Source organism: Mucilaginibacter sp. (assembly GCF_965201005.1).
In the GTDB taxonomy this organism is placed as follows: Bacteria; Bacteroidota; Bacteroidia; order Sphingobacteriales; family Sphingobacteriaceae; genus Mucilaginibacter_A.
Window position 1 is genome coordinate 3400160 of the sequence record NZ_OZ241747.1, and the last position, 115343, is coordinate 3515502.

Annotated in this window: 102 protein-coding genes and 2 tRNA genes (2 of these 104 running past the window's edge); 54 read left to right on the forward strand and 50 right to left on the reverse strand. The window is 42.0% G+C overall.

All coding sequences use genetic code 11. The annotated features are described in order from the left end of the window. Positions 1 to 334: the 3' end of a TldD/PmbA family protein gene (locus tag ACOFKR_RS15470; protein WP_419801700.1), read on the forward strand. Its footprint begins 1304 nt before the window's first position; 334 of the gene's 1638 nt are visible here — the last part of the coding sequence; the start codon falls outside the window, past its left edge; the stop codon is at positions 332 to 334. Positions 335 to 530: 196 nt separating this feature from the next. Next, on the forward strand, positions 531 to 1862 hold the full coding sequence (locus tag ACOFKR_RS15475) for a TldD/PmbA family protein (protein WP_419801701.1): 1332 nt from the start codon (positions 531 to 533) through the stop codon (positions 1860 to 1862). 233 nt (positions 1863 to 2095) lie between these two features. Here ACOFKR_RS15475 and ACOFKR_RS15480 read toward each other — a convergent pair whose 3' ends face one another. The 5 genes from ACOFKR_RS15480 to ACOFKR_RS15500 all read right to left on the reverse strand — a co-directional run bounded on the left by ACOFKR_RS15480 (position 2096) and on the right by ACOFKR_RS15500 (position 5274). Next, complete coding sequence (locus tag ACOFKR_RS15480; RefSeq protein ID WP_419801702.1) at positions 2096 to 2866, reverse strand: DUF4350 domain-containing protein; 771 nt, start codon at positions 2864 to 2866, stop codon at positions 2096 to 2098. 56 nt (positions 2867 to 2922) lie between these two features. Continuing rightward, positions 2923 to 3045 (reverse strand): hypothetical protein, encoded by a 123-nt coding sequence (locus tag ACOFKR_RS15485; RefSeq protein WP_419801703.1) that lies wholly within the window; start codon positions 3043 to 3045, stop codon positions 2923 to 2925. 33 nt (positions 3046 to 3078) lie between these two features. Beyond that, a complete protein-coding gene (kduI, locus tag ACOFKR_RS15490; protein WP_419801704.1) occupies positions 3079 to 3909 on the reverse strand; it encodes a 5-dehydro-4-deoxy-D-glucuronate isomerase in 831 nt (276 codons plus the stop codon). A 27-nt stretch (positions 3910 to 3936) separates the two neighbouring features. Next, positions 3937 to 4704, reverse strand: a complete 768-nt coding sequence (locus ACOFKR_RS15495) for an SDR family NAD(P)-dependent oxidoreductase (RefSeq protein ID WP_419801705.1) — start codon at positions 4702 to 4704, stop codon at positions 3937 to 3939. 496 nt (positions 4705 to 5200) lie between these two features. Then, a tRNA-Met gene (locus ACOFKR_RS15500) sits at positions 5201 to 5274 on the reverse strand. 98 nt (positions 5275 to 5372) lie between these two features. Between ACOFKR_RS15500 and ACOFKR_RS15505 the strand changes: the two genes are divergently transcribed. The 3 genes from ACOFKR_RS15505 to ACOFKR_RS15515 all read left to right on the forward strand — a co-directional run bounded on the left by ACOFKR_RS15505 (position 5373) and on the right by ACOFKR_RS15515 (position 8616). Further along, entirely contained in the window at positions 5373 to 5753 is a 381-nt protein-coding gene (locus ACOFKR_RS15505) for an START-like domain-containing protein (protein WP_419801706.1), read from the forward strand. A gap of 28 nt (positions 5754 to 5781) precedes the next feature. Beyond that, on the forward strand, positions 5782 to 7233 hold the full coding sequence (locus tag ACOFKR_RS15510) for an LptF/LptG family permease (RefSeq protein ID WP_419801707.1): 1452 nt from the start codon (positions 5782 to 5784) through the stop codon (positions 7231 to 7233). A gap of 162 nt (positions 7234 to 7395) precedes the next feature. Further along, on the forward strand, positions 7396 to 8616 hold the full coding sequence (locus ACOFKR_RS15515) for a bifunctional 3,4-dihydroxy-2-butanone-4-phosphate synthase/GTP cyclohydrolase II (protein ID WP_419801708.1): 1221 nt from the start codon (positions 7396 to 7398) through the stop codon (positions 8614 to 8616). 70 nt (positions 8617 to 8686) lie between these two features. Here the strand turns inward: ACOFKR_RS15515 and ACOFKR_RS15520 are convergent, their stop codons facing one another. Further along, positions 8687 to 13099 (reverse strand): translocation/assembly module TamB domain-containing protein, encoded by a 4413-nt coding sequence (locus ACOFKR_RS15520; RefSeq protein WP_419801709.1) that lies wholly within the window; start codon positions 13097 to 13099, stop codon positions 8687 to 8689. A gap of 78 nt (positions 13100 to 13177) precedes the next feature. Here ACOFKR_RS15520 and tsaD point away from each other — a divergent pair, with 78 nt between their 5' ends. Together tsaD and ACOFKR_RS15530 are read left to right on the forward strand one after the other, a co-directional pair. Next, on the forward strand, positions 13178 to 14179 hold the full coding sequence (gene tsaD / locus ACOFKR_RS15525; protein ID WP_419801710.1) for a tRNA (adenosine(37)-N6)-threonylcarbamoyltransferase complex transferase subunit TsaD: 1002 nt from the start codon (positions 13178 to 13180) through the stop codon (positions 14177 to 14179). A gap of 12 nt (positions 14180 to 14191) precedes the next feature. Next, positions 14192 to 14362, forward strand: coding sequence for a hypothetical protein (locus ACOFKR_RS15530; RefSeq protein WP_419801711.1), 171 nt, complete (start codon positions 14192 to 14194; stop codon positions 14360 to 14362). Between the two features lie 59 nt (positions 14363 to 14421). Here ACOFKR_RS15530 and recA read toward each other — a convergent pair whose 3' ends face one another. From recA to ACOFKR_RS15550, 4 genes are all read right to left on the reverse strand, one after another. Further along, entirely contained in the window at positions 14422 to 15459 is a 1038-nt protein-coding gene (recA, locus tag ACOFKR_RS15535) for a recombinase RecA (protein WP_419801712.1), read from the reverse strand. A gap of 111 nt (positions 15460 to 15570) precedes the next feature. Further along, positions 15571 to 16344, reverse strand: a complete 774-nt coding sequence (nth, locus tag ACOFKR_RS15540; RefSeq protein ID WP_419801713.1) for an endonuclease III — start codon at positions 16342 to 16344, stop codon at positions 15571 to 15573. 107 nt (positions 16345 to 16451) lie between these two features. Continuing rightward, positions 16452 to 16646, reverse strand: coding sequence for a hypothetical protein (locus tag ACOFKR_RS15545; protein WP_419801714.1), 195 nt, complete (start codon positions 16644 to 16646; stop codon positions 16452 to 16454). A 223-nt stretch (positions 16647 to 16869) separates the two neighbouring features. Continuing rightward, positions 16870 to 17454 (reverse strand): RNA polymerase sigma factor, encoded by a 585-nt coding sequence (locus ACOFKR_RS15550; protein WP_419801715.1) that lies wholly within the window; start codon positions 17452 to 17454, stop codon positions 16870 to 16872. Between the two features lie 224 nt (positions 17455 to 17678). On the opposite strand from ACOFKR_RS15550, the gene uvrA (ACOFKR_RS15555) reads away from it, so the two are divergent. From uvrA (ACOFKR_RS15555) to ACOFKR_RS15585, 7 genes are all read left to right on the forward strand, one after another. After that, positions 17679 to 20513, forward strand: coding sequence for an excinuclease ABC subunit UvrA (gene uvrA / locus ACOFKR_RS15555; RefSeq protein ID WP_419801716.1), 2835 nt, complete (start codon positions 17679 to 17681; stop codon positions 20511 to 20513). Positions 20514 to 20596: 83 nt separating this feature from the next. Beyond that, complete coding sequence (locus ACOFKR_RS15560; protein ID WP_419801717.1) at positions 20597 to 21136, forward strand: YceI family protein; 540 nt, start codon at positions 20597 to 20599, stop codon at positions 21134 to 21136. Between the two features lie 149 nt (positions 21137 to 21285). Then, a complete protein-coding gene (locus ACOFKR_RS15565; protein WP_419801718.1) occupies positions 21286 to 21912 on the forward strand; it encodes a LysE family translocator in 627 nt (208 codons plus the stop codon). Between the two features lie 94 nt (positions 21913 to 22006). Continuing rightward, entirely contained in the window at positions 22007 to 23194 is a 1188-nt protein-coding gene (locus ACOFKR_RS15570; RefSeq protein ID WP_419801719.1) for an L-dopachrome tautomerase-related protein, read from the forward strand. A 48-nt stretch (positions 23195 to 23242) separates the two neighbouring features. Then, on the forward strand, positions 23243 to 23482 hold the full coding sequence (locus ACOFKR_RS15575; RefSeq protein WP_419801720.1) for a hypothetical protein: 240 nt from the start codon (positions 23243 to 23245) through the stop codon (positions 23480 to 23482). A 119-nt stretch (positions 23483 to 23601) separates the two neighbouring features. Further along, complete coding sequence (gene uvrA, locus ACOFKR_RS15580) at positions 23602 to 26451, forward strand: excinuclease ABC subunit UvrA (RefSeq protein ID WP_419801721.1); 2850 nt, start codon at positions 23602 to 23604, stop codon at positions 26449 to 26451. Between the two features lie 103 nt (positions 26452 to 26554). Continuing rightward, positions 26555 to 28063, forward strand: coding sequence for an NAD(P)H-hydrate dehydratase (locus ACOFKR_RS15585; RefSeq protein WP_419801722.1), 1509 nt, complete (start codon positions 26555 to 26557; stop codon positions 28061 to 28063). Between the two features lie 40 nt (positions 28064 to 28103). Here ACOFKR_RS15585 and ACOFKR_RS15590 read toward each other — a convergent pair whose 3' ends face one another. The 3 genes from ACOFKR_RS15590 to lipA are packed head-to-tail and all read right to left on the reverse strand — an operon-like array spanning position 28104 to position 30567. Further along, positions 28104 to 29114, reverse strand: a complete 1011-nt coding sequence (locus ACOFKR_RS15590) for an anti-sigma factor (protein WP_419801723.1) — start codon at positions 29112 to 29114, stop codon at positions 28104 to 28106. Between the two features lies 1 nt (position 29115). Continuing rightward, positions 29116 to 29667 (reverse strand): RNA polymerase sigma factor, encoded by a 552-nt coding sequence (locus ACOFKR_RS15595; protein ID WP_419801724.1) that lies wholly within the window; start codon positions 29665 to 29667, stop codon positions 29116 to 29118. Positions 29668 to 29688: 21 nt separating this feature from the next. Next, a complete protein-coding gene (gene lipA, locus ACOFKR_RS15600; RefSeq protein ID WP_419801725.1) occupies positions 29689 to 30567 on the reverse strand; it encodes a lipoyl synthase in 879 nt (292 codons plus the stop codon). A 112-nt stretch (positions 30568 to 30679) separates the two neighbouring features. Between lipA and ACOFKR_RS15605 the strand changes: the two genes are divergently transcribed. Further along, positions 30680 to 31081, forward strand: a complete 402-nt coding sequence (locus ACOFKR_RS15605; RefSeq protein WP_419801726.1) for an OsmC family protein — start codon at positions 30680 to 30682, stop codon at positions 31079 to 31081. Between the two features lie 8 nt (positions 31082 to 31089). On the opposite strand, the gene ytxJ is transcribed toward ACOFKR_RS15605, so the two are convergent. The 4 genes from ytxJ to ACOFKR_RS15625 all read right to left on the reverse strand — a co-directional run bounded on the left by ytxJ (position 31090) and on the right by ACOFKR_RS15625 (position 32894). Continuing rightward, positions 31090 to 31422, reverse strand: coding sequence for a bacillithiol system redox-active protein YtxJ (ytxJ, locus tag ACOFKR_RS15610; protein ID WP_419801727.1), 333 nt, complete (start codon positions 31420 to 31422; stop codon positions 31090 to 31092). Positions 31423 to 31488: 66 nt separating this feature from the next. After that, on the reverse strand, positions 31489 to 31596 hold the full coding sequence (locus tag ACOFKR_RS15615; protein ID WP_419801728.1) for a lipoprotein: 108 nt from the start codon (positions 31594 to 31596) through the stop codon (positions 31489 to 31491). 44 nt (positions 31597 to 31640) lie between these two features. Next, on the reverse strand, positions 31641 to 32135 hold the full coding sequence (gene ribH / locus ACOFKR_RS15620; protein WP_419801729.1) for a 6,7-dimethyl-8-ribityllumazine synthase: 495 nt from the start codon (positions 32133 to 32135) through the stop codon (positions 31641 to 31643). Between the two features lie 63 nt (positions 32136 to 32198). After that, positions 32199 to 32894, reverse strand: a complete 696-nt coding sequence (locus tag ACOFKR_RS15625) for a tetratricopeptide repeat protein (RefSeq protein WP_419801730.1) — start codon at positions 32892 to 32894, stop codon at positions 32199 to 32201. A 134-nt stretch (positions 32895 to 33028) separates the two neighbouring features. Here ACOFKR_RS15625 and recF point away from each other — a divergent pair, with 134 nt between their 5' ends. Together recF and ACOFKR_RS15635 are read left to right on the forward strand one after the other, a co-directional pair. Next, on the forward strand, positions 33029 to 34141 hold the full coding sequence (recF, locus tag ACOFKR_RS15630; RefSeq protein WP_419801731.1) for a DNA replication/repair protein RecF: 1113 nt from the start codon (positions 33029 to 33031) through the stop codon (positions 34139 to 34141). Further along, the gene (locus ACOFKR_RS15635; protein ID WP_419801732.1) at positions 34122 to 34412 is read left to right on the forward strand and encodes a DUF721 domain-containing protein; all 291 of its coding nucleotides are present in this window, start codon (positions 34122 to 34124) and stop codon (positions 34410 to 34412) included. Before recF ends, ACOFKR_RS15635 begins: the two co-directional genes overlap by 20 nt. A gap of 243 nt (positions 34413 to 34655) precedes the next feature. Here the strand turns inward: ACOFKR_RS15635 and ACOFKR_RS15640 are convergent, their stop codons facing one another. From ACOFKR_RS15640 to ACOFKR_RS15665, 6 genes are all read right to left on the reverse strand, one after another. After that, complete coding sequence (locus ACOFKR_RS15640; RefSeq protein ID WP_419801733.1) at positions 34656 to 35996, reverse strand: family 1 glycosylhydrolase; 1341 nt, start codon at positions 35994 to 35996, stop codon at positions 34656 to 34658. Positions 35997 to 36004: 8 nt separating this feature from the next. Next, positions 36005 to 37546 carry a GMC family oxidoreductase gene (locus tag ACOFKR_RS15645; protein WP_419801734.1) on the reverse strand — a complete coding sequence of 514 codons (1542 nt, stop codon included), beginning with the start codon at positions 37544 to 37546 and terminating at the stop codon, positions 36005 to 36007. Positions 37547 to 37574: 28 nt separating this feature from the next. Continuing rightward, a complete protein-coding gene (locus ACOFKR_RS15650; RefSeq protein ID WP_419801735.1) occupies positions 37575 to 38123 on the reverse strand; it encodes a gluconate 2-dehydrogenase subunit 3 family protein in 549 nt (182 codons plus the stop codon). Between the two features lie 3 nt (positions 38124 to 38126). After that, a complete protein-coding gene (locus ACOFKR_RS15655; protein WP_419801736.1) occupies positions 38127 to 39002 on the reverse strand; it encodes a glucose 1-dehydrogenase in 876 nt (291 codons plus the stop codon). A 351-nt stretch (positions 39003 to 39353) separates the two neighbouring features. Then, entirely contained in the window at positions 39354 to 40694 is a 1341-nt protein-coding gene (locus ACOFKR_RS15660; RefSeq protein ID WP_419801737.1) for an Nramp family divalent metal transporter, read from the reverse strand. Positions 40695 to 41101: 407 nt separating this feature from the next. Beyond that, the gene (locus tag ACOFKR_RS15665) at positions 41102 to 43561 is read right to left on the reverse strand and encodes a TonB-dependent receptor (protein WP_419801738.1); all 2460 of its coding nucleotides are present in this window, start codon (positions 43559 to 43561) and stop codon (positions 41102 to 41104) included. A gap of 139 nt (positions 43562 to 43700) precedes the next feature. Here ACOFKR_RS15665 and ACOFKR_RS15670 point away from each other — a divergent pair, with 139 nt between their 5' ends. Then, positions 43701 to 44354, forward strand: a complete 654-nt coding sequence (locus ACOFKR_RS15670; protein WP_419801739.1) for a metal-dependent transcriptional regulator — start codon at positions 43701 to 43703, stop codon at positions 44352 to 44354. 195 nt (positions 44355 to 44549) lie between these two features. Here the strand turns inward: ACOFKR_RS15670 and ACOFKR_RS15675 are convergent, their stop codons facing one another. After that, positions 44550 to 45776: a WcaI family glycosyltransferase gene (locus ACOFKR_RS15675; RefSeq protein ID WP_419801740.1), complete on the reverse strand. Its 1227-nt coding sequence runs from the start codon at positions 45774 to 45776 to the stop codon at positions 44550 to 44552. A gap of 151 nt (positions 45777 to 45927) precedes the next feature. Here ACOFKR_RS15675 and ACOFKR_RS15680 point away from each other — a divergent pair, with 151 nt between their 5' ends. Beyond that, entirely contained in the window at positions 45928 to 46566 is a 639-nt protein-coding gene (locus tag ACOFKR_RS15680; RefSeq protein ID WP_419803653.1) for a sugar transferase, read from the forward strand. A gap of 117 nt (positions 46567 to 46683) precedes the next feature. Here the strand turns inward: ACOFKR_RS15680 and ACOFKR_RS15685 are convergent, their stop codons facing one another. Next, positions 46684 to 46809, reverse strand: coding sequence for a hypothetical protein (locus ACOFKR_RS15685; protein WP_419801741.1), 126 nt, complete (start codon positions 46807 to 46809; stop codon positions 46684 to 46686). An 82-nt stretch (positions 46810 to 46891) separates the two neighbouring features. On the opposite strand from ACOFKR_RS15685, the gene ACOFKR_RS15690 reads away from it, so the two are divergent. Continuing rightward, positions 46892 to 48217 carry a paraquat-inducible protein A gene (locus tag ACOFKR_RS15690; protein WP_419801742.1) on the forward strand — a complete coding sequence of 442 codons (1326 nt, stop codon included), beginning with the start codon at positions 46892 to 46894 and terminating at the stop codon, positions 48215 to 48217. A gap of 169 nt (positions 48218 to 48386) precedes the next feature. Here the strand turns inward: ACOFKR_RS15690 and obgE are convergent, their stop codons facing one another. The 4 genes from obgE to ACOFKR_RS15710 form a co-directional block, all read right to left on the reverse strand. Further along, positions 48387 to 49385, reverse strand: a complete 999-nt coding sequence (gene obgE, locus ACOFKR_RS15695; protein WP_419801743.1) for a GTPase ObgE — start codon at positions 49383 to 49385, stop codon at positions 48387 to 48389. Positions 49386 to 49480: 95 nt separating this feature from the next. Then, positions 49481 to 50050: an adenylate kinase gene (locus ACOFKR_RS15700; RefSeq protein WP_419801744.1), complete on the reverse strand. Its 570-nt coding sequence runs from the start codon at positions 50048 to 50050 to the stop codon at positions 49481 to 49483. A 54-nt stretch (positions 50051 to 50104) separates the two neighbouring features. Then, positions 50105 to 50178, reverse strand: a tRNA-Arg gene (locus tag ACOFKR_RS15705). Between the two features lie 60 nt (positions 50179 to 50238). Next, positions 50239 to 50700 carry a redoxin domain-containing protein gene (locus tag ACOFKR_RS15710; protein ID WP_419801745.1) on the reverse strand — a complete coding sequence of 154 codons (462 nt, stop codon included), beginning with the start codon at positions 50698 to 50700 and terminating at the stop codon, positions 50239 to 50241. Between the two features lie 404 nt (positions 50701 to 51104). Between ACOFKR_RS15710 and atpD the strand changes: the two genes are divergently transcribed. The 16 genes from atpD (at position 51105) to ACOFKR_RS15790 (ending at position 68144) form a co-directional block, all read left to right on the forward strand. Next, positions 51105 to 52610 (forward strand): F0F1 ATP synthase subunit beta, encoded by a 1506-nt coding sequence (gene atpD, locus ACOFKR_RS15715; RefSeq protein ID WP_419801746.1) that lies wholly within the window; start codon positions 51105 to 51107, stop codon positions 52608 to 52610. A 73-nt stretch (positions 52611 to 52683) separates the two neighbouring features. Beyond that, positions 52684 to 52944, forward strand: a complete 261-nt coding sequence (gene atpC, locus ACOFKR_RS15720; protein WP_419801747.1) for an ATP synthase F1 subunit epsilon — start codon at positions 52684 to 52686, stop codon at positions 52942 to 52944. 348 nt (positions 52945 to 53292) lie between these two features. Beyond that, entirely contained in the window at positions 53293 to 54993 is a 1701-nt protein-coding gene (gene ilvD / locus ACOFKR_RS15725; RefSeq protein WP_419801748.1) for a dihydroxy-acid dehydratase, read from the forward strand. A 43-nt stretch (positions 54994 to 55036) separates the two neighbouring features. Continuing rightward, positions 55037 to 56776 carry a biosynthetic-type acetolactate synthase large subunit gene (ilvB, locus tag ACOFKR_RS15730; RefSeq protein WP_419801749.1) on the forward strand — a complete coding sequence of 580 codons (1740 nt, stop codon included), beginning with the start codon at positions 55037 to 55039 and terminating at the stop codon, positions 56774 to 56776. A gap of 20 nt (positions 56777 to 56796) precedes the next feature. Continuing rightward, complete coding sequence (gene ilvN / locus ACOFKR_RS15735) at positions 56797 to 57417, forward strand: acetolactate synthase small subunit (RefSeq protein ID WP_419801750.1); 621 nt, start codon at positions 56797 to 56799, stop codon at positions 57415 to 57417. Positions 57418 to 57538: 121 nt separating this feature from the next. Next, the gene (locus ACOFKR_RS15740) at positions 57539 to 57904 is read left to right on the forward strand and encodes a glyoxalase superfamily protein (RefSeq protein WP_419801751.1); all 366 of its coding nucleotides are present in this window, start codon (positions 57539 to 57541) and stop codon (positions 57902 to 57904) included. Positions 57905 to 57982: 78 nt separating this feature from the next. After that, on the forward strand, positions 57983 to 58570 hold the full coding sequence (locus ACOFKR_RS15745) for an O-methyltransferase (protein ID WP_419801752.1): 588 nt from the start codon (positions 57983 to 57985) through the stop codon (positions 58568 to 58570). Between the two features lie 53 nt (positions 58571 to 58623). Further along, positions 58624 to 59682, forward strand: coding sequence for a ketol-acid reductoisomerase (gene ilvC / locus ACOFKR_RS15750; RefSeq protein ID WP_419801753.1), 1059 nt, complete (start codon positions 58624 to 58626; stop codon positions 59680 to 59682). 101 nt (positions 59683 to 59783) lie between these two features. After that, positions 59784 to 61262: a 3-isopropylmalate dehydratase large subunit gene (leuC, locus tag ACOFKR_RS15755; protein ID WP_419801754.1), complete on the forward strand. Its 1479-nt coding sequence runs from the start codon at positions 59784 to 59786 to the stop codon at positions 61260 to 61262. A gap of 98 nt (positions 61263 to 61360) precedes the next feature. Continuing rightward, positions 61361 to 61753 carry a GxxExxY protein gene (locus ACOFKR_RS15760; RefSeq protein WP_419801755.1) on the forward strand — a complete coding sequence of 131 codons (393 nt, stop codon included), beginning with the start codon at positions 61361 to 61363 and terminating at the stop codon, positions 61751 to 61753. A 56-nt stretch (positions 61754 to 61809) separates the two neighbouring features. Then, positions 61810 to 62406, forward strand: a complete 597-nt coding sequence (gene leuD, locus ACOFKR_RS15765) for a 3-isopropylmalate dehydratase small subunit (RefSeq protein WP_419801756.1) — start codon at positions 61810 to 61812, stop codon at positions 62404 to 62406. Between the two features lie 135 nt (positions 62407 to 62541). Continuing rightward, positions 62542 to 63633, forward strand: coding sequence for a 3-isopropylmalate dehydrogenase (gene leuB, locus ACOFKR_RS15770; RefSeq protein WP_419801757.1), 1092 nt, complete (start codon positions 62542 to 62544; stop codon positions 63631 to 63633). After that, entirely contained in the window at positions 63630 to 64394 is a 765-nt protein-coding gene (locus tag ACOFKR_RS15775) for a class I SAM-dependent methyltransferase (RefSeq protein ID WP_419801758.1), read from the forward strand. Before leuB ends, ACOFKR_RS15775 begins: the two co-directional genes overlap by 4 nt. Before the next feature lie 83 nt (positions 64395 to 64477). Next, positions 64478 to 65992 (forward strand): 2-isopropylmalate synthase, encoded by a 1515-nt coding sequence (locus ACOFKR_RS15780; protein ID WP_419801759.1) that lies wholly within the window; start codon positions 64478 to 64480, stop codon positions 65990 to 65992. A 2-nt stretch (positions 65993 to 65994) separates the two neighbouring features. Next, positions 65995 to 67245, forward strand: a complete 1251-nt coding sequence (ilvA, locus tag ACOFKR_RS15785) for a threonine ammonia-lyase IlvA (protein WP_419801760.1) — start codon at positions 65995 to 65997, stop codon at positions 67243 to 67245. 203 nt (positions 67246 to 67448) lie between these two features. Next, complete coding sequence (locus tag ACOFKR_RS15790; RefSeq protein WP_419801761.1) at positions 67449 to 68144, forward strand: TMEM175 family protein; 696 nt, start codon at positions 67449 to 67451, stop codon at positions 68142 to 68144. Here ACOFKR_RS15790 and ACOFKR_RS15795 read toward each other — a convergent pair. From ACOFKR_RS15795 to ACOFKR_RS15810, 4 genes are all read right to left on the reverse strand, one after another. Then, positions 68116 to 69123, reverse strand: coding sequence for an ABC transporter ATP-binding protein (locus ACOFKR_RS15795; protein ID WP_419801762.1), 1008 nt, complete (start codon positions 69121 to 69123; stop codon positions 68116 to 68118). The genes ACOFKR_RS15790 and ACOFKR_RS15795 overlap by 29 nt on opposite strands. Before the next feature lie 68 nt (positions 69124 to 69191). Continuing rightward, entirely contained in the window at positions 69192 to 70022 is an 831-nt protein-coding gene (locus ACOFKR_RS15800) for an outer membrane beta-barrel protein (RefSeq protein ID WP_419801763.1), read from the reverse strand. 19 nt (positions 70023 to 70041) lie between these two features. Beyond that, positions 70042 to 70812, reverse strand: a complete 771-nt coding sequence (locus tag ACOFKR_RS15805) for a hypothetical protein (protein ID WP_419801764.1) — start codon at positions 70810 to 70812, stop codon at positions 70042 to 70044. Next, complete coding sequence (locus tag ACOFKR_RS15810) at positions 70796 to 71362, reverse strand: RNA polymerase sigma factor (protein WP_419801765.1); 567 nt, start codon at positions 71360 to 71362, stop codon at positions 70796 to 70798. Before ACOFKR_RS15810 ends, ACOFKR_RS15805 begins: the two co-directional genes overlap by 17 nt. A gap of 162 nt (positions 71363 to 71524) precedes the next feature. Here ACOFKR_RS15810 and ACOFKR_RS15815 point away from each other — a divergent pair, with 162 nt between their 5' ends. From ACOFKR_RS15815 to bglX, 5 genes are all read left to right on the forward strand, one after another. Further along, on the forward strand, positions 71525 to 73945 hold the full coding sequence (locus tag ACOFKR_RS15815; protein ID WP_419801766.1) for an AsmA family protein: 2421 nt from the start codon (positions 71525 to 71527) through the stop codon (positions 73943 to 73945). 309 nt (positions 73946 to 74254) lie between these two features. Then, a complete protein-coding gene (locus tag ACOFKR_RS15820) occupies positions 74255 to 77278 on the forward strand; it encodes a SusC/RagA family TonB-linked outer membrane protein (protein WP_419801767.1) in 3024 nt (1007 codons plus the stop codon). A gap of 10 nt (positions 77279 to 77288) precedes the next feature. Continuing rightward, positions 77289 to 78842, forward strand: coding sequence for a RagB/SusD family nutrient uptake outer membrane protein (locus ACOFKR_RS15825; protein ID WP_419801768.1), 1554 nt, complete (start codon positions 77289 to 77291; stop codon positions 78840 to 78842). Positions 78843 to 78897: 55 nt separating this feature from the next. Beyond that, positions 78898 to 80274, forward strand: coding sequence for a glucoamylase family protein (locus tag ACOFKR_RS15830; protein WP_419801769.1), 1377 nt, complete (start codon positions 78898 to 78900; stop codon positions 80272 to 80274). 191 nt (positions 80275 to 80465) lie between these two features. Next, positions 80466 to 82766, forward strand: coding sequence for a beta-glucosidase BglX (gene bglX, locus ACOFKR_RS15835; RefSeq protein ID WP_419801770.1), 2301 nt, complete (start codon positions 80466 to 80468; stop codon positions 82764 to 82766). Positions 82767 to 83109: 343 nt separating this feature from the next. Here the strand turns inward: bglX and ACOFKR_RS15840 are convergent, their stop codons facing one another. Genes ACOFKR_RS15840 through rsmA form a run of 4 tightly spaced genes read right to left on the reverse strand, consistent with a single transcriptional unit; the run spans position 83110 to position 84648 of the window. Continuing rightward, positions 83110 to 83241: a hypothetical protein gene (locus ACOFKR_RS15840; protein ID WP_419801771.1), complete on the reverse strand. Its 132-nt coding sequence runs from the start codon at positions 83239 to 83241 to the stop codon at positions 83110 to 83112. Between the two features lie 33 nt (positions 83242 to 83274). Next, positions 83275 to 83601: a hypothetical protein gene (locus ACOFKR_RS15845; protein WP_419801772.1), complete on the reverse strand. Its 327-nt coding sequence runs from the start codon at positions 83599 to 83601 to the stop codon at positions 83275 to 83277. Then, positions 83585 to 83824 carry a DUF433 domain-containing protein gene (locus ACOFKR_RS15850; RefSeq protein ID WP_419801773.1) on the reverse strand — a complete coding sequence of 80 codons (240 nt, stop codon included), beginning with the start codon at positions 83822 to 83824 and terminating at the stop codon, positions 83585 to 83587. The genes ACOFKR_RS15845 and ACOFKR_RS15850 overlap by 17 nt, the downstream gene beginning before the upstream one ends. A 53-nt stretch (positions 83825 to 83877) precedes the next feature. Next, positions 83878 to 84648, reverse strand: coding sequence for a 16S rRNA (adenine(1518)-N(6)/adenine(1519)-N(6))-dimethyltransferase RsmA (gene rsmA / locus ACOFKR_RS15855; RefSeq protein ID WP_419801774.1), 771 nt, complete (start codon positions 84646 to 84648; stop codon positions 83878 to 83880). A gap of 88 nt (positions 84649 to 84736) precedes the next feature. On the opposite strand from rsmA, the gene pdxA reads away from it, so the two are divergent. The 12 genes from pdxA (at position 84737) to ACOFKR_RS15915 (ending at position 95752) form a co-directional block, all read left to right on the forward strand. Beyond that, positions 84737 to 85792 (forward strand): 4-hydroxythreonine-4-phosphate dehydrogenase PdxA, encoded by a 1056-nt coding sequence (gene pdxA / locus ACOFKR_RS15860; protein ID WP_419801775.1) that lies wholly within the window; start codon positions 84737 to 84739, stop codon positions 85790 to 85792. A 202-nt stretch (positions 85793 to 85994) separates the two neighbouring features. Beyond that, on the forward strand, positions 85995 to 86519 hold the full coding sequence (locus tag ACOFKR_RS15865) for a YceD family protein (RefSeq protein ID WP_419801776.1): 525 nt from the start codon (positions 85995 to 85997) through the stop codon (positions 86517 to 86519). 20 nt (positions 86520 to 86539) lie between these two features. Next, positions 86540 to 86731 (forward strand): 50S ribosomal protein L32, encoded by a 192-nt coding sequence (gene rpmF / locus ACOFKR_RS15870; RefSeq protein ID WP_419801777.1) that lies wholly within the window; start codon positions 86540 to 86542, stop codon positions 86729 to 86731. 14 nt (positions 86732 to 86745) lie between these two features. Continuing rightward, positions 86746 to 87684 carry a phosphate acyltransferase gene (locus ACOFKR_RS15875; protein WP_419801778.1) on the forward strand — a complete coding sequence of 313 codons (939 nt, stop codon included), beginning with the start codon at positions 86746 to 86748 and terminating at the stop codon, positions 87682 to 87684. A 7-nt stretch (positions 87685 to 87691) separates the two neighbouring features. Beyond that, positions 87692 to 88681 (forward strand): beta-ketoacyl-ACP synthase III, encoded by a 990-nt coding sequence (locus tag ACOFKR_RS15880; protein ID WP_419801779.1) that lies wholly within the window; start codon positions 87692 to 87694, stop codon positions 88679 to 88681. Positions 88682 to 88763: 82 nt separating this feature from the next. Beyond that, on the forward strand, positions 88764 to 89243 hold the full coding sequence (gene accB, locus ACOFKR_RS15885) for an acetyl-CoA carboxylase biotin carboxyl carrier protein (RefSeq protein WP_419801780.1): 480 nt from the start codon (positions 88764 to 88766) through the stop codon (positions 89241 to 89243). Between the two features lie 71 nt (positions 89244 to 89314). Further along, on the forward strand, positions 89315 to 90658 hold the full coding sequence (gene accC, locus ACOFKR_RS15890) for an acetyl-CoA carboxylase biotin carboxylase subunit (protein ID WP_419801781.1): 1344 nt from the start codon (positions 89315 to 89317) through the stop codon (positions 90656 to 90658). A gap of 72 nt (positions 90659 to 90730) precedes the next feature. Continuing rightward, a complete protein-coding gene (gene tatC / locus ACOFKR_RS15895; protein WP_419801782.1) occupies positions 90731 to 91606 on the forward strand; it encodes a twin-arginine translocase subunit TatC in 876 nt (291 codons plus the stop codon). Positions 91607 to 91644: 38 nt separating this feature from the next. Then, a complete protein-coding gene (rpiB, locus tag ACOFKR_RS15900) occupies positions 91645 to 92067 on the forward strand; it encodes a ribose 5-phosphate isomerase B (RefSeq protein ID WP_419801783.1) in 423 nt (140 codons plus the stop codon). Positions 92068 to 92074: 7 nt separating this feature from the next. Further along, a complete protein-coding gene (locus ACOFKR_RS15905; protein WP_419801784.1) occupies positions 92075 to 93649 on the forward strand; it encodes a M28 family peptidase in 1575 nt (524 codons plus the stop codon). A gap of 90 nt (positions 93650 to 93739) precedes the next feature. After that, complete coding sequence (locus tag ACOFKR_RS15910; protein WP_419801785.1) at positions 93740 to 95122, forward strand: LutB/LldF family L-lactate oxidation iron-sulfur protein; 1383 nt, start codon at positions 93740 to 93742, stop codon at positions 95120 to 95122. A 27-nt stretch (positions 95123 to 95149) separates the two neighbouring features. Continuing rightward, positions 95150 to 95752, forward strand: coding sequence for a dihydrofolate reductase family protein (locus ACOFKR_RS15915; RefSeq protein WP_419801786.1), 603 nt, complete (start codon positions 95150 to 95152; stop codon positions 95750 to 95752). A gap of 2 nt (positions 95753 to 95754) precedes the next feature. Here ACOFKR_RS15915 and ACOFKR_RS15920 read toward each other — a convergent pair whose 3' ends face one another. The 5 genes from ACOFKR_RS15920 to gcvH form a co-directional block, all read right to left on the reverse strand. Then, positions 95755 to 96366, reverse strand: coding sequence for a SprT-like domain-containing protein (locus tag ACOFKR_RS15920; RefSeq protein WP_419801787.1), 612 nt, complete (start codon positions 96364 to 96366; stop codon positions 95755 to 95757). 16 nt (positions 96367 to 96382) lie between these two features. Continuing rightward, complete coding sequence (gene feoB, locus ACOFKR_RS15925; RefSeq protein WP_419801788.1) at positions 96383 to 98500, reverse strand: ferrous iron transport protein B; 2118 nt, start codon at positions 98498 to 98500, stop codon at positions 96383 to 96385. A 6-nt stretch (positions 98501 to 98506) separates the two neighbouring features. Beyond that, positions 98507 to 98722: a FeoA family protein gene (locus ACOFKR_RS15930; protein ID WP_419801789.1), complete on the reverse strand. Its 216-nt coding sequence runs from the start codon at positions 98720 to 98722 to the stop codon at positions 98507 to 98509. 214 nt (positions 98723 to 98936) lie between these two features. After that, entirely contained in the window at positions 98937 to 99332 is a 396-nt protein-coding gene (locus ACOFKR_RS15935) for a VanZ family protein (RefSeq protein ID WP_419801790.1), read from the reverse strand. Then, positions 99332 to 99712, reverse strand: a complete 381-nt coding sequence (gene gcvH, locus ACOFKR_RS15940) for a glycine cleavage system protein GcvH (RefSeq protein ID WP_419801791.1) — start codon at positions 99710 to 99712, stop codon at positions 99332 to 99334. The genes ACOFKR_RS15935 and gcvH overlap by 1 nt, the downstream gene beginning before the upstream one ends. A gap of 265 nt (positions 99713 to 99977) precedes the next feature. Between gcvH and ACOFKR_RS15945 the strand changes: the two genes are divergently transcribed. After that, positions 99978 to 100562, forward strand: coding sequence for a hypothetical protein (locus tag ACOFKR_RS15945; protein ID WP_419801792.1), 585 nt, complete (start codon positions 99978 to 99980; stop codon positions 100560 to 100562). Positions 100563 to 100634: 72 nt separating this feature from the next. Here ACOFKR_RS15945 and sprA read toward each other — a convergent pair whose 3' ends face one another. The 8 genes from sprA to ACOFKR_RS15985 form a co-directional block, all read right to left on the reverse strand. Continuing rightward, positions 100635 to 107690, reverse strand: coding sequence for a cell surface protein SprA (gene sprA, locus ACOFKR_RS15950; protein ID WP_419801793.1), 7056 nt, complete (start codon positions 107688 to 107690; stop codon positions 100635 to 100637). Positions 107691 to 107715: 25 nt separating this feature from the next. Further along, positions 107716 to 108303, reverse strand: coding sequence for a Holliday junction branch migration protein RuvA (ruvA, locus tag ACOFKR_RS15955; RefSeq protein ID WP_419801794.1), 588 nt, complete (start codon positions 108301 to 108303; stop codon positions 107716 to 107718). Positions 108304 to 108464: 161 nt separating this feature from the next. After that, positions 108465 to 110747: an NADP-dependent malic enzyme gene (locus tag ACOFKR_RS15960; protein WP_419801795.1), complete on the reverse strand. Its 2283-nt coding sequence runs from the start codon at positions 110745 to 110747 to the stop codon at positions 108465 to 108467. A gap of 93 nt (positions 110748 to 110840) precedes the next feature. Continuing rightward, the gene (locus ACOFKR_RS15965; RefSeq protein ID WP_419801796.1) at positions 110841 to 112259 is read right to left on the reverse strand and encodes a LysM peptidoglycan-binding domain-containing protein; all 1419 of its coding nucleotides are present in this window, start codon (positions 112257 to 112259) and stop codon (positions 110841 to 110843) included. A 31-nt stretch (positions 112260 to 112290) separates the two neighbouring features. Next, positions 112291 to 113715, reverse strand: coding sequence for an Asp-tRNA(Asn)/Glu-tRNA(Gln) amidotransferase subunit GatA (gene gatA / locus ACOFKR_RS15970; protein WP_419801797.1), 1425 nt, complete (start codon positions 113713 to 113715; stop codon positions 112291 to 112293). Positions 113716 to 113815: 100 nt separating this feature from the next. Then, positions 113816 to 114043 (reverse strand): Sec-independent protein translocase subunit TatA/TatB, encoded by a 228-nt coding sequence (locus ACOFKR_RS15975; protein WP_419801798.1) that lies wholly within the window; start codon positions 114041 to 114043, stop codon positions 113816 to 113818. Positions 114044 to 114072: 29 nt separating this feature from the next. After that, a complete protein-coding gene (locus ACOFKR_RS15980; RefSeq protein ID WP_419801799.1) occupies positions 114073 to 114414 on the reverse strand; it encodes a Sec-independent protein translocase subunit TatA/TatB in 342 nt (113 codons plus the stop codon). Between the two features lie 56 nt (positions 114415 to 114470). Continuing rightward, on the reverse strand, positions 114471 to 115343 hold the 3' portion of the coding sequence (locus ACOFKR_RS15985; protein ID WP_419801800.1) for a murein hydrolase activator EnvC family protein. The gene runs 405 nt beyond the window's last position; 873 of the gene's 1278 nt are visible here — the last part of the coding sequence; the start codon falls outside the window, past its right edge — the gene reads right to left on this strand; its stop codon occupies positions 114471 to 114473.

Genomic DNA, 115343 nt, shown 5'->3' on the forward strand with positions numbered 1-115343 from the left:
CATGATCAAAAACACCGAAAAAGGCATTTATATCATTGGTGATGGCTCTTTTTCTATCGATCAGCAACGTTATAATTTCCAGTTTGGCGGACAAACTTTTTACGAGATCAAAAACGGGAAAATTGCAGGTATGCTGAACGATGTGGCCTACCAGGCCAACACGCGCGAATTCTGGAACTCCTGCTCGGCAATTGCCGATGCAAGCGATTACCGTTTGGGCGGTGCTTTTAATGATGGAAAAGGGCAGCCTTCGCAATCCAACGCGGTTTCGCATGGCTCGGCAACAACAAAATTTAATGGTGTAAATGTGATCAACACGGCACGGAAAATTTAACCAGGATTGATCAGAATTTGAGAATAAGGCAGAACGCTTCTTTTACACTATAAAATTTAACCAGAATTAATAGAATTTAAGAATTAACAGGATGCTGTTTTACAATATAAAATCTGTGGAATCATTTTCAATCTTAGAAATAATTCTAAAAAATCTGTGAAATCATATAAAAATCTGTGAAATCAAAATAAAAAACATGGCGATATTAACTAAAGAAGAAGCCCAAACGATACTCAAAAAAGTACTTGGTTTTTCTAAGGCGGATGAATGTGAGGTTGGTTTAGCCGGTCGGGAAGGCGGCAACATCCGTTATGCCCGCAACGGCGTTTCTACCGCTGGCGATATCAGCTCGCTTGGGCTGGCGGTAACTTCAACATTTGGCAAAAAATCGGCAACTTCTACTATAGATCAGTTTGATGACCAATCGCTGCAAACGGTTGTAAAACGATCTGAAGAACTGGCCCGCCTCGCCCCGGAAAACCCGGAACACATGCCCCTGGCCGGTCCGCAGGATTTCCCTGACGGTATTGGTTATGTACCTGAAACCGCAGCCATGACACCGGACACACGTGCCGATTTAGTGGCCAAAAGCATTCAGGTTTGTAAAGATGCCAGTTTGCAGGCGGCAGGTTTCCTCGAAAACACAACCGGTTTTAATGCCTTTATGAACTCTAAAGGCTTATTTGGCTATGATAAAGATACCGACGTAATATTTTCGGTAACTACGCGCAATGCAGCAGGTACGGCTTCGGGTTATGCAGCCCGCGGTTTTAACGACATCAGCAAGCTGGACACCTTATCCGCTACCAAAATTGCAGCAACCAAAGCCAATCGTTCTTTGGGTGCCAAAGCCATCGAACCCGGAAAATATACGGTAATTCTGGAACCAGTTGCCGCAACCTATATGCTGGAAAATATGTTTCGGTTTGATGCGCGTCAGGCAGATGAAGGCCGCAGTTTTTTAAGCAAACCGGGTGGCGGTACACGTTTGGGCGAGAAGTTGATGGACGAAAAAGTGACCATTTACTCTGACCCTTACAATACCGAATTGCCCGGAAATACCTGGAACCGGGATGGCGAAAAGCTGGAAAAAACCACCTGGATTGATAAAGGTGTGGTTAAAAACCTGAGTTATTCGCGCTATTGGGCTGAGAAAAAAGGCGTAAAACCGTTGCCTGGCCCAAGCAATATCATTATGGAAGGCGGCACGGCATCTATTGAAGATCTGATTAAAAGTACGGAGCGCGGTATTTTGGTTTCGAGGCTTTGGTACATCCGGATGGTAGATCAGCAAACACTGCTTTTGACCGGCCTGACCCGTGATGGTACGTTTTATATTGAAAACGGAAAAATCATGTACCCGGTAAAAAATTTCCGATTCAATGAAAGTCCGGTTATTATGCTGAACAACGTAGAAGCTTTGGGCAAACCGGAGCGCAGCATCAGTGTAGAATCTTACCGCAGCTATCTGATCCCGCCGATGAAAATTCGGGATTTTACCTTCAGTTCGCTGTCGGACGCGGTATAAATCCTCAAAAATATGTCATAAAAGAAGCACGGTCAGGACGATCGTGCTTCTTTATTTATAGCATTTGTGAAAACCAAAAACTACTTTCATTTTTAAAATGTTTTTAACAACTGCTTTACGCAAAAAGGACGCATCAACCCAAAAAACTTTGCTTGTTCAGTTATGCTGATTTTTCTGCGTGTTTACCGTTTTTAAGGAAATATACCCTAAAAAACACCGATAAAAGAAGTATTTTATTTCATCAGCCATTTTACCAAATCCGCCGCAGCTTTATCATTATCGAAACCTGCTGGCAAACGGCCATTCACGTATTCATTGTACAACCATGGGTCTCCTACGGCCACCACTTTTCCTTTACCAAAGTTTGCTTCCGCAATGATCACGGCACTACCCGAATAAAGTAAAGCTTCGGCTGGTTTTTTAACAGTGATGGAGCAGGCATCTTTCATAAAAATTTTTGCGGCTGTTTTAAAAACCGGATTATTTACGGGTATAACGGCACCATCTGCAAAATGCTGATCATCAGTTACATGGTTGATCATCTGATTGTTAAAGTGCATCCCAAACTTTTCTGCAAGTTTGTTAAAATTCGGCAGTTCAACATTGGCACTGTCATTGGCAAAAAGCAGCAATGTTCCGCCTGCTTTTACCCATTGGGCAATCACGTTTGCATCAGCCTGACTAATATATTTTGGGTCCGGACTTTCTTTTTTTGTGTCGGGATCAACAATAATGTAAACAGTCGTTTTTTTGAGCTTATTCAGCGTTGGTTCTTCATAAAGCGTTTGCAGCCGGGCACCGTTGTTTTTAAAAATCTCCCCGAATATGGAAAAACCATTATTGTCTTTTTCTTCCCATTTGTAGTGAAAAGATTGTACCGCACCGTCTGCCGTTTTGCGGTGCTCGTTATTAAAGTAAGAATCGAGTGTTACTACTTTTTCCTGAGCCTTTGCCCGGGCAACAAAAGCAGCCACAAAAGCCAATGTTAAAAACAGTTTGTTCATGCTGATGAATTTAAAGATACGCTTGTGTTTTTGTTGAAAAATGTTTTCATGCAGATTCAAATCGCTGTTTGATAAGCTTTTAAAAAATGATTAAATTGATTTGTCATGCTTCTTTTATCACCTAAAATCTGGTAATTTTTTTCAATGGCCAAAACCGAAAACCCTAAATTTACAGGCATAAAAGAAGCATCTGATTGTTGCTGATAAAAACCTTACCGCAAATCGCCGATAGCAACGGGATCCATATCGCTGTAAACTAAGTTTTCGCCGGCCATCCCCCAGATAAACCCATAACATGCTGTGCCACAGCCAGAATGTATTGACCATGGCGGGGAAATTATGGCTTGGTTATTGGCCACGACAAGATGTCGCGTTTCCTGCGGCTCGCCCATAAAATGGATTACGCGGTGCTCTTCGGGCATGTCAAAATAAAAATAAGCCTCTGTACGGCGTGTGTGCGTGTGCGCCGGCATGGTGTTCCAAACGCTTCCGGGGCTTAAAATGGTCAGGCCCATCACCAATTGGCAGCTTTTCAGGCCGTCCAAATGAATATACCGATAAATTGTTCTGTGGTTTGCAGTTTCCTGTGCGCCCATTGTTCCGGGTGAAGCTTCGTCCTTAGTCATTTTTTTTGAAGGATAAGTTTGATGTACCGATGCAGAAAGCAGGTAAAACAAAGCAGGATCAGCCGGGTCGTTGCTCTTGAAAACAACATTTTTGGTACCTTTTCCGAGGTAAACGCAAGTCAGTTTTTCCAAATCGAAAGTTACGCCGTCGGCCTCAACCTGTCCGGCGCCGCCAACATTGATGATGCCTATTTCGCGTCTTTCCAGGAAATATTCTGCCCTTAGTTCCGGATGGTTTTCCAGTTTAATTGTTTTCGTTACCGGTTTTGCCCCGCCAATGATCATCCGGTCGTAATGCGAGTAAACCAATTTTACTTCATCATCAACCATCAGGTTTTGTGCGAGAAAATTTGAACGCAATTCCTCCGTGTCCATTTCGCTAGTCTCTTTCGGGCTGTTTTGAAATCTTATTTCCATTTTGATACTTCTTTTATCGGTATAATTTTAGCGGCCCATCCATCCGCCATCCACAGTTAAAATTGTTCCGTGAACATAATCTGCAGCAGCAGAAGCAAGAAACACGGCCGGGCCTTTAAAATCTTCTGCTTCTCCCCAGCGGTTTGCCGGGATGCGTGATAAAATGGCATTGCTCCGGTCCGGGTCATTCCGCAAAGCTTCCGTATTATCGGTGGCGATATACCCGGGCGCAATCCCATTTACGTTGATGCCTTTTGATGCCCATTCGTTGGACAAAGCTTTGATCAAACTGCCCAGAGCCGCTTTGCTGGCCGCATAACCGGGAACGTTGATACCGCCCTGAAAAGTAAGCAAAGAACAGGTAAAAATGATTTTGCCCGAACCTTGTTCCAGCATTCTTTTTCCAATCTCCCTGGCCAAGATAAAAGGCGTATCCAGGTTTACGGCCATTACTTTGTCCCACATTTCATCCGGATGTTCGGCAGCAGGTTTACGCAAGATCATGCCGGCGTTGTTGATCAGGATGTCGATTTTGGGATTTTTAGTGAAAAGTTTTTCTAAAAACCCGTACAGTTTCCTACGATCAGAAAAATCGGCCTGGTACGCTTTAAACTTCCTGCCCAAAGCGGTGATTTCTTTTTCTGTTTCACTCCCTTCCAGTTCCAACGAAGCCGAAACTCCAATTACATCTGCACCGGCTTCGGCCATGGCAACGGCCATTGCTTTGCCGATACCGCGGTTACAGCCGGTTGCCAAAACAACTTTCCCGGTCAGGTCAAATAAGTTATTTTCCATTAGGTATAATATTGGTTTTGGGGTTGAATATAGCTGATGTATTGTTATAAAAACATATCAATGCAAGTTACGAACTCAGTATCAACAATAGATGACAAAAAATGAAGGGTTCCTGACGGGCATAAACTCTTTTTAACCAATTTTAAATATATCACCATAAAGGCAACACAAATAACACATTAAATTTTGCAAAAGCTTGTTGATGAGATATTTAGCGTTAAACTAATTCTGCAACAAAAAAACACCAATACTTCTTTTAGCACTATAAATTTGGTGGTTTGTATCGCATCTTTATAAAAAAACAAATCCTGCTTCAGCAGATTTCAGGCGGCAAAAGAAGCATGCAACTGCCGTCGATGAAAATTAAATCAGCTTTTTTGAGGAGATAAATTATCAGACAATCAAAACTGCTTTTTAAAAAGAAAAATATAAATTATTGGAAGTGCTTGGTTTGAAACTAAGGGCAAACCAATAAAAAATTGATTTGCCGCCGTAGTAGCGGGGAGCAGGATCGAACTGCCGACCTTAGGGTTATGAATCCTACGCTCTAACCATCTGAGCTACCCCGCCTCGTTTTTAAGAGGCTGCAAATATACCAGAAATTAGTTTTAATAAGAAAATTTGTTAAAATTTACATTTTCTACCTAAAAACTTTCGTATAAGAACATATGAGTGATAAGAAGAAATTTAAAATTGAGTACGAAATCAAGTCCTCCCCCAAAATATTGTACAGCTTTTTAAGCGAGCCAAATGGCCTGGCACAATGGTTTGCAGATGATGTAACGTTTAAAGATCAGGTTTATACTTTTTCCTGGGACGGCGAAACGCAAAACGCCAAACTGCTGGCCATGAAAGAAAATAAATTTGTGCGTTTCCGCTGGACGGATGATGACCCACAGGTTTATTTCGAGATGGAAATCATTCAGGATGAGTTGACTAACGACGTTGCTTTAGGCATCACCGATTTTGCTACAGAAGAAAACATCAATGAGCGCACTTTGATCTGGAACAACCAGATTGCTTACCTTATCGGCGTTTTAGGTGCCTGAAAACAGCATCAACAAAACAGATTGATACGTGAAAAAGATACATAAACTGATTTTAAAGGCATTTATCCAGCCGTTTTTCGTCACGTTCTTTATTGTGATGTTTGTGCTGCTGATGCTTTTTTTGTTCAAGTATATTGATGATTTGATTGGAAAAGGCTTTGAGTGGTACATTATCCTGGAGTTGATGATGTACGCCTCGGCAACTAATGTGGCCATGGCTTTGCCGCTTTCCATTTTACTTTCTTCCATCATGACGTTTGGCAGTTTGGGCGAAAACTACGAGTTGGTAGCTATCAAATCTGCCGGCGTGCCGCTCAGCCGCGCTATGTATCCGATGGTATTGATGGTTACTTTTCTCAGTATCAGTGCGTTTATTTTTTCTGATTACATGCTGCCGGTGGCCAATCTTAAATATTTTTCGCTATTATATGATGCCCGTCAGCAAAAATCCACCAACTTATTGCCCGAAGGTATTTTTAGCAACAGTTTCCCCAATTATACAATCCGGGTGCACAAAAAAGACCCGGACGGTGTGAGGCTTTACGGCATGATGATTTATGAAAAAAACCCATCAACCGGAAACAACAACGTGATTTTTGCCAAAGAAGGCAGTATGTACCGCACGCCTGACGATTCTTTTTTGGTGCTGAAACTTAAAGATGGGATCCGTTACGAAGAAACCAGCGGCGATAAAGGCTATAACCCACGGCAGCGTTTAACCCGTTTGCGCTTTAAAGAAACAGAGCAAAAGTTTGACCTTTCTAACATGAAATTTAAAAGGACAAACGAAAGCGAGTTTAAAAGTGCTTACCAGATGATGAATCTGAAGCAATTAAAACAGGCACGTAAAGAGATCGAATTTAAGCTGGACAGCGGTTTAAGTACCGAATTCAGGACCTTTAGTCCGTATGTGAAGTATTTTTCTGTTCCGCATCAAACCAAACCTAACCAAGTTAAATATAAACTGGCCGCAAACCTGCTGAACACATTTAAACCCGAAGAGCGCTTGAGTACTGTTGGAGCCGCTTTGGGCGAGGCACGATCATTACAGGAAACCATTGTCTCGAAAATTGAAATGCGGAAAGGGGCTGCGGAAAATGTTCGGCGTACAAAAGTAGAATATCAGCGAAAATTTACCTTATCTGCCGCTTGTTTGGTTTTGTTTTTGATTGGTGCGCCGCTTGGTGCCATCATCCGCAAAGGTGGTTTGGGCTTGCCGGTGGTGGTTTCGGTTGCGTTTTTCCTGATTTACCATATCATTTCTACCATCGGCGAAAAATCGGCCAAAGACGGAAATGTTTCGCCGGTTGTAGGCATGTGGATTGCCATTGTGGTTTTAACGCCGCTGGGCTTTTTTTTAACGTATAAAGCGGCTACAGATTCTGCCCTGTTTGATGTGGACATTTACAAAAAGTTTTTTGTGCGGATTATTGACCAGACATCCAAACGTTTTAAAAAAACCCGGACAAGTATTGGCTAATGCTGTTTTTATCACCCCAAATTTAGGCCGATAAAAACAGCATTGGTTTGAATTGACAATCGCCCGACGGCTTCAACCGGATTAATATTTAGTTTTGCACCAAACAGATATATTTTTTGGTGATCTGCTTAAGCAAAACTATTTTTTCATAATCCTTATACCATGTTAAGTACGATCGAAGAAGCCATCGAAGACATTAAAGCCGGGAAAATGATCATCATTGTGGATGATGAAGACCGGGAAAATGAAGGCGATTTTTATATCCCGGCCCAAAATGCCACACCGGAAACCATCAATTTTATGGCGCGTTTTGGCCGCGGATTGATTTGCGCGCCAATTTCCCGCAGCATTGCGCAACGTTTACAGCTTGATTTGATGGTGGGCAACAATACGGCCTCCCACGAAACCAATTTTACCGTTTCCATTGATCTGCTTGGACACGGCTGCACTACGGGTATTTCGGCAAGTGATCGCTCTAAAACGGTTTTGGCCTTGATCGACCCTGTAATGCAGCCATCAGATTTTGGCCGGCCCGGACATATTTTCCCACTGATTTCTAAAGAAGGCGGCGTGCTCAGGCGTGCCGGCCACACAGAAGCGGCTACAGATTTGGCACTGATGGCCGGTTTTGATGCCGCAGGTGTGATTTGCGAGATTTTGAAAGAGGACGGCGATATGGCACGCCTGCCTGACCTGGAATTATTAGCGGAGGAACATAATCTCAAAATTATTTCTATCGAGAACCTGATCAAGCATAAAATGAGCAGGGAAAGCCTGATTACGAAAGAAATTTCTGTAAAAATGCCAACCGAATGGGGTGATTTTGACATGATCGCCTATACGCAAAAAAGCACCGGCGATCATCATATTGCTTTAGTAAAAGGCACTTGGGAAGCAGACGAACCTGTTTTGGTGCGTGTGCACAGTTCCTGCATTACCGGAGATATTTTTGGTTCGTGCCGATGTGACTGCGGGCCGCAATTGCACAAAGCCATGGAAATTATCCAGAAAGAAGGCAAAGGTGTAATTGTTTATATGAACCAGGAAGGCCGCGGTATCGGGTTGATTAATAAGTTGAAAGCGTATAATCTGCAAGAAAACGGCTACGACACAGTTACCGCAAACCTGCAATTAGGTTTTAAAATGGACCAGCGGGATTATGGTGTTGGTGCGCAGATCTTGCGTGACCTGAACATCACGAACATGAGACTACTCACCAACAATCCTACAAAACGCACTGGTTTATCCGGCTATGGTTTGGAAATTGTGGAAACGCTGCCGATCGAAGTTTCTTCAAACCCGCACAATGAGTTTTACCTCAAAACCAAAAGGGACAAAATGGGCCATTCCATTTTAAAAGAAAACCACGAGCAGCCTAATTAACCAACCAATGCTTCTTTTACCGGTTAAATTTTGACCAAATTTTAGCCGATAAAAGAAGCATCTGAAATAATTACTCTAACGCAGAAGTTGTTTTTATGGCCGGTGTGCTTATCGGTAATAACGGCCGCTGATTTCTGCGGTTTTTTCTCCGGGTAAAAATATTCTTCAAAAACTCGGAAAACGAATCAAAATCCTGCTGGTAAACCAAGCCCAAACCGTTTACATATTGCAGGCCTAATTGTTCGTTTATCGTGTTTAAAGTAGTGCTGTTCAACGCCCGGTATGAATATTTTGCCGTCAGTTTTCCATCTTGCGTGATCAGGTATTGCGCTTCAAAATCTTTGGTAAAATTGTTAAAGTTGGAGCTGAACACGTTTGAATTCTGGTTAAAAAGATCATTTCCAACCTGATTATTGTACAAACTTCCGTTTAAAACCAACCGATTTTTAAACAATCGCAAAGAAGCACTGGCATCATTAAAAGAACGGATATTGAGGTCCAGGTTTTTGATATTGGACTGGGAAATAAAATTGTTCAGCTTATTAAATGCAAACTCACTGATGGCATCCTGCGCGGTGCTGCCTACTTCTTTGGTTAAGTTTTGACCGGTTCCGGTAGCAAATTTCCGGCGAACAATCAAACTCAAAGCCTGCTGGTTGCGGTTGGTGGCATCGTTTAAATAAGCGGCCAGTTCATCTTTTATTGCCGGATCATTGGGGAAATTAAAGCTAAAATCTATATCCGGATGTGTTAACGATTTAGTGAGCAGCAACTCCGCCTGAACTAACTTTTGCTGACCGCTTTGCGCATTCGATAAACCGGCCGCCCGGTATAAATCATTAATATCCGCACGAACTTCATAAATTGCTTTCAGGTTGATCTCTGCGTTGGATGGATCGCCCGTCCAGCGGATTGTTCCGCCCTGATTGACCTGAAAGTTTTTGCTGATAAAATTTTGTGCCGTAAACTCAAATTTTCCGTTCGAGATCAAATAATCGCCCCGCATCTCAAAATCCCCGGCACTGTTGATGTTCAGCATTAAGTTGCTTGCCGTGCCGCTTCCTTCCAGCTGGCCGTAGTCCGTTGTGATTTTAACCAGCGTTTTCTCGTCAATAGTTAAATCAAAGTTTAAAGTTACGCCGTTAAAAGAACGTTCTTTTTTAACGTTTTTAGATGAATCCCGGCTTACATAAGTAATAAAATCGTAAGTGCTGGCCGTGCTGGAAGAGTTCAGCGGGATATTAAAAACCGTTCCTTCCTCCGTTCGTGCCTTGATATCGATTTTCATGTTGTCCGGTGGTCCTTCAAAACTGAATTTTCCGCTGGCAAAAGCAGTACCGTAATACAAGCGGTTATCACGGAAAACGGTGTTTAAGGCCATCAAATTACGGGCATCAATAGTTGCCTGAATGTTGGGGTTGGATAAATTATTCAGATCAACCGTGCCATTTACCAGGCCAACGCCTTTTCTGGTATCTTTTAATTGCAGGTTTTCGATATAAATAATACTGTTTTTAACCGATAAATTATCATCAATTACATAAGGCGTTTTTAAATAATTAATGGTGAATGCTGTGTTTTGCAAACTCAAATTCCCGTTGATTTGCGGTTTGTCCAGACTTCCGGTTAAATCCAAATTGGCCGAAATATGACCACCCAGGTTAGAAACCAGATCATTGACCAGCGGATCTAAAATCACCGCTTCCGTTTTGTCCATTTTAATATGGAAATCAAGCTGGTCATCATCACTTTCCAGGTGATATTTTCCGCTGATATTAATGGTTTCCAGGCCTTTGTTGAGTAGATTGAGGTTTACCAAAGCCTGTTTGTTGGCATTGTCCAGTTCGGCCGAAAGTTTTAAATTGCCGATAGCCGTTTTGTTCAGCGTGATAGAATCTGCCCGCAAATTGCTTTCAAAACCTATTTTACTGGTGATGGCGTTTAAAGTGGCATCACCATTTAACGTCCCGCCAAGTTTGATGCCCGAAGCTTTGGTCAACTGGTCCAGCGAAGTCAGCTTAAACTGATTAAACATTATTTTAAGTTTGTCTTCCGGTTTTGCTGAGATAAAACCATCAATACTGATCTTTTGCGAACCGTTTGATAACACAAAACCCTCAATTTGTGTCTTGGAATTTTGTAACAGCCTGATCCTCACCTGCTCTGCAATCCGCCATTTTTGCTGCTCAATAATTATATCCGAAGGCAGCAGTTTTAATTTTGCGGTAGTGTCCCGTCCAAATTCCACTAAACCATATAAATCCAACTGGTTTACCGCGTTTTTATCTGATAATTTAATATTGAAATTCAAACTGTCGCGTTTCAAAAAATTGGTGATGTTGATGTTTTTGATGAAAAGACTGTCCGTAAAATTTACTTTGCTCAAAGAAATATTTACGCCCATATAATCATTGTCCGTACTTTCATCAATCAGCAGATCATGGAAAACCATTTTATCATATCGGATGGTTTTGATCAGGCCATTCAATGTAGCGGTTTTTGTGTTTGAGTTGAAATTGCCCACAAAGGTTCCCTGATCCGGGATTTTTAATTTTGGCAGAAACAGCGTAGTTACCGGATCGAGATTTTTCAGGTTTAACCGAAAAGCAAAATTTTGCGGTTTTGGGGCCACAAATTTGGTTTGCAACGATGGAATATACTTTTTAACCAGCGTTTTAAAGTAAGAAGGCAACGTATTCAGATCGTAATCGCCTTTTAAACTGCCGTCAGCCAGAGAAGATTCTAAGGTGAGTTCGCGTTCCCGGCCCTTACCTTCTGCAGCAAAATACAGCGAATCAACAAAATAATTATCCCGGGGATTGACCAGCCGGATTTTGCGCAGCATAATATTTCCATTGACGTTATCAATGCTATTTCCGGAAAAATCAGAGCTAAACTGTGCATCAACCGAAATAGTATCCTTTAAAAAATGCAATTTGTTCAACTTTGCCCCTTTAATAACAGACACAAAATGGAAAACCGGTAATGCCGGGTTTAAATTTACGCTTCCTTTAAAATCCAGGTTCAGGTTTGGATCATTTACCAAAACGGCACCATCAAAATTTTTCTTTTTAAAAGTTCCGTTTACAGCCAGATTATTGTAACGGTACTTATTGAAATCCAGGTACTTAACTTTAGCATTAAGCTTGCCACTGAGGTCTTTCAGGTTAAACCCCGCTCCTTTTATATCCGCAGAAAGTGTGGCCCGGTTTAAAGAATGCTCATCCAGCAAAGTGCCTAAATCAAAATCATAAGTTTTGATATTTCCGCTATACTTTGGCACGCTGCCGCTGGTTTTCATGTTCACATCCGAGCTGAACTTGCCCAACTTGGTTTTGAAACTGCCGTAAGCCACAAAATCGTTCTGAAAACCGGTAAACTGCCCGCTGAAACTGATGTTCCCAAACTTTTCTACAATCGCCGGAATGCCAGTGCTTCTTTTATCGGTAAAATTTTGGTAAAGCAAATCCAGGTCTTTTTTATTGGTCGATACCTGCTCAATGTTCAGTTCCATCAGCGTTTGCTCCCAATCCGGCAAACCTTTAAAATCAAAATTTCCCCTGATAAAAGTAGCTTGCCCGGCCTGCACCATCAAGTTTTTGGCTTTCAGGTGATCAACTTTTCCTTTAATTACACCGTTTACGCCCAGTTCAAACTTTACGTGGTGCAATTCATCTGCAAAAAATGCAATGTCTTTGGAAGATAAGTGCGCTTCCCGAAAATCAGCAGACATAACAACTTTATGCTCAAAATCATCAAAATCATCAAAGCTTTTGAATTTCATCCCGAAATATCTTTTCAGCCGGGAATTTGGCGTGTTGAGTACCAGGTTTTGCAATTCAATCCGATTGGTATCAATTGTAACCAATGAAGCCAGTTTATTGACCACAAAACCGCTCTTTTCCCGGAACGACAAGTTGCTGATCCCTGCTTTGAACAAATGGTTTTTCAGGTCGAGGTTACTGACTGCAATATTCAGTTTTGTTAAATCGATATCATCATAATTAACGCCGTTGATGCTGGTATCAATTAGCTGATTTTTATATCGGAAATGGAAATTGTTCAAACCGATCTGCTCAAAATTGATCGTCCAGGGCTTACTTTTATGCTTAACTTTTGTAGTGTCAGAATTAAAATAATCAAGGATGAACTTTAGATTACTGTTTTTATCCCTTAATTTTTTGAGGTAGAAAGAACCGTTGTTCAGCGTAATTTTTTTGAAATCTATTTTACGTTCCGGGATACTGTTGAAAACCGAAAAACCGCTCAGCTGCACATCCAGCATAGGCACGCGCAACAAAGTATCTTTTTGCTGATCCAGCACAAACAAATCCTCTAAAACCACCGAAGAAAAAGGTTTTAAATACAAACTTTTGACAGAAACCGTAGTTTGCAGTTCTTTGGACAGATAATGCGCAGCTTTTTTGGCCGCCCAGGTTTGTACCGGTTTAAATTGAAACGAAAACAACAGCAAGCCCAGCATCAAAACGAGCAGGAGCAGCAGTGTTAAGGTTATTTTAAGTGCTTTTTTAATAACTTTGTACGCTAAATATCATTGTTAATGCCTGTTATTTTAGGGATAGAATCTTCATGTGATGAAACCTCTGCCGCCGTTTGCATTGATGGCCAGGTGGTAAGTAATACCATCTCTACCCAAAACATTCATGCGGCTTATGGCGGCGTGGTGCCAGAGCTGGCTTCACGCGTTCATCAGCAAAATATTATCCCTGTGGTGCAACAAGCACTTTTAACGGCTAAAGTTACAAAAAATGATATTGATGCAGTGAGTTTTACGCGCGGCCCAGGACTTTTAGGTGCATTGCTGGTAGGTGTTTCTTTTGCTAAAGCCTTTGCCCTGGCACGCAACTTACCGCTGATTGAAGTTAACCATATGCAGGCGCACATTATGGCCAATTTTATCCAGGAGCCAAAACCTAAATTTCCGTTTATCTGCCTCACGGTTTCCGGCGGACACACGCAGATAGTTTTGGTAAAAGATTATTTTGACCTGGAAATTATTGGCGAAACTTTGGATGATGCAGCCGGCGAAGCAATGGACAAAACCAGCCGGATTTTAGGTTTGCCTTATCCCGGCGGCCCGCTGATTGATAAATATGCGCGACTGGGGAACCCAAATGCTTTTAAATTTCCGGAACCACAAATTCAGGGTTTAAATTTCAGTTTTAGTGGCATAAAAACAGCATTCCTTTATTTTGTACGGGATCGGGTTGCCGAAAATCCGGATTTTTTAAAAGATAACCTGCCTGATCTTTGTGCTTCGATCGAAAAAAGGATTGCTTCCATTTTAATCAATAAATTAAAAAAGGCCGCTGATCAATATCGCATTTCTGAGATTGCTTTGGCAGGAGGCGTTTCTGCCAACACAGGTTTGCGTAATTTATTACAGGAAACGGCCGAGAAAAATAGCTGGAACTGTTACATTCCTGCATTTGAATACTGCACCGATAATGCTGCCATGATTGCGGCAACCGGCTATTATAAATTTTTGAAACAAGATTTTGTGGGTCAGCAAATTATACCACTGGCCCGAATGTCTTTTTAATACGATAAAAATATGGGTGCGGCTTCTTTTATTTTCTGGGCGATTTTTGTGTTGCCTTTGGTTGCTTTTTTAATCTGGCTGATGCGGCAGGACAAGAAAAAAGGCATGACCGGCTTGTTCGTTTTAATTTTGGGCGTAATTGGTGCCATTATTTATATGTATGCCCGAACCGGCGGAAAATGAAAGAAGCATCTATTTTAAGGCAGATGCTTCTTTTATCAACTATTTTTCAGAAAGTTTATTTACTCCGCGGCTTCTGCTACAGGCACAGTTTCTACACCGGCCACGGCATCTTTGATTTTCTTTTCCAGTTCTTCCATCATTTCCGGATTATCCAAAATCAGGTTTTTAACGGCATCACGGCCTTGTCCCAAACGGGTATCGCCATAACTAAACCAGGAACCGGATTTTTTGATGATGTTATATTCAACCCCTAAATCAATGATTTCGCCCGCTTTGGATATACCTTCGCCAAACATAATATCAAACTCGGCCAGCCGGAACGGCGGGGCAACTTTGTTTTTTACAATCTTTACTTTTACCCGGTTACCGGAAACTTCATCCGTGTCTTTAATTTGAGAGATACGACGCACATCCAAACGTACCGAAGCATAAAATTTTAATGCGTTACCGCCGGTTGTGGTTTCCGGATTGCCAAACATTACCCCAATTTTCTCGCGTAATTGGTTGATAAATATACAGCAACATCCGGTTTTGCTGATCATACCAGTTAATTTCCGCAGGGCCTGAGACATTAAACGTGCCTGTAAACCCATTTTAGAATCCCCCATTTCGCCTTCAATCTCTGCTTTTGGCACCAAAGCCGCAACTGAGTCAATCACGATGATGTCAATCGCACCGGAACGAATTAGGTTATCGGCAATCTCCAAAGCCTGTTCACCATTGTCCGGCTGAGAGATCAATAAGTTCTCAATATCAACACCTAATTTTTGTGCATAAGTACGGTCAAAAGCATGTTCCGCATCAATAAAAGCCGCAATGCCGCCTTTTTTCTGGCATTCTGCAATGGCGTGAATGGCCAAAGTTGTTTTACCGGAAGATTCTGGTCCGTAAATTTCAACTACACGGCCTTTTGGTAAACCGCCGATACCTAAAGCAATATCCAAACCTAATGATCCTGTAGAAATAGATTCTATCGGTTCGATAGTTGTATCGCCCAGTTTCATCACGGTTCCCTTACCATAAGATTTTTCCAGCTTATCCAGGGTAAGCTGTAAAGCCTTTAGTTTATCAGTGCTGTTTTTATCTGTATTACTCATTATTTTAGTTTTTCAATGTCCGAAGATATAACTAATTTTTCATTAATGCTAATTTTTTTATCAAAATATTTATATAAAAATCTGCATAAAAGAGGTAGTAAATATAATTATTTATTCTGCATTAGCAACCGACGTTTCGGTTGAATATTGTTTCAATACTTTTGCAACCTGCTTTATTTTCCTGTTTTTCTGAAGAAGTTTAGCTTTTTGAGTATTAGCAATTTCCTTTTTGCGCAAAGCAGTTTCGGTGTTTAGTTGCTGAAAATATTTGCAGAAATGGGTTAGCGGGCAAATTTCGCATTTTGGCGAACGGGCCACGCAAATATACCGGCCATGCAAGATCAGCCAGTGATGCGCTACAGCCACAACTTCTTTTGGCAGGTATTTTATCAGTTGCAGCTCGGTGGCCAGCGGCGTTTTGGCGTGCGTAGTAAGGCCAATGCGGTGCGAAACCCGGAATACATGTGTATCAACAGCCATGGCCGGTTCCTGAAAAACTACCGACGAGATGACATTTGCCGTTTTACGGCCAACGCCCGGCATTTTTTGCAACTCGTCAATCCCTTGCGGCACCACGCTTCCAAACTCGTTCACCAGGATTTTGGCCATTCCAACCAAGTGTTTGGCTTTATTATTTGGATAACTTACGCTCCGGACGTAGGTAAACACCTCATTTATAGCAGCTTCTGCCAAAGCTTCCGGTGTAGGGAAACGCTCAAACAAAGCAGGCGTGATCTGGTTGATGCGCTTATCCGTACATTGTGCGGATAAAATCACGGCCACCAATAATTGATACGGCGATTGGTAATGGAGTTCTGTAACAGGTTCGGGTTGATGGGCAGAAAAGTAAGCAACAAAAGCTTTGTATCGTTCTGTTTTAAGCATAATGCAAACCTAAAAAAATACAAACTGCTGTTTTAGGTTGCGGTCAAAAACCCTATCAAAAACCAAAACTTTAACTAATAAGCTGATGCTGTTTTTATCACCCTAAATTATCTTTTGGATTTCGAGTAAGTCAGGATTTTTAAAAGGGTTTCATTTTTTGGATAAAAACGGATGTTGTTTAAGTGCGGCGACAAAGATTTATAAAAATGTTTTTCGTGCGGTTCTAAATCATCTTCATTAATAAGCTGGTCATGGCTCATAGATTCAATAGATTTTACTTCATTTGTAGAGATTTCGGTCATAAGCTGATAGGTCATTGATCAGCATAAAAACGAAAATCTTATAAATTTATTTTTCAGTTTAAAAAATATTTTATAAGATTGTTAAACCTTTGCCAAAGTTGGTTGTCGTGCTTCTTTTACCACCTAAAATTTGGCGGGTATTAAAATAGCAGCAGGCACAAAACCAATTTTACAGGCATAAAAGAAGTATAAGATTTTTGTTTCCGGGCAATGAAACAGGTTATTAATCTTTGAGCAGTAATTCTTTGGTCGTCATCATTCGGCGTAAGTTGTTCAAGGCGTAGCGCATCCGGCCCAAAGCGGTATTGATACTTACATCAGTAATATCGGCAATCTGCTTGAAACTTAAATCGCCGTAATGCCGCATAATCAGCACTTCTTTTTGTTCGGAGGGCAGCAGATGAATCAGTTTTTTCAGATCGGTATAGGTTTGCTCGCGGATCATTTTATCTTCCGTACTTTCATCATACTGGCCCAAAACATCGAAAATATCAAAACTCTCGCCGTTATTGACTACGGGCGTACGTTTTTCGCGGCGGAAATGATCAATCACCAGATTGTGGGCGATGCGGGCAACCCAGGGCAAAAACTTACCTTCTTCGTTGTATTTACCGGCTTTTAACGTATTGATTACCTTGATAAAGGCATCCTGAAAAATATCTTCGGCCAGATATTCATCTTTCACCAATAAATAAATTGAGGTGTATATTTTGGATTGATACCTGCGGATAAGTTCTGTCAAACCCGCTTCACTGCCCGAAACATACAGATGAACCAAATCCTGATCACTCGTCTCTCTAAACTCCATATACCTGAAAACTTGCTCTTTAGAAATTTTTTTGAAAAAGTATAGTTTTATCGATAGCGTTTTGGTATAGAAGTTTAAACAATTAGCAATATCAAATAAAATAAATAATTTGTTAACAAACAAATATTAAATTAAAAAGACTGAGATGTATCTGCCAACCGGTATTTTTGTTTTTTTTAAAGAAGCGGTTTTTGCCGATGCTTCTTTTACCATATAAATTTTTGATGAACACAGCTATAGAAACTGATCCTAAAAAGGAGATTTTGATTGCCGGTGCACGCGTGCATAACCTTAAAAACCTGACCGTTGGGATCCCTAAAAATAAACTGGTAGTTGTTACGGGCATGTCTGGCTCGGGCAAATCTTCCCTTGCTTTTGATACACTTTATGCCGAAGGACAACGCCGTTATGTAGAAAGTTTGTCTTCCTACGCGCGCCAGTTTATGGGCCGGATGAACAAACCGGACGTGGATTATATCCGCGGCATTGCGCCGGCCATCGCCATTGAGCAAAAAGTGATCACTTCCAACCCGAGGTCAACTGTTGGCACATCCACCGAAATCTATGATTATTTAAAGCTGCTTTTCTCGCGGATCGGAAAAACAATTTCGCCAAAATCCGGGCAAATTGTTAAAAAAGACAACGTTACGGATGTAGTCAACTTTGCTTCTGCCCTTCCGGAAAATACCGCTGTTACCGTTTATTGTCCGCTGCATCCGCACAACAACCGCACGCTAAAAGAAGAACTGGCGGTTTTACTGCAAAAAGGTTTTCAGCGGGTTTTGTTTGAAGAAAAAATTTCCCGGATTGAGCAGATTTTGGAAGATGTTTCGATTGAAGATGTACAGTTGAAAACCGGTCATGCTGTTTTTATCGTGGTAGATCGGGTGATTATCAATGCTGAAGAAGAAACGTTGAGCCGACTGGCAGATTCTGTCCAAACCGCTTTTTTTGAAGGCCGCGGCGATTGCTACCTTCGCTATAAACCAACGGAAGAAGAACCGGAAAGAGACCAGTTTTTTTGTGATCGTTTTGAACTGGACGGTATCCGCTTTGAAGAGCCGACGCCAAACTTTTTCAGCTTTAACAATCCGTACGGGGCCTGCCGCAAATGCGAAGGTTACGGCAAAACCATCGGCATTGATGAAGATTTGGTCATTCCGGATAAAAGCAAAACCATTTATGACGGTGCAATTGCGCCCTGGCGAAGCGAAAAAATGAAGGATTGGAACGATGAACTGGTCAACAAAGCCGGGAAATTTGATTTCCCGATCCATCGCGCCTACAGCCAGCTTACGCCAAAACAGCAGCAATTGATTTGGACGGGCAACAAATATTTCCGCGGCTTAAATGCTTATTTCAAAGAGCTGGAAGAGCAGACGTACAAAATACAGTACCGCGTGATGCTTTCCCGTTACCGCGGCAAAACCACTTGCCCGGATTGCAAAGGCAGCCGGTTGCGGCAGGATGCTTCTTTTGTCAAGGTAAATTCCAAATCCATAACCGATATAGTTTTGATGCCGATGGACGAATGCCTGGCCTTTTTTCAAAACCTTAACCTGAGCGGGACTGATGAAAAAATTGCGCGCCGTTTGCTGATGGAAATCATCAACCGCCTGCAGTTTTTAAATGATGTAGGTTTGAGTTACCTCACGTTAAACCGGCTTTCAAACACGCTTTCCGGCGGAGAATCCCAGCGCATTAATCTGGCAACTTCACTGGGCAGCAGTTTGGTTGGTTCGGTTTATGTGCTTGATGAGCCGAGCATCGGTTTGCACCCGCGGGATACACAACGGCTGATAACGGTTTTAAAATCGCTGCGCGATGTGGGCAACACGGTTTTGGTGGTAGAGCACGAAGAAGAAATTATGCAGGCCGCTGATCACATCATTGATATTGGCCCGGAGGCCGGAACGCATGGCGGTAATTTAGTTTTTGCCGGAACGTATGCCGAAATTTTGACCGATAAAAACAGCCTGACCGGCAAATATTTAAGCCATCGTGAGGAAATTGAAGTGCCCGCGCAGCGCCGCAACTGGAACGATTTTATACTGATAAAAGGAGCACGCGAAAACAACCTGAAAAACATCGATGTAAAATTTCCGCTTGGCGTGCTCACGGTGGTTACCGGCGTTTCCGGTTCGGGCAAAACCAGTTTGGTAAAACGCATTTTGTATCCGGCTTTGCAAAAAAGCCTGGGCAATTACTCCGGCGAAAAAACCGGTGGTTATGATGGCATTGAAGGCGACATCAGCAAAATTGAGCAGGTAGAAATGGTGGACCAAAACCCGATTGGCCGTTCTTCGCGCTCCAATCCGGTTACTTATATCAAGGCTTGGGACGATATCCGCAACTTATACGCTGCACAAACTGCCGCCAAAGCTGCCGGCCTAAAACCTGCCGCGTTTTCTTTTAACGTAGAAGGCGGCCGCTGCGATGTTTGCCAGGGCGAAGGTGAAGTGAAAATCGAGATGCAGTTTATGGCCGATATTTTTCTGCCTTGCGAAGCCTGCGGCGGCAAACGGTTTAAACAGCATGTTTTAGATATTACTTATCAAGATAAAAACGTAGCGGATATTTTGCAAATGACGATTGACGAAGCGCAGGAGTTTTTCTCAAAAGAAACCAAAATCTTGAACAAGATAAAACCGCTCGTTGAAGTTGGTTTAGGTTATGTGCAGCTTGGTCAATCGTCCAACACGCTTTCCGGAGGAGAGGCACAGCGCATCAAGCTGGCTTCTTTTCTGATCAAAGGAAATAATGCCAGCAAAACGATGTTTATTTTTGATGAGCCAACAACCGGGCTTCATTTTCACGACATTAAAAAGCTGCTTAAATCTTTCAACGCTTTGCTGGCTCAGGGAAACACAATTGTGGTGATCGAACACAATATGGACGTGATAAAATGCGCCGATTGGGTGATTGATATTGGTCCGGAAGGCGGCGACCGCGGCGGAAACCTGGTTTTTGAAGGTTTGCCGGAGAAGTTGATCAAAGAAAAAAAATCCTATACGGGCAAGTTTTTAAAGGAGCGTTTACAGCAAAAGGTTGTTTCATAAATTTATTTATGAAAAAATAAGATGTTTAAACAACAATTTTTATTTCATTTGTAAAACTAAAAAATTCATTCTTTAAAAACAGTATGATGGCAACAGCAACAAAATGGGTTTTAGATCCGATGCACTCCGAGGTGCAGTTTAAAATCAAACACCTTGTAATTTCTAATGTAACTGGGATTTTCAAAAAATTTGAAGGTATCTGCGAAGCACCGGAAGATAGTTTTGAAAATGCAGAAGTAGATTTTTCTTTGGATGTGGACAGCATTGACACCAACCAGGAACAGCGTGATGCGCATTTAAAATCAGCTGAGTTTTTTGATGCCGGGAAATATCCGAAGATAACTTTTAAATCGACATCTTTTACAAAAACTGATGGCAACGATTTTGATCTGACTGGAAATTTAACTGTAAAAGATGTAACCAAACCAGTAACTTTAAAAGTAGAATTTGGCGGTTCTGCAACAGATTTTACCGGAAAATTCAGGGCTGGTTTTGAAGTAACCGGCAAAATAAACCGTAAAGAATTTGGCTTGGTTTGGGACGGCATTACCGAAGCCGGAGCGATTGTGCTTGGCGAAGATGTCAAACTTAACATCAATTTACAATTTATCAAACAGATATAAGCAGTTTACACATCGTTTAAAAATAAACCGCCCTAAAAGCGGTTTTTTTATTTTGACGGCATACTTCTTTTACCACCTAAAAATCTATGTTTGCACTTTCGGGCCCCGAATAAACTTTCTGTTTTAAAAAACCTGGTTATTTTTGCTTCATGATTTTTCTGACTTTTTTTCTGGGGATTTTCTGCAATTTCATCGGCTATATTCCGCCCGGAAACATCAATTTAACCTTAGTACAAATCACCATAAACCGTGGGATCAGGCAGGCAGTTTATTTTATTACGGCGTTTTCGGTTATCGAATTTTTTTTCACTTTGCTGATTATGTATGGTGCCGACTGGCTATCGCACCAAATGAAATTAGGGACGATCATCGATTGGGTGATGGTTGTACTTTTTACCGTTCTTGGTTTTGTTACCTGGCGCAGCCGGAACGAGCAGCCAAGCCCAAACTACACCGATAGGGACAGTATTAAATACGGCATCATCTTAGGTTTTTTAAACCCGATGCAAATTCCGTTCTGGCTAATCACCGGCACTTATTTAATTACACACGAATGGATCGAAACCTCTGCATTTGAACTGGTTATCTTTAGTTTAGGCTCTGCGGCCGGTGCGTTTTTGTGTTTGTACATCTATGCAAAATCAGCTACATATATTAAAACTAAGTTTGCCCTCAGTAATAAAATGATCAACATAAGCATTGCTGTCTTATTCTGGAGTTTTGCCCTTTACCACATTATCAAACAAATTTATCTGGTGTTTTTTAAGCATCATTAATTAAGTTGATGCTTCTTTTACCATACTTTTTTTGGTGAGTAAATCAACCTGAAAAATTGATAAACCTTTTGCTGATTCTGGCGGTTTATCCATTATGAAAAAAATTTCAACTTATATATTAGTTGCGTTGGCCGTAGGGATTATTTCCTGCAACAACACAAACCCCGGCCAGTCGGCAGAGAGTGATGCCACCAAAAATACCGATACCACTACCAGCAGCAACAGTCAAGAGCATAAAGTTGGCGATAACCCAAACGGTAATAAATCGGTTAAGCTGGAGCAGGTTTTTGCTGATCCGACTTACCAGTTGACCGGTGTGGCGGTTTCTAAAAGCGGGCGGTTGTTTACTAACTATCCGTTGTGGAATCCGGATGTTCATAAATATGCTTTGGTGGAAGTGATGCCCGGCAACCAGGTTAAACCTTATCCTGATGCCGCCATGAACAGCTGGAAACCCGGCGAAAGCGGCAAAAATAAATGGGTTTGTGTGCAGGCCGCTTATATTGATGCGGACGACGTGATGTGGGTAATTGATCCTGCAGCACCAAAATTAGATACGGTTTACCGGCAGAGTCATAAACTGGTTAAGATCAACCTGAATACCAACAAAGTTGAACGGACTTATTTTTTTGAAGGCGTTGCCGATAACCACAGTTATTTAAACGATGTACGGGTGGATACCAAGCGGCAGTTTGCCTACATTACCAATTCCGGTACGGGCGGTTTGATGGTGGTTGATTTGAAATCTGGAAAAGCGCGCCAGGTGTTACAAAATCATTATTCTGTACATACCGACAAAGATTTTAAGTTTATCATCGATGGTAAAGAAATGATGCAGGATGGCCAGCCGGTAAAGTTTGATTCGGACGGCATCGCTTTAACGCCTGACGGCAACTGGCTATATTACAAGCCTTTAACTGATACCAAATTGTATCGTATTAAAACAGAATTTTTGCGGGATGATACTTTAAGCGCACAAAAACTGAAAGGTTATGTAGAAGATTTAGGAAAATATATCGTTACCGATGGCATGGCGTTTGACCGGAAAGGCAATTTGTATCTTGGCGATCCGCAGCATTCTTCCATCGTTCAAATCACGCCGGATTTAAAAGCCACAACTTATGTGCAGGATAACCGTTTGATCTGGCCGGACAGTTATTCTGTTTCTAAAGACGGATATTTATATGTAAGTTGCTCACAAATCCAGAAGACGCCGGAACATAATGCCGGTGTTAACAAACGCACTTCGCCATACGCCATTTATAAAATTAAACTGCCATAAAAGAAGCATTGGATTGATGCTGTTTTTATCGCCTAAAAAATGAAAAACATGAGTTCCTTTAATATTGATATTCCGCGAAAAGACCACACCATGACCATTCGGGTGGAAGATGCCAACAAACCAAAGCTAACAGCTTATAATCTTTTTTATAACGATCAGCTTTCCGGCTGCCTGGTTTGTAATGAAAATAATGTCTGGATTTATGAGCCGCACGCCCACGAAGCCCTGATTTTAAATGCAGAAGAAATCCAGCATCTGGGCAAGCAAATTAGTCAGCAAGTCAGTTAAATGCTATAAATTTGAGCAAAAAAGGCTGTTCCGCAACGGGATGGCCTTTTTTGTTTATTTTTGTTTACATTATATAAATCACATTATTTAGGTTGGTCAACAACCTTTTTTTAAGTAATATGGCTGATAAAACGATTGATCTGGGCGAGCAAAGTGAAGTAGAAGTTTACGGTGCCCGGGTGCATAATCTCAAAAATATAGATATTTCTTTTCCGCGGAACCAACTGGTGGTTATCACCGGTTTAAGCGGCAGCGGCAAATCTTCTTTGGCATTTGATACCATTTATGCCGAAGGGCAACGCCGCTACATGGAAACGTTTTCGGCCTATTCGCGCCAGTTTATGGGCGGAATGGAGCGGCCGGATGTGGATAAAGTTTCGGGCTTGAGTCCGGTGATTGCCATCGAACAAAAAACTACTAGTAAAAACCCGCGCTCTACCGTTGGCACCATTACCGAGATATACGATTTTATGCGTTTGCTTTTTGCCCGTACCGGCGATGCTTACTCGTATGTTACCGGCGAAAAAATGGAACGTTTATCCGAGGATCAGATTTTTAAAACGATTTTGGAGCGTTTCAGCGGACAACCGATCAACATTTTGGCCCCGGTCATCAAAGGCCGGAAAGGCCATTACCGCGAACTTTTTGAGCAAATCCGCAAGCAGGGCTATTTAAAAGTCTGGGTAGATGGTGCCATCCAGGACGTAGAACCTAAAATGCAGGTTGACCGTTACAAAATCCATGATATTGATATTGTGGTTGATCGTTTGGTAATTACTGAAAAGGACGAAAAACGCCTGTTAACTTCCCTGCAAACCGCTTTGAAAGTTGCCAAAGGAATTATCCGCGTGGCCGATCAGCAAAACCAGGTTTCGTTTTTCAGTAAGTTTTTAATGGATCCTGTTTCCGGGATTTCGTATGATGAACCGCAGCCAAACACCTTTTCGTTCAACTCGCCTTATGGGGCTTGCCCGCGTTGCGATGGTTTGGGTTATATCTCCGAAGTGGATGAAGATGCCATCATTCCTGATAAAAAACTAAGTATATTAAACGGCGCGCTTGCCCCACTGGGCGAATATCGGGAAACCTGGATGTTTCAGGTTTTAAAAGCCCTTGGCAAAAAATATGAATTCTCGCTTTCGACACCGATAGAAAAATTATCCGCAGAAAACGTTCACATTATATTAAATGGTTCGCCGGACATGATCACGGTTCCGGTGGAATACAATAAATACAACGTTCAAAACTATCAGATCAATTTTGACGGTATTATTAAGATGCTCGAAGAGCAGCAGGAACGAAAAACGGAAGATCAGGGCGATGATCTGGATAATTACCGCACGGTAAAAATTTGTCCGGAATGCCATGGTGCGCGGCTAAAAAAAGAATCGCTGAACTTTAAAATCGACAGCAAAAACATCTTTGAGCTGGCCACCATGGATATCGTAACGCTGCATGAATGGTTTCAGGGTTTGGAAGAACGTTTATCAGACCGGCAAAATATCATCGCGAAAGAAATTTTGAAGGAAATCCGTGCGCGGATTGGTTTTTTACTGGACGTTGGCTTGAGTTATTTAACCTTAGACCGTACGGCCAGGACGCTTTCGGGCGGAGAAGCGCAACGCATCAGGCTGGCTACGCAAATTGGTTCGCAGCTGATGAATGTGATGTATATTTTGGATGAACCGAGCATCGGTTTGCACCAGCGTGATAACGACCGGCTGATTCATGCCCTGAAAAACCTGCGCGATTTGGGCAATACGGTTTTGGTGGTGGAGCATGATAAAGACATGATCCTGGAAGCGGATTACGTGATAGATATGGGCCCGGCAGCCGGCGTACACGGCGGTACGGTAGTTGCGCAAGGCACGCCCCAGCAGTTGATGCACCAGCAAACGCTTACTACTTCTTACCTAAACGGAAGCAAAGAAATCAGCGTCCCGGAAAAAAGAAGAGCAGGGAACGGCAAAATTTTATCGATAAAAAAAGCATCCGGCCACAATCTCAAGAATGTAAATGTTGATTTCCCGTTGGGAAAATTGATTGGCATTACCGGCGTTTCCGGCAGCGGCAAATCCAGTTTGATTACGGAAACTTTGTACCCGGTTTTAAACCATCATTTTTTTCGCGCCAAAAAACAACCACTGGCTTACGGCAAAATTGAAGGTTTGGAACATATTGATAAAGTAATCGAGATCGATCAAACGCCAATTGGCCGCACGCCGCGCTCCAACCCGGCAACTTATACCAGCGTTTTTTCTGACATCCGGAACCTTTTTGTAGGCTTGCCCGAAGCCCGGATACGCGGTTACAAACCGGGCCGTTTTTCTTTCAACGTAAAAGGCGGAAGATGCGAAACCTGCCAAGGTGCAGGCGTAAAGCTGATCGAAATGAACTTTTTGCCCGATGTGCAGGTTCCGTGCGAAGAATGCGGCGGCCGCAGGTATAACCGGGAAACGCTGGAAGTGCGTTATCGCGGCAAATCTATCAGCGATGTGTTGGACATGAGCATTGAAGACGCCTGTGCTTTTTTTGAGGCTATTCCTTCTATCTACCGAAAAATCAAAACGTTACAGGATGTTGGTTTGGGTTATATCACGCTTGGCCAATCCTCTACCACACTTTCCGGCGGGGAAGCGCAGCGTGTAAAACTGGCGACTGAACTTTCTAAAAAAGATACCGGGAACACTTTTTATATTCTGGATGAACCCACAACCGGCCTCCATTTTGAAGATATTAACGTGTTGCTTGGCGTATTGAATTTGCTGGTTGATAAAGGCAATACCGTTTTGGTGATCGAACATAATCTGGATGTGATCAAGGTTGCCGATTATGTGATTGATTTAGGCCCGGAAGGTGGTTCTGGCGGAGGAAAAGTTTTATTTTCGGGCACGCCGGAAGGTTTATGTAAAGTAAAAGAAAGCTTTACGGGGAAGTTCCTGAAAAAAGAAATGCAAGTAATGGCTTAAATCGTGCTCAGCATAAGCTAAAAACCAGATGCTTCTTTTATCACCCTAAAAGAAGCATTTTGCTTTTTTAAACATTGCCCTCAAATTTTTTGTTACAAAGTTTATGTTGAAACTAATCACCGCTGCCCAAATGCACGAAGCTGATGCGCATACTATCCGCACAGAACCAATTACTTCTGTTGATTTGATGGAACGTGCAAGTAAAGCTTTTGTCGGCTTTTTTTGCAAAAAATTCCCTGATAAAAACAGCATTATCTCGGTTTATTGCGGAACCGGAAACAACGGCGGCGATGGTTTGGCGATTGCAAGATTGCTAAAAGCGGAAAATTATCAGAACATCAACGTAAAAATTGCGCGCTTTTCTGAGCATTCTTCTTCGGATTTCGACACCAATTTTAACCGCATAAAAGAATCATCGGTAGATTTTATCGAATTAAAACCGAATGATTTCCCGCAGGAAAATGCCGAAATTTTGATTGATGCTTTGTTGGGAAGCGGTTTGAACAAACCTTTAAACGGTGCTTATGCTGGTTTGGTCAATCATTTAAATCAGCTTCAAAAACAGGTAATTGCAGTTGATGTGCCGACCGGTTTTTTTGCAGAAGGTGTGATCGAACCAAAAGCTACGGTTTTGAAAGCTGGGTTAGTGATTACTTTTCAACGGCCAAAAATCAATTTCTTGTTGCCCGAAAGTGCTTCTTTTATGGATGATTTTTTAGTGGCCGATATTGGTCTGGACGAAAAATATATCCAAAACCTGGAAAGCAATTATCATTTTACCCAGGAAAAAGATGTGGTAAAAACACTATTGCCACGCAAAAAATTTCAGCACAAAGGCACATTCGGCCATGCACTGCTGATTGCAGGTCAGGCCAAAACCATGGGTGCAGCTTTGTTTTGTTCGTCGGCTGCGGTTTATGCCGGGGCTGGTTTAACAACGCTTTGCCTGCCCGAAGCTGGTTTAACCGCTTTGAACGCTGCCATGCCGGAAGTAATGGCGATTGTACGTGAAGAAAAGCAATTGCCAGAAATTGAATGGGATAAATTTACGGTAATTGCTGCCGGACCGGGTTTAGGCAAAGAGTCGCAGCATTTGATGGAGGATTTGTTTAAAAATTGTAAAAAGCCGGTTGTATTGGATGCGGATGCGCTGAACATGCTTTCGGACAACCCGGATTGGTGGGCATCAGTTCCGCAAAACTCAATCATCACGCCGCATGTAAAAGAGTTTGATCGTTTGTTTGGCAAACACGATTCTTGGTGGGAACGCTTGCAAACGGCCAGTAAGCAAGCAGGTGAAAAGAAGATTGTTATCGTTTTAAAAAATCAATACACTATCGTTGCTGATGTTGATGGAAAACTTTACTTCAACCCAACCGGCAACCCGGCAATGGGCACCGGCGGTATGGGCGATACACTGACCGGGATTATCACAGCCTTTGTGGCCCAAGGTTATACTTCTTTTGATGCAGCTTTTTCAGGGGTTTATATTCATGGAAAAGCAGGTGACGAACTGGCTTTAAACAACAGCTTGTCAACGGTTTTACCTTCGCAGGTGATGAAGCAAGTGCCTGTAACGATTGCAAAATTATTAGCACAAAAAAATAGCTAAACTTCATTGGTCCAGCTATTTTTATAGGGTAAAAACAGTATTATTTGTGGCTGATACTCATGGCAACCATTTGTTTTAAGGTTGGTTTTTCGCTGCCGCCCCGGGGTTCTAAAGTAACAGCGAATGCTGCGGCTTTATCAATGGACATCATACGTTGAATAACAGAATCTTTCTGTCCGATATTAAATACGCCTAAACTTATTGGCTTTAGTTTACGGATTGCCCAAAGTTGATATTGATGGTCTTTATCGTTCGGAGCCAAACCTGAACTTTTTTTATTGATATATAATTTGTTTTTTTCTGGGTTCCATGCAAGCAGCAAAGCAGAACCTGACTTATCACCTGTAGTCTTTAGTTTAATAAAACGACTGTCGGGATCATAAAAAACACTTTCAGCTTTGCCAATACTTTTGTTTTCGTTTTCTAAAGCCAAAATCCTTGCTTTAGATATTTTCAAAGCATTTTCTAAAGCAATCAATTCGTTAGGGTTACCTTTTTCCTTAACCGTTATGCTATCCTTTAAAACCGGGTTTTGTAAAGCAGGATGATCCGCATTTTGCAACTGGTTCAACTGGTTTTGCTGAAAATTAACCTGATTGGCAAATTTTTGATTTTGAGCCTGCAAACTAACCAACTGCTGTTTAAATTCATTTAACCGGTTATAAGTGTTAAACAAAGCAATCAAACTCACCAGTAATAAAGCTACGCTTGCTGCAAAAGCATATTTGTAAAAAGGGTTTTGTTGAACAGGGTTAAGCGGTACTATTTTTGGTGCATCAGAAGTTGAATCCTTTTTTGAAGAAAAATTATCACGGACAGAAGCACCGTTTATCAATTGATTAACGATCGTGTCCCTTAAATTTTCGCGGGGTTCTATGGCATTATGATCTGCAAAAAGTTCCATTGTTCGGCTGATCTCGTTCAGTTCTTGTTTAATTTCCGGATAAATCACAGCGTACTCCTCCACTTCCCTTTTTTCCTGAGAGGTGAGATGATCTAAAACATATAGTTCTAAAATCCCGGATTCAATATATTCTCTTATATCTTCCACGCTAATTAAAATATTTCCTTAATTGTATGATGGCCATCCGTAACCGGGTTTTAATCGTACCAAGAGGAATACTCAACTCATCGGCTGCTTCCAAATGTGTATAGCCTTTAAAGTAAACGAGGTCAAGGATTACTTTTTGTTCGGGTTTAAGCTTGTCAACCAAGTCTTTAACACCTAAAAGTTCGGGCTTGTAGGCAGTGTTCCTGCTTTCATCTATGGAATTTACGTTTATTTCAAGTTCATGGTTTTTTGTTTGGTTTTTATAGTCTTTTGACCGGATTTTATCTATGGAGAGGTTTCTGGCGATGTTGACCATCCAGGTAAACAACCGTCCTTTGTCAGAACTGTAAGAATGAAATGAATTCCAGATTTTTACAAAAGTTTCCTGTAAAAGGTCTTCTGCAATTTCATTATTTTGTACGATCCTGATAATTACGCCAAACAAGGAAGCAGAATACATATCATACAAAGCTTCGGCAGCAATTTTATCTTGCCTTTGAAGCGCGTTGATAAGTTCTTCTTCAGAAAGCGATATTTTATTCTTTTTGGCCAATGGGATCGGGAATTACAAATATCAAAAGTTGAACAGGTGTTTTTCGGCGTGGTAAGAAGAACGTACCAGCGGGCCGCTTTCTACGTATCTGAAACCTTTTTTTAACCCTATTGTTTTGTAAAACTTAAACTGATCGGGATGAACCCAATCTAAAACCGGGTGATGGCTTTTGGTAGGCTGTAAATACTGGCCTAAAGTAAGGATATGCACCCCGGCTTCCAGCAAATCGTCCATTGCTTGTAATACCTGATATTCCTGCTCGCCCAAACCCAGCATAATACCTGATTTGGTACGGATACCTGCCGCAGAAATCCGGCTCAAACATTCCAAACTGCGGTCATATTTGGCCTGGATGCGTACTTCTTTGGTCAATTCCCGCACTGTTTCCAGATTATGGGAAATCACTTCCGGCCGCACAGCAATTACACGGTCTAAGTTTTCCCAATTTCCCCTGAAATCAGGAATCAAAGTTTCCAGTGTAGTTTCCGGGCTTTCCCGACGGATGGCATTGATCGTTTCGGCCCAAATCAAAGAACCGCCGTCTTTTAAATCATCCCGATCCACCGAAGTAATTACACAATGTTTTACCTGCATTAGTTTTACCGAACTGGCCACGCGTTCCGGCTCGTTCAGATCAACTGCCAACGGCCTGCCCGTTGCAACTGCGCAAAAGGAGCAGGAACGTGTGCAGATATTCCCCAAAATCATAAAAGTAGCCGTGCCTGCGCCCCAGCATTCGCCCATATTTGGGCAATTGCCGCTTTCACAAATCGTGTGCAGCTTGTGCGTATCTACCAAACCACGAACATGTGCATACTCTTTCCCAACAGGCAATTTCACTCTCAGCCAATCAGGTTTACGCTGATTTTGAACAGCAGGAACTACTGGTAAATCGATCATGACACAAAGCTAATTAATTCCGCTTTATTTATAGAAAATACTGTTTAACCAAAAAGTTAATGACGGTTAACTGACTGCAATTTATTTAATTTGCTCCTCAAAAAAAATCAGGATGGCAACTATAGAAATCATATATCAGGGCACACTAAGGACACAAGCTACACACGTTCAGTCCGGGACAAAAATTTTAACCGATGCACCGATAGATAACCAGGGCAAAGGGGAAGCTTTTTCGCCAACAGATTTGCTGGCGGCCTCGTTAGGAAGCTGTATGCTCACAATTATGGGGATTGCTGCCCGCGAACATCAAATCAATATTGAAAATACAACTTGTGCGATAACTAAAATAATGGCTGCCAGCCCGCGACGTGTTGGAGAGCTTAAGGTTGATTTGAAATTTCCTGAAAAATATTCTGATAAACAGCAAAAGATATTAGAAAAGGCCGCTTTAACCTGCCCTGTTTACTTAAGCCTGCATCCGGATATCAAAAAGTCAGTGAATTTTAACTGGTAAAAACAGTATTACTGTATTGATTCTACTGCTTCTTCTGCGGAAATAGAAGAGTGCGACTGATCCAAAATGCACTTCCCGTTTTTGATCAGCAGCAACTGTGGGGATTCGTGATGGACATTGAACATTTGGGCAACTTTTGTGGATAAGTCACGGTATTTGATCAGATCTAAAAAGTATAACGGCGTAATGTTTTCGTCAAACAGTTTTCCATCCAACTCAAACCGTTTTTTGGCCATCATGCTGATCGAGCAGCGTGTGCTATGTTTAAAAATAATGCTATGACCGATTGCAGCTTTTATTTCGTTTAGCTGCTCTGCAGAAGTAAGATTAATCCAATTCATGGCAGTAAAATTAAGAGGATGCTTCTTTTATCACCCTAAATATTTTACAAGTTGACAAAAAGCGGATTATCTGTGATGGCTGTTGCCATAAGCCGGGCAAAGTTTGGATGCACAAGAAGATAAAGAACCTGATAAGGCAGCAGCTAATACAGCCAGCAAAATAATTTTTCTCATTTGGGTAAATTTATACGCTGTTTAAAAATCAAATAATACCTGTTTTACTGCATTAAGGTTTCAGCCAAATCAACCATTTTAATAGCTGTGATGGCCGCCTCATCACCTTTGTTCCCGTGTTTGCCGCCAGAACGGTCAATCGCCTGTTGCAGGTTATCAGTTGTTAATACACCAAATATCACCGGCTTTGAATATTTTATTGATACATTGCTTACACCGTTGGCTACGGCGTTGCAAATAAAATCAAAATGCCGGGTTTCGCCCTGTATCACACAACCCAAACAAATCACGGCATCAACATTGCCTTTTTTCAGTAACAGTTCGGCTCCGGAAGTCAACTCAAAACTCCCCGGTACGGGATAAATTTTGATGCTTTCTTCTTTTGCCCCGTTACTGATCAAGGTTTGATAAGCCCCTTGCAGTAAAGCACTTGTTATGGCTGCATTCCATTCTGCAACTACAATGCCGAAACGATAATTTGCAGCAGATGGTATGGTTGTATGGGAAAAATCGGATAAGTTTTTTAATTGAGAGGCCATCAGAAAGTATTTGTGTAGAAAATTTTGCCTGATGCTTCTTTTATCAGGTAAAATTTACCCATTTTATTTTTGTGCCTGTACGCGGGCAATGTACTTGTCAATGCTGGTTGCTTCGCTGCTCTCCGGGAAATCAGTTTTTATTTTCTGATAAGCATCCAGCGCATCGTTGTAGTTTTTCTGGTTCTCGTAAACCAAAGCCATTTTTTTCAAATACATCGGAGAGGTAAAACTGTTGTTGCCTTTATCAATTGCTTTTTTGTAAAAGGTGATTGCTTTGTCGTAATCCTTCAATTCTACATAAGCATCGCCGGTATTGCCCAAAGCCTGCGATGCAATAATTGCATCATCACCACGATAATTGGTCAGATTTTCGGCTGCTTTTTTAAACTCACCTTTGTTTAGATAAGCCACACCCAAATAATAATAAGCCAAGTTGGCCGCTTTGGTGTTGCTGTATTCATCCACAATTTTGGCAAAACCAGGATAACCGGCATCACCATTAATGGCTTTGTCCCAATTTTTTTTCTCCCAAAAATCCTGTGCCACATACATTTTGTTGGATGCTTCTATTTCACGCGGGGCAAGGTAAAATTTCTGATAAGCAAAGTAAATCACAATCAAAGCCAGCACAGCCGCAACAATAAAAGTCAGGCTTTTTTGATTTTCCATTACAAAATTTCCGGTCTGGGCCAGCGGTTTAGGTTCTGCAGGCTTAGTTACTTCTGTTACAACTTTAGTATTTGGTTGATTAATTGACATTTGTATCCAAAATTTTAGTGTGCAAAAATACGGTTTTAAGCCTCTTTAGCAACACTTAATTTCGGTAAAATTAAAGTCGGTTTTATGCCGGTGCCTGGCCAATACCGGCAGGATTGCTAACTTTGAAGCCCGACATGTATTTAACACAACTTTCGCTGCTTAATTTTAAAAACTATGTTCAGGCTGATCTCAGCTTTAAGCCCGGCGTAACCGTTTTTGCCGGTAATAACGGGGCCGGAAAAACCAATCTGCTTGATGCCATTCATTACCTGTCGTTGTGCAAAAGTTACTTCAACCCAATTGATAGTCAGCAGATTTTGCAAGGCACGGATTTTTTTATGCTGAATGGTACATTCATCAAAGACGAGCAAAAAGACACCGTTTCCTGTGCCATCAAACGTAACCAGAAAAAGCAGTTTAAACGCAACAAAAAAGAATATCAGCGGCTGGCCGATCATATTGGTTTGTTCCCGCTGGTGATGCTTTCGCCCTACGATACCAATATTATTATGGAAGGCAGTGAAGAGCGGCGCAAGTTTGTGGACAACGTGATTTCGCAAACCGACCATCAATATCTGGACGAACTGATTTCTTACAACAAAACACTGCTCAACCGCAATATTTTACTCAAAACCATTGCAGATACCGGCAAATATGACCCGGCTTTGCTGGAAGTTTTTGATGAGCAATTAGTTGTTTCCGGCAACATCATCTTCCAAAAAAGAAAGGCTTTTATGGAAGTTTTTACGGAGATTTTTAACCGGCATTATCAGTATTTGAGCGAAGATGCGGAGCGCGCAGAACTGATCTATGATTCTCAGTTGTTGCAGCATGATTTTGCATCTTTACTTAAAAAAGCAACCGAACGTGACCGTGTTTTAGAACGTACAAGTGTTGGCATCCATAAAGATGAACTGCAATTTTCCATCCATCAAATGCCGATGAAAAAATTTGGTTCGCAGGGCCAGCAAAAGTCATTTCTGGTTGCATTAAAACTGGCGCAATATAGTTTTCTGTATCAGCAAAAAGGCTTTAAACCATTGCTTCTTTTAGATGATATTTTTGATAAACTGGACGAAAAACGCATCCACAAACTGATGCAAATGGTTTCCGACAATAATTTCGGTCAGGTTTTTATCACCGATACCAATGCCGAACGGATGCAGCAGGTTTTTGACCGGATTGGCGTGAAAGTAGCGGTTTTTAAGGTAGAAAAAGGACAGGTTGATGGGCCGAACGAACGATAAAACCCTGAAAGAAGCTTTGGCCCAGATGCTTAAAGTTTACAAAATCAAGCGTAAATTTGATGAAACCGGCATTATTGCGCACTGGCCGGATTTGGTTGGGAAACCTGCCGCCAACCGGACCAAAGAATTGTTTATTTTGAACAGAAAGCTTTTTATCCGCATGGATTCGTCTGTTATCAAAAACGAATTGCTGCGGATGCGGCTGGAGATCATCGAAAAAATAAATGAGCAGGCAGAAACAGAATTAATCACAGAAATAATTTTGTTGTAAGCCAAGGAGCTGTTTAAATTTCGTCCCCAAAATTATAGGATGCTTCTTTTATCACCTAAAATCAGTGAACTATATTTTTGCTTTTGTTAATGATCCGCTACAAAAACCAAATTTATAGCACTAAAAAAAGCATCAGGTTTTTTTAAGTGAAACTTAAACCAAGCTATAGCATAGTTTATGTTGATGCTGTTTTTATCGGCATAAAATCCGGCTGATTTATACCGATAAAAACAGCATGAGGGATTACACTTCTACTTTTAATTGGGCTTGTCTTTCCGTCAGTTCAAAAACTTCGCCATACGGAACGATGGTGATGCGGCCAAACTGCTCCAGCAAATTTTTATAAGCTTGTGCTACGGGGCGTGGTTTTCGGTTCATGTCATACAAACCGCAAGAGTTGACCGTTCCTTTTTTCTCCGCCAGTTCAATGTCCCAATCCACCTGATCGATCAGGCTGTACCAGGTAAAACCCAAAACAGGTATGCCGTCTTTTCTGATCTGTAACACGTTAATCCACTGCTTGTATAACCAAACAACAGCTTCATCGGCGTTTAAAACATTGGTTTCGGTGTGCATTACCGGTTTTTTGTAACGCTCGTAATATTCTTTCGTTACCTGATACCAGCCCAGCACATCAGATGCGTTAAGCAAACTGCCGTCGGGTAATTTTATGATCTCGTTCCGCCCATAATAATCATTGCCCATAATCTGATAGCCCGGCGGCTCTCCGGCCATAAACCAGTTAAATTCTTCCCTGGTCACACCATTGTCCAACAGGTACATGCACACATCAGCATCCGGCGGATGGGCGTAAAGTAAATCAAGCGATAAAAAACGCAGCTTGTTGATTAAAGTTGTTTCTTTAGAAATTGTTGCAGCTAATTCATGCACATATTCGGCACTTTCACTCTGCACGATGATACAATTTGGTTTGCGTTTGGCAATCATGTGGTTGGCCATAATGCTGGAAGCCACCAGGTTTTTAATTGCCGTTACAAAGCTTTTGTCGTCCTTTTTCTGCTCATTCCATAAACCGTCTTTGGCACTGGCTTTTGCCGAAACATAGATTTCGTTAACAGGCGTATAGAAACGGACCCAGGGATAACGCTCGGCCACAGCATCCGCATATTTTGCAAAATGAATAGGAAGTTCCGGGTTTTGAAAATTACCGACCCAATCCGGTACGCCAAAATGCATCAAATCTAAAATTGGGGTGATGCCTAACCGCTTGATCTCATTCATGGCTTCGTCTGCAAAGCTCCAATCATACTTGCCATCGCTTTTGTTGATGGAATAATACGGAAGCCCGTAACGCAGAACCTTCAGGCCAAGTTCTTTTACCAAACCCAAATCTTCTTTCATGTTTTTGTAATGGCCGCATTCTTCCAGCAAATCCCGGCGTGTTTTGCCATTGTTGATGGTTGGGTAAGAACATTCTATGCCTGTTGCAAACATAAAATTAGCCAGGTTATCAACCGGCAAACCGCTACCGTCCCGGCCTTTGCCACCGCCAAATTCATCTCCGGCATATACACCATCACTATGATGTTTTTTGATGTATGATAAAAAACCTTTTTCGGTCATTTCAGCAATTAATTTTTATTTAAAAAAGCATCAGCAATATGATAAGACACGGCCAAAATGGTTAAAGTTGGATTGGCGCTTAAAGAACTTGGGAAAATAGAATTATCAGCAATATAAAGGTTGGGGACATCAAATGACCGACCGTTTTTATTCACCACATTCTGCTCCGGATCATTGCCCATCCGGCAAGTGCCAATAGTGTGTGCATTGCGGTTCATTGTCCACATGTGCCTGGCACCAGCATTTTTCCAGATGGCTTCCATATTTTTCTGGGCGTGTGCAGCCATTTTCTGTTCATTTTCTCCGTTGGAGAAATGAATACGCGGCTTTGGCAAATTCATTTCGTCCAGTTCATCGGATAATTCCAGAAAATTATGGTCGTATGGCAGGCATTCACCATGCATATTAATGCCGGCAACATTGTTATAATGCCGCATCCGTTCACGCAGCTCTTCCCCAAAAATACCGGTTGCTCGCGCAAGTTGTGAAGCGTAAGTGACCGGCATCACACCAATAGATTGAATGATATATCCGCCAGCAAAATCAGCATCTGCCGGCCGGTGCATGTCTTCAGAAATCAAACCTCCGGGAATACCTTTCCAGGGATCAATTTTCTGATCAAATTCACCCCAAACCTGCAAACCTGTATGCGCCATAAAGTTTTTGCCTACCTGGCCGCTGCTGTTTGCCAACCCGTTCAGCAACAGCAGTCGCGGGGATTCTATAGCTCCGGCGCATAAAAAAACGTTTTTGCAGAACTGTTTTTCCAATTGACCATTCCGCTGATATACAACCGCCTCTAATTTGCCGGAAGGATTTTTTAATAACTCGGTAACAAAACAATTTGGCCTAACCTCGGCACCATAATGTACTGCAACCGGGATTAAAGTAACATCCATACTGGCTTTGGCACCGGTAGAACAACCGGCCTGGCAAAAACCACGATTGGTACAGGCTTGCCGCCAGCCTATATGTTCCTGGTAATAAGCAGCCGATAAAGCCGCATTTGCCGCCGGGGAAGTTTTAATGTTTAAAGCTTTACTACCGCGCTCCATCAATTGTGCGGCTGCGTTTAAAGCTAATGGAGGAAGCGGATAACCTGATTTCCTGTGTGGGCCCCACGGATAAGGAGTAGGGCCGGAAATACCTAAATTTATCTCAAGCTCATTATAATAAGCTTCCAGATCCTGATAAGCAAGCGGCCAATCATGACCGACACCAAATTCGGATTTTAGCTGAAAGTCATCCGGCTGCGCCCTGGGTGTATAAGCCGTGTAATGCAAAGTTGAACCGCCAACACCAATCCCGGAGTTGTTTTTTCCGAATGCGATCGGGTCAGTTCCCGCGCTTAATCTTTCATGCGTCCAAAAAAGTTTGTTTTGCTCTGTTTCATCGGTTGCAAAATCAGCTAATGGGTTCCAGTAATTGCCTGCTTCCAGAGCCACAACTTTTAATCCGGCTTTTGCAAATTTGGCCATCAATGGTGCGCCGCCAGCACCTGTACCAATAATTACGGCATCTACAATTTCATTATTCTGGTATCGGCGCATAAAGGATCATTCGGCATGTAATAAATTTTTATTTTAGTTGAGGCACATCCCAACCTTTAGCATCGGCAAAACCAGTGTAATTAATTTCAGCCTGAACTAAAGGATGACTGTAAAAATGTTCGGCAGCTTCCGTAAGCATCAATTCAAAAAACAGTTTTGCTGAAAAGTCTTTCCAGGTTTCAGCTTTAGGCGTTCCTTGTTGTACTGTTTTTAGCAGGTTATTTTTTTGCTCTGTAGATAGATCAGTAAAGTTTTGGTGCGATAAAAGAAGTATTTCCTCGGAAATCCCTTTTAAACCGGTTTTATAGGCCACACCATCAGGCGGAAGCTGATCATACCGCCAGCCAGAACCGGATTTGTTATATAAACGCTGATCAATTTTTCCGGCAATATTTACCAAATGTTCATCCTCTTGCGCCATTAAATAATCGCAAACAGCTTGTAACAATGTAAATTCCCCTTCTGTAAAAAACTTGGGTAATATTACATTTTCATTTTCCCTTTGCGTGAGGACCTGGCGGGTTTTTTCAGTAACCAGATCAGAGTTCAATAAATTATCCAATGCTTCTTTTATCATATATTATTTGGCTGCGGATAAACGGCCACCGGTAACTTCAACCAAACTTCCGGTCATAAAACTACCATCATCAGAAGCTAAAAACACATAAGCGGGCGCGAGTTCTTCAGGTTGTCCGGGACGTGCCAATGCTACCTCATGGCCAAATTTTTCCACTTCATCTTCAGGCATCGTCCCGGGGATGTTGGGTGTCCAAACAGGGCCGGGGACTACAGCGTTCACACGGATGTTCTTTTCCCCCAGCTGCAAAGCCAATGATTTTGTAAAAGCATGGATCGCACCTTTTGTTGATGCGTAATCAACTAAATTTTCCAAACCTGTCATCCCGACAATGCTGCCTGTGTTTATGATCGAATCACCGGTTTTTAGGTACTTTAAAGCAGCTTGTGCCATAAAAAAATAGCCAAAAATATTGGTTTCAAAGGTTCTGCGCAGTTGTTCTTCTGTAATGTCTTCTAATTTGGTTTGAACTTTTTGAAAAGCTGCATTATTGACTAAAATATTTAATTTCCCAAATTCAGTCACTGTTTTTTCAACTGCCGCTGTACAGTTTTCCTTATTGCGTACATCAGCTTTAATAATCAAACATTTGCCGCCTTTGGCTTCTACCAAACGTTTTGTTTCTTCGGCATCGCTGTCATTTTCATTGTATAAGATCGCAACTTCTGCCCCTTCCATGGCAAAAGCAATAGCCACGGCACGGCCGATGCCGGAATCAGCCCCGGTAATTAAAGCCGTTTTGTTTTTCAGTTTTCCTGCCGGAAGATAATTGGACAAGTCAGAATCTGGCTGCATTTTCATGTCTGATTGTTTGGCCGGATAAGGCAATTGCTCGGCTTTGATTTCTTCAGAACTCGGGCGAAATTCCAGATTACTCATGTTCAGATTGTATTTAATTAAAGTGGAAGAACGCTGAAAATATTGATATTGTTTGTTAGAACTTATATAATTAATTAGTGGGTTTTTATCGTATCCTGTTTGTTAAAACCTGCATAAATACCGCTTGAAAATTTCTTACAATGCTTCTTTTACACCTGTAAATTTTGTTTTTGAGTTTTATGGTGACAAAAGAAGCATCGCTATTTTATGGTGATAAAAGAAGCATCGCAAAGAAACCGGCCAAACTCACCATGCTTCTTTTACACCTGTAAATTTTGTTTTTGAATTTTATGGTGATAAAAGAAGCAGCTGCAACAAGATCGCTCAGATTTAAAAAACCGGTGCTAAGCTTTAATGAAAAAGTGTGTCCCACAATAAATATAAATTCAATACCAGGATAATGGCCGCTACGATCCAGGCCACCAATTTGGTGAAAGTACGGTTGACAAACCGCCCCATTTTCCGCTTATCGTTGGTAAAAACGATTAAAGGGATAACCGCAAAACTTAATTGCATAGAAAGGATAACCTGACTTAGCACCAACAAACTGGCCACACCTTTTTCCCCGGAAACCTCGGTTACAATAAATGCCGGGACAATGGCGATCAGCCTGGTAATCAGCCGCCTTAGCCAGGGTTTTAACCGGATATGTAAAAAACCTTCCATCACAATTTGCCCGGCAAGTGTACCTGTTAAAGTTGAATTTTGGCCGGAAGCCAGTAATGCAATGGCAAAAACCGTACTGGCCAAGCCTGCACCCAATACCGGCGCAAGCAATTTATAGGCTACCGTAATATCGGCTACATCACGGTGCCCACTGTTATGAAAACTCGCTGCAGCAACAATTAAGATGGCCGCATTGATAAAAAAGGCAAACAGTAAGGATACGGTACTATCAATAGCCCCGAATTTGATCGCCATCTTCTTGCCTTCGTTATTTCGCGGATAATTTCTGGTTTGGATAATACTGGAATGCAGGTACAGGTTATGCGGCATCACCGTAGCGCCTAATATACCGATGGCGATGTAAAGCATGGAGGGATTTGTTACTACCCTTAACTGCGGCAGCATTCCTTTCAGGATAGGAAACATTTCAGGATGAGAGGCCACCATCTCATAAATAAAGCAACTCATAATCACCAGGATCAAAGCGGCAACAACACTTTCAATAAACCGGAAACCTTTATACTGAAAGAAAAGAATAAGGAGAACATCCAGGGCGGTGATCAGCACACCAATGGTTAGCGGTATGCCAAACAGCAGGTTAAAAGCCAAGGCTGATCCGATCACTTCTGCAAGATCGCAGGCGGCAATGGCTATTTCACAAAGTATCCAAAGGCCGAAACTTACTGCCGGGTGATAATGGTCGCGGCAAGCCTGAGCCAAGTCCCGTTCGGTTGCTACACCAAGTTTAAGTGCCAGATATTGCAAAATAATTGCAAAAAAGTTGGAGATCAGTATTACAGACAACAGCGTGTAGCCAAATTGTGCACCGCCCGCAATATCAGTTGCCCAGTTGCCGGGATCCATATACCCTACGGCCACCATGAGGCCGGGCCCAACAAAAGCAAAAAATTTGCGCCACGAACTGCCATTTTGTGGGACTGCAATAGTTGAAAATACCTCTGGCAATGAATTAGTATGTTTGTCCCTTCTCCAGGCGGCTTTATTGTTTTCTAATAATGTCGACATATATCTTATGCGCGGTTTCTTTTGTAATGATAATTGTTTTTTCCTGAACTGATCCTATTTCAATACAATGATTGCAATCCGTAAACGATGCTATCCTGAAGCATGATCCGATTAATAATTTAAATTTTTCAATAATTTAATACCCGTTTTTAATTGTCCAAATCCTGTTTAATTTTGTTTCTACATCTTTTGATATACTTCTTTTACCACCTAAAATTTGGTGGTTTTTGGTTTTTTCTATCAGAAACAATAATAAAAAGCAAATTTACAGGCATAAAAGAAGCATTAAACCAGGATTTAGACAGGCTGAATTGTTCTTGCTGAAAACATTTGTTGCCGCTTTCTGTAACAACTATCCAGCTTTTTTTTAAGATATGTAACTCTGAATAAGACATATAAATTTGTTTTTAAAAAGGTATAATCGCTTTAAAACAGATATTTCTCCCCATATTGTAAAGCCCTGAATGCCCGTTTGGGGAAGCTGAATAATATTCAAAATATTTTAACCGGTTAAGGTTGGATTGATAAGCTTTGTCGAAAAGGTTGTTTATCTGAAACTGTAACTGCAGGCTGTGGTTGGCCGTATATTTAATTGTTGTGCCGGCGGAGATATCGATCAATGTATATGCAGGCGTATAAGTTTCGGTATTGTATAATCCAAGATAACGTGCTTGTGCAGCACTTATATCGGCCTCGGCTTTTACGTTAAACGCGCTAAAAACCTTGGATTTTACTTTAAATTCCTGACTGACACTTGTTAAATAATGCAAAGGCGGGATTAGCGGAAGATACTCGCCTTGCGTCCCCACTCCTTTAAATGCATTGCCCATGTTGAAACCATAAGTTACCGATAGCGAATTGGCAAATTCAAAACCTTTTAATGCTTCCGGGTGTAAGGCAAATGTTGCTTCCAAGCCGTAAAGTTGTGCTTTAGACTGCTGATATTGATAAGTTTTATTGCCCTGGGCATCAACAATAGCGTTGTCGTTATTGTCAACCAGCAGGGATAAATATATATAGTCAGAAATATTATTGTTGAAAACACTAAAAGTGGTCGAATAATTCTTTGTGCTTACTTCTATCCCTAAATCTTCCTGTAAAGAAAACTCCGGGTTAAAATTCCGGTTTCCCTTGTAAATGATATGCGCCCCCGGATCAAGCCCGTTGGAAGAAAATTCCGGGATACTTGGTGCCCTGTAGCCTCTTGCAATATTGGCTTTCAGGCTGATCTGATCGTTTAGCGCATACGTACTTCCCAAACTTAAAGATACGCCATGAAAAGTTTTTTCGAAAGATGGAAATTGAAGATATGCGCCAGCTATATCACCATCTTTTACCTGCCTGTCAAAACCGGTTGCCGGATCCGGTCTGGTATAAAAATCATCGCCTTTTAAATGACGCTGATCATAACGTACACCCGCCCCGATCGTCCATTTTTGATATTTCCACTTGCCAAACGCGTAGATCCCGGCATCAAATAAGTTGTAGTTTGGTATCGGGAAATCAGTTGCGTTTTTACTAATGTTGTTTTGATACATTCCGTTTATCCCGGTAGAAAATTCTATATTGGTAAAAACCGGAACATTATAATCCACGCCATAATTTACGGTATTTAACCGCACAAACATACCAGCCTGCTCCGGGATGGTGGGATGTGTATATTCCCTCCGGATGTTTTGCTGAAATGCCAACAAGGCGTTGATGTCCCCTTTACCTAATTGATAATGGTTTTTGGTGTAGATACGATAATGCTGGATATGTTGATCCAAAGGGCTTTGTTTGTAAGAGTTTAATACATCGTTAGGTACAATCGGCCGGTTCAAAATGTCATCTTTATCGCCTTCCATTGTTTGATAGGTGAATTTCCTGCTCAGCGAGTCCCGGCTTCCGTCAGGTATGCCCTGATGGTTGTCATATAATGTTAGGTTTAGGGAGCTATAACCTTTTTCGGTCCGGTGTTTAACGCTGGCAGACGCGTTGATTTCTTTAAAACCGGTGTTATAAACTCTTCCATCAATGTTATTTTGATAGTTTTTGGCTATCCGGTATGAGCCTCTCAAAGCATAACTCCAATGATTGTTGCCATAATTGATCCTCAAGCCGTTCCCGATCAAACTGTTGTTGCCCTGATATTCTGAAAATATTTTACCGGTTATTTTGCCATAAGTATCATCTGTTAGCGCAGGTATCAAACCAACAACCCCGGCAAGCGCGTCCGACCCGTAAATTAAACTCGACGGCCCTTTCACCACTTCCGCACGTTCAATATTGTAAGGGTCAACTTCAATCCCGTGTTCGTCTCCCCATTGCTGCCCTTCCTGCCTGATCCCATCATATAAAGTAAGCACCCGGTTGTAACCCAACCCGCGGATAAAAGGCTTCGAAATATTAGGCCCGGTTTTAACCGCATTTAAACCCGGTACATTTTTTACTAAAACATCAATAATATTACTTGCCGTTGTTTGTTCGATTTTTTTTGAGGACACCGCAACGATTGGTATCGGGTTTTCCCGGACCAGGGTTGCCCGCGAAACACCGGTAACGATAACTTCGTTTAGCGTGCTGTTTACAGGTTTTAAAAGGACATTGTAAACCAGTTTGCCTTTAACTGTTGCAACTGTTTCCGACTGGTAACCAATGCAGGATATCATCAGCATTGAACCAATTTTATTGGCCGGCACTTTTAAATGAAACCTGCCATCGTTATTGGTATTGGTGCCAATTGCGGTAGCACTGATGCCTACAGAGCCAAAACTGACCGGCTGCCCGTTAGCCTTGTCTTTTATCGTTCCGGAGATGGAAACTTCCTGTCCGTATCCGGCTAATGCAAAGCATATTATAAAAAAAATAGTCAGGTTTATCCTCATGATTTTATTTTATTTGTCCTTATTAATTTATTTCTGCAAACTTATATTTTTTATTTGCAAATCTAATTTTTATAATTAGACAAACCTAATTTTTAAATACGAAATGAGTTTGATTATGTTTGTCAAAAATTTGTATTTTATGCAAACCCTAACCGAAGAAAATTACTTAAAGGCCATACTTAAGCTATCTCAAAGCGGTTTGGATAAAATCACACCTACTGCAATTGCGGAGGAAATGGCCGTTAACGCTGCTTCGGTAATTGATATGCTTAAAAAACTGACGGAAAAGGAATGGATAACTTATGATAAAAAAAACGGTGCAGGGTTAACGCCGGAGGGAAACCGCCTGGCTTTAAATATTGTCAGGAAACACCGGCTTTGGGAAGTGTTCCTTTGCGAAAAATTAAAATACAGCTGGGACGAAATCCATGAAATGGCAGAACAATTGGAACATATCCAAAGTGATGACCTGGCTGATAAACTTGATGGGTTTTTAGGTTTTCCGCAATTTGACCCGCATGGAGACCCGATCCCTCGGGCAAACGGCACCTTACCAAAACTGGCTAAAATTTTATTGTCTGACAAAGAAATTGGGGACAATTGTGAAGTAGTTGCCGTAAAAGATACATCCGTGCAATTTTTGCAATACCTGAAACAGCTTTCCGTGGTTATCGGCACAACAATCCTGATTAAAGATAAAGTGGCCTTTGATAATTCCCTGGTTGTTTCTATTGAGGGAAAGATGAACACCGTATCAAAAAAGTTTGCAAACAGTATTTTTGTAAAACGATAAGGCTGAGCACTTAAAAATCAATCCTGTTTCTCGGGGCAGGCAAAGTTTGCGATGCTTCTTTTATACCTGCAAATTTTACTTCAAAAACTGTTTTGATGGAATGATTATCAAAAACCACCAAATTTTAGGTGGAAAAGAAGCATTGAAAAACCATGAACGAAATTTAAACAAAATAGGTTATTACAAGACCGTTTGCTATAACCTAACATCTTTTAAAAACTTTTCCATGATCACTTCAACCGAAAGATGTTGCAAAGCATAAGTTCTTGCTGTTACAGCATATACTTTAGGATTTTGCAAGAAACCAGTTATAGCTTCACACAATTGTTGTACATCATCCGGTTCGATAACTTTTCCTAACCGGTTATTGGTAATTACATTATATAAAGTGGTTTGAGGGCTTGCAGTAGCGATCACCTGTCCGCCTATAGCCAAAATCGTAGTCAGTTTAGAGGGCATAACCAGATCAGCCACATTCTTTTTTTGAATAATTAAGTGTACATCAGCAATATTCAAAAAGCTGTTAAAAACTTCTTCAGATTGTAAAGAAATAAAATTTACATTATTGATTTTCAACTTATTAGCTTGTTCTATCAATCTGATTTTGTATGCGCCGTTACCGCAGATAATAAACTTTACTTCTTTTAGCTGCTCAAATTTGATGGCCACATCTAAAATCATTTCCAATCCTTGCTTTTCGCCCAGATTGCCAGAATACATCACCAAAAAATCGCTTTCTGAAAAGTTCCATTTTGATTTTAAAGATGCACGGTCCTCCATCGGAAAAAACTGTTTGGTATTTACCCAGTTCGGAAAATTTATCACCTCGATATTTCGCTTTTGCTTGATTTTTTTAATCATCCCTTCAGATATCGTACTAACATAATCTACTTTTCTCAAAATATATTTTTCTATTTTAAACATCAGGTTAACCACTCTTTTGCTTTTGATCAGTTTTAATTCATTAGCCAGATCAATCTGTAAATCTTGTATGTGGTAAACAATTTTAGTTTTTCTGAAAAACCGGTAGGCAAGAGCTACCAAAGCCAGGTGGAACGGCGGGGAAATGATGATAAACGCATCAAATTTTTTCTGGAAAATTAGCTTTGTAAGAATCAAGGAAGAAGATAGGATAAAAGAAGTTTCCTGAATAATCCGGGTAACTCCTGTTGGGTTGGGCGGCACATACATCGGACACCTGTAAATGGTCAACAAGCCATTATGAGCAGTTTCTTTTTGGTAAGAACCATTTTTATACGGCGGTTTTACCTTCCATTCCGGATGAAATGGGTAAGATGTAACAACCGTACAGGCAATACCCTGCTGCACCATATAATCAACCATACCGGCCGTGTATTTTCCCATACCGGTTCTCTCCGGAAAAAAATTAATGCCCTGTACCAATACACGCTTAATCTTCATTTTTCAATCAAATTTTTTTGTAATATTTATGATAAAATTTTACATTGTGGGAAATTTATGCCTATTTGTAATGTGCCTTTACAAGGATAAATATTTGCCCATGAATATAATTATACCTGATTATCAAAGCTGTTTTAAAGAACGGAAGGTAATGATAGAACATGTCTTATACACCAAGATATTACAGTTAAAAATAAAAAGACTGATTGATATCATCCTCTCCATATTGTTGATATTTTTGTTTTCGCCTCTTTTTCTACTGATAGCGGTATTGATTAAATTATCTTCAAAAGGTTCTATATTTTATACCAACAAACGGATCGGTTTATTTGGGCAACAATTTCATTGCTTAAAATTCAGATCGATGGTAACTGAACAATGTTATAGTAAAGAGGATTTTCAGGCTTATGCAGAAGCAAAAAACCGTGGCGTGCTTTTTAAACAAAAGCAAGATGGTCGTGTAACCGCGGTCGGGAAAATCATCCGTAAAACAAGCATTGATGAACTCCCACAGCTTTTTAATGTGCTGAACGGTGATATGAGCATTGTAGGGCCACGGCCGCTTGTACCATTTATGCTGGATGATTTGCAAGATTTTAACCAGATCAGATCTTTACTCAAACCGGGCATTACCGGGAAATGGCAAATAGAAAACCGTATAAATAACACCAGCGCAACTTACATGATTGAGCCGGACATACACTATATCGAATCTTTTAGCCTGTTCACAGATTTAAAAATCATCTTGAAAACGCCAAAAGTGGTGTTGAGCACTGGTGGGGCTTATTAAATTAAACTATAAATATATTTTACCCAACTATATACTGTTTTTACCGACTAATTTTACAGTTTTAAGTATTGATTCAAATTGCAAGTTACCACATGATATAAAAAAATCCACCAAATTTTAGGTGGTAAAAGAAGCATCATAACAATCTCCGATAAAGTTTAGCGTGGCTCCTGCCTCATCAAATTTGATGTATACCCGAAAAGTTTTTTGTTCATTTCCGGTTAAAAATAATTCTTTCGGCATAAATCTTTTGGCATTAATTAAACGTAAAACATTCGGATTATAATTGTGTTCACAGCACATAATAAACTTAACTGATAGGTAAATGCTCAAAAAATACGCTATTTTAATTCTGGTTCCGATGTTGCTGATTGCCGGTGCGATGGCTTACTGCGGCAATAAAGTATATTATTTATCGCAGGAGGAAAAGCAGGTACAGGAAGATTTTGCCACGCTCAACAATATTACTTTTGGCCTGCTTTCCATCAACGCCTGGAAGGACAAGGTTTCGCTGATCATCAACCGGCAGATTTCGGGTTTCAATTTTACTTCCGGTCAGCAAAAAGATCTGCAAAAAGAAATTGAACAGATCATGAACGCACTGATCACCAAAGCCATTGGAATCATCAACCGGCCACAAAAAACGCTGATCGGAAAGCTGAAAAAGGCGGCCGTCAAGGTTTTTGTAAACGAGAAAGAACTTCGGGCGCAAGTGCCGGGTTTTGCCAAAGAAATTATCAAACAGGTTAACAAACCATCCAGCAAACGCCGGTTAAAACGCCTGGCCAGCAGCAAGTTTAAAGAACTGGAAAAAACTACGTTTGATAGTTCCATCACTGCCGAAAACGCGGTACGCACTAAACTTTACCGAAAATATAATGTGCAGGACGCAGATGGGTTTCAGAAAAAAACAGACCTGATTTTGATGAACAACAAAATGGAAAGCCGCAATTATGCTTATGGCATGATGGGCGGTGCAGTATTGTTTTTGATTGTTTGGATGATTGTTAAGGGCAATAAATCTTTGCATAAATCACTTTTTGCGGTTTCGATTTTAGCGGCTGCTGTTTTGCTGGTCGTCGGGGTGAGTTCTACCATGATTGATGTGGAAGCACGGATCAAACTGGTGGATTTCAGTATTTTAGGCCAGCACATGGTTTTTAAAAACCAGATCCTGTTTTTCCAAAGCAAGGGTATTTTAGAAGTAGTGATGATTTTGCTGAAAGCAACCGCACCGGAATCTATTGCCGTAGGCGTGCTGATTTTTTGCTTCAGTATTGTGTTCCCAATCAGCAAACTGACCACGGCAATAGTGTATTTATTTGGCAGCGAAGGCCGGTGGAGCCGCGGCAAACTGATCCATTATTTCGCTTTTGACTCCGGGAAATGGAGTATGGCCGATGTGATGGTGGTTGCCATTATGATGACTTATCTGGCTTTTAACGGTATTTTGGACAGCCAACTGGCCGAACTGAACATCAAAAACAGCTATTTATCTACCGTAACCACCAACAACACGGCTTTGCAGCCCGGTTTCATGATTTTTTTATCGTTTGTGATCTTCAGTTTACTGATGTCTGAAATTTTAAAAAGGGTGATTTTGCCTGCGGAAGAAAAAGGGCGACACGATGACGAAGAAAGCGAAATTTAAAAATTTATGACTTTTGTGACAACAGCAGGGATTTTGTAAACAACGCCTCTGCCCAAACCAAAAAAAGGCCGGTAAAAGAAGCATTGCAACATGCTGTTTTTACCGGCCTAAATTTCATTAAAATTATCTGGGTTGAATAAAATTGAATTTTATACCGATAAAAACAGCATCAGGCATTGATTGCTTTCCAAAGCAAATCTTTCAGTTCCGTTAAACCTTTTTGCTGTACGGAAGAAATAAAAATTGCCGGAATATGTTGCGGCAGTTCCGCTTTCATTTCCTGCTGCAGTTCATCGTCCAGCAAATCCGCCTTGGTAACGGCCAGCACGCGTGGTTTCTGCATCAGTTCCGGGTTGTATTGTTCCAGTTCGTTCAGCAGGATTTCGTACTCCTCGGTTAATGTTCTGTTCGTATCCGCCGGGATCATAAACAGCAAAACCGAATTTCTTTCAATATGCCTTAAAAACCTGATCCCTAAACCTTTACCTTCGGATGCACCTTCAATAATACCCGGAATATCAGCCATCACGAAGGATTTTTGATCACGATAAGCTACAATTCCCAGATTTGGAACCAGCGTGGTAAATGCATAATCGGCAATTTCCGGCTTGGCCGCGCTCACTACGGATAACAAAGTTGATTTGCCGGCATTAGGGAAACCAACTAAACCAACGTCGGCCAAAACCTTTAGTTCTAGCACGTTCCAGTCTTCCCGGCCATCTTCGCCGGGTTGTGCAAAGCGCGGCGTTTGCTGTGTGGCCGATTTAAAATGCCAGTTGCCCAAGCCGCCGCGGCCGCCGGGCGTTAGTATTTTTGTTTCTCCATCTTTGGTAATTTCAAATAAAATTTCTCCGGTTTCGGCATTTTTGGCAATGGTGCCTAATGGAACTTCCAATATTTCGTCTTTACCGCTTTTGCCGGTACTGGTGGCACTTCCGCCGGAACCGCCGCTTTCGGCAATCACATGTTTGCGGAATTTAAGGTGAAGCATCGTCCACAACTGTGCGTTTCCTTTTACAATTACGTGGCCGCCGCGGCCGCCATCGCCGCCATCCGGGCCGCCGGTTGCCGTGTGTTTGTCGCGATGCAAATGCGCAGAACCTGCCCCGCCGTGGCCTGACCGGCAGCAGATTTTGACGTAATCAACAAAGTTTGAACCCTGGGACATGAATTTTTAGGTGATAAAAGAAGTATTGATAGTTAACGGGTTATGGTTAATAGTTCATTGCAGATAGTCGAAAGCCGATTACTATTAGCTATCAACTAAATACCATCAACTACCTTGCATAAATCAGCAAAAATCCGGTCGATCTCACCAATACCGTTCACTTTATCCAATTTGCCTTGCGCTTCGTAATAAGGTAAAACTAAAATGGTTTTGGTAAAATATTCTTCAATGCGTTTTACTAATTTATCAGCATTGTCATCCGGGCGGTTGGTGATTTTATGGCGTTCGGCAATACGGCGCGTCAGTTCTTCCTGCGTAACATCCAAAGCAATCACGGCGTCAATTTTTTCGTTTTTTGTGGCAAGCAATGCATCCAGTGCTTCTGCCTGCGGAACAGTCCGTGGGAAACCGTCAAAAATAAAACCTTTGGCTTGCGGGTTTTGCTTCACTTCTTCTTCCAGCATGGCGATGGTGATGTCATCGGTTACTAATTTTCCATCGGCCAAAATCTGACTGACCTGCTGGCCAAGAGGCGTTTGATTTTTAATATGTGCCCTAAAAATATCACCGGTAGAAACATGCACCAGTTGATAATGATTGATCAGGTTTTCGGATTGCGTACCTTTTCCGGCACCTGGAGGGCCAAACAATACTAAATTAAGCATGGGTTTTTCATTTAAAAAGCCTTCGCGGCAACAACCGGGAAGGCTTTTATAAAGTGCACTTGTAGGGATTCGAACCCCAAACCTTCTCATCCGTAGTGAGATGCTCTATCCAATTGAGCTACAAGTGCTTTTTGCAAACGGACTGCAAAAATAGAATATCTTTTTGATCCGTTATAATTTTTTTAAAATTACTTAACCAAAGCATCTATTGCGGCAAAATCCGGCAGGTCTTTGGCAGATTCCAATACTTCTGCGTAAATGATGTCCTGGTTTTCATCCAATACAAAAGCGGCTCTTTTAGATACACCTTTCAACCCAAAAACAAACTCTTGATACAAAGCACCGTAACTGGCGGAAACTTCTTTGTTAAAATCAGAAAGCAGCGGGAACTGATAATGCTGCTCTTCTTTAAACTTGGCCAAAGTAAACGGCGAATCAACAGAAATACCCAGAACTTGTGCGTTTACACCTTCGTAAAAGCTAAAATTATCACGCATGGTGCACAGTTGTGTGGTGCAGGTTTCGGTAAAAGCCATCGGAAAGAAATGGATAATCACTTTTTTACCGGCAAAATCTGACAAGGAAACCGATTTCAGATCCGAAGAAAACAAAGTAAACTGAGGGGCAGGCTGCCCTTTTTGAACCGTCATGATATTTAGTTTTAGAAAGGCCAAAATTACCACAATTTATTTTTAGCAAACAAGGGAACAGGCTTAACCCCAAATTTATGGCATAAAAGAAGCATTACTTTTTTGGGTCTGGTTGAGTTTGATCAAAGCTTGTTTCTGATGCTTCTTTTACCACCTAAAATTTGGTAATTTGCCAGCAACAGCGATTATAAAAACAAAATTTACAGGCATAAAAGAAGCATAGCATCCTTGCTGACAGGTATTTACACAGGCCTTAAAACAACAAAGCTGTTTTTTAATATTATCTGCAAAAAGCTTTGTATTTGTAATAATTTCTTTCTGTTTAGCATTGCAAATGTTGGGCATAAAACGTACTTTTGCAATCCAAAAAAAGCACTATTAAGCTTATATCAATAAAAATATATATGCCAAACGTTGGAAAAATAGTACAAATTATCGGTCCTGTAGTTGACGTAAGTTTTGCGGATGACGCGCACCTGCCAAAAATATTTGATGCGCTGGAAATTACTAAAGACAACGGACAAAAAGTTGTTTTAGAAGTTCAGCAGCATTTGGGGGAAGACCGGGTAAGGACAATTGCTATGGATTCTACCGATGGTTTGTTGCGCGGAATGCCGGTTAGCGATACCAACTCGCCAATCAAAATGCCTGTTGGCGATCAGATAAAAGGCCGCTTGTTCAATGTTGTGGGCGAGGCGATTGATGGGATAAACAAAATAGACAATTCACAGGGTTCACCGATCCATAAAGCACCGCCGCGTTTTGATGAGTTATCAACAGAAACGGAAGTTTTATTTACCGGGATCAAAGTAATCGATTTGCTGGCCCCTTATACCAAAGGCGGCAAAATTGGTTTGTTTGGTGGTGCCGGTGTTGGTAAAACCGTGTTGATCATGGAGTTAGTCAACAATATTGCCAAAGCTTACGCCGGTTTATCTGTTTTTGCCGGTGTTGGCGAGCGTACCCGCGAAGGAAATGATTTACTGCGCGAGTTTATCGAATCCGGCGTTATTAATTACGGTGATGCTTTTTTACACTCTATGGAAAAAGGCGATTGGGATTTGCCTTCCGTAGATAAAGAAAAACTGAAAGAATCTAAAGCAACCCTGGTTTTCGGGCAAATGAACGAGCCTCCGGGCGCGCGTGCACGTGTGGCCTTATCCGGTTTAACGGTTGCAGAATATTTTCGCGATGGTGATGGCGAAGGTCAGGGAAAAGATATTTTGTTCTTCGTAGATAACATTTTCCGATTTACACAAGCCGGTGCAGAATTATCCGCTTTGTTAGGCCGTATGCCATCTGCAGTAGGCTATCAACCAACGCTGGCCACAGAAATGGGCTTGATGCAGGAACGCATTACTTCTACCAAACGTGGTTCAATCACTTCTGTACAAGCAGTTTACGTACCTGCGGATGATTTGACGGATCCGGCTCCGGCAACTACTTTTGCCCACTTGGATGCCACAACTTCCCTATCCCGCAAAATTGCAGAATTAGGTATTTATCCGGCTGTGGACCCTTTGGATTCTACTTCCCGTATTTTAAGTGCTTCTGTTCTGGGCAATGAACATTATAATACTGCCCAACGTGTAAAAGAAACTTTGCAGCGTTACAAAGAATTGCAGGATATTATCGCCATTTTAGGTATGGACGAATTGTCTGAAGAAGATAAACTGACCGTTTCCCGCGCCCGCCGTGTGCAGCGTTTCCTATCTCAGCCTTTTCACGTGGCCGAACAATTTACCGGGCTAAAAGGAGTATTGGTTGATATTAAAGAAACCATCAAAGGCTTCAACATGATTATGGACGGTGAAGTGGACGAATATCCCGAAGGTGCTTTTAATTTGGTTGGAAGCATTGAAGAAGCTATCGAAAAAGGTAAAAAATTATTAGTTGAAGCAAATGACTAACCGGTTTGAGGTATGGGGTTAGAGCATTTTTGACCTTAAATCCTTCACCCCAAGTCCCTCATCTCAGAACTATATGACTTTAGAAATCATCACACCTGACAAAAAATTTTTTGAAGGAGAAATTGCATCAGTTATTGTTCCGGGCACGATTGGTTCGTTTGAAGTTTTGAACAATCACGCGCCTATTATTTCTACATTAGAACATGGCAAGATTGTAGTCCACACCGGTTCCAGTATTAAATCGCAAACTTTTTTTATCAAAGGTGGCGTGATTGAAGTGCTTGACAATAAAGTAATGCTATTGGCCGAAGGTGTGGAATCAATGGCAGAATAGATACTTCTTTTATCGATATAAAACCTGGCTTATTGCCGGGTTTTTTTTTGCCATTTTTTTAAACAGTTTTTTTCGCAAGTGATGAAATTTGGGCAGAAAAGTGATCGCTAACGTTATTTAGCAAAAATCTATACTAAATACCAGATTGAGTTTTGGTATAGTAGAACACAATTATAATTTTACATTTTAATAATTTTAAGAAATTAAATTTTTATTTCTACCTATTAAAAAGAATAAAATATTTTTTTATTTTATTAAAATTAGTATTGGTAAACATCAGGCAAGTATTTACCTTACAAATAGTCAATAAAGCAACAAAAGCAGTGATTATAGTTTACAACTGGCTTAATGGAAAATATAGAAATAACAGCGGGGATACTTAACAAATACAGCAAAACTTTTACCCAAGATCCAACGCAACCGGCGGCGCAGGCCATGCTTTACGGGATTGGGCTGACGGACGACGACATGCAAAAAGCGCAGGTTGGCGTGGCCAGCATGGGTTACGACGGCAATACCTGCAACATGCACCTGAACGACCTTGCCCAAATTGTAAAAGAAGGCATCTGGCAGGAAAATTTGGTTGGTTTGATTTTTAATACAATTGGCGTAAGCGATGGCATGAGCAACGGCACCGACGGAATGCGTTATTCCTTGGTAAGCCGTGATATTATCGCAGATTCCATCGAAGCCGTTTGCGGGGCACAATATTACGATGCGTTGATCGCTCTGCCTGGCTGCGACAAAAACATGCCGGGTTCGATCATGGCGATGGGAAGATTGAACCGTCCTGCTATTATGGTTTATGGCGGGACAATCAAACCCGGTCATTACAAAGGCGAAGATTTAAACATCATTTCTGCGTTTGAAGCGTTGGGAAAAAAGATTGCCGGACAAATAAACGATTTCGATTTTAAGGAAATTATTAAAAATGCCTGCCCGGGCGCCGGTGCCTGCGGTGGGATTTACACAGCCAACACGATGGCTGCGGCAATCGAAGCTTTGGGCATGAGTTTGCCTTATTCTTCTTCTAATCCGGCAATCAGTCCGGAAAAAGATGCCGAATGTTTGGCTGCTGGCAAAGCGATTAAGCTTTTGCTCGAAAAAGACATCAAGCCAAGCGACATCATGACGCGTAAAGCATTTGAAAATGCCATCGTGCTAATCATGGTTTTGGGCGGATCAACCAATGCCGTTTTACACTTGATCGCGATGGCCAAAAGTGTGGATGTACCATTAACTCAGGACGATTTTCAAACCATCAGCAATAAAATCCCGGTTTTGGCAGATATGAAACCGAGCGGAAAATACATGATGGAAGATTTGCATAAAGTTGGCGGCATACCTGCCGTGATGAAATATCTACTGAAAAAAGACTGGCTTAATGGCAATTGCTTAACCGTTACCGGAAAAACAATTGCAGAAAATTTGGCAGACGTGGCAGAAATCGATTTTGACACACAAAAAGTAATACTTCCGGCAGAAAACCCGATAAAAAAAACCGGCCATTTGCAGATTATTTATGGAAACCTGGCAGAAGGTGGCAGCGTGGCAAAAATTACCGGTAAAGAAGGCGAACGTTTTGAAGGGCCGGCACGCGTTTTTGATGGTGAGTTTGAACTGATCCACGGCATCCAAAGCGGTAAGGTTAAACCCGGCGACGTAGTAGTGATCAGAAACGTCGGGCCAAAAGGAGCTCCGGGCATGCCGGAAATGCTGAAACCCACTTCGGCCATTTTTGGTGCAGGTTTGGGAAGTAGCGTTGCCCTGATTACCGACGGCCGTTTTAGCGGCGGAACTCACGGTTTTGTAGTTGGCCACATTACTCCTGAAGCTTTCGATGGCGGAACAATTGCTTTGGTAAAAGATGAAGACCGGATTGAAATCGATGCCATCAGCAGGACAATAAAACTGATGGTGCCCGAGGAAGAGATTGCCAACCGCCGTTCAAAATGGCGGCAACCGGCTTTAAAAGCAACAAAAGGCATTTTATATAAATATGCCAAACAAGTATCTACCGCCGCCGAAGGTTGCGTAACCGATCAATGAAAATATACCGATAAAAGAAGCATTCATTTCAAAACAAAATACGATGGAAGTTGCCCAAGAAGAACTGTTGACCGCCCCGAAAAAAAAGGAAACCGTTGAGGTTTCCGGTTCTGTAGCATTATTGGAAGGCTTGATTGCCGAAGGTGTGGATACCATTTTTGGTTATCCGGGCGGCGCGATCATGCCGATTTACGATGCGCTTTACGATTATAAGGAAAAGCTGAACCATATTTTGGTGCGCCATGAACAAGGTGGAATCCATGCTGGCCAGGGTTATGCGCGCTCATCAGGGAAAGTGGGCGTTGTATTTGCAACGAGCGGCCCTGGCGCAACTAATTTAATTACGGGATTAGCTGATGCTCAGATAGATAGTACGCCATTGGTTTGTATCACCGGGCAGGTTTTTGCGCATTTGTTGGGAACGGACGCATTTCAGGAAACAGATGTGATCAACATTACCACACCGGTCACCAAATGGAATTATCAGGTTACGGAAGCAGACCAAATCCCGGAAGTGCTGGCAAAAGCTTTCCACATTGCACGCAGCGGTCGCCCTGGCCCGGTTTTGATTGATATCACCAAAAATGCACAAATCCAAAAGTTTGATTTTGAAGGTTATGTAAAGTGCAACCACATCCGTAGTTACCGCCCAAAACCAATTGTCCGGAATGAATATGCTGAACAGGCTGCCGCACTCATCAACCAGGCAAAAAAACCTTTTGTAATTTGGGGACAAGGTGTGATCTTGGGAAAAGCGGAAAAAGAATTTCAGGCTTTTATTGAGAAAACAAATATTCCTGCTGCCTGGACTATTTTGGGCGCAAGCGCCATTCCTACAGACCACGAATTAAATGTTGGGATGCTGGGCATGCACGGAAATTACGGCCCGAATGTGCTGACTAATGAATGTGATGTTTTGATTGCCATCGGGATGCGTTTTGATGACCGCGTGACCGGCCGGTTGGACAAGTATGCCAAACAAGCCAAGATCATCCATTTAGATATTGATCCGGCAGAGATCGACAAAAATGTACAAACTACCGTTCCCATTTGGGGCGATTGTAAGGAAACGCTTCCCTTATTAATGAATTTATGCCATCAAAAGAAGCATCCGGAATGGTTGCAGGAATTTAAAAACTATCAGCAGCAGGAAAACGATGTTGTAATTAACAATGAACTACATCCGCAAACTGGCGAACTCACGATGGGCGAAGTGATTAATCAGTTGAACGAACTGACTAACGGCGAAGCGATTATTGTTACAGATGTTGGTCAGCATCAAATGGTTGCGTGCCGGTATGCAAAATTTAACCAAACGCGCAGCAATATTACAAGCGGTGGTTTGGGCACGATGGGCTTTGCACTTCCGGCAGCAATTGGTGCCAAGTTTGGCGCGCAGGAACGCACGGTGGTTTCTGTGTCAGGAGATGGCGGTTTCCAGATGACGATACAGGAACTGGGGACAATCATGCAATGCGGCATTGATATCAAAATGCTTATTTTAAACAACCGCTTTCTTGGAATGGTGAGGCAGTGGCAAGACATGTTCAACGAAAAGCGTTATTCTTTTGTAGATATACAAAGCCCTGATTTTGTGTCGGTTGCAGCTGCTTACCAAATTGCCGGAAAATGTATTTCTGAAAGAGAAAACCTACAATCTGCTTTGAAAGAAATGCTGGAACACAAAGGTTCTTATTTGCTGGAAGTAATGGTAACGAAGGAAAACAATGTTTTCCCAATGGTGCCGCAAGGTTGCAGTGTGAGTGAGATCAGGCTGAAATAATCCACCTTAAAAACAGCAAAATGAGCATACAACATTTAAGTGACATCATCACCGGAAAGCAGGAATACAACATTACTGTTTACACGGAAAACCAGATCGGTTTGTTAAACCGGATCGCGATAATCTTTACGCGCCGAAAAATCAATATCGAAAGCCTGAACACATCGCCTTCGGAAATCGACAGTATCCATCGTTTTGACATCGTTATTACCGAAACGGAAGATGTGGTACGAAAACTGTCAAGGCAAATTGAGAAGCAGGTAGAGGTTTTGAAGGTATATTATCATACTAACGAAGAAATTATCTGGCAGGAAATGGCTTTGTACAAAGTTCCTACAGATACGATTGCCGAAAAGGTTTTGGTGGAACGTTTGCTGCGCGAACATGGTGCCCGCGCGGTGGTCATCCGAAAAGATTATACCGTTTTTGAAACGACCGGCCATCGTACCGAAACCGAAAACTTGTTGAATGCCTTACAGCCTTACGGTTTGATCGAATTTGTGCGGAGTGCACGCATTGCGATCATCAAAAGCAGCGAAGGTTTTAACCGGAAATTGCGTGAATTTGAACAATTGGAGCCTGGCCAGGAAGTGATTGAAAACGAGTTTTTAAGTAACCGGGACAAGATTTTTACGATGTAGAAGACGGCTTTTAGTGTTTAACAATCATCTCTTCAGCCCGACTAAATGCTTCTTTTTATCAGATAAAAAAAGGTGTGCTAAAAGAAGCATTGATGAAATAATATTCAGTTAGAAAAGTAAGATGAAAGCGCAAAGTGTGATTCCTATCCTCCGAATATTTGATGAAGCAAAAGCTAAAGAATTTTATGTGGACTGGCTGGGTTTCAAAATCGACTGGGAACATCGGTTTGAAGAAAACTTCCCACTTTATATGCAGGTTTCTGCGGAAGGAATACAACTTCATTTAAGTGAGCATCACGGAGACGGAACGCCCGGAACGCAATTACATATTTACTGTACGGGATTGAAAGAATTTCAGCAAAAATTAAATAACAAAAACTACAAATATGGCAAGCCCGGTTTGAAAGAAACATTTTACGATACCTGGAGCATGACCGTGCATGACCCATTTGGCAATCAGTTAATATTTGACGAACGGAAGATTTGAGGTTTGAGGTAAAATTGAAATTAACAGATACTGTTTTTATCGACCTAAAATTAGTGTGGTAAAAACAGCATAAATAGCATGACAGAAATCGAAATAAAACAACCAAAGGCTTATGCAGCTATTAGTTTAGCAACTGAGGAACAAGGTTTTACAATGCCATCTGAGTTGCAAACCTGTTCTCTACTTTGCACGTTGGCCGCATCGAAACCCAATGGAAAATTCTTGGAATTGGGGACAGGAACAGGGCTTTCGACCGCTTGGATTTTACAAGGAATGGATGCAAAATCTAAGTTGGTTTCTGTTGACAATGATGTAGATGTGCAGGCAATTGCACAAAGATATTTAGGCGAAGATGAAAGGTTGGATTTGATTTGCATAGATGCCGGCGACTGGATCAAAAACAACTCTCAACATAAATTCAATTATATTTTTGCAGATACTTGGGCGGGAAAGTATAATAACTTGGATGAAACTTTGGAGCTATTAGAAAGCGGAGGTTTTTACATAATTGATGATATGTTGCCTCAGCAAAACTGGCCTGAAGGACATGAAGAAAAAGCGTCGGACTTGATTAAATATTTAGAAAACCGATCAGACTTAAAACTAACAAAGCTTAATTGGGCTTCAGGAATTATAATTGCAGTAAAACTTAATATCAATCTATAAACCAAGCATCGATGTAACCAATAAAACCGGTGCAATCATAAACAACAAAAAAAATGGCAAAACTAAATTTCGGTGGAACTGAAGAAAATGTAGTAACCCGCGAAGAATTTCCTTTATCAAAAGCGCAGGATATTTTGAAAAACGAAACTGTGGCGGTAATTGGTTACGGCGTGCAAGGTCCGGGGCAGGCGTTAAATCAAAAAGACAACGGGATCAACGTAATTGTTGGTCAGCGTAAAAATTCAAAATCATGGGATAAAGCCGTTCGCGATGGTTTTGTGGAAGGCGAAACGCTTTTTGAGATTGAAGAAGCTTTAGAAAAAGGAACCATTATTTGCTACCTTTTAAGTGATGCAGCGCAAATTAAATTGTGGCCAACCGTTCAAAAACATTTAAAACCGGGCAAAGCTTTGTATTTCTCTCACGGTTTCGGGATTACGTTTAACGAACAAACCGGCATTATTCCGCCAAAAGATGTTGACGTGTTTTTAGTTGCGCCAAAGGGTTCTGGAACATCATTGCGTCGCATGTTTTTGCAGGGCCGCGGCTTAAATTCCAGCTACGCGATTTTCCAGGATGCAACCGGAAATGCGTTTAACCGGGTGATTGCTTTGGGAATTGCGGTTGGAAGCGGTTATCTGTTTGAAACCAACTTTAAAAAAGAAGTTTATAGCGATCTGACCGGCGAACGCGGAACTTTGATGGGTTGTATCCAGGGAATTTTTGCTGCACAATATGATGTTTTACGCAGCAAAGGCCACTCTCCTTCCGAAGCTTTTAACGAAACGGTGGAAGAACTAACGCAATCTTTAATGCCTTTGGTTGCAGAGAACGGCATGGATTGGATGTATGCCAATTGCTCTACAACGGCACAACGCGGCGCGCTGGATTGGTGGAAAAAATTTCGTGATGCAACCAAACCTGTTTTTGAAGAATTATATGAAAGCGTAGCAACAGGAAAAGAATCACAACGCTCGATCGATTCTAACAGCCAGCCGGATTACCGCGAAAAACTGGATGCTGAATTAGCCGAATTACGAGAAAGCGAAATCTGGCAGGCTGGCAAAACAGTAAGAAGCTTACGCCCTGAAAATCAGGAAGTGGAAGCATAAGAAGTTGCAAGTTTTAGGTCGATAAAAGAAGCAGTTCTTTAAAAGCCTCACCTAAATCCTCTCCAAAGGAGAGGACTTTCCTTAATGATGGAAATTAGACAATGGAAATAGAAAACAGCGATAGCTCAAACGCCTCCCTCCCTTTTGGGCCGGGCCGGGGTGGGGCTACATTATTTGATAAAATCTGGGATGCGCATGTGGTTAACCATTCCGAGGGGTTTCCGGATGTGTTGTATATCGATACGCATTTTATCCACGAAGTCACCAGTCCGCAAGCTTTTGATGGTTTGCGGGATCGTGGAATCCAGGTTTTTCGTACTAAACAAACTGTTGCCACAGCAGATCATAACGTGCCGACTTTGCATCAGGACCAGCCAATCCGCGAAGAACTTTCGCGCAAACAGGTTGATATGCTGACTAGAAATTGCGGGGAATTTGGCGTTGAATTGTACGGTTTAGGCCATCCTTACCAAGGAATTGTACATGTGATCGGGCCGGAATTGGGCATCACCGTTCCGGGAAAAACCATTGTTTGCGGCGATAGCCATACTTCAACGCATGGCGCGTTTGGCACCATTGCTTTTGGCATCGGTACATCACAAGTTGAGCAGGTTTTGGCCACGCAATGTTTGCTTCAATCCAAACCCAAACAAATGAAGATTGAAGTGAACGGAAAATTGCCGTTTGGCGTGGGCGCAAAAGATATTATCCTGTACATCATTTCTAAAATTTCGGCTGCTGGCGGCACCGGTTATTTTGTGGAATATGCGGGTGAAACCATCCGAAGTTTGAGTATGGAAGGCCGCATGACAATCTGCAACATGAGTATCGAAATGGGCGCGCGCGGCGGCATGATCGCACCAGACCAAACAACATTTGATTATGTAAAAGATAAAGAATTTGCACCAAAAGGCGAAGCCTGGGACAAAGCTTTGGCTTGGTGGAAAACTTTATCTTCCGATGAAGATGCTGTGTTTGACAAGGTTTTATCGTTCGATGCTGCAGATATCGAACCGATGATCACGTATGGGACCAATCCCGGAATGGGCATCGGCATCACCCAAAATATACCGGCAAAAGAAGCATTGGACGAACATGAGCAGTTCTCTTATCAGAAAGCACTGGATTACATGGCTTTGCAGGATAACATTGAAATCCTGGGCAAGCAGATTGATTATGTTTTTATCGGCAGTTGCACCAATTCGCGCATTGAAGATTTGCGCTTGGTGGCCGGGTTTGTAAAAGGACGCGAAAAAGCGCCGCATGTTACAGCTTGGATCGTTCCGGGATCAAAACAAGTGCAATTACAAGCGATTGCCGAAGGTTTGGACAAGGTTTTTGAATCCGCAGGATTTGTGCTGCGCGAACCGGGTTGCAGCGCATGTTTGGGCATGAACGAAGATAAAATTCCGGCAGGAAAATATTGTGTTTCTACTTCTAACCGGAATTTTGAAGGACGACAAGGTCCAAATGCGCGCACATTTTTAGCGAGTCCGTTAACGGCGGCGGCGGCGGCGGTTACGGGGAAGGTTACGGATGTGCGGGAACTACTTTCGGAATCAGAATTTATAGAATTTTAGAATTAACAGAATGATTGCTGACAAATTACAATCTATATGAATTCTGGATATTTTAAAATCCTGTAAATTCTAATCAAGACACTCTAAAATTCTGATCCATGATAGAAAAAGATGAGTTAACTTACAAAGTAATTGGTTGTGCGATGAAGGTTCACAATACTTTAGGTAACGGTTTTCAAGAAGTAATTTATCAAAGATGTTTGGCAATTGAATTAACAAAAGCAGGTGTTGGCTTTGCAAGAGAACAAGAACAAACAATATTTTACGAAGGAATAGATGTTGGAACAAGAAGAGCAGATTTTATAGTTGAAAATAGATTGATCGTAGAACTGAAAGCAGTTATTAATCTGGAAGATGTGCATTTGGCACAAGCAAAAAACTACACTGTAGCATACGATTATAAATTAGGTTTACTCATTAATTTTGGAAGCCAAAGTTTACAATATAAGTTAATCTACAATCCAAGAGATATCAAACTAAAATCAACTTAATTTAACTTGAACTTACATTCTGTAATTCTAAAATCCTATAAATTCTGATTCAGACAATGGCCACTAAAATTTTCAAACACATCCAATCAACCGTAGTGCCGCTACAAGTTGAGAATATTGATACCGATCAAATCATCCCGGCGCGATTTTTAAAAGCGACCACAAGGGAAGGCTTTGGGCAAAATTTGTTTTGCGACTGGCGCTTTGACATTGACGGCAAACCAAAACCAGATTTTATTTTGAATAATCCATTGTATTCGGGCAAAATCTTGGTTGCCGGTAAAAATTTCGGTTGCGGCAGCAGTCGTGAACATGCGGCCTGGGCAATTGCAGATTATGGTTTCGACGTAGTTGTGAGCAGTTTTTTTGCAGATATTTTTAAAGGGAATGCGCTGAACAACGGTTTGCTTCCTGTGCAGGTGAGCGATGTTTTTTTAGACAGGATTTTTGCTGAAGTTGTAAAAGATCGGCATACAGAAGTTGAAGTAGACTTGGAAAGCCAATACATAAAAATTTGCAGTACCGGCGAACAGGAAAACTTCGAGATCAATCCTTACAAAAAAGCCTGTTTGCTAAATGGTTATGATGATATCGATTATATTTTAAACAATAAAGATTGGATTGCAACTTATGAACGGAGCAAGCTGGTTTGATTGCTTTTGTCATTTCGACCAAAGAGAGAAATCTGTTTTGATGCAGTAAGATTGGATGCTTCTTTTATCATACAAAAATTGAAATAAGATTTCTCCTTTCAGTCAAAATGACAAAAGATAATAAGAACAAAAACAATGGCAACTAAACATATATTAATTATTCCTGGTGATGGCATTGGCCCGGAAGTTACAACTTGGGGCAAAGCCGTTTTGGAACAGATTGCCAATCAATACGGCCACAGTTTTACTTTTGATACGGCATTGATGGGCCATGCCGCGATAGAAGCAACGGGCAATCCATTACCAAACGAAACGTTGGAAAAAGCACGCAAAAGCGATGCAATTTTGTTCGGTGCCGTTGGTCATACCAAATACGACAACGATCCTTCATTAAAAGTAAGGCCGGAACAAGGTTTGCTGAAAATCCGCAAAGAATTGGGTTTGTATGCCAATTTACGGCCGATTTTATTGTTTGACGAGTTGCTGGACGCTTCCAGTTTAAAGCCGGAAATTTTAAAAGGAACGGATATTTTGTTCTTCCGGGAACTGACGGGCGATGTTTATTTCGGTGAGAAAAAAAGATCAGAAGACCGCAATACAGCTTCTGACCTGATGATTTATCATCGTTACGAAATCGAAAGAATTGCCCGCAAAGCTTACGAAGCAGCACGTTTGCGTCGCCATAAATTGTGTTCGGTCGATAAAGCAAACGTTTTGGAATCTTCCAGGCTTTGGCGCGAAGTTGTCCAGGAAATTGCGAAAGAATATCCTGATGTGGAAACGGAACACATGTTTGTGGATAACGCAGCAATGCAACTCGTTAAAAACCCAAAAAAATTTGATGTGGTTTTAACAGCCAATTTATTTGGAGATATTTTGACGGACGAAGCTTCGCAAATCGCCGGTTCTATGGGAATGCTGGCTTCAGCTTCTGTTGGTGATGGAACAGGTTTTTTTGAGCCGATCCATGGTTCTGCGCATGATATTGCCGGAAAAAACATTGCCAATCCGCTGGCCTCTATCCTATCGGTTGCGCTTATGCTGGAAATTGGTTTCGGCCTGAAAGAAGAAGCAAAAGCTGTAACCAAAGCTGTAGAACAAACCCTGAAAAACGGTTATCGCACTTCGGATATTGCCAATACAAAAGATGACGTTACCAAGGTTTTGGGAACGGAACAAATGGGACAAAAATTATTGGAACAACTGCAACAACCCGTCTCGATATGAAATGGAACGCTGAACTGTACGACCAGAAACACAACTTTGTTTATAAATACGGCGCGAACTTTCTGGAAACGCTGGAAGTAAAACCTGGAGAAAACATCCTGGATTTGGGCTGCGGTTCCGGCTTTTTGACGAATGAAATACGGGAAAAAGGCGCGATGGTTTTGGGTGTTGACAGCTCCGCAGAAATGATTGATCAGGCTAAAAGAAATTATCCGGAAACAGAATTTAAGGTAGCAGACGCGACCAATCTGGGCTTCGATGCTTCTTTTACCGCTGTTTTTTCTAATGCGGTTTTGCATTGGATCAAAGTCAAAGATCAGCCCAAAATGATCGATGCTGTTTTTAGGACATTAAAACCTGGCGGCCGTTTTGTTGCAGAAATGGGCGGCAAAGGAAACGTTGGGCTGATGATTTCTACGTTAAGAAATATTTTAGATCAATATGGATACAAGCAACAATCTGAAATGGATTATCTGTTTTTCCCTTCCGTTGGAGAATATGCGTCAATGCTGGAAAAAGCTGGTTTTCGGGTAATCTATGCAGCACATTTTGATCGGGAAACTTTGTTACAAGATCAGGCGGAAGGCGTAAAAAAATGGATCATGATGTTTGCTCCCGACTTTTTTACAGGCATAAAAGAAGCACAGCAACCCGAAATCCTACAAGAACTGACACAACAATTAGAACCGTATTATCAGCGCGATGGCGAGTGGTACGCAGATTATAAAAGATTAAGATTTATAGCGATAAAAGAAGTATGAGATGCCAGTTATCAGCTATCAGTTTGCATAGTTCCTGATTGCTGATAGCTGATTGCCAGAATATAATACTAACACCAAAAAAAATGTTACACGACCCAAATCATATTTACATATTCGATACCACTTTGCGCGATGGCGAGCAGGTTCCCGGATGCCAGTTAACCACATCCGAAAAAATTGAAATAGCTAAAGAACTCGAATTATTGGGCGTGGATGTGATTGAGGCAGGCTTCCCGATTTCCAGTCCGGGCGATTTCCAAAGTGTGGTTGAATTATCAAAAGCCGTAACTAAACCAATCATTTGTGCTTTAACCCGCGCCAATAAAGGCGATATTGATTCGGCTGTGGCTTCGCTGCAATATGCCAAACGGCCGCGTATCCATACCGGAATTGGTGCTTCGGATATGCATATTCAATACAAATTCCACAGTACGCGTGATGAAATTTTGGCACGCGGCGTAGATGCCGTAAAATATGCTAAAACTTTTGTAGAAGACATCGAATTTTATGCGGAAGATGCCGGCCGTGCCGATCTGGAATATCTGGCCCGCATGATTGAAGCGGTAATTGCTGCCGGTGCAACGGTGGTTAATATTCCGGATACCAACGGCTATTGTTTACCGGATGCTTATGGCGCGCGTATCCGTTATCTGAAAGAAAATGTTAAAAATATCGATCAGGCCATTATTTCTGTTCATTGCCATAACGATTTGGGTTTGGCAACGGCCAACTCGATTGCAGGTGTACAAAACGGTGCACGCCAGATTGAATGTACGATCAATGGTATTGGCGAACGTGCCGGAAATACTTCGTTGGAAGAAGTGGCAATGATCTTGAAAACACATCAAACATTAAACTTGCATTCTACCATCAACAGTAAAAAGTTTTATAGTTTGAGCAATATGGTGAGCCGGATGATGAATATGCCGGTGCAGCCAAACAAAGCAATTGTGGGCAAAAACGCTTTTGCACATAGTTCCGGCATTCATCAGGATGGGTTTTTAAAGCACCGGGAAAACTATGAAATCATCAACCCGGAAGATGTGGGCATTCCTTCCGCAGAAATTGTGTTGACTGCCAGAAGCGGCCGCCACGCGTTGAAACATCACTTGGAACGCTTGGGCTACGTGATCGAAAAGGTGAACCTGGATGAAGTTTATCACCGTTTTTTGACTTTGGCCGATCAGAAAAAAGAAATAAATGACAATGATCTATTTTTTTTAATGGGCGATGGTACGGAAGGCAACTACAATGCCAGCAGTATTAAAATGAAATCATTAAAAGTAGTGATGGGCGAAAATACAACGCCGGAAGCAACCGTGACCTTAGAAATCAGCAGTGAAGAAAAAAGTGCCACGGCAACCGGAAACGGGCCGGTTAATGCAACCATTAAAGCGATTGAAAGCATTATCGGCAAAAAACCCAGCTTAAAAGAATTTAATATCCAAGCCATGCACGGCGGTAGCGATGATATCAGCCGGGTAGATATGATGCTTCTTTTAGATGGTAAAAATTATGATGGTTATGGTTTTAGTACGGACATAGTCCGTGCTTCGGCCAATGCTTATTTAGATGCTGTAAACAAATTTTTGTCCTGAAAATGCTGTTAGAAGAAGCCGTAAAAATAGATTCTGCCGCTGCGCTGGAACGTTTAAAAAATGTGGTTAAAAGAACGCCGCTGGAATTTAACGAACGTTTATCGGAAAAATATCAGTGCGAAGTTTATTTAAAGCGCGAAGATTTGCAAATCGTCCGTTCTTATAAACTGCGCGGTGCTTATAATTTAATCAGTCAGCTTAGCCAAACCCAATTGAAAAAAGGTGTTGTTTGTGCCAGTGCCGGAAACCATGCGCAAGGCGTGGCTTATTCCTGCAATAAATTAGGTACGAACGGCATTATTTTCATGCCCGAAATCACACCAAAACAAAAAGTTAACCAAACGAAAATGTTTGGGAACGGCCATGTAGAAGTAGTTTTGATTGGCGATACATTTGACGATTGTTTAAAAGAAGCACTTTTATACACAGAAAAACATGGTATGGCTTTTATCCCGCCGTTTGATCATCCGCTGGTAATTGAAGGACAAGGAACCGTAGGTGTAGAAATTTTACAGCAATTGCCGGACGTTGATGTGCTGATTATGCCGGTTGGCGGCGGCGGACTTTCAGCCGGCATCGGCAATTATTTCAAACAAAAAAAACCGGATACTTTATTGATCGGAACCGAACCGGAAGGTGCGCCATCTATGCACGAAGCACTCAAAAACGACCAACCCATTACTTTAGACAGCATTAACAAGTTTGTAGATGGTGCTTCCGTAAAACGTGTGGGCTCGTTAACTTACCAAATGTGCAAAGAAGCACTCGACGGAATGCTGCTTATCCCGGAAGGAAAAGTTTGTACCACCATCTTAAAATTGTATAACGAAGATGCTATTGTTGCCGAACCTGCCGGTGCCTTATCGGTTTCGGCATTGGATTTCTGCAAAGAGAAAATCATTGGCAAAAAAGTAGTTTGCGTATTGAGTGGCGGCAATAATGATATTGACCGTTTGCAGGAAATCAAAGAACGATCTTTAATTTATGAAGGTTTAAAACACTATTTTATCATCCGTTTTCCGCAGCGGCCGGGTGCTTTGCGTTTGTTTGCCAACAAGGTTTTGGGCCCGAATGATGACATTACCCGTTTTGAATTTGTAAAAAAGACAGAACGCGAAAGCGGGCCGGCTTTGGTTTGTGTTGAATTAAAAGACAAGGAAGATTACAAAGCTTTAATTACGCGCATGGTGGAAAACCGCTTTGATTACAAGGAGCTAAATAAAGACGATAATCTTTTTGAATACTTTATTTAAGAGCCTGTTTAAAATTTTGCTGAACGTGTTTTATATACTTCTTTTATCACCTAAAAAATGGTAAGTAGATTATTTATAATTGATGCCAATACTAAATTTTATACGGTAAAAGAAGCATTACCTTTTCTTTGATATAAAATTTAAACAGGCTAAAATTTCTTTTTTTCTTTTTAGAAGCCTAACTTGCTTTATAAAAGAAGATTATGCAATCTCCCGAATCGTTAATTGAGGAAGAAGTAAAACAAGAGTTTCAGTTAGAAAGGATGATCCTTTTTAGTGATGCTGTTTTTGCCATCGTAATTACGTTGATGGCCATTGATATTAAAATACCGGATACGAACGGCATCAGGATCACATCTGCAGAACTTACCCATCACCTGCTACATCTTCTTCCTATATTTATAGCTTATGCCTTTAGCTTCTTTTTTATCGGCCGCACCTGGTATGACCATTTGAAACTTTTTGGTTATCTAAAAAAATACGACGGAGGCCTGGTTTTTTGTAATCTTTTGCTGCTGTTCAGTATCGGCTTGTTTCCTTTCGCTGCTTCCGTACTTGTCCATTTGGTCAAGACCTCATTAAACTTTGCAATTTACTTTGCAATTTTAGGTTTATGCTTTGCCTCAGAAATTTATTTAAGATATTATGTGTTGATCAAACATCCGGAATTGAGAAATGACAAACCAATACATATAGAGTTATTGACTTATCATTTGCAAAAGAACATTGCGCTTGTTTTTGTAGTTACATTTCTTTTTGTATTTATTACCAATCTATTGATAACAGGTTTAGAAGATAAACAGCTTGCTTTATTGTGGTCTTTACCAGCACTTGTAATGATCCGATTACTTAGAAGCAAGTACAATAAATCTAGGCGCCAAATGCTAAAAACTTCATAAAATTTAAGCTCACAAATTCCCCTGCTTTAAATTCATTTATTTTAAATTGAAAAACGCGCAAGTCAACATCATCACAAGCAACCAATAATTCTTCATAAGTACCTTTAAACCATACTTCTTTTACCACATGTTTTTTGGTGCCGAAGTTTTTTTCTACCGAAATCCATTCCGGATAAATAACAACTGTAGATGCGTCAGCCGTAATCCCGCAAGTTAAAGCTTGTGCTTTTGTCAGGATATTACAATTGGACAAAAGCTGGGCCGAATACAAACTTCGCGGATTATTGTAAATATTTCGCGGCTTTCCGGTTTCCACAATTTCGCCGTCTTTTAAAACCACCAGCTCATCGGCCAATGATAATACTTCCTGCGGATCATGCGAAACCATAATCACCGTTAAACCTGTTTGGAACACAATTTTCCGGATGTCCTGCTGCAAATTATCCCTAAAAGAAGCATCGACCTGATTAAAAGGCTCGTCCAATAATAAAACTTTTGGGCCGGAAACCAAAGCACGCGCAATAGAAACCCGCTGCCGTTCGCCGCCACTTAAATCCGCCACGCGCCGATTTTTCAAATCCAGTAAACGCAATTGCTGCAACACTTCCGTAGTTTTGGCGGATTTATATTCGAGGTTTGTATTGGGCAAAAGTGATGATACGTTATCCCAAACTTTGGCGTAAAGATTTAAATGATCGGATTGCTGGGTAACCATTTTCATCTGCTCATGGCCGGGGATTAGTTTTACGTCCGGCCCCCAAACACGTTCGCCTTCAAGATATATTTTGCCTTCGTCCGCAGCGATCAAACCGTAAATCAGGTTTAACAAAGTAGATTTCCCGCTGCCGCTCTGGCCGATAATCGCCATGATTTTCCCTTCAGCAATACTTAAATCTATATTTTTTACACCTGATGTTTTTTCGCCTGCAAATAATTTGGTTATATTTTTTACCTCTAAAAAAGGTATTGCTTCTGCCATTTAGCAAAGTTACGTAAAACAAAAATCCCGGTTTGACGACCAGGATTTGAAAATATAGTTTTTAAATCCTACAACCCAAACGTCAACCCAAAATGCATACTTTTTAAGCCGTTTTGATTAGGGCTGTTTTCAAACATATTGTTTCCGTAATATTTTACAAACAAACCCAGGTTTTTATAACCGGCGCGGGCGTAAGCACCATATCTAAACTGGCTGAAATGGTAGTTGTCGTAAAACTTCTTTTTGCCCATTTCGCCGCTGATCTGTTTCACTTTTCCGTTCAGCAGAAACCCAATTTCAGGCCCAACAGTAAAACGAAACTTGTTGCCGCGCTTATCATCTTTCGTCCGGAAATCAAAAGCTAAAGGAATGCGCAGATAACTTGCCGAAAAACGGTTTTTACTATAATCAACCTGATCCGTAGTATAAGTTAAGGTTGGGGCATTTTGCTGAATGGTGATATTTTGGCGCAAGCGGATCAGTGTCCAATCAAAACCACCGGCCAGATAAATTTTAAAATACGGGTTAAAACGATAGCCCAACTGCAACACATCAAAACCAACATAAGCCGTTTTGCCGCCTTTATAATCCAAAAATTTATTTGCCGGGGATAAAGTAAAACTGCCATTGTCCACCAATCTGGAAAAACCCAAATCAAAGTGGGAAAATATAATGCCGAAATGTAGTTTAGAACCAACCGTTGTGATTGGCAGCGGCCGGGCACGCAGCGAATCCAGCTTGAGCCGAAACTTAATGATTTTCCGGTTGGTTTTATAATACTTGGCAGAATCACTGTCGGCAGGTGCATTGCTGCCGGGTATTGTATCTGTTTTTACCTGTGCAAAAGCATTAGAAAACAAGCAAAACAAAAAAGTGGACAACATTAAAAAACGTTTCATAATATATAATTAAACAAGTTTATTTTTCTTTTTTGATACTGATAAAACCAAGGTTGATGCCGGTAACATTGGATTCGTCGCCATCATCGTTATCCGTAAATTGGATCAGTTTGTCTTCGCGCTTATCCACTTTGGCCATCACCAGATTTACCACATCACCAATGCTGCGGATACGTTTGTGTTTTGTTTTTGGTGGGACATTTACAGCAGTTTGCAACGTTGGTTTTACAATTGCCGGTAGTACAATTTCCTCTTCGGGTTGTGGGTTTAAACTAATGGAAATATCCGGGGCCAAAGCAATTTGAGTTGAATTGTTTTTTTGATTTTCGGTTTCCGGATCAGGCTTAACTTGTGCCAAAGTTTGGGTCAGATTATTTTTAGCTTTAGGTTTTACAGGAATGAAATTCTGGGTTGCAATCGTTTTGATTTTAGCTTTTGCCGATGCTTCTTTTACAACCTTATTTTTAGCCGATAAAAGAAGCATGCTGTTTTTAGCACCTAAATTTTGGATTTGATTTTCAATTGGATCTATTTTTTGCAATACAACTTTAACTGTTTTTTTCGGAAGCGGGTTTTTTACCAGTACATCTTTCCGCAGAAACAATAACCCAACCGAAAACACAACCACAACTCCTGCTGCAATACGCAAGATTGGAATAATACTTTTCTTTTTCGTTTTCCTATCCAATTCTATACTTATATTTTGCCACAAGTTTGCGGTAGGTTCTGCTTCAAAATTATCCAATCCGGAAGCAAACAAATCATCCAATTCTTTATCCGAAGTTTTCATACTTTGCCCTTTCTGTTTGGTTAACTTTTTCTTTTAAAATTGTACGCGCCCTGGAAAGTTGGGATTTTGATGCCCCTTCACTAATGTTCATTGCCCCGGCAATTTCTTTGTGCGAATAACCTTCAATTGCATACATGTTGAAAACCATGCGGTAACCAGGCGGCAGGGTTTGGATAATGGCCAGCAAATCCTTCGCCTCCAAGCTGCAGGCCGCAACCGGATCAACGGATTGTTCTGCCCCGGGCGTTTCCAAATCTACCAACTGCATCATTTTGTGATGTTTGCGGTAATATTCTATTGCGCTGTGTACCATAATCCGGCGTATCCAGCCCTCAAAAGAACCTTCACCTTTAAAGTCTTGTATCTTGCCAAAAACCTTAATAAAACCATTTTGCAACATATCTTCGGCTTCCGCTTTATCAGTGGCGTAACGCAGGCAAACGCCCAGCATTTTGGCAGCAAAAAGTTTGTAAAGCGTTTCCTGTGCTTTGCGCTTGCCAAGCAGGCAACCCTGTATTACATCCGTTATGCTGGTTTCCAAAACAATCATTTACAAACAAGATGATTTATTGGGCAGATTGGTTGCATAATTTTAAAATAATTTTTGCAGATACTGTTTTTATCACGTAAAACTATGCGGCAAGCGGTTTGTAGTGCAGTTAATCTTTAAAAAAACCGTATTTTCATTTCCTCAGACCTAACCTTATTAAACATGCCGCGCTGGTTAAAAAATGTGCTCAAAACAATTGCTGTCCTTACCGGATTGCTGCTGTTCGCCCTCGTTGCCATAACGATGTACGTCAGTTTTAACAAAAAATCTATCCTGACCGATGTAACCAAAGTTTTAAACAAAAATTTAAACGGCGGCAAACTAACCATTGGTGGTATGGACCCAACTTTTCTGAAAGGTTTTCCAAACATTTCGCTTTTGCTTAAAGATGTGGTTTTGAAAGACAGTTTGTGGGAAAAACACCATCATACGCTGCTGCAGGCGCAGGATTTAAACATTTCGGTAAACACATTTGCTTTGTTTAAGGGCACAATTTTGATCAACAAAGTCAGCATCGATCAGGCCAAAATTGATTTGTTTACGGATAGCACAGGCTATAGCAACACCTCTGTGCTCAAGAAAAAAAAACAGCCTGAAAAAGAAAAAAACAAAGATGAAAGTTCTGACACCGAACTGCGGAAGTTTGCTTTGAACGATGTACAATTCGTGCTGGACAACCGGAAAGGACATAAACTTTTTCAGTTTAACGTAGATGAGCTAAACGGTAAAATGGATTATCCGGGCAATAACTGGAATGCCGCCGTAAGCTTGAAAATTTTTGCCAAAAGCTTGGCTTTTAATACTTTACGCGGAAGTTTTATTAAAGATAAATTAGTTCGGGGCGATCTGGAAGCCAGTTATGACGACAACAGCGGCATCATCAGCCTTAAACCAAAAGTTTTGAACATCGGTGATGATGGTTTCATCATCGGTGCAAAGTTTTTCACCAAAAAACGCGACGGCGATTTTATTTTTGACATTACCGAAAACAGCTTATTGTGGAAACACGCTTCGGCTTTGCTGGCACCAAATATTGCCGAACATTTAAACCGGTTTGACCTGAAAAACCCGCTGGCGGTGCATTGTGTTTTGGGCGGTAATTTCAATTCTTCCGGAGATCCTTCCATCGATGTAAACTGTAAAGTGGAAAACAATACCCTTACCACGCCCGAAGGCACGGTTGACAGTTGCAGTTTCCGGGGCGTTTACACCAATAGTTTCAACAAAAGCAAACCGCTTTCTGATGAAAACTCTGCCATAGAATTATTTGGCCTGAAAGGTAATTACGAACAAGTACCGTTTAAAGTTGATACCGGCATCATCAGCAACCTGAACAAACCGATTGTGGCCGGAACATTAAAATCAGATTTTGCCGTTTCCAGGCTTAATCATTTGTTTGGCGAAACGATGGTTTTTGCAAAAGGCAACGCCAGTGTAAACCTGAAATACCGGGCAAATATTGTTGATTTTAAATTTATAAAACCAGCTATCGGCGGTGTTATCGATATTAAAAACGCTGATTTTACTTATCTGCAAAATAAACTGAACTTTAAAAACACTTCACTTCTGCTGGATTTTTCGGGAGAGGATTTGTTGCTGAAAAACATCCGTTTACAAAGCGGGAAAAGCATTGTGGCGATGGAAGGCAGCGTTAAAAATTTTAAAAATCTGTATTATTCTGCCCCGGAAAAAATTGTGGTCGATTGGCAAATCCGCAGTCCGCAATTATACCTGGGCGAGTTTTTGGGCTACCTTTCTTCCCGGGCAAAAAAACCGGCCAAAAAAAGCAACGACAGTAATTTTGCCGATCAGTTAAGCACTGTTTTAGAAAAAGGTACGGCAGATATGCACCTGCAGGTTGACAAGGTTTATTATGACAAGTTTTTGGCTACGGATGTTAAGGCAGATTTACTGGTTTCGGAAAGCGGTATCCGCTTAAAAAACGTAAATGCAAAAAGTGCCGGCGGGACTTTTAATTTGAACGGAAGCATTGCCCAAAACGGAAACCTGAATCATTTTGCCATCAATACCAACGTGAACAATGCCAATATCGGCAACTTTTTTTACGCGTTTGACAATTTCGGCATAACCGGTTTTAGCTATAAAAACCTGCGTGGCTTTTTGTCGCTGAGATCAAATATTGCCGGAAACATTACCGACATGGGGAAACTGGTGCCGAAATCTTTATCCGGAACGATAAACCTCAACCTGAAAAAAGGTGCTTTGATAGATTTTACACCGATAACAAATGTTGGCAAATTTGCTTTTCCGTTCCGCAACCTGGATCACATCACCATTGATAATTTAAACGGCAGGTTTGATTTGCTGGGCGATAAAATCCGGATCCAACCGATGCAGATCAACTCCAGTATTTTAAACATGAACGTTGCCGGCGTTTACGGCTTTACCAAAGGAACCAACATTGCGCTGGACATACCGTTGCGCAACCCGAAAAAAGATGAAGATATTACGAACAAAAAAGAGCTGAAAGAACGGCGGATGAAAGGTATCGTACTGCATATCCTGGCTTCGGACGGTGAAGACGGAAAGATAAAAATCGGCTGGAACAGTAACCACGACTGACAGCGCGCTGTAGTTTTTAAAGCACTTCAACAAACGATCAAACTTATTGGCCATGCTTCTTTTATCACCTAAATTTTGATGGTTTTTGATGGATTTTCCCATCAGCAAAAATTAGCAAAACAAAATTGAGGTGATAAAAGAAGCATGCAACAGCTTTTAAAGATATAAGATTTTACAAATGTTTGCAGTGGGCGTTTTCTGTTGATAATGTCATTCGGAAAATTTACGCGGATGGCCGCAAGATTATTTTCCTGGCTCCATTTGTTATTGATAGCTTTGCAGCAACAAAACCAATTAATCACCAACTTTATGAAAAGAACAATTACCACCTTAGCCGGTACGGTACTGGTGCTTTTTCTTTTTCTGAATGCTTCTTTTGCGCAGCAAAAAGTAACGGGCACCGTTACCGATGCAACTACGGGCGAAACCCTGATTGGCGTAAGCGTTTTAGTTAAAGGCACCACAACAGGCACCGTAACCGATGTGAACGGCAAATTTGGCATCAGTACGCCAGCCGGTTCAAGCTTAACTTTTACTTACATCGGTTATACTACGCAGGAAGTTGCGGTAACTGATCAAACAACCATCAACATAAAACTTGCTGCCCAAACCAAGCAGCTGGCTCAGGTGGTGGTTATTGGTTACGGCACGCAGCGCAGGCGCGATGTTACAGGTTCTGTGGCCAGCGTAAATGGCGAAGAACTGGCCAAACAACCCGTGCAAACGCCAACCCAGGCCTTGCAGGGCAAAGTGGCAGGCGTACAGGTTATTTCATCCGGGCAACCCAATTCGCAGCCGCAAGTCCGCATCCGTGGTACAGGTTCTGTTTTGGCCGGTGCCGAACCGTTATATGTTGTTGATGGCGTTTTAACAGATGATATCCGCAACATCAATAACGCAGATATCATCAGTTTAGATGTGCTAAAAGATGCATCGGCAGCTATTTACGGCGTGCGCGGAGCCAACGGCGTCATCATCATCACCACCAGAAAAGGCAAAAACGGACCGCCGGTTGTACGTTACGATGCCAATGCGGGCTTTAGCCAGATTGCCAACAAAGTAAAAATGGCCAATCGGTCACAATATGTTTCTTATCTGGGCGATGCCGATCCGGCAAAAGTGGCCTCTGTTAACCTTACCGGATTGACCACACCCGGAACAACCGACTGGTATGGTGCCGTTTTGCGCCAGGCTTTCCAGATGAACCACAATATTTCTGTTTCAGGAGGATCTGATAAAGCTGATTACTTTGTAAGTGCCAACTACCTCACCAACAACGGCATTATTCAAACCAATAATTTTCAGCGGTTTACGCTGCGCGAAAATTCCAGCGTGAATATTTCTGACAAAATCAAACTAAGCTCGCAACTTTCACTCTCCAGAGGGGCAGAACGTGCCGTGCCTTTGGGCGATACCTACAACAGCATTTATCGTGCAGCACCTGTTATCCCGGCAAAAACCGATAATGGTTTATATGGTAATACTTCCGCCTGGGGAAATGTGGGCAACCCTTTGTTGCAAATCGATAAAACCAATACACTAAATATTGGCAACCGTGTGCAGGGAAACCTGGCTTTGGATTACAACCCGCTAAAGTTTTTGAAACTGCATACTGCTTTTAACGATGATATTGTGTTCAACAACAACCGTTCTTACCTTTATCAATATAACAACGATGCCAGCACTTTTACCATTGCAGGTGGCAATCAACGACAAAACAACAGCGCGCTGAGTGTGGAGCAAAACAATTCTTTCCATTACGTTTGGGACAATACGGCTACATATGATCAAATTTTCGGACAAAGTCATTTGACAGTTTTGGGCGGATATTCGGTCGAGAAATTCAAGTCGAGCTTTATTAACGGAAGCCGGATCAACGTGCCTACAAGCCCGGATGAATGGTATCTGAGTTTAGGCGATCCGAGCTTGAATGCTTTGGATGCCAACAGCGGCGATTTATACACCCGCGAATCGTATTTTGCCCGTGCCAATTACAGCTTTGCAGGAAAATATTTGTTGAGCGGCACTTTTCGTCGTGACGGCAGTTCGCGTTTCAGTTCCCGTTATGGTAATTTCTACACCGTTGGTGCAGGCTGGTTAATTTCCGAAGAGGATTTCATGAAGAACAGTACTGTTTTTAGCAACCTAAAATTGCGCGGCAGTTATGGCAAGTTGGGCAATGATAATATCGGTACAGGTTTGTATGTGGTTACGGCGTCCATCAATCAGCCATATTACTTTAATAATGGCACGCTTACTTATGGCAGCGTGATCCAGGATATTAAAGATACCAACCTGAAATGGGAAACGACAGACCAGCTGGATCTGGGTGTAGAATACGGTTTCTTAAACAACCGCCTGACCGGTGAAGCGGACTATTACAACAAAAAAGTTAAAAACGCACTGACTTACGTTTCCATTCCTGGGATTTTGGGCGATCCTGATAACCAGTTTGTAACCAACGCAGCTTCCTATAAAAATGAAGGTGCAGAGGTTTCTTTGAATTGGAACGATAAAATCGGCCCCAAATTCAAATATAGTATCGGTGCCAACCTCAGTTACAATAAAAATATGGTAACCGGCTTAAACGGCGGACAGGCTTTGCAAGGCGGCGGCGTTGGCGGCCAAGGCAATGTTACCCGCACAGATAACGGCCACTCAATTGCCAGTTTTTATGTGTTGCAGGCCACGGGCGTTTTCCAAAACGCGGCGCAAGTGGCGGCGGCTCCAAAAGGTTCGGGCGGTTATGCACCGGTGGTTGGTGGTTTAATGTATGCTGATATTAATGGTGATGGTAAAATTGATGCCAACGACCGTATTTATGCCGGTTCTTATCAGCCTAAGTTTTTTGGTGGCTTTAATTTAACCATGAGTTATGATGCTTTTGATTTCAACGCTGATTTTTACGGCAACTGGGGCAACAAAATTTATAACGGTAAAAAAGCTTTCCGCAGCAGCCCCGAAGATAACATCGAAGCTAATTATGCGGATAACCGCTGGACGGCTTCCAATCCGTCCAATATCAATCCAAACGTAATCTCACAATCCACACCGGCTTCTACTTATTTTATCGAATCCGGTGCATTTTTGCGCTTAAACAATGTTTCTGTTGGTTATACTATTCCTTCAGAACTATTGAAACGGGCCAAAATTTCCCGCCTGCGGATTTATGCCACTTCACAGAATTTGTTTACGGCAAAACGTTACAGCGGTTTTAGCCCGGAGTTACAAGGTTTAAGTGATAATACCACCAACATCCTGGGATCGGGCATTGAGTTGGGCACTTATCCAACCATCCGTACCTTTTCATTCGGCCTAAACCTTCAATTTTAATTCTCTTCACATGAAAAAAACACTGATAAAAAAAGCATCCCTTGTGGCCGCCGTGGCTTTGTTGTCCATCGGGTTTGATGGCTGCAAAAGATATTTGGACGTGAACCCGCAAGGGCAAATTACGCAGGCACAAATTGCCACTGATCCTGCGGCAGCGCAAAATTTAGTGACGGGCATTTATAACGTTTTTTACATCGGCGGTTTTGCCCCTGATATTGATAGTTTTCAGTTTGTGATCATGACGGATATTGCTTCCGATGATGGCGACAAAGGCAGCTCTCCGGCTGATTATGGCGATGCCTTGCAAATTGACAACCTGCAAACGCCTGCCACAAACGGCGTGGTCAACAACGTTTGGAACGGCCATTATCAAGGCATTGCACGCACCAATCAGGCGTTGGGCCAGTTGCAAACCGCAACTTTTGATGCTGTCACCAAAAACAAGTTGATTGCCGAAACACGTTTTTTACGTGCCTATTTTTACTTTAATTTAGTTCGGTTGTTTGGCGGTGTGCCAAAGTTAGACCATGTGCCAAGTGTTGGTGAAGCCAATAGTGCAGCTTTACAAACGCGCGCTTCCGCGGCTGATATTTATGCTTTTATTGTAAGCGATCTGGATTTTGCCGTTGCCAACCTGCCCGACAAAGGTGCAACCGATGTTGGCCGTGCCACCAAAAGTGCCGCACAAGGTTTGGAAGCGAAAGTATATCTGTACATGAAAAATTACCAGAAAGCGTATGATCTTTCGCAAGCAGTGATTACGGGTGGAAAATATTCACTGGTGAAAGATTATTCATTGATTTGGCGGCAGAACGCCGTGAACGGAGATGGCGGCAACAACAATTCCGAATCACTTTTTGAAATTCAGGCTGGCATTAACAAAGATTGTTCGGCCGGCATCAATTTGTACACTGTTTCGCAAGGGCCGCGCGCTGGCGGCAAATACGGCTGGTCTGATTTAGGTTTCGGTTTCAATAATCCAACATCCAGTTTGGTAAACGAATACGAAGCCGGCGATGTACGCAAAAACGGAACGATTATTTTCATCAACCCAACCAACGGAACCAATTCTTCCGGTACGGTTTTGTTTGATGGATTTCGGATCCCAAGTCAGGATTCGGTTCAAAATTCACGCTATAGTTACAAAGCTTATCACAGCCGCACGGCAGAAGCCAACTGCGGCGGCAACACCGATCGTTTGCCAAAACAGGTGCGCATTCTGCGTTATGCCGATGTGTTGCTGATCAATGCTGAAGCTGCTTTTCAATTAGGCAATCTTGGCGTTGCTACCACAGATTTGAATTTGGTGCGGACAAGGGCTGGCTTACAAAACGTAACGGCAACGCTGCCCGCCATTTGGCACGAACGCCGGGTAGAACTGGCCATGGAGCATGACCGTTTCTTTGATCTGGTTCGGCAGGATGCCGTGCAACCCGGACGTGCGGCCGCGGCTTTTGCTGCGGATGGCGGTAAAACCTGGTCGGCAACACGGGCTTTGTTCCCCATCCCGCAAACACAAATTGATTTGAGCAGTGGCAATCTGAAGCAAAATCCCGGTTATTAATTAGCTTACCAAAGCCAGGCACAGTTGTTTGGCTTTACTTTAAAACCCCAAATTTATGCCAGTAAAAGAAGCATCAGGCAAAACCGTTATCATCGCTGCCTTGCTGCTGCATACTGTTTTTATCGGCCTTTTTTCGTTACCGGTTTCGGCTCAAAACAAAAAAAAATTAACTGATAACCAACTGCTGGACACGGTGCAAAAACGCACGTTTCAATATTTCTGGCAAGGTGCAGAACCAACCTCAGGCCTGGCGCACGAGCGCGTGCACATGGATGGTATTTACCCGGACCACGATTCTACAACTATCGCCACCGGTGCTTCCGGTTTTGGCGTAATGGCGATTTTGGTTGGGATGGAACGCCATTTTATCACCCGAAAACAAGGCACGGAACGCTTTGAAAAGATTGTGGCTTTCCTGGAGAAAGCAGATCGTTATCACGGCGCATATTCGCACTGGATGCTTCCCAACGGAAAAATCAAAGCTTTTGGCAAAACCGATAACGGCGGGGATTTGGTGGAAACTTCCTTTTTGATGCAGGGTTTGCTCTGTGTGCGCCAATATTATGCACACGGAAATCCGCAGGAAAAAAAACTCTCTAAACGCATCGACAAAATCTGGAAAGCGGTAGATTACAACTGGTACCGGCAAAATAACCACAACGTGCTTTACTGGCACTGGTCGCCGCAGTATAATTGGATCGAAAATTTTCCGGTTACAGGTTATAACGAATGCCTGATTTTGTATGTTTTAGGCGGAAGTTCGCCAACACACGGCGTGCCCGCGGCGGTTTACCACGATGGCTGGGCGCGGGGCGGCGAAATCGAAACCAACATCAAACCGTATGGCTATTTGATCACTTTAAAACACAACGTAGCACCCGGAGATTATGTTGGGCCGCTTTTTTGGGCGCATTATTCCTATCTCGGCCTCAACCCAAAAGGATTGAAAGATAAATATGCCGATTACTGGCTGCACAACACCAATCATACACTGATCAACCGTGCTTATTGCCTCGAAAACCCAAAACATTATATAGGTTATGGCGAAAATTGCTGGGGGCTGACGGCCAGTTATTCTATAAATGGTTATGCCGCGCATAATTCTAATTTGAAGGATGACCTCGGTGTGATTGCGCCAACAGCGGCCATATCTTCCTATCCTTACACGCCCAAAGAATCGATGAAAGTAATCCGGCATTTGTATGAAGATTTGGGTGATAAAGTTTGGGGCGAATATGGTTTTTATGATGCTTTTAGCGAAACGGCCAACTGGTTTCCGCATAAATATTTGGGCATTGATCAGGGGCCGCAGGTAGTGATGCTGGAAAATGCACGTTCGGGTTTGCTGTGGAAATTGTTTATGAGCTGCCCGGAAGTTAAAACAGGATTGACAAAATTGGGCTTTACCTATCCGGAACCTAAATCAAAATAAAAAATTTCCTTCTATTTGCCATACTGTTTTTATCGGCTATTTTTAGGTGCCGAATTGTTTCTGTACAGTAAAAGGCATAATTTTGTAAGGAAACACAAACTTTTAAAACCATATGTTGCACATGAACATGCAAAGCTGCCAAATCCGCAGGAAAGCTGTCCAACAAATCTTTATCTAATAATATTGATCTTATGAAATTCCCTTTTTACGCGATACTGTTTTTAGCAACCTTTTTTTCGGATGCTGTTTTTAGCCAGCAAAAAACGGCAACTGCTGACCAGCAGAAAAAGAACGCTTTTGTTGCTGCGCTGATGAAAAAAATGACACTGGAGGAAAAAATCGGCCAGCTGAATTTGCCCAGTTCAGGCGATTTTACAACCGGCACGGCAACCAATTCCGGCATCGCCCAAAAAATTGAAAAAGGCGAAGTCGGCGGATTGTTCAACATCAAATCCGTAGAAAAAATACGTGCCGTGCAGCAGCTGGCGATTGAGAAAAGCCGTTTAAAAATCCCGATGATTTTTGGCATGGACGTGATACACGGTTACGAAACGGTTTTCCCGATCCCTTTGGGCCTATCCTGCAGCTGGGATTTACCGGCGATAGAACGCAGCGCACAAATTGCCGCTTCGGAAGCCAGTGCCGATGGGATTTGCTGGACATTTTCGCCAATGGTAGATATTTCCCGTGACCCTCGCTGGGGCCGCGTGTCGGAAGGTTCCGGCGAAGATCCGTACCTCGGTTCGCAAATTGCGCGGGCAATGGTCCGAGGTTATCAGGGCAAAGATTATACGCAATCAAACCGCATTATGGCCTGCGTAAAACATTACGCTTTGTATGGTGCGGTAGAAGCAGGCCGGGAATACAACACCGTGGATATGAGCCATCTAAGAATGTATAATGATTACTTTCCGCCCTATAAAGCAGCGGTTGATGCCGGTGCCGGAAGCGTAATGGCTTCGTTCAATGAGGTGGACGGCATCCCGGCAACGGGCAATAAATGGCTGCTGACCAATGTTTTACGAAACCAGTGGGGCTTTAAAGGTTTTGTGGTAACGGATTATACCGGTATTAACGAAATGACAGCACATGGCATGGGCGATTTGCAGCAGGTTTCTGCATTGGCTTTGCGTGCCGGGGTAGATATGGACATGGTTGGCGAAGGCTTTTTATCAACCCTGAAAAAATCTTTGGCACAGGGAAAAGTAACGCAGCAGGAAATCGACCAGGCCTGCCGTCGGATTCTGGAAGCCAAATATGATCTGGGTTTATTTGCCGATCCGTACCGTTTTTGTAACCTAAAAAGGGCACAAACCGAAATTTATACCGAAGCAAACCGCAAAATTGCCCGCGAAACTGCTACCAAAAGTTTTGTCCTCCTCAAAAACGAAAACCATATTTTGCCGCTTAAAAAAACAGGCACAATTGCCCTGATCGGCCCGCTGGCAGACAGTAAAGAAAACATGACCGGCACCTGGAGCGTTGCCGCGGATGCCACAAAATACAAATCATTGTTGACTGCATTAAAAGAAGCAGCAGGCAGCAAAGCCAAAATCTTGTATGCCAAAGGTTCTAATCTGGATGCAGATTCTGCCTTTGAAGCCAGGGCAACAATGTTTGGCAAATCATTGCACCGGGATCCAAGACCCAGTGAAGAAATCCTGAAAGAAGCTTTAAAAACAGCCGAAAAAGCCGATGTAATTGTAGTGGCCGGAGGAGAAGCTGCAGAAATGAGCGGCGAAAGCAGCAGCCGCAGCAATATTAAAGTGCCGCAAATTCAGCAAGATTTGATGCAGGCTTTATTAAAAACCGGCAAACCGGTGGTGTTGGTTTTGTTTACCGGCCGCCCGCTTGACCTCACCTGGGAAAACAAAAATGTGCCGGCTATTTTAAACGTGTGGTTTGGCGGATCGGAAGCTGGCGATGCAATCTCGGACGTATTATTTGGTGCTATTAACCCAAGCGGGAAATTGACGGCTACTTTCCCGCAAAACGTGGGTCAGATACCGTTGGCCTACAACCACAAAAATACCGGCCGGCCGCTGGCTGAAGGCGAATGGTTTCAAAAATTCCGTTCCAATTATCTCGATGTTTCCAATGATCCGTTGTACCCTTTTGGTTTTGGGTTGAGCTATACTTCTTTTACCTATGAAAAACCCGTGTTGGACAAAGCACAAATGCATAAAAAGGACGAATTGCACGTATCGGTAAAAGTAACCAACACCGGCAATTTTGATGGCGAAGAAGTAGTGCAAATGTATATTCAGGATTTGGTCGGATCAATTACGCGGCCGGTAAAAGAACTGAAAGCTTTTCAAAAAATCTTCCTGAAACAAGGCGAAAGTCGCAATGTGCAGTTTACCATCAACAACAATGATCTGAAGTTTTATAATTCTGAGTTGAAATTTGATTCTGAAACCGGCGGTTTTAAAGTTTATACCGGCACTAATTCCCGGGATGTAAAAGAAGCATCGTTCAGTTTGCTGCCATAACCGGTTTAAATTGCAGTCTTGGATCATCAGCCAGAAAAAAGCCTTGAATTCAAAATTGTTTTTGCGGAAAGGTCAATGCTTCTTTTAGCACTATTAATTTAGGCTGATAAAAACCGGGTATTGTCATAAATGCTAAAAAAATCGATGGTTCATAATGACGTATTTAATGCTTTTTGACTTGATCCAGCAATTCATCCCAAAATCAGTTTCTTGTCTTTTTAAAAAATTCTCGTGATTTCTTGAATAATTGCTTCGATTTCTGTTTTCAGAATCAGTTTCAACAATTCGATTTTTCGGCTTCTATATTCATCTTCAATTGTTTAAATCAAATTTAAGAAATACTTCATCTATTCTTCACAATCAAATTCGTCAACCAAACAAAATCTGCAACACTCAACCTTTCCGCACGCAAATCCAGCATTAGTTCTTCCGTCATTTTTTCTTTGTTGATGAGCGAAGAAAGCGCATTACGCAACGTTTTTCTACGTTGGTTGAAACCTGCTTTAAGTTAAAGGGAAATAATAACAGGACCACTTTGCATTTGCCCTTGACTCAAATATGCTTTGATTTGAGGTGTTAGTTTTCTTAACTCTGCGTATTGATTAATTTTTGCTGTCAATACAAAAACGGTTATTGTATATTTTGAAAAATTTTGCTGGTATTGCAGGTTTTTGTCATAAGTCAGGAGTGCATCAAATGAGTTTTCAACAAGAAGTTTTAACAATTCTCCGTTCTTGATTCCATTCCATTGTTTGTCTCTAACGGTATAAATTTCATGTTCATAAAAGTCCTGCTTTAGCCGTTTTGGCAAATTTTCGTCAAGCAACAGTTGCATATAACTGAGCTGCGTTTTTAGAAGTCATGATTTTATTTGCAACGGTTAATAAAGCAACTGCCTGCTCTTTGGATACAGTGGGAAAGTCATCTAAAAATTCATCAAGCGGAACACCAGCTTCTAAATGATCAAAAAAGCTTTCAACCGGCACACGTGTTCCTTTAAAAACAGGTTGGCCGCCCAAAATATCTTGATCAATACTGATGATTTGATGAATGTTCATAAAACGAATTTAAAGAAAAATATTTGCAGTAAAGACTATTAGCTTTATATACTTCATCTATTCTCCACAATCAAATTCGTCAACCAAACAAAATCTGCAACACTCAACCTTTCCGCACGCAAATCCAGCATTGGTTCTTCCGTCATTTTTTCTTTGTTGATGAGCGAAGAAAGCGCATTACGCAACGTTTTTCTACGTTGGTTGAAACCTGCTTTTACAACCTGCCAGAAAAGTTTTTCATCACAATCCAGTTCCTTGATTTCATTTCTGCTGAGACGGATTACGGCTGATAAAACTTTTGGCGGCGGGTTAAATACGCCTGCTTTCACCGTAAATAAATATTCAACTTTATAATAAGCCTGCAAAAACACGCTCAAAATACCATATTCTTTGCTTCCCGGTTTGGCGGCGCAGCGCTCGGCAACTTCTTTCTGAAACATGCCCACCACTTCCGGTATTTTGTTGCGGTCATCTAAAATTTTAAATAAAATTTGGGACGAAATATTGTAGGGAAAATTGCCGATCACCGAAAAAACACCGGTAAAAACAGCATCAAAACCCATCTGCAAAAAATCAGCATTAATTAATTTTTCGCCCAGTTGCGGATATTTTTTTTGCAGAAACTGATAAGATTCTGTATCAATATCAACCATAAAAACGTCCAGTTCAGGTTTCTGCAACAAAAAATCAGACAAAATGCCCATTCCGGGCCCAACTTCCAGCACCTGACCTTCCGTTTTTAAACTGTTTACAATTTTGGCGGCAATGTTTTTATCGGTCAAAAAATGCTGGCCTAAATGTTTTTTCGCTTTAACTAATTGCATCTGCTGGTTAAATTACTGCAAAATACGTCATATTTGTACTTTATCCGGCTTTTGCGGCCGGGCATTTTTTATTTGTATCGATAATCCAATGAGTGAAAAAATAAAAGTCGGGATCAGCATCGGCGACGTAAATGGCATCGGCATGGAAGTCATCATCAAAACATTTGCAGATGCGATGATACTGAATTACTGTACGCCGATTGTGTATGGCAACACCAAAATTGCTTCGTACAACCGTAAAAATCTGGGTTTAAATGATTTTAATTTTAACGTGATTGATGAACCGGAACAGGCGAATCCGAAAAAACCGAACCTGATTAATTGCTGGGAAGAAGATGTAAAAATCAACTTCGGCGAAGCCAATGAAACCGGTGGAAAATATGCTTTTATCTCGCTGGAACGCGCCACAAACGATTTGATTGCAGGTAAAATTGATGCTTTGGTAACTGCGCCGATCAACAAACACAACATCCAGAGCGAAAATTTTAATTTCCCGGGCCATACCGAATATTTACAGGAACGCTGCGGTGCAACAGATTCGTTAATGTTTTTGGTGAGTGATGAACTGCGCGTGGGCGTGGTTACGGGCCATATTCCGGTTTCGCAGATCAGCGAAAAAATTACGGTGGCCAACATCCTCTCAAAACTGAACCTGATGAACCAGAGTTTGAAACAGGATTTCTGGATCCGCAAACCACGGATTGCCGTTTTGGGCTTAAATCCGCACGCAGGCGACAATGGGTTGATCGGTATTGAAGAACAGCTCACGATCATCCCGGCGATAGAACACGCTAATAATGAAGGCATTCTGTGCTCCGGCCCGTTTCCGGCTGATGGTTTTTTTGGCAACTGTACTTACAAAAATTTTGATGCCGTGCTGGCCATGTACCACGATCAGGGTTTGATCCCGTTCAAAAATACCGCTTTTGATCTGGGCGTGAATTTTACGGCCGGTTTAAACCGCGTGCGCACATCGCCGGACCATGGAACGGGTTACGCAATTGCCGGAAAAAACATGGCCTCTCCAACTTCCTTCCGGGAAGCGGTTTTTACAGCGGTGCACGTGGTCAAAGCGCGTACAGAATCTGCAGAATTGCTAAAAAACCCATTGAAATTCAGCAAGTTCAGCCGGGACCGGGATTGATTTGAATTTCTATAAAAATCAGACAGGCAACGTTATGGATACTGTTTTTACCAGCATAAAAGAAGCATTATAAAATATAATTTATTGATTTTCAGTTTTTTAATATAAATCAAATGTTTCTTTTATCGACCTATTTTCATTTTGGAAAAAACTATTTCCAGTTGTGTAATTTTTCCTAAATTTGCGGGCTAATTACCGCTCATTGAAAACGCTTAAAGCATATTCGATTTCTTTTAAGGGGCTGAAACTTGGAAAGCACCATTATGAATTTGAAATCACAGATGCTTTTTTTAACGAGTTTGAATATTCATTGGTAAAAAAAGGCAAACTGGATTGCAAAGTTGAACTGGAAAAGCAGGAAACAATGCTGCTGCTTGGTTTTACGATCAATGGTGTGGCAGATCGTTCGTGCGATCATTGTTTAGCTGAGTTTCCGGAAACGGTTGCAGTGGCTGAGAGGCAGATTGTGAAATTTGGTGAGGCAGAACCTGAAGAAGAAGACGACGAAATTATGTACCTGACACGGAATGATTTTGAGCTTGATCTGTCTAGATTAATTTACGAATACATTAACCTGGCCATGCCGCTAACCAGTGTTTGCGGTAATATTGGTAATACGCCGTTTTGCGACCAGGAAATGCTTGATAAGCTGAAAAAGCTTTCGGGAAGAGAAGAAGAAAATATTGACCCGGACCCTCGTTGGAACGTGTTAAAAAACATTAAATAAATTTTAAATACGATTGAATCATGCCACATCCAAAACGAAAAATATCCAAATCCAGAAGAGATAAACGCCGTACCCATTACAAAGCGGAAGCCCCAACCCTGACCACCTGCAAAACTACCGGTGCCGTACACTTGCCGCACAGAGCTTACACGGTTGACGGTAACGTTTACTTTAACGGAAAATTATTGATCGAACGCGCAACAGTAGCTTAGTTTATTTCCCGAAAATGAGGATTGGCTTAGATATTATGGGTGGCGATTTCGCTCCTGAAGCAGCAGTTTTGGGGGCAATCGTTAGCTGTAACTTTTTGTTGCCCGATGAAAAATTAATTTTGATCGGAGATCAGGGTTTTGCCCTGAAAATCATCCGGGAAAAGAATTTCGACGAAAATAAGTTTGAGTACGTTCATACCACCGAAGTTATCGGTATGGGCGAACATCCTACCAAAGCAATCGCACAAAAACCCAATTCCAGCATCGGCATTGGGTTTTCTCTGTTAAAAGAAGGCAAAATTGATTCTTTTGCTTCTGCCGGAAACACGGGTGCCATGCTGGTTGGTGCTATGTTTAGCGTAAAAGCTATTCCGGGTATTATCCGGCCTGCTATCGCGGGTATCGTACCGAAACTAAACGGCGGCCACGGCATTATTTTAGATGTTGGTGCCAATGCGGATTGCAAACCGGACATACTGGTGCAGTTTGGCATTTTGGGCAGTTTGATGGCAGAATCACTATACCATATTGATAACCCAAAAGTAGGTTTGATCAATATTGGCGAGGAAAAAGAAAAAGGCAATTTACTTGCCCAGGCTACCTATCCGCTGATGGATGGCCACCAACAATTTAATTTTGTAGGTAATATTGAAGGCAGAGGGTTGTTCACAGATGATGCCGACGTTTTTGTTTGTGACGGCTTTACCGGAAACGTCATCCTGAAACTGGCTGAAAATTTTTATGATGTTACCACGAAAAAAGGCATCCGGGATGAATTTTTTGATCGGTTTAACTACGAACAGTATGGCGGAAGCCCGATTTTAGGTGTCAATGCGCCGGTTATTATCGGCCATGGGATTTCTAATCCGGAAGCGATAAAAGGTATGATTATGCTTTCCAGAAATACGGTTAAATCAGGCCTGATCGAAAAAATCAAAAAAGCTTTCCTTTAATATTGATATGGATAAAATTTACGCCGCAATTACTGCTGTAAATGGTTATGTGCCTGATTATGTGCTCACAAATCAGGAACTGGAAACAATGGTGGATACCAATAATGAATGGATTTTAAGCAGAACAGGCATCCGTGAACGCCGGATTTTAAAAGGTGAAGGTTTAGGCGTTTCTGATCTGGCAGTTCCGGCGATAAACGGCTTGTTGGAAAAACGGGGCATTGATCCCGAAGAAATAGATTTACTGATTTTTTGTACCACCACGCCCGATATGCCTTTCCCGGCCACGGCCAATATCATTACCGCAAAAGTAGGTGCAAACAAAGCATGGGGTTTTGATTTACAAGCGGCCTGCTCCGGTTTTTTATACGGGTTAACGGTTGGTGCCCAGTTTATCGAAAGCGGGATGCACAAAAAAGTATTAGTGGTGGCAGGCGATAAAATGTCGTCTATTATTGATTATCAGGACCGGGCAACCTGTATTATTTTTGGCGATGGCTGCGGTGCAGTTTTGCTCGAACCAAACACCGAAGGGTATGGCTTGATTGATGCCAACCTGCACAGTGACGGAAACGGCATCATCCATTTACACCAAAAAGCCGGAGGCTCGGTAAAACCAACCAGCCACGAAACCATTGATGCCCGCGAGCATTATGTTTATCAGGAAGGAAAAGCCGTTTTTAAATTTGCCGTAACCAACATGGCCGAATCTGCTGCCGAAATTATGGAACGTAACAACCTTAACGCAGAAAACGTGAATTGGTTAGTACCGCATCAGGCCAATAAACGCATTATCGATGCTACGGCAAACCGCATGGGCGTTGGCCCGGAAAAAGTGATGGTCAACATTGAGCGTTATGGCAATACAACCAACGGCACCATCCCACTATGTTTGTGGGAGTGGGAAAGCAAATTAAAAAAAGGTGACAACCTGGTTCTGGCTGCTTTTGGCGGAGGCTTTACCTGGGGTGCGGCCTACATTAAATGGGCTTATTGATTTTAGCCGCATTTTTTGTTATTTAATGATAAATTAGCCTGCCAATTATAATCACCCTAAATAATTACACGAAACAACAAAAATGGACATGGATATTAAGCAAATTCAGGATTTAATCCGATTCGTTTCCAAATCAGGGGTTAACGAGGTTTCTATTGAACAGCAGGATTTTAAAATCACGATCAAAACCAACCAGCCGCAAACCGGAGTAGTAACTACCACAATTCCGGCGGCATCGGCAGAAAACACAGTTGTTCCGTCTATCACGGTTACCACGCCGGTAGTTACGGCTGTTGCGCCGCAGGCAGAAGACACATCTAAATACATTACCGTAAAATCACCCATGATCGGTACTTTTTACCGTTCTGCATCACCGGAAAAACCACTTTTAGTAAATGTGGGCGATGAAATAAAAGGCGGCGATGTGCTTTGTATTATCGAAGCGATGAAGTTGTTCAACGAAATTGAATCTGAAGTTTCCGGCCGTATTGTTAAGATTTTGGTGGATAACGCTTCGCCGGTTGAGTACGACCAGCCTTTGTTTGTAGTTGACCCGGCTTAAGCACATACTGTTTTTACCGGTATAATTTTGGTGCTTCTTTTAGCTATTCATTTTCAAAGTTTCTTTAAGTAATGTTCAAAAAAATATTGATAGCCAACCGCGGCGAAATTGCGTTACGTATTATCCGCACCTGCAAAGAAATGGGGATAAAAACAGTAGCCGTTTACTCTACTGCGGACCGCGACAGCCTGCATGTTCGCTTTGCGGATGAAGCCGTTTGTATCGGGCCGCCGGCCAGTAAAGATTCTTACTTAAGCATCCCGAATATCATTTCCGCAGCAGAATTGACCAATGCGGACGCCATCCATCCGGGTTATGGATTTTTATCCGAAAATGCCAAATTTTCGGCCATTTGTGCAGAATATGGTATCAAGTTTATTGGTGCTACAGCCGCCCAGATTGATTCTATGGGTGATAAAGCATCTGCAAAAGACACCATGAAGAAAGCAGGCGTACCTACCATTCCGGGCTCTGACGGCTTGCTGACTGATGTAAAGCAAGGTATTCAGGTAGCAAATAAAATCGGTTATCCGATTATTTTAAAAGCAACTGCCGGTGGCGGCGGCCGCGGAATGCGCATCGTTTGGAAAGATGAGGCTTTTGAAGCTGCCTGGGATTCTGCCCGTGCTGAAGCCGGAGCCGCTTTTGGAAACGATGGGATTTATCTGGAAAAGTATGTGGAAGATCCGCGGCATATCGAAATCCAGGTGATCGGAGATCAGTTTGGCAAGGTTTGCCATTTATCCGAACGTGATTGTTCGATCCAGCGCCGTCATCAAAAACTGGTTGAAGAGTCCCCTTCCCCGTTCATGACAGAAAAACTACGCCGTAAAATGGGCGAGGCAGCCATCAAAGGTGCCAAAGCTGTAAGATACGAAGGTGCCGGGACCGTGGAGTTTTTGGTTGATAAAAACCGCGATTTTTATTTTATGGAGATGAACACCCGCATCCAGGTAGAGCATCCGGTCACCGAAGAAGTGATCAACTTCGACCTGATAAAAGAGCAGATAAAAGTAGCAGCAGGCGTGCCGATTTCCGGTAAAAATTATGAGCCAACCATGCACGCTATTGAATGCAGGATCAATGCAGAAGATCCGATGAACAACTTTCGTCCTTCCCCCGGAAAAATCACTAATTTTCATTCGCCGGGCGGCCATGGTGTCCGGGTGGATACGCATGTTTATTCCGGCTACGTGATCCCGCCGAATTATGATTCGATGATTGCCAAACTGATTTGTGTGGCGCAAACCCGCGAAGAAGCTTTGAACACGATGGAACGTGCGCTCAGTGAATTTGTGATCGAAGGTGTAAAAACCACCATTCCTTTTCACCTTAAACTTATGCAAGACCCAAATTTCAGGGCTGGTAATTTTACCACAAAGTTTATGGAAACTTTTGAATACACCGAAGACTAAAAACCGATTATAAATTTAAACGTAAATACCATTCTGAATCCCAAAGAATGGTATTTTTGTTTCTACTGAAATATGAGCGATCTTAAAGATAATAAACTGTTTAAAGCCCTCAAAGAGAAAGGCACGAACCTGGAAGCCGAAATGTCTTTTTTTGATCACTTAGATGTGCTCCGCAAGCATTTAATTCGCTCGGCGATTGCCATTGTGCTTTTTACCAGTCTGGCATTTTATTTTTACGACTTCTTTTTCAACACCGTAATTATGGGGCCAAGCAGAACATCCTTTTGGACATACCGGATGCTTTGCGAACTTGGGGCTTACCTGCACCGGCCGGGGTTTTGTATAGATAAAATCAACATCCATTTGATTAATACAGAAATGGCGGGCCAGTTTACGCTACAAATCAATTCCTCATTTATGATTGGCCTGGCATTGGGCTTCCCGTATTTGCTGTATGAGGTTTGGCTTTTTATCAAACCGGCTTTGCACGATAAAGAGCGCAAGGCAGCCAGCGGCTTTGTTTTTTATGCTTCGATACTGTTTTTACTGGGTGTTTTATTTGGTTATTTTGTGATTACGGCCATGTCTCTCAGTTTTTTGGCAGGTTATAATGTAAGTGACTCCATCCAAAATTTATTTAGCATTGATTCTTACATTTCATCCGTAGCAACCTTAACGCTGGCAACTGGAGCTGTTTTTGAGCTGCCCATTTTGATTTATATTTTATCGACCATGGGTTTGCTCACGGCCAAATTTATGCGCGAATCCCGCCGTTATGCCATTATCATCATCCTGATTGTGGCCGCAGTGGTAACGCCAACACCGGATATGCTGACCATGACGGTAGTAAGTATCCCGTTATTTTTGTTGTTTGAAGCCAGTATTTTTGTTGCCGCCGCAGTGGATAAACGCCGTGCCTTAAAGCACAACGAACTGATGGAATCCTAAATCGGCCATACTGTTTTTATCGGTATAAAATTGCAATTATGAAAATAGCCATCGGTGCAGACCATGCCGGTTTTGAATTAAAAGAAGCTTTGACTGAATTTCTTAAAGAACATGAAATCAGGGATTTCGGTACGTATTCTTCCGGTTCGGTTGATTATCCTGATTTTGCGCATCCGGTTTCTTCCGCAGTAGAAAACAAAGAATTTGACCTGGGCATTTTGATTTGCGGAAGCGGAAATGGCATCGCGATTACTGCCAACAAACATCAGGGCATCCGTGCGGCAATTTGCTGGAACACTGAGTTGGCCAGTTTGGCGCGCAAACACAACAACGCCAACATTTTGTGCCTGCCCGCCAGATTTATACCGATAAAAGAAGCACAGGAAATTACCGAAATTTTTTTAACTACGGATTTTGAAGGCGGCCGTCACCAAACCCGGGTAAACAAGATTTCCTGCTAAAACCATTATGAAAAAAATAATTTTATGTGCTTCGCTCGGTTTTTTTGTTATCGCCGCCAAAGCACAAAAACAAAACCCGGAACAAAAATATGCCGCTTACATTACGGCAGACGATGCCAGAAAACACCTCACTATCATTGCTTCTGATGCTTTTGAAGGGCGCGAAACCGGCAAACCAGGTGCAGAAAAAGCAGCCAATTACCTTGCCGGTGAGTTTAAAAAATTAGGTTTAAGAGCACCGGTCAACGGTTCGTATTTTCTGGATGTTCCGCTGGAAGATAAAAGTTTGAAAGTAACCGCTTTTAAAGTCAACAATCAATCTTTTGAAAACGGCAGGGATTTTTTAATGAGAGGCACGTACAGCAATACATCTTTACGCACCAAAGACGTAGTTTTTGTAGGATACGGCACGCCCGAAGAAGTAGGCAATACCGATATCACAGGCAAAGTTTTGGTTTGGATCAATGAAGATAAACCTGGAACCGGCACCACAACCAACACCAGTTACCGCATCAGCGCAGCCCGGAATAAAATTGTAAAAGAATTGCAAAGCAAACATCCGGCTGCTATTTTGGCTGCCAATACCGGCATCGCTGATGTGCTTAAACGTTTGGGTTCCAGTTTTACAGGAAGCAGTTTATCGCTTAAAAAAGAAACCTCAGCAGCCACACCGCAGCAGGCACCGGTTATCAACATTACCATACCTGTTGCTGATGAGTTGGTAAAATCATCCGGACAAACATTTGAGCAGCTAAAAAAAGCATCCGCAGAAGGCAACGTAACTGCAAAAGTTTTGAAAGTTGATTTTACTGCTGATTATCATACCGAAACCAAACCGGCAAAAGCAGTAGATGTGCTGGGTTTATTGCCCGGATCAGACTCAAAACTGAAAGATGAAATACTGGTGTTTTCTGCGCATTATGACCACATCGGATTAACCACCACCGGAACGGATAAAGTAAACAACGGTGCCGATGATGACGGTTCCGGCACAACCGGGATTTTAGAAATTGCACGTGCTTTTACGGCAGCAAAAAAAGACGGACATGGCCCGCGCCGCAGCATTTTGTTTTTGGGCAATGTGGGCGAAGAAAAAGGTTTGTTAGGATCAGAATATTATACTGACCATCCGGTTTTTCCGCTCAACCAAACTATTGCCGATTTGAATATTGATATGATCGGCCGCACCGGTTACGACTATCAGGGCAAAGCGGATTCATCCAACTATGTTTATGTAATCGGTTCTGCCATGCTGAGCACTACTTTGCGAAAAGTTACCGAGGAAGCAAATAATAAATATACCAAACTGGATCTGGATTATAAATACGATGACCCGAATGACCCGAACCGTTTTTATTACCGATCAGACCATTACAACTTTGCCAAACACGGTGTACCGATTATCTTTTATTTTGATGGCGAGCACCAGGATTACCACCGTCCGGGCGATGAAGTAAGCAAAATAAACTTCCCGATGCTGGTAAAACGTGCGCAATTGGTTTTTTATACCGGTTGGGATTTGGCAAACCGGGATGAAAGGCCGGTTGTGGATGTTAAAAGCAACATGACCAATAGTCAATAATATCGATACTGTTTTTATCGGTATAAAATTTGCCAATTAACAACGCAACGGCCAGTTTTACGTTAAAAGCTAAATCCTTAATTTTACAGCATGAGCAAAACTGCCGAAGATTTTATTGCGAATGCCGAAGCCAAAGCTTTTGATCTGAAGCACCGCAGCATTATCAACCATAACATTGGTAAATATGATGCGGCAGTTTCGCGTGGGATTGCGCGTTTGGCCAATCTGGAAAATGCCAAGCGTAAAGCGCACGTAATCAAATGGAAAACGATGGAAAACTTAGACAAGCTTTTGCCCGAGTTTGAAGCCAATTTCCAGCGGCGCGGCGGTAAAGTTTTGTGGGCAAATGATGCAGAAGAAGCGCAAAAAGAAATCCTGAACATCATCCAAAAAGCAGGTGCAAAAACAGTAGTCAAATCCAAATCAATGGTAACGGAGGAAATTCATTTGAATGAATTCCTTACTCAAAACAATATTGAAAGCTTAGAAACTGATCTGGGCGAGTACATCGTTCAATTGCTTGGCCAGAAACCGTATCATATTGTTACGCCGGCCATGCACTTATCTAAAGAAGATATTGCCGAATTGTTTAACAAACATTATGGCACGCCAATAGATGCCACGCCGGAACAATTAACGATGAAAGCGCGCGAGCTGCTCCGGAAAAAGTACGTCCATGCAGATATTGGCATCACGGGAGCCAACTTTTTAATCGCCGATTCGGGCAGCATCGCCATTACCGAAAACGAAGGCAACGCGCGCTTGTGTACCACTTTCCCTAAAATCCATATTGCTATTGTGGGGATTGAGAAGATGATCCCTTCGATGGCTGATCTGGATTTATTCTGGCCGCTGCTTTCTACGCATGGAACGGGCCAAAACCTCACCGTTTATAATTCTATTTTAAACGGACCGCGGCAGGCACACGAAACCGACGGCCCGGAAGAAATGTACGTGATTTTGCTGGACAACGGCCGAACGAATTTATTGGCCCAAAAAGATCAGCGGCAGGCTTTGTACTGTATCCGCTGCGGTGCTTGTTTAAACGCTTGTCCGGTTTATAAAAACATTGGCGGCCATGCTTACGAAACCACTTACAGCGGCCCGATTGGCTCCATCATTACGCCGCACACAAAAGGTATGGAGGATTTTAAACATTTGAGTTATGCTTCCAGTTTATGCGGAAAATGTTCGGAAGTTTGCCCTGTAAAAATTGATCTGCATAAAATGCTGCTGCTCAACCGGCGCGATTCCGTCAAACAAAACTTCAACCCGATCAAAGAAAAATGGGGCTGGGCTTTGTGGAAAAAAGGAATGCAAAGCCGCAAATTAACCGATTATTTTGGAGGAAAAACCAAGAATTTCTTCTTAAAATTTCTATTTAAACACACTTGGGGACATTTGCGGGAAATGCCGGAAGTTGCCCCAAAATCCTTTAGCCAGCAATGGCAGGAAAAGAACGGAGAAAGCTGATAGGTAATGGTTTATGGTTGATAGTTCATGGACTTTGCTATCGACCATTATCAATCAACTATCAGCTATGAACTAAAAAAACGTATGCGTAAAATCACCTTAAACATTGCAACCAGTTTGGACGGTTATATTGAAGGGCCGAAAGGCGAAATCGACTGGTGCCTGAACGATCAGGATTACGGCTTAACAGATTTTGCCGAAGACACCGATGCTTTGTTTATGGGTAGAAAAAGTTACGAATTGATCGCGCAGGCCGGATTAGGCTTTTTTGAAGATCATTCTATATATGTGTTTTCTGATACGCTTGTAAAAGAAGAGCATTTTGGGGTAAAGGTAATCCGCCGTGCTGATCTTATTTCGTTTGTAAAAGATTTTAGGGAACAGGAAGGCAAAAACATCTGGTTTTTTGGCGGTGCAGATTTGCTTGCTTCTTTTATGGCACAAAACTTAGTGGATGAATTTTTGATTTCGGTCCATCCAATTATTTTGGGCGGAGGAAAATCTTTGTTTCATCACGCACAAGAAAAAATAGAGTTAATGCTGATAGAACACAAAGCTTATTCCAGCGGCTTGGTGCAAATGCGTTATATCATGCCGCCAAAATTTGATTTAAGTATGCTGGATTTGTAAAACTAATTTTCCAGCTTTTCCACTTCCGCTACCGGATTAAACAGATAAACTCTATTCGTACTTACTTCCACACAACGATAACGTTTCCGCAGCCGTTCTTCCCGCCGAAAAACCCGTCCGTCTTTCCAGCGAAACAAACCGTTTGCCGGGATTTTTTCTACCAAAATAACAGATGCTTCTTTTACATCATATTTTTGGAGGACGCGAAATAAAGTCAAATCAGAACAACTGGAAGCGGCGGGATTATCTAAGTAATTGGTGATGGCCGTTTTAACATCAGGCGGAAAAATTTCCAGCTCAAAAAACGGCTTCATCATCCGTTTAAAATTGCTTTTCCACTCGGCACCGTGCGGTTTTACTTTATGCTGATGCTGGTTAAAAGTATATAAATGCGCAAACTCGTGTACGGTTGTTACTAAAAAAGCATAAGGATTAAGGTCGAAATTAACTGAAATGCGATGTCCTTTGCTACCAAAAGGCGAACGGTAATCGCCAAACTTGGTGCCGCGGTTGCGCGAAACTTTAAATTCACATTGAAAATAATCGATCCATTTGGCAATTACCGGCGCAGCACTTTCCGGCAGGTATTGTTTAAGGATTTCGGTTTTGTCCACGCTGTAAAATCGCGATTTATTTTAACAAATGAAAGGTGATAAAACTCGCTGCGTAAGCCAAAACCGTCATGTAAGCAAACTGGATAACCGGCCATTTCCATTCTTTTGTTTCACGATAAACCACGGCAACTGTACTGGCGCATTGCATAGCAAAAGCGTAAAACATCATCAGCGACATGGCCACGGCGAAAGTAAAAACCGGCAAACCCGTGTCGGGGTTACGGGCGTGTTTCATCTTATCCATCACCGAATCCAGTTTATCGGCATTACCATCCACGCTGTAAATCGTGGCCATTGTTCCTACAAAAACCTCACGCGCAGCGAAAGAAGTGATCAGGGCGATACCAATTTTCCAATCAAAACCTAAAGGACGGATTGCCGGTTCGATAGCGTGGCCTAAAATACCGGCATAAGAATTTTCGAGCTGATCGGTAGCTTTTAAATGCTGTAACTCATCTGCCGATTTTTGTGCCGTAAAAGAAGCATTGCTATATTTCCGGTCTATTTCGGCCATCCGTTTTCCCGGTCCGTAGGAAGCCATCACCCACAAAATAATGGAAACGGCAATGATGACTTTCCCGGCCTGTACCACAAAAGTTTTAGAACGCTCATACATGGTTAAACCCACGTTTTTCCAGCGTGGCATCCGGTAAACGGGCAACTCCATGATAAAGTAACCACGTTCGCGGCTTTTCAAAATCAGTTTAAAAACAAACGCAACAACAACGGCCGAAACTACGCTGAACAAGTACATCGCCATCATGGCCAAACCTTGTAAATTAAAAACCCACCAAATATTGCGATTAGGAACAACAAGTGAAATAAGCAACGTATAAACCGGCAAACGCGCAGAACAGGTAATTAAAGGCGTAACCATAATGGTAATCATGCGGTCTTTCCAGTTTTCGATGGTGCGCGTACTCATGATCGATGGCACGGCGCAGGCAAAACCTCCAATTAATGGCACTACTGATTTACCGTTCAGGCCAACTTTCCGCATGATCCGGTCCATCATAAACGTAACGCGCGACATGTAACCGGTGTCTTCCAGGATCGAAATAAAAGCAAACAAAATGGCAATCTGCGGGATGAAAACCAGCACGCCGCTTAAACCGGCCACCACGCCATCAAGCAATAAACTGGTAAGTGGCCCGGCAGGTAAAATGGCATGTAAAGTTGTGCTGAGCCAAGTGAATGAATCCTCAATTAATGCCATTGGGTAAGCCGACCAGGAAAATATCGCCTGAAAAATGAACATTAAAATGGCAAAGAAAATAATAAAACCGAAAATTTTATGGGTAAGGATTTTATCAATTTTGTTGCTGTAGCTTTCCTTTTCTGCAAAATGATTTTTGCGGATTACTACATCAAACAGCACATCATTGATAAAATTATAACGCGCAATGGTTTCTGTAGCCTGGGATTTTTGCGAATGGAAGCTAAATTCTTCCTCCAGGCTTTCGATCCGGTTGTTTTGCTGGGGCGATAAAAATTGTAAATACTCATGCTGATGTGCCAGTTGCAGCGCATAATAATCGTTATCAACCAAAATTTCTTCGCGGATGCTGTGGATAAGTTGCGGGGCCAGCTGTGAAATGTCAATCGTATCTTCCTGTAAAGCAATTTTTCCGGCGTAGTTGATTGCTTCTTTTAGCGCATCAATTCCTTCGGCTTTGCGGGCAGAGATTGGCACAACCGAAACGCCTAATTTTTTTGAAAGCAGGTTTATGTTGATTTCCAATCCGGCGTTTTTGGCCATGTCCATCATGTTCAAAGCAACAATAACGGGCACTTTCAAATCTGCAACCTGTGTATATAGCAGCAAATTACGTTTGAGGTTGGAAGCATCCAGAATAACCACAACCAAATCCGGATTGTGCGGATTGGCCTGATCTGCCAGTACAGAAAAAACGATGGATTCGTCTTTACTTTTTGGGTAAAGACTATAAGTTCCGGGCAAATCAATGATTTCGGCACGGCGGCCATCGGTCAAAGTACAGAAACCGGTTTTTTTATCTACCGTAACACCCGGAAAATTGCCCACCTTTTGGTTAAGGCCGGTAAGAACGTTAAAAAGTGTTGATTTGCCAGTATTTGGATTTCCTACTAACGCAACTTTTATTTCGGGTTTCAACTCAAATTACTGTAAAATAATGGTAGAAGCTTCGCGTTTGCGCAGGCTAAGCTGATAGCCGGAAACGTTGATGGCAATCGGGTCTCCAAGGGGCGCAATGCGTTGTATGCTGATTTCTTCGCCTGGCAAACAACCCATCTCCATCAGTTTTACAGACATTGCCAAATCAGTAAATTCTTTGATGATCCCTTTTTTTCCTACACTCAGTTGCGAAAGTTTCATGAAATACAATTTATACCGTAAAACTATCGCTTATTTGAATTAAATCCAAATAAGATTTGATGATATTTTGTAAAAAGAATGCTTCTTTTATCGGTAAATTTTAAGGGCTTAATGCTGAAAGGAATTGTACCGAAAATGCGGGCAATTGCATTTTTTATGAAACAAGCTGCAGGAAGAAAACAGCATTAAAGCCATTAAACCTGTAAAAAAATACTTACTGACGTTGCGTTTGGATAGCATAAGTGGTTACTGATACACTGAATATTCCCATTAAAGTACCTAATACATCACAAAAAAGATCAGCCCATTCTGCACTTCGGTAAGTAAAAACCTTTAATTGCAGCAATTCTATGGCACCGCCGAACAAAAACATAATACCCAGTACAAAAGCAAATATGCTTGCCGACAACTGATGATGCGCCTGTTTACGCAGCAAACCATATAAAGTAAATATGGTGAGCACAAAAAACAAACCGGTATGTGTTAGTTTATCAAAACCTTTGAAAAACAGAGGCGACTCTCCGGCTTTACCTAAAGAAGCACAGCAAATTATCAAAATAAACAAAGCCCAGATTAAAGCCGGGCTTTGGTGTTTAAAAAGTTTTTGCATTAAGCACCAACCAGTTCTTTATAGCTTTCTGCGGATAGCAATTCGTCCAGTTCTGCAGCATTTTTGATGGATATTTTCACCATCCAGCCTTCACCAAAAGGATCAGAATTTACAAGTTCCGGGTTGGCGTCTAAAGCTTTGTTCATTTCCAAAACTTCGCCGCTTACGGGCATAAACAAATCTGAAACTGTTTTTACGGCTTCTACCGTACCAAAAATGGCTTCTTTGGCCACTTCTTCGCCAATTGTATTGATATCGATGTAAACAATATCGCCCAGTTCGTGCTGTGCAAAATCCGTAATGCCGATCGTGGCGGTATCACCATCAACCAAAACCCATTCATGATCTTTGGTATATTTTAATGCAGAAGGAAAATTCATGTTCGTGTTTTTTTCTCAAAAATAGCAAAAAACCGATTGAGAAATGTTTTTCATATCGGAAAATTTGATGCTTGATGCTGTTTTTATCGACTAAATTTCTGGTTGCTGATTTTAGGCTTATTTTCTAAAAATCAGCTTTTTAACTTTGTTTAAAATAATCTGATGAACCCGAAAGATCATGCAGTTGTCAGGAATTATCTGAAAATTAAAACTTTTAAATATCAGAACAGTTAACTTTGCAGGATTAACAAATAAAAAAATTACTATGAAAAAGATTACATTAGCTGCATTTGCGTTATTCACGTTTATTTTTAGCGCAAACGCACAAATTCAAAAAGGCAACGTTTTGATCGGTGCCGACTTAGCCAATTTGCAGTTAGGTTTAGACCAACCAACCAGTTTCAGTGTGTCTTTAGCACCAAAAGCGGCTTGGTTTATTCAGGATAATGTAGCATTGGGAGCTTATGGCAACTTAGGTTTGACAACAGTTAAAGGAAATGGAACAACAACTTCTTATGGTATTGGCGCGTTAGGCCGTTATTACGGCGGCAAAGCATCTGCCCCGGAAATTATTAAGCACACACGCCTTTTTCTTGAAGCAAACGTTGGTATCAATGGTGTTAATTTGCCTGCTAATGGCGGTTCTACCAACGGTTTAGGGCTTGGTATTGGCCCGGGTGTTGCTTATTTTATCACGCCAAGCATCGGATTGGAAACTTTGTTAAAGTATAATGGCATTGTAGGTTTTGGCAGCAGTGCCTATGCCAACAATGTTAGCTTAAACTTTGGTTTCCAGGTTTATTTACCAGGCAGGGCAACTGCAAGAAAAGTTATGAACGACGTTAGATAATCTGATTTCTGATCAAACTCAAAAAAAGTATGCTAAAAACAGCATACTTTTTTTATGCCCTAAATTTTGGTATTACTGGAAAAGCAGCTTCAAATTTACCCCAAAATTGGTAAAAGCTGTATTGAAAGATTGGGAAGTGTATGGTTTGGTGATGTTAGAATCGTAAAACAACTGCAAGTTAAACCGCTGGTTGATCACGTAATTGATTGATGGCCGAACGGTAATGTTTTTGGCCCCGGACGAAATATCGGCTTCCTGCACATCCGGCCGGTAAACCACGGTTTTGTTATCGGTCAAGGCAAAATCAAACTTAAAAGTCATGTCGTTTTTCAAAATTAAGTTGTTGAACAAGCCAAAAGGAAAGCGGAAATTTGTGGTATGATAACCGAACCCAAACACAATATTGCTTTCGTTTTGCTGCGTAAGCTGGCTGTTGAGCAAACTTAAACTCAACGCACGGCTTTTCCGGTACTCAAAATGCGTGGTGACGCTGTTTTTAAACCGTGCATCCAAACCAAGCAAAGGCACAAACTGCTCGAAAATTGTAATTTGCGCGTATTGGTACAGCGGCAGGAAATCGTTGTTGGCATCGCGCACATTTACCGCTCCATTTGTTTCCGAATAACGTAAAAGCGTATTGAAACCATTAACGCTGTAAGCAGAACGATAGCCGTGGCTCAGATCAAAAGAATCAAAATATTCGGCTAAAAAAGGTATGCGGCTTAACCCATTGTAACGGATATCCCAGTTCGGGATCGGGATTTTCGGGAAACTTCCCGTGCTTATGTTACTGGCATCTTTGCCGGAATAAGCAGCCAGAAAAGCCGGAACCAGCACATCTTGAGCATTGGCACCATAACCATCTGCAAAACCATTGGTAACGGTGCGGGTTGAATTTGGGTTCGAAAGGCCCAAACGCTGCGAAATTACGTTTCGATTGCTCAAAAACTTTTCAAAAACCGAAGAGGTATTGTTGATGCCCGAAGATTTGGAGAAAGCCGTTGGCAGCGTAAAATAGGAAATGCTGTAATCGCCGGTGGTTATCGGGCTCAGGTTTTCAATATCGCCGGTTTGGGCTGAGTATTTGAAGTTGGTTTGATAATTTAGGTTCCGGGTGCGGAAGGCAGAAAGTTCTATCCGTAAATCCGGTATCGGTTCCAGCACGCCGCGCAGGTGCATATCTTCCAAAAGTGTTTTGGTAAACAACTGGTTTTGCAAAGAATCTGTAGTGATCCAGCCGTTTGAAATGGCGCGGCTGCGGATATCGGCCTGACTTCCCAATAAAAACCCGATTCCGGGCGCATTGTAGTTCAAATCCTCCCCAAAAAATTTGGTTTTAGGCAGATAGCCGGGCAAAAATGTTCCTTCTGTGCGCGTATAAGTTCCGCTTACGTTTTTTACACTGGTCAAAACATGCAAAAACAGATTGGCAATTCCGCCCTTTTCCGTTTCGTTTGCTTTCCGCAGAAATGAAAATTTATTGTATAATCCTGTAAAATTAAGCACTGGGGTGAGTTGGATTGTACGCGAATTTTGGATGGTATTGCCCACATTCAAGTTGGGGTTTTGCAAGGAAAACAATGCCTGCGAGTTCCAGTTAAACTGTGTGCTGTACCGAACGCTCATGTTCGTCCAGTCAAAACCCGGAATTTTGTTGATTGGCGTGGTGTAATTAAAATTGATGGTATGCGTATAATTTACTGTTCGGCCTAACTTTTTCAGATTATTCCAAAGCGTGTCCTGTTTTAAACCGTTGATGCGGCCTGCCGGTTCATCGATCACACCCAGATTTGTGGCATCAAAATCCATCTGCAAAGACTTGGTTAAATTCCAACCAATACCATAAACGCGGTTAATCTGAAAGTTTTTGCTGAAAGTGGTTGGTATCGCAATAAAATTCTCCGGATCATTATTTCGCAGCGTGTTTTCAGAATAAAAACGGTTTAAGCTGATGTTAAAATTTAACCGGGAAGGCAGCAGGCTGAAGTTAATGTCCTGAAACAGCTTCAGCATATTGCTTTTAAATACTTTTTGAAACGGACTGTAAAATTTAGGCTGATTATTGTAGATATAGTTCAGGCCGGCCACATATGTTTTTTGAAAGGCATTTTCGGTGATAAAATCATGATGATCATATTCCGTGTAAGCATAAGTTGCACTCAGATTTTCCACGTCCCACAAATGGTTTTTGGCTTTCGGGTCTGTTTTTACTTTACGTACATTCGTTAAGTTGATGCTTTTCCGAACGGTATAATCTTCGGATACGTTGATGATCGAATCTTTTTTAGCTTTGGATACTTGTGCCAGTTCCTGTTTTAGTTCGATGTCCGGATTGGCAGGATCATATTTTGGGGTGATGATTTGGTTAGAATAATTAACATAAACCGGGATTTTGACGCCGGATTTTGTTGGAAAGAACCTGCCCAGCTCCATATTGGCCGACATATCCACCGATTGCCTGTCGCTCAAACTACGATCATTGATCCTGGAATCCAGCGTACCAAAACCGATGGTGCTTTTACTGCCCGACACACTTACATCACCCAAATCAGCCAATTTTGCGTTAAACCTGCCAATTGCCGCCCAGCCGCCCTGCTCGTTAAAACCGGTTAGCCGCAGCTCATTAAACCAAACAATGGCCGATTTATCAAGTCCGTCATCTTTTCCCGCAGGCGAATTACCTTTATACGGATTGCGTACGCCCAGCATAATGGTACGCAAACGGCTCAAATCCGGCTGCCCTTTAATGGTTACACGGTTGGCACCATCGGTAAAAGTATAAGGCACGTTTAATGGCCATGGAGTACCATTTAACAAAGCGTTGTTACGTGCTGTTTTTGCACGGGTTAAAATGGACAATTGTAAAGCCATGCGGTTAGCTGCCGGCCAAATGCCGTCTGCATCTCGTGTGCCGGGAGTGGTAACCTGCAACGGCAATTCATATTCGTAATAATTATCAATATAATCCACACCCAAACGGATAAAAGCACTCACATCTCCATTTTGCAGCTGTGTCCCTTCTGCATGGACAAACATTTCCAGCTCTTTGTACTGGCGCAAATCGTTATAAAAAGTTTTAAACGTAGCTTTAGAATAACCATCGCGCACATTGGCAACGCGCACTTGCAAAGCCTGCTCATTCAGTTGCGTATTAGTAGTGTAATTGTTAAAATCCCGCTGACGGGTAATGCCCGGCGGAACTACATACGGAATAGGCACACGGTTACCGTTTTCTTCAATATTGACCGTGGATACATCAATGGTAGAATTGTCCAGCGTAGGATTTATAATAGCAGGGTCTGCTATCACATTGGCAGTGCTGTTTTCGGTATTGAAGGCCCGCCACTCACCACGGATCAGCTGCAGCCGGGCAAAACGAAGCACCGAAGTATCGGCAAAATTTGTCATGAACATCCGAATAAAACGAATGGCTTTAAAATCCTGAATGTTGCCCACTTTAGATTGATAATTCCGGATTGGCACCCTGAACTGATACCAGTTTACAGTCTGCGTAGTGCCGTTGGCCAGCTTTACTGTCGAAGTAACTTTGTCTGAAATGAAATTTTGCCCAACCACTAAATTTTGTGGCCGAATAGAAACTTTGTATTGAAAATATTCGTCCGCCTGGCTCATGTTGTTGTCGCGGTTTATATCCTCGCCATCAGGCAGCGAAGTTGAGGCCGAATTGTCCAGTCCTAATTGTGCCCGCGATTGCTCTGTAGTTTTTGAGTTGCCTTCTGTACCGTTGTACTGGCTGTACCGTTTTAAAATCCCGGCATTGCCTTCATCATAAGCCGGGCCCCGGAAGTATAAATAATCATCGGAAGACGGATCACTGACAAGCTGATTGGTTGCCGTAGTGCTTAACGTTGACCGAATTTGCCTGATAAAAGAAGCATATTTCTGGCGCTCATCTACATTGGCCAATCCATCCAAACCCACATCCTGCAAAGCGCGGGCAGTTTGATCGTTATCAAAAGATTGCACGACAGGCTGTAATTTTGGCACGCGACCCCAAACGGTAGAATCTACTTTGGAAACATCCCCATCCGCAGGCAAACCGTTTTCTAAACTTTTACGGCCATCTTTTAAAATATCTTCGGATAAACTGCCCAGGTTAAAATACAAATCGCCGCCTGCTGAATTGGGTTTATATATGAACGGGTCCAGCATCCAAAATTCAATGTACTGTACATTCAGCGATTCAAAATCATTACTATCCATCCGCCTAAAAATACCGCCCCAGCGGCTTTGCGGATTTTGCAGCGATCCATCCTGGTTGATGCCGGTAGTTGTAAAATTGTACGGGCCGCGCACTTTCGGGTAAAAAGCCAGATCTAAAGTTGGCAAACTTAAAGGCTGGCCGGTAATGCTTTGTTTATAGGGGAAAACTTCCTGTTCTAAAACTTCGCGCACATATTGGTTAGAAAGTTCGTTCCGGGAGTCTGCCAGGGCCGGAGCAAGCGAACTGCTCCGATTATAAAAAATCGGGTCGATGTTGTAAAAAGCCAGCCGCGCCCGATTGTAGCCATAAGAAAGATCGTTATCCAGCTGCGATTCCGGGAAAAGCTGCGGCGTACCCGAAATCTGCCAGTTTACTGCACTTTTGATATCAATTAAAGAACTGCTGTTTTCAAAATCATCCAGGTAAGCTGTTCCGTCTTTTGTACCGGCAAAATTAAGTGCAGCCGGATGGCCGGGCAGCAATTGCGCAAATTCCCCGCTGAAATTTACAGAGGAAGGTACTTTAGTTGAGATGAACGGCAACTTATCTACCAAACGCGTTAACAGCCTCGATTGTGAGCTGTAAGTGCCATCAAAACCATATATCGTGTTAGAAATTGATTCATCGCCAATACTTACCTTTTGGGTGATGGGTTGCTCGGTTAAGTGCATTACTGTTGCACCCAAGTTTAATTTATTATTGTATTTATAATCAAAACGCGAACCGTACAATGATTTTTGCTGAATGCCGTACAACTCGTTACTTTCCAGTTTAATGTTGATGGGCTGACCGGAAGTAAGCAAAGCCTGGTTGATTATCCTGATCCGGCCAATGTTGTAATCTACCGTATAGTCAGAACCTTCCGTTAAACGTAGCGTTCCGGCTGTTACCACCACAGAACCCTGCGGGATATTAATGGCATTTAACTGAAATTCGGAACCGGATTGTGATGAATAAGTCCCGCGGATGACATAACGGTTTAACTGCGGAAAAAACTGCTGTGCAATGGTTTTGGTAGAATCATACAGCGGCTGATAAACGTAACGGTTGATCAAATCCTGCTCCGTGCCGGGAATAAACTGTTTGGCCAGATCGGCACCAAAAGGCTCTACCACCGGAAAAGTGATACGGCCGTTTTGCGAATCAATGGTAATCCCTTCTAAAAAATCAAAATAACCATCCGGCTGTTTGGCACCTTGCGGGTTCAGGTTATCCAATCCGGTTAGTTGCAGCCAAAGTTTACCGGCGGTGTTTTGGCCTTCGCCCATAATGGGTTTCTCGATGTTCGATTTATCATCTAAATGCGTAATAGTCAGCCTGAAATCATTCGGACTGATCTGGTAAGCACCTAAAGTGTAAATGTTTTTCATCATCAAATCCCAGGTGGGCAAACTGGTTTTTAACAATTCATTTTTCAGCAATTTGGTGTACAAAACTTTTGGTGTGGCCGCATCCACCGGAATATCGGTAGAAAGCTCTCCAACCTGATATTCGGTTCCGTTATAGGTGTAGCGGTAAGCCACAGAAAGCACTTCGTCATTATTAAGCGGATAATTCAGGGAGATATAACCTAATTGCGGATGCAGTGTAAATTCTGTTGCCGTTAATTTCCGGGCGTAAGTGAGCTTGCTGTAATTGTCCGTTCTTCCGGTCGATTGAAAATAGTTTGCTATATCATTAGAATTGGTCAAACGTGCGTTGGCCGGTAAATTTTGCAGTAAATTGTTGGATTGCTGCGGAAAACCCGGGCCGGTAAAACCCGCAGGCAATGCAGAAAACCCGGCACCGCCGCGAACAAGCGTTTTGTTATAAGGATTGTATTCGCCCAAATCCAGCAAAGCCAAAACATCTCTGGAATCTTTGGTGGTGTTGCTTCGATTCGTTACCCAAACTTCAATTTTAGTTATGGTGACATTGGAACTGATGATCGGGATGTTGGCCAGTGCCTTATTGTAATTATTCCGGAAATACTGCGATAAAAAGTAGTGCCGGTTGGCTTCATAATCTGATGGCGACAAGCTAAAGTTGCCCTGCTGCGAACCGTTTGAAATGGTAATTTGCCTGCTTTGCGACCGCTGCTGTGAGAAAATACTCGTAACGTTCAACTTGCCAAATTGTAGCTTTGTTTTCACCCCAAACAAAGCCTGGCTCCCGCTGATGAGCGAAGTTGGCAGCGGCAAACTAACCGTACCGGCTTCTATTTTCTGAATAATTTCATCCGGTTTGCCTGTGTAATCCAGCTTTAACTGGTTTTCAAACTGAAACTGTGCTTCGGTATTATAATTGGTAGAAATCTTCAGTTTATCACCGATCGAACCGGTTACGTTCATCTGGATCCGCTGATCAAAATTAAAATTTCCCTGGTTGCGTTGCCGCGTATTAAAAAGCGGGTTTTCGTTTTTGTTAAGTTGACCGGCAAAAATCACTTCTGCAGATCCCTGCGGATGAATATCAATTACTTCGCTGCCAAAAATTTTTTCAAACGTCTGGCTCCTGACTTTAATCTGCGGGATAAAACCCTGTTGCTGCGAATCATTGGCGTATTTGTCCGACAACTTCTTCCAGTTTTCTTTGATGTCGCTGGTTTGCTTTAAACGCAAATACTCGCTGTAAGTAAGGTAACGCTGCGGGCGATAAAGGAAATTACCAACCCGTTCTGATAAAATATACCGATTAGTTGACGGATCATATTCTACCGTCCGCACCAGGTTTGGCGGATCAGGTAATAACGCACCGCGCCGCAGCTGGCTGGTTCGGCTTTGCCGGGCAACGTCTGGTGCTTGTACTTTAACAGTTGTATCAACTTTGCCTAATCCGGTTGCTGTTTGTGCAAAAACTATATTATTACAGCTAAAAGCTATAATAAAACACAACCCGCACAGCATCTTTCTAATAAAGTTCACCTGTAAAAGCAAAAAAATATGGTAACTATAAATTTTTCAAAGCTATTTTAATTAGTTTCTCAACGGTTAAATTTTCCTCATCTTTTTTCACAATCTGATCGATCACTTTTTCTGCAGCAATTTTTGCAAAACCGAGCATCACCAGGGCAGATAAAGCTTCTTCTTTAACCGTATGGTTTACCGGAACTGAGATCAAAGAATCCGGTCCTTCTTTCTTCAGTTTATCCTGCAACTCCAAAACTATCCTTTGCGCAGATTTTGGCCCGATTCCCTTAATCCGCTGTATCAAAGGCACATCACCCTTAATAATAGCCTGCTGTATTTCTGCGGGAGTGATGGATGAGAGCATCATCCGGCCGGTATTTGCGCCAATCCCTGATACAGAAATCAGGTGTAAAAACAGCCTCCGCTCCCCTTCCTCTGCAAAACCATAAAGTGTGTGTGCGTCTTCTTTTACGTGAAGCCAGGTAAAGAGTTTACAATTATTTTCGTTTACCGAAAGTTGGGAAAAAGTATGAAGCGAAATGTTGATGTGATAACCCACACCACCGGCATCAATAACCACATAAGCCGGGCATTTAAAAGCCAGTTTTCCGCTGATATAATCGTACATGTTTGCTCGATATTTTTGTTTTATGTTGAAGGGCTTTTTTTGACCGATGCTTCTTTTATCAACCTAAATTTAACATCCGCAATGAAGCAGTATATCCTGATTTTAGGCTGATAAAAACAGCATCAACATTTCAGGCCAATGCTGTTTTTACCCCTGTTTTTTTAGTGCTGGTTTTCTTGCGCGTCCACAACGGCAATGGTTATCACGTTTACAATCTCGCGCACAGAACTGCCCAGTTGCAACACGTGCACCGGTTTGTTCATGCCTAAAAGTATCGGGCCAACGGCTTCTGCCCCTCCGATTTCCTGTAGTAGTTTGTAGGCAATATTGCCCGATTCCAGGTTAGGGAAAATCAGCGTATTTGCCGCTGCACCGTTTAAATTAGAAAACTCATAATTGTCTTTCAGCAGTGTTGAGTTCATGGCAAAGTTTGCCTGCATCTCTCCATCCACAATCATTTCCGGATATTGCTCATGCAGCAGCCGCACGGTTTCGCGGGTTTTCTCCGGCACCAGGCCATCATTCGACCCAAAATTAGAATATGAAAGCACGGCCACACGCGGTTTGATGTTGAACCGGCTGACCGCCTGCTCGATCAAAACCGTAATATCTACCATTTGCTGCGCCGTTGGGTTGACATTTATGGTGGTATCGCCAAAAAAAACGGGGCCGCTTTTTGTAATCATCATGTACATACCCGCAACTAAATTTACGCCGGATTTTGTACCGATTACCTGCAAAGCGGGCTTTACCGTTGCGGCATAATTTCTGGTGAGGCCGGAAATCAATGCGTCCGCATCGCCAAACTGAACCATAGTTGCGCCATAATAATTTCGGTCTCGCATCAATTTTTGGGCATCAAAAAAAGTAATGCCCCGGCGCTGTCGTTTTTGAAAAAGGAAATCCGCATATTTTGCCGAGTTTTCTGTCCCGGTCAACGGATCGATAATTTCTACGCCATCCATTTGCAGGTCGTTCGCCTGCATAATCTCCTGGATTTTTTCTTTGTTGCCGAGTAAAATCGGCACGGCAATTCCTTCATCTCTTACAATTTGTGCCGATTTCAGGATTTTATAATTATCGGCTTCTGCAAAAACCACGCGCTTCGGCCCTGATTTTGCCTTGCCGGAAAGTGCCCGCATCAGCTTGTCTTCCTTGCCCAACCGGCTGATTAGTTCTTCGTGGTAGGCATCCCAATCGGTAATGTGTTTACCGGCAATCCCTGATTCCATGGCCGCTTTGGCCACAGCTGTAGAAACGGTAGTAATCAATCTGGAATCAACCGGTTTTGGGATGATGTAATCTTTGCCAAACTTTAAATTCCGGGCGTTATAAGCCAGGTTTACTTCTTCAGGAACCGGCATTTTAGCCAATTCTGCAATGGCTTTTACCGCTGCCAGTTTCATGGCTTCGTTGATGCCCGTTGCCCGGACATCCAACGCACCCCGAAAAATATACGGGAAACCCAGCACGTTATTAACTTGATTTGGGTAATCCGACCGGCCGGTTGCCATTATTAAATCATCGCGTGTTTGGGTTGCCAGATCGTAGGAAATTTCCGGTTCCGGATTGGCCATGGCAAACACAACCGGGTTTGGTGCCATTGTAAGCAGCATTTCCGGTGTAACCACGTTTCCTGCGGACAATCCCACAAAAACATCGGCCCCTTTCATCGCATCACTTAGTGTTTTTACATCGGTTCGATCGGTAAAAAACTCCCTGCGGATGTCATCCAGGTCCGTTCTGCCATGGTGCAGCAAACCGTCTTTATCAAACATAATCAGGTTTTCCTTTTTTACCCCGATTGCCAGATACAGTTTTGAACAGGAAACTGCCGCCGCACCTGCTCCGTTTACCACTACTTTTATGGTATCTAATTTTTTATGCTGAATTTCGACGGCATTCATCAATGCCGCGCCGGAAATAATGGCCGTTCCGTGCTGGTCATCGTGCATTACCGGGATTTTCATTTCGGCCTTCAACCGGCGTTCTATCTCAAAACACAACGGTGCCGCAATATCTTCCAGGTTGATACCGCCAAAAGTTGGCTCTAAAGCTTTTACAATCTGCACAAACTGATCTACATTTTTAGTATCGAGCTCCAGATCAAAAACATCAATATCAGCAAAAATTTTAAATAATAAACCTTTGCCTTCCATTACCGGTTTGCCGGCTGCAGGGCCAATATCGCCCAATCCCAAAACCGCTGTACCGTTACTGATGACAGCTACCAAATTGCCTTTTGCTGTATATTTATAAACATCTTCCGGGTTTTCGGCAATGCGTAAACAAGGTTCGGCCACGCCCGGCGAATAGGCCAGCGATAAATCACGCTGGGTTTGCGTAGGCTTGGTTGGCACAACTTCAATTTTGCCCGGCCGACCGGACGAGTGGTAGTCCAGCGCATCCTGTTTACGGTTATTTATCTTGTTACTTTTGCTCATCAGGTTTATTTTTTATCAGTTTTCAAAACTAAAAAAGTCCCGGTAAAAGAAGTACCGGGACCATGTTCATGCTGCAAATTTCGATTTTAATAATTATCCGCGATTAATTTTCAAAGTCATGCCAACATGCAATTGGTTGCTCCGCAATGTGTTCAAATTTCTGATACTTTCCGCCGTTGCACCTTCATATTTATCTGCAATCCGGTTCAGCGTATCACCTTTTCTAACTTTGTAAGTATAATAACTTTTAAGCGATTTTTTTTCGGGAGAAGCATTTTCTGCCGATGCTTCTTTTACCCATAGTTTTTGGCCGGGAACAACTGATTTAGAATGCAGATGGTTCCAAACTTTCAAATCCTGCACTTCTACCCCAAAACGATCAGCAATTTCGGATAAGTTTTCTCCACGCCGCACGCGATGGTAACGGGTTTCAAGTTCTGTCCCCGGTTCTTTGGCAGCAGCAAAATTTGGTGCTGCTTCCGCACCCACATCATTTAAAGCTGCATAAACTTTATCAAAATCAGCATAAACCGTTTTCGGTATTAGCAGTCGCTTTGGTTTATCGGGCGTACCGTTTACAATGTGTTTTTTAAAAGAAGGGTTAAGGATAGCCATTTCCGCAGGCTCAACTTCCAGTGCAGCCGAAAGGTTTTTCAGGGAAACAAACTTGTTCACCATCACCGTATCGTTTTTGATAGAGAAGTTGCATTCCTCAGGCACAATTTGATGCTTCTTGTAATACGTCATTACATAAGCGATGGCGATGTATGCCGGCACATAACCACGGGTTTCGGCAGGCAGATAATTACGGATAGACCAAAAATCATTTCCGCCCGATCTTTGCATAGCTTTGATTACGTTGCCTTTTCCGCAATTATAGGAAGCAATGGCCAGCAGCCAATCGCCAAAATCATGATAAGCATCTTTTAAATAACGCGCCGTGGCATAACTGGCCTGAACAGGATCTTTGCGCTCATCTACATAATTATCCATTTTTAAACCGTACAACCTTGCCGTGGCAAACATAAACTGCCATGGGCCGGTTGCGCCAACCCTGGAAACAGCATTTGGGTTTAAGGCCGATTCTACAACAGATAAATATTTAATTTCCTCCGGGATGCCGGCCTCGCGGAAAGCTTTTTCATAAATCGGGAAGTAATATTTAGCCAGTCCGATAATTTTAGACATGGCATCTTTGCGCCGTGGAGCCGTATAAATATCAATGTAACTTTGTACGTACTCGTTATAATCAAGCGGAATTTGTTTTTGAATGGAATCCAAGCGGTGTTTATACACCATATTCTGGTAAGAATTCAATAAAAATTCATCAACAATCGGCACAGGAACCAATGTATCTGCCCGCAGTACGTACGGAACGTTTTTTACTGTTTTTACCTGGGAAAGATTAACAACCTGTTTGGCTTTCAGGCCAGTTGTATCGGTTTTGGTAGATTGTGCATTTGTATAGTTTGCAAAAACCGATAAGATAAGGAGCGTAAAATATTTTTTCATTTTTTAATTTATACCTGCTTTACATTTGATTTTAAGCAAGTTTTAGAAAATATTCTGAAAAATTTAATAAATCAGCTTCGGCAAACGCCGGAGCCAATAGTTGCAACCCTAACGGCAAACCTTTTTTATTGTTGCCCATAGGCAAAGAAATTGCCGGTACACCAGCCAGTGCGGCCGGCACTGTAAAAATATCTTCCAGGTACATTACAATAGGATCTTTTACAATTTCGCCAATATTAAATGCAGCAGTTGGCGTGGTTGGCATCAATATAAAATCATGTTTACTCAGGATGTCATCTATTTTTTCTTTGATTAAACGCCTCACTTTCTGTGCTTTGGCATAGTAAGCATCATAATAACCGGAACTTAGCACAAACGTGCCCAGCAAAATGCGGCGGCGTACTTCTTCCCCAAAACCTTCTGTGCGGCTTTTGGTGTAAGTGGTTTCTGCATTGGTGGCATCTGGGCTGCGGTAGCCAAAATGCACGCCATCAAAACGGGAAAGGTTGGAGGAGGCTTCGGCCATGGTCAGCACGTAATAAGTTGGCACCACATAATTCAGGTATTCAAAAGAAACCGGTTTTACCGAATGCCCGGCTGCCTGTAAAACCTGAATTTTATTTTGCATCAAATCTTTGATTTCCTGCTCCACGCCTTCGCTTTCCAGGATTTCCTTAATGTAAGCAATGCTTCTTTTATCGGTATTTTTTGGGATTGAGGTGTATTGAGGAACAGGGTTTTGTGCCGAAGTGCTGTCATAATCATCACTTCCGGCCATAATTTCCATCAGCAAAGCAGCGTCTTCTACCGAACGTGTAATTGGCCCGACTTGATCAAATGAAGAAGCATAAGCAATTATACCATGCCGCGAAACCCGCCCATAAGTAGGTTTTAAACCGATCACACCGCAAAATGAAGCCGGCTGACGAACAGAACCACCTGTATCTGTACCTAAAGCGGCCAAACACATATCTGCCTGAACAGCCACTGCTGAACCGCCTGAAGAACCGCCCGGAACTTTTGTTATATCCCAAAAATTTTTGACCGGTCCGAAAAAAGAAGTTTCGTTGGAGCCGCCCATTGCAAATTCATCGCAATTGCAGCGGCCAATAATAATGGCATCTTCAGCCAGCAAACGTTCAATTACCGTTGCAGAAAAAACGGAAACAAAGCCATCCAGAATTTTGGATGATGCCGTAACCTGATGCCCTTTATAACATATATTATCTTTAATGGCAATGACCATACCAGCCAGTCGCCCAAAGTTTCCTGATGCCAATTTTTGGTCGATAAAAGAAGCATTTGTCAAAGCTTCTTCACCAAAAACTTCGTTAAATGCATTAAGGTTTTGATGCTGATTTATCCGGCTTAAATAATACTGAACCAAACCAACCACCGAAACAGCATGGATTTTTAAATCATGCTGAACTTCTTTTAAAGAAGAATAAAATTTCATAAGGCCGCAATATAAAAAAACTTACTGTAATAGATCAGATCATCTTAACAGTAAGTTAATTTACAAAGCATTAAGCCTCCATAATCCTTTTCCAGATTATTTACAAAGTGGTTTTTTCGTCCCGGTGATCAACAACTGTTGTGTTTGTTGGTGTGCCGGTTGTAGTTGTACGGTTTGAAACTGTTGGGTCAGGCTCGTTAGACGCATCTTTAAATTCTTTTACGCCTTTGCCCAAGCCTTTCATCAGTTCCGGGATTTTCTTTCCGCCAAACAACAATAAAACTACTGCTAATATTAAAATGATTTCTGGTGCACCTAATCCGCCCATAATATTAAGATTTAATGTTTAAAATTTGATTATTTAATTTCCGTTTGATGCGGATGGTTTTCTGTTAAATATGTGTTGTGGTCTGCCGGAATGATTTCAGGCTGATCCAGCGGAGCTACATTCGGAACGTCAGCAGCAGTGTTCTCTACCGGCTGATCATGGTTGATCTTCACTTCATCAAAACTATTGATCTGATTATGAATCTCCCGCTTCACACCTTCCGAAGCATCTTTAAATTCGCGAATGCCCTTACCTAAGCCGCGTGCCAGTTCAGGTAATTTATTACCGCCAAAAAGCAACAGCGCAACCCCCAAAATCAGTACCAATTCTGGTGTGCCTATATTTAAAAACAAATAAACTGGGTGTAACATAATTTTTATTCTTTAATGAACAAATATAAACAATAATTAACAGAACAAACCCAGGCTTAATTATCTGCAATCCAACCCTGCGGATTTTGCGGCACTAAATTTTTCCATAATTCAAAATGTACTTGCGGTTCTCCGCTTTCCGGGTCAATGCCCGCAGATCCGATTGTTTGCTTCAAACTCACTTTTTGCCCGGGCGAAACACTAACCGATTTTAAATAAACATAAGCCGTAAAGTAAGTGCCGTGTTTTATTACAACTAAATAGGAGCCTTCTAAGTTTTGCACTTTACTAACCTCACCAGAAAATACTGCTCTAACGGCGGCACCTTCTGTAGTTTTAATGTCTATACCGGTGTTGTCAGTTTTGATTCCCTGGATATAATTTATACCAAATCTTCCAACAATCGCGCCATTTGCAACCGGCCAGGGCAGTCTTCCGCGATTTCCCAAAAAATCATTTGATAATTTGGCCGATTCTGGTGTGGCAGACAACACTTCTGTAGCTTTTGAAACGGGTTTTGCTTCGGCAACCGGTTTGTTTTCTGCCTTTGCTTTGGCTGCTGCGCTTGCCGCAGCTATTCGGGCGGCAGCTTCTTCTTTTCTCCGCGCTTCCGCAATTTCCCTGCGGATAGCCGAACTGATAGACTTTTTGATCTGGCTTAGCAACCGGTTTTGCTGTGCCATGGCTTTTTTAGTCCGCTTTTCCTCTTTGCTCAAATTGGTCACAACCTGCGCCTGATTATCTTTTTCTTTACCTAATTTTTCTTTCTCTTTTTCCTGATCGATTAAAATGCCGTGTTTCTCTTTTTTATCATGGTCCAACGCAACTATTTTTACATGCAAATCTTTTTGTGTGCCCTCAATATAACCGGCCTGCCGTTGCCGATACTGTGCAAATTGTTGCATGTATTTTAATCTTTTATACGCCTG

Excerpts from the sequence above, each read along its gene's own strand:
- ACOFKR_RS15640 (WP_419801733.1), bottom strand. The coding sequence starts at position 35,996 with ATGACCGAAAAAGGTTTTTTATCATACATCAAAAAACATCATAGTGAT.
- ACOFKR_RS15570 (WP_419801719.1), top strand. The coding sequence starts at position 22,007 with ATGAAAAAAATTTCAACTTATATATTAGTTGCGTTGGCCGTAGGGATT.
- ACOFKR_RS15480 (WP_419801702.1), bottom strand. The coding sequence starts at position 2,866 with ATGAACAAACTGTTTTTAACATTGGCTTTTGTGGCTGCTTTTGTTGCC.
- tsaD (WP_419801710.1), top strand. The coding sequence starts at position 13,178 with ATGCCTGTTATTTTAGGGATAGAATCTTCATGTGATGAAACCTCTGCC.
- ACOFKR_RS15775 (WP_419801758.1), top strand. The coding sequence starts at position 63,630 with ATGAAATGGAACGCTGAACTGTACGACCAGAAACACAACTTTGTTTAT.
- ACOFKR_RS15945 (WP_419801792.1), top strand. The coding sequence starts at position 99,978 with ATGAAAAAGATTACATTAGCTGCATTTGCGTTATTCACGTTTATTTTT.
- leuD (WP_419801756.1), top strand. The coding sequence starts at position 61,810 with ATGGCCACTAAAATTTTCAAACACATCCAATCAACCGTAGTGCCGCTA.
- ACOFKR_RS15685 (WP_419801741.1), bottom strand. The coding sequence starts at position 46,809 with ATGCCGAAAGAATTATTTTTAACCGGAAATGAACAAAAAACTTTTCGG.
- ACOFKR_RS15845 (WP_419801772.1), bottom strand. The coding sequence starts at position 83,601 with ATGCAACTGTTGCTTGACGAAAATTTGCCAAAACGGCTAAAGCAGGAC.
- ilvN (WP_419801750.1), top strand. The coding sequence starts at position 56,797 with ATGAGCATACAACATTTAAGTGACATCATCACCGGAAAGCAGGAATAC.
- ACOFKR_RS15960 (WP_419801795.1), bottom strand. The coding sequence starts at position 110,747 with ATGAGCAAAAGTAACAAGATAAATAACCGTAAACAGGATGCGCTGGAC.
- ACOFKR_RS15690 (WP_419801742.1), top strand. The coding sequence starts at position 46,892 with ATGCTCAAAAAATACGCTATTTTAATTCTGGTTCCGATGTTGCTGATT.
- recA (WP_419801712.1), bottom strand. The coding sequence starts at position 15,459 with ATGAGTAATACAGATAAAAACAGCACTGATAAACTAAAGGCTTTACAG.
- gatA (WP_419801797.1), bottom strand. The coding sequence starts at position 113,715 with ATGAAATTTTATTCTTCTTTAAAAGAAGTTCAGCATGATTTAAAAATC.
- ACOFKR_RS15880 (WP_419801779.1), top strand. The coding sequence starts at position 87,692 with ATGGATAAAATTTACGCCGCAATTACTGCTGTAAATGGTTATGTGCCT.
- ACOFKR_RS15530 (WP_419801711.1), top strand. The coding sequence starts at position 14,192 with ATGGGTGCGGCTTCTTTTATTTTCTGGGCGATTTTTGTGTTGCCTTTG.
- leuC (WP_419801754.1), top strand. The coding sequence starts at position 59,784 with ATGGAAATAGAAAACAGCGATAGCTCAAACGCCTCCCTCCCTTTTGGG.
- atpD (WP_419801746.1), top strand. The coding sequence starts at position 51,105 with ATGCCAAACGTTGGAAAAATAGTACAAATTATCGGTCCTGTAGTTGAC.
- ACOFKR_RS15780 (WP_419801759.1), top strand. The coding sequence starts at position 64,478 with ATGTTACACGACCCAAATCATATTTACATATTCGATACCACTTTGCGC.
- ilvA (WP_419801760.1), top strand. The coding sequence starts at position 65,995 with ATGCTGTTAGAAGAAGCCGTAAAAATAGATTCTGCCGCTGCGCTGGAA.
- ACOFKR_RS15935 (WP_419801790.1), bottom strand. The coding sequence starts at position 99,332 with ATGCAAAAACTTTTTAAACACCAAAGCCCGGCTTTAATCTGGGCTTTG.
- ACOFKR_RS15615 (WP_419801728.1), bottom strand. The coding sequence starts at position 31,596 with ATGAGAAAAATTATTTTGCTGGCTGTATTAGCTGCTGCCTTATCAGGT.
- ACOFKR_RS15760 (WP_419801755.1), top strand. The coding sequence starts at position 61,361 with ATGATAGAAAAAGATGAGTTAACTTACAAAGTAATTGGTTGTGCGATG.
- ACOFKR_RS15710 (WP_419801745.1), bottom strand. The coding sequence starts at position 50,700 with ATGACGGTTCAAAAAGGGCAGCCTGCCCCTCAGTTTACTTTGTTTTCT.
- bglX (WP_419801770.1), top strand. The coding sequence starts at position 80,466 with ATGAAATTCCCTTTTTACGCGATACTGTTTTTAGCAACCTTTTTTTCG.
- ACOFKR_RS15575 (WP_419801720.1), top strand. The coding sequence starts at position 23,243 with ATGAGTTCCTTTAATATTGATATTCCGCGAAAAGACCACACCATGACC.
- kduI (WP_419801704.1), bottom strand. The coding sequence starts at position 3,909 with ATGGAAATAAGATTTCAAAACAGCCCGAAAGAGACTAGCGAAATGGAC.
- ACOFKR_RS15830 (WP_419801769.1), top strand. The coding sequence starts at position 78,898 with ATGCCAGTAAAAGAAGCATCAGGCAAAACCGTTATCATCGCTGCCTTG.
- ACOFKR_RS15605 (WP_419801726.1), top strand. The coding sequence starts at position 30,680 with ATGGCAACTATAGAAATCATATATCAGGGCACACTAAGGACACAAGCT.
- ACOFKR_RS15675 (WP_419801740.1), bottom strand. The coding sequence starts at position 45,776 with ATGAAGATTAAGCGTGTATTGGTACAGGGCATTAATTTTTTTCCGGAG.
- uvrA (WP_419801716.1), top strand. The coding sequence starts at position 17,679 with ATGAACACAGCTATAGAAACTGATCCTAAAAAGGAGATTTTGATTGCC.
- ribH (WP_419801729.1), bottom strand. The coding sequence starts at position 32,135 with ATGGCCTCTCAATTAAAAAACTTATCCGATTTTTCCCATACAACCATA.
- ACOFKR_RS15550 (WP_419801715.1), bottom strand. The coding sequence starts at position 17,454 with ATGGAGTTTAGAGAGACGAGTGATCAGGATTTGGTTCATCTGTATGTT.
- ACOFKR_RS15850 (WP_419801773.1), bottom strand. The coding sequence starts at position 83,824 with ATGAACATTCATCAAATCATCAGTATTGATCAAGATATTTTGGGCGGC.
- nth (WP_419801713.1), bottom strand. The coding sequence starts at position 16,344 with ATGCTTAAAACAGAACGATACAAAGCTTTTGTTGCTTACTTTTCTGCC.
- ACOFKR_RS15700 (WP_419801744.1), bottom strand. The coding sequence starts at position 50,050 with ATGCTTAATTTAGTATTGTTTGGCCCTCCAGGTGCCGGAAAAGGTACG.
- accB (WP_419801780.1), top strand. The coding sequence starts at position 88,764 with ATGGACATGGATATTAAGCAAATTCAGGATTTAATCCGATTCGTTTCC.
- ACOFKR_RS15810 (WP_419801765.1), bottom strand. The coding sequence starts at position 71,362 with ATGATTGTTTTGGAAACCAGCATAACGGATGTAATACAGGGTTGCCTG.
- gcvH (WP_419801791.1), bottom strand. The coding sequence starts at position 99,712 with ATGAATTTTCCTTCTGCATTAAAATATACCAAAGATCATGAATGGGTT.
- ACOFKR_RS15645 (WP_419801734.1), bottom strand. The coding sequence starts at position 37,546 with ATGCGCCGATACCAGAATAATGAAATTGTAGATGCCGTAATTATTGGT.
- ACOFKR_RS15635 (WP_419801732.1), top strand. The coding sequence starts at position 34,122 with ATGGGCCGAACGAACGATAAAACCCTGAAAGAAGCTTTGGCCCAGATG.
- ACOFKR_RS15745 (WP_419801752.1), top strand. The coding sequence starts at position 57,983 with ATGACAGAAATCGAAATAAAACAACCAAAGGCTTATGCAGCTATTAGT.
- rsmA (WP_419801774.1), bottom strand. The coding sequence starts at position 84,648 with ATGCAATTAGTTAAAGCGAAAAAACATTTAGGCCAGCATTTTTTGACC.
- recF (WP_419801731.1), top strand. The coding sequence starts at position 33,029 with ATGTATTTAACACAACTTTCGCTGCTTAATTTTAAAAACTATGTTCAG.
- pdxA (WP_419801775.1), top strand. The coding sequence starts at position 84,737 with ATGAGTGAAAAAATAAAAGTCGGGATCAGCATCGGCGACGTAAATGGC.
- ACOFKR_RS15875 (WP_419801778.1), top strand. The coding sequence starts at position 86,746 with ATGAGGATTGGCTTAGATATTATGGGTGGCGATTTCGCTCCTGAAGCA.
- ACOFKR_RS15670 (WP_419801739.1), top strand. The coding sequence starts at position 43,701 with ATGCAAACCCTAACCGAAGAAAATTACTTAAAGGCCATACTTAAGCTA.
- ACOFKR_RS15825 (WP_419801768.1), top strand. The coding sequence starts at position 77,289 with ATGAAAAAAACACTGATAAAAAAAGCATCCCTTGTGGCCGCCGTGGCT.
- leuB (WP_419801757.1), top strand. The coding sequence starts at position 62,542 with ATGGCAACTAAACATATATTAATTATTCCTGGTGATGGCATTGGCCCG.
- uvrA (WP_419801721.1), top strand. The coding sequence starts at position 23,602 with ATGGCTGATAAAACGATTGATCTGGGCGAGCAAAGTGAAGTAGAAGTT.
- ACOFKR_RS15585 (WP_419801722.1), top strand. The coding sequence starts at position 26,555 with ATGTTGAAACTAATCACCGCTGCCCAAATGCACGAAGCTGATGCGCAT.
- ACOFKR_RS15515 (WP_419801708.1), top strand. The coding sequence starts at position 7,396 with ATGTTAAGTACGATCGAAGAAGCCATCGAAGACATTAAAGCCGGGAAA.
- ACOFKR_RS15520 (WP_419801709.1), bottom strand. The coding sequence starts at position 13,099 with ATGCTGGGCTTGCTGTTGTTTTCGTTTCAATTTAAACCGGTACAAACC.
- ACOFKR_RS15625 (WP_419801730.1), bottom strand. The coding sequence starts at position 32,894 with ATGTCAATTAATCAACCAAATACTAAAGTTGTAACAGAAGTAACTAAG.
- rpmF (WP_419801777.1), top strand. The coding sequence starts at position 86,540 with ATGCCACATCCAAAACGAAAAATATCCAAATCCAGAAGAGATAAACGC.
- ACOFKR_RS15665 (WP_419801738.1), bottom strand. The coding sequence starts at position 43,561 with ATGAGGATAAACCTGACTATTTTTTTTATAATATGCTTTGCATTAGCC.
- tatC (WP_419801782.1), top strand. The coding sequence starts at position 90,731 with ATGAGCGATCTTAAAGATAATAAACTGTTTAAAGCCCTCAAAGAGAAA.
- ACOFKR_RS15790 (WP_419801761.1), top strand. The coding sequence starts at position 67,449 with ATGCAATCTCCCGAATCGTTAATTGAGGAAGAAGTAAAACAAGAGTTT.
- ACOFKR_RS15910 (WP_419801785.1), top strand. The coding sequence starts at position 93,740 with ATGAGCAAAACTGCCGAAGATTTTATTGCGAATGCCGAAGCCAAAGCT.
- accC (WP_419801781.1), top strand. The coding sequence starts at position 89,315 with ATGTTCAAAAAAATATTGATAGCCAACCGCGGCGAAATTGCGTTACGT.
- ACOFKR_RS15655 (WP_419801736.1), bottom strand. The coding sequence starts at position 39,002 with ATGAGTAATCTGGAATTTCGCCCGAGTTCTGAAGAAATCAAAGCCGAG.
- ACOFKR_RS15930 (WP_419801789.1), bottom strand. The coding sequence starts at position 98,722 with ATGAAACTTTCGCAACTGAGTGTAGGAAAAAAAGGGATCATCAAAGAA.
- lipA (WP_419801725.1), bottom strand. The coding sequence starts at position 30,567 with ATGATCGATTTACCAGTAGTTCCTGCTGTTCAAAATCAGCGTAAACCT.
- ACOFKR_RS15980 (WP_419801799.1), bottom strand. The coding sequence starts at position 114,414 with ATGTTACACCCAGTTTATTTGTTTTTAAATATAGGCACACCAGAATTG.
- ytxJ (WP_419801727.1), bottom strand. The coding sequence starts at position 31,422 with ATGAATTGGATTAATCTTACTTCTGCAGAGCAGCTAAACGAAATAAAA.
- ilvD (WP_419801748.1), top strand. The coding sequence starts at position 53,293 with ATGGAAAATATAGAAATAACAGCGGGGATACTTAACAAATACAGCAAA.
- ACOFKR_RS15820 (WP_419801767.1), top strand. The coding sequence starts at position 74,255 with ATGAAAAGAACAATTACCACCTTAGCCGGTACGGTACTGGTGCTTTTT.
- ACOFKR_RS15505 (WP_419801706.1), top strand. The coding sequence starts at position 5,373 with ATGAGTGATAAGAAGAAATTTAAAATTGAGTACGAAATCAAGTCCTCC.
- ACOFKR_RS15815 (WP_419801766.1), top strand. The coding sequence starts at position 71,525 with ATGCCGCGCTGGTTAAAAAATGTGCTCAAAACAATTGCTGTCCTTACC.
- ilvC (WP_419801753.1), top strand. The coding sequence starts at position 58,624 with ATGGCAAAACTAAATTTCGGTGGAACTGAAGAAAATGTAGTAACCCGC.
- ACOFKR_RS15915 (WP_419801786.1), top strand. The coding sequence starts at position 95,150 with ATGGACTTTGCTATCGACCATTATCAATCAACTATCAGCTATGAACTA.
- ACOFKR_RS15740 (WP_419801751.1), top strand. The coding sequence starts at position 57,539 with ATGAAAGCGCAAAGTGTGATTCCTATCCTCCGAATATTTGATGAAGCA.
- ACOFKR_RS15965 (WP_419801796.1), bottom strand. The coding sequence starts at position 112,259 with ATGAAAAAATATTTTACGCTCCTTATCTTATCGGTTTTTGCAAACTAT.
- atpC (WP_419801747.1), top strand. The coding sequence starts at position 52,684 with ATGACTTTAGAAATCATCACACCTGACAAAAAATTTTTTGAAGGAGAA.
- ACOFKR_RS15485 (WP_419801703.1), bottom strand. The coding sequence starts at position 3,045 with ATGCCTGTAAATTTAGGGTTTTCGGTTTTGGCCATTGAAAAAAATTAC.
- ACOFKR_RS15660 (WP_419801737.1), bottom strand. The coding sequence starts at position 40,694 with ATGTCGACATTATTAGAAAACAATAAAGCCGCCTGGAGAAGGGACAAA.
- ilvB (WP_419801749.1), top strand. The coding sequence starts at position 55,037 with ATGGAAGTTGCCCAAGAAGAACTGTTGACCGCCCCGAAAAAAAAGGAA.
- ACOFKR_RS15975 (WP_419801798.1), bottom strand. The coding sequence starts at position 114,043 with ATGGGCGGATTAGGTGCACCAGAAATCATTTTAATATTAGCAGTAGTT.
- ACOFKR_RS15545 (WP_419801714.1), bottom strand. The coding sequence starts at position 16,646 with ATGACCGAAATCTCTACAAATGAAGTAAAATCTATTGAATCTATGAGC.
- ACOFKR_RS15800 (WP_419801763.1), bottom strand. The coding sequence starts at position 70,022 with ATGAAACGTTTTTTAATGTTGTCCACTTTTTTGTTTTGCTTGTTTTCT.
- ACOFKR_RS15475 (WP_419801701.1), top strand. The coding sequence starts at position 531 with ATGGCGATATTAACTAAAGAAGAAGCCCAAACGATACTCAAAAAAGTA.
- ACOFKR_RS15680 (WP_419803653.1), top strand. The coding sequence starts at position 45,928 with ATGATAGAACATGTCTTATACACCAAGATATTACAGTTAAAAATAAAA.
- ACOFKR_RS15560 (WP_419801717.1), top strand. The coding sequence starts at position 20,597 with ATGATGGCAACAGCAACAAAATGGGTTTTAGATCCGATGCACTCCGAG.
- ruvA (WP_419801794.1), bottom strand. The coding sequence starts at position 108,303 with ATGTACGATTATATCAGCGGAAAACTGGCTTTTAAATGCCCGGCTTAT.
- ACOFKR_RS15565 (WP_419801718.1), top strand. The coding sequence starts at position 21,286 with ATGATTTTTCTGACTTTTTTTCTGGGGATTTTCTGCAATTTCATCGGC.
- rpiB (WP_419801783.1), top strand. The coding sequence starts at position 91,645 with ATGAAAATAGCCATCGGTGCAGACCATGCCGGTTTTGAATTAAAAGAA.
- ACOFKR_RS15795 (WP_419801762.1), bottom strand. The coding sequence starts at position 69,123 with ATGGCAGAAGCAATACCTTTTTTAGAGGTAAAAAATATAACCAAATTA.
- ACOFKR_RS15905 (WP_419801784.1), top strand. The coding sequence starts at position 92,075 with ATGAAAAAAATAATTTTATGTGCTTCGCTCGGTTTTTTTGTTATCGCC.
- ACOFKR_RS15650 (WP_419801735.1), bottom strand. The coding sequence starts at position 38,123 with ATGATAAAAGAAGCATTGGATAATTTATTGAACTCTGATCTGGTTACT.
- obgE (WP_419801743.1), bottom strand. The coding sequence starts at position 49,385 with ATGTCCCAGGGTTCAAACTTTGTTGATTACGTCAAAATCTGCTGCCGG.
- ACOFKR_RS15805 (WP_419801764.1), bottom strand. The coding sequence starts at position 70,812 with ATGAAAACTTCGGATAAAGAATTGGATGATTTGTTTGCTTCCGGATTG.
- ACOFKR_RS15495 (WP_419801705.1), bottom strand. The coding sequence starts at position 4,704 with ATGGAAAATAACTTATTTGACCTGACCGGGAAAGTTGTTTTGGCAACC.